We start from the raw sequence: 113,258 nt of genomic DNA on the forward strand, positions 1-113,258 counted from the left end.
CGCTGCAGGCAGGCGATGTGCCCGATACCGAAGCCGACGTGTCCGCGCTCGCGGCGGCGGTGGACTACACGCCGAAAGTGTCGGTCGAAGAAGGTGTTGCCAGCTTCGTGCGCTGGTATCGGGATTACTACAAGGTCGATTGAAGGTTGTCGCAGGCGCAGTGCGCGCTGCATCGATTGACGCACCGCGTCATTGCCGAAACCGTTCGGGGCGCGATTTGTCGCGGTGCGGGCCCGGTGCGTGGAACGCCCGGGTACAATCGCTCGTTGCGATTATTGGCCCACGTCGTGCGGGTGCAGCCAGCCCATCCAGATGCCGAGCGCGACCATGCCAATCAGCAGCAGGGACAGGCCGATACGCCGCGTCAGCGCCCACACCGTGCGCTTGTCGTTGTCCTTGTCGGTCATCATGAAATACAGCGCCTGGCCGAGGCTGAAGATCACCACCAGCAGCACGATCACGAGTGCGGTTTTATAGATGGTTTCCAAGTGATAGACCCGATCCAGGTTGATGTCCCGAGTATAGCGGCCGCTATGCGGTACTCCGCATGAGCGGCTTTCGCCGTCCGTCGTGGTGGGCATTGCTGTTGACGGTCGTCGGCGCGTTGCTGTTCATACGTCTTGGCGTGTGGCAGTTGCACCGCGCCGACTTCAAGGACGCGCTTCTGCGTCGGTATGCCGCATCGGCGACGGCACCCTTGCAGGACTTTCCCAAGGTCGCCGATACGCCGCCGGATGATGGCTTTCCGCGCGTGCATGTCAGCGGTCGTTACCTGACCGATCGCATCTACCTGCTGGACAACCCCAATCATGACGAGCGCGGCGGCGTGGAAGTTTTCGTGCCGCTCGCGCTGCACGATACGCAAAAGCTGCTGTTGGTGGATATGGGTTTTCTGCCCGGCAACGGTACCGGTCAGGAGCCACAGCTGCCGGCGTTGCCGAGCACCGAGGTGAGCCTGCAAGGTCTTTACGTGCCGATGCCGCCGATCGGTTTTCAGATGGGCGGCAACGCGCTGCAGCAGCAGTCGCGCTGGCCGAAGAAAAGCATTTTTCTGGACCCCGTCGACGTCTCGCACGATCTCCACCGCACGCTGTATCCGCGCATGCTGGCGCTCGATCCCGATCCGGCGTCGATCTACGTGCGCGTGCATACGCTGGATTTTTCATCGATGCCGCCGGCGCGCCATCGCGCGTATGCTTTCCAGTGGTTTACGTTCGCGCTGGCGGCGGTGGTGCTTCTGCTGGTGCTGCATCGCAAGCGCGGTCCGCGCCATCGCTGATATCGCCTGAGACATCAGATCCACTCATCAACATTTGCTGCGACTTCATGCCTACTCATACCCACGATCCTGCCGCTTTGCGCAAAAGCCGATTCTTTCTGGTGCTGATCGCGCTGGTGTTTGCTGCGCCTATTCTGGTCGCCGGCCTGCTGACATTCACCGGCTGGCAGCCGAGCGGCAAGGGCAACGGCCAGCCGATCATGCCGCAACGCAATTTTGTCGACGAGAAGCTGCGCGTGCAGCTGGCCAATGGGCAGACGTATGCATGGCGCGACAGCGAGCCGCGCATGACGCTGATCGCGCTGCCCGGGCCCGGCTGTGCGGTGCAATGCCTGGATGACCTCACGGCGATGGCCAAGGCCCGCATCATGCTCAGCCGCAACCAATCGCGCCTGCGCCTGCTTTATCTGGGCCAGCCGCCGGCGGGCGAAGGTCTGGCCGCGATTCGAAACTACTGGCAGCTCGGTACCGACGTCGACGGCAAGCTGGCGAATTATCGACCGACCACGCCGGACAGCGTCAGCGCGGTGCTGGTGGAGTCCAACGGCACCGCGCTGTCGCTGTATCCTGCCGGCTCCGATCCGGCCGGTCTAGCGCGCGATCTGCAGAAGGTGATCCACTGATGTTCTCCAACGCGATGTCTCCCCGCATCGTCAAGACGCTGCGCGCACTGACCCTGCTGGCGGCGCTGTTCGCGTTCGGGCTGGTGATGTTCGGTGCGTTTGTGCGCCTCTCCAACGCGGGGCTGTCATGCCCCGACTGGCCGACCTGCTACGGCAAGGCCACCTGGCCCACCCACGCGCACGATATTGCCGCGGCCAATCTGGCCTATCCGGATCGCCCGGTGGAAACCGACAAGGCCTGGCGCGAGCAGGTGCATCGGGTGTTGGCCGGTTCGCTGGGCGTGCTGGTGCTGTTGATCGCGCTGATCGCCAGCTGGCGCAAGGCGTCGGCTCGCTATGGCGTCATCTCGGCGGCGATCTTCGCGGCGGTCGGCGTGGTGCTCTATCAGCGCGGCGAATTCGCGCTGTCCTCGCTGCTGTCGGCGCTGGCGATCGCTCTGCCGATCATCGCGGCGCTGGCATTGAAGCGCAGCGGTGCGTGGAAGGTCAGCGTGCTGGCGCTGGCGATGATCATCTTCCAGGCCATGCTGGGCATGTGGACGGTGACCCTTCTGCTCAAACCCGTCGTGGTGATGGGCCATCTGCTGGGCGGCATCACCACGTTCGCGCTGCTGGCCTACGCGGCGCTGCGCTTTGCCGGCGTCGGTGCGTCGGACCATCGTCTGGCGGATCTGCGTCGGCTGGTGGTGCTCGGCATCGCGCTGCTGTTCTGCCAGATCGCGCTGGGTGGCTGGACCTCGGCCAACTACGCCGCGCTGGCCTGCGGCTATGGCACCGGCGCGTTTCCGCAATGCGGCGGTCAATGGATGCCGCCGACGGATTTCCACCAGGCATTCGTGCTGTGGCGCGGTATCGGCGTCAATTACGAAGGCGGCGTGCTCGACATGGCGGCGCGCAGCGCCATCCAGATGACGCACCGCTTCGGCGCGCTGGTGGTCTTCTGCTATCTGGCCTGGCTGTCGTTCAAGGCGGCGCGTCGGGGACTGCGCCTGTTTGCGATCGCCATCGCGCTGGCCCTGGTGTGCCAGGTTCTGCTGGGTATCAGCAACGTGGTGTACGGCCTGCCGCTACCGGTAGCGACGGCGCACAATGGCATGGCCGCGCTGCTGCTGTTTACCCTGCTGGCGACGCTGGCGCGCACGCAGATGCGCAAAGACGTATCACCCACGCTGCTATCGGAAACCCGCTGAGATGAGCCTCGTCCGCGAATATCTGCAGTTGACCAAGCCGCGCGTCGTCGCGCTGCTGGTGTTCTGCGCGGTGATCGGCATGTTCCTCGCAGTGCCCGGCATTCCGCCGTGGCCTGCGCTGGTATTCGGCACGATCGGTATCTGGATGGCCTCCGGTTCGGCGGCCGCGTTCAATCATCTGATCGACGAGCGTATCGACAAGCTGATGGCGCGCACCGCCCGCCGCCCGCTGGCCACCGGCAAGCTCACGCCGCGTCAGGTGCTGGTGTTTGCCATTGCGCTGGGCATCGCCTCGATGCTGGTGCTGGCGGTGCTGGTCAATCCGCTGACCGCGCTGCTGACCTTCGGCGGGCTGATCGGCTATGCGCTGGTATACACGGCCTATCTGAAGCGCGCCACGCCGCAGAACATCGTGATCGGCGGCCTGGCCGGTGCCATTCCGCCGGTGCTGGGCTGGACCGCCGTCACCGACTCGCTGCATCCGTTCGCGCTGCAGCTGTGCTTGATCATTTTCGTGTGGACGCCGCCGCATTTCTGGGCGCTGGCAATCTTTCGCCGCGCCGACTATGCCCGCGCGCAGGTGCCGATGCTGCCGGTCACGCATGGCGTGGCGTACACGCGTTGGCACGTTTTCTACTACACCGTGCTGCTGGTCATCGTCACCCTGCTGCCGACCATGACCGGCATGAGTGGACTGATCTATCTGGGCGGCGCGGCGGTGCTGGGCGCCGGCTTTCTGTATTACGCCGTGCGCCTGCTGCGTCCGCCGGACGAGTTTTTCGCGATGAAGGTGTTCAACTACTCGATCGTTTACCTGATGGCGCTGTTCGCCTTCCTGCTGGCCGACCACTGGCTGGGCGCGCCGTCGGTGCATCAGGGGCTGGCGTTTCGCTCGGTGGGGTGAGAATCGCTTTTGGCGTTTGCCCTGCACGCCATCGATGATGCTGGCTTCGTATCAACTTTCGCCACAAAACCCGGTTTTGTGCGTTGACTCTCGCGTGCTGCAGTCGCAAAATAACGGGGCTGAGCGGCGTGTCTTGCCCTCGGCTCCCAGTTCTGACAAATAAAGGCATATGGACGTTTACCCTAGTCGCAACGTCGACATCCGCGAGCATCGGGTGCCGGCAATGCATCACAAGCTGATTACCTGCGGCGACCGCCTGCGGTCGGCTGGCGTTTTCCTCGACTAGGGAAACCCGGCCCACCTCCTCCGGCGCTGCATGCGTCGTTATGAGGAGAAGGGCGATGACACTCTTTCGCACCCCCGGTTTCTTGCGCGCTTTGCGCTCCCTAGTGCTGTCCGTTCGCCGTGACCGCCCCCGCCTGGCGCGCGTGATCACCGTGCCCGCGCCGTTGAATCGCCCGGCCGCCGAGGCGGTCGTGATCCAGATGCCGCGCCCGGCCGATCTGTCGGCCGCCCGCGCCGCCGCGGCAGCCCGGGTTACGGTCGGCCGTCGTCCGCTGCAAACTCACCGCAACATTGCCCTGTTATCAAGGCAGGCGTGAAGCTGCGTGTGATCGGCAAGTCGTGGCCTCCGCCAATGGCGGAGACACGCTCGATGGATCCGTTGCGACCGCTCTGACGATCGCGACACAGCCTCGTGCCTCGCGCACGATCTGGCCACCTCCGTGCTGTATCCGGGCGTGCACCAGCCGTGGGCTTATCAATACTTTTCGGATAACGCCATGATCAAGCAAGTGATCCCTACCGCTGCGGGCAAGAGCGGCTCAGCCGCCGTGCGCATCGTGGTGGCACAGGAAGCCTACCGCGAGCGTGACGCGCTGCTGGCGTCGCTCGACACCAGCATGGCCGGTCTCGACGAAGAGCAGATCGCCGAGCGGCTCGACCGCGATGGCGTCAACGAGGTGTCGCACGAAAAGCCGCCGCACTGGACGGTGCAGCTGCTGCACGCGTTCAAGAACCCGTTCATCGTGGTGCTGCTGGTGCTGGCCTGCGTGCAGCTGGCGACCGACCATACCAACCTGACCGGCCCCACCATCATTTCGGTGATGGTGCTGATCAGCGTGCTGTTGAGCTTCACCCAGGAATACCGTTCGGCCAAATCCGCCGAGAAGCTCAAGGCGATGGTGCGCAACACTGCCACGGTGACACGCCGTTCCTCGGATGGCCACAGCGAGCGCATCGAGGTACCGGTCGCCGAGCTGGTGGCCGGCGATATCGTGCATCTGGCCGCCGGCGACATGGTGCCGGCGGATATCCGCCTGCTCAGCGCCAAGGATCTTTTCATCAGCCAGGCGATCCTCACCGGCGAATCGCTGCCGGTGGAAAAACTCGCTCCGCGTGCCGGCGCGCCGACGGCGGAAGAGCTGCAGGGGGCCATCGACAGCCCGCTCGACCTCAGCACCGTGTGCTTCATGGGCACCAACGCGGTCAGCGGTACGGCCACCGCCGTGATCGTCGCAACCGGTCCGCGCAGCTACCTCGGTTCGCTGGCGCACACGATGGTCGGTCAGCGCGTGCAGACCAGCTTCGACCGTGGCGTGAAGAGCGTCAGCTGGCTGCTGATCCGCTTCATGGCGGTGATGGTGCCGATCGTGTTTGCAATCAACTGGTGGGACAAGGGCAGCTTCCTGGAAGCGTTTCTGTTCGCCCTGTCGGTCGCGGTCGGCCTGACGCCCGAAATGCTGCCGCTGATCGTCACCGCCAATCTCGCCAAGGGCGCGATGGCGATGTCCAAGCGCAAGGTGGTGGTGAAGCGGCTCAACGCGATCCAGAATTTCGGCGCGATGGACGTGCTGTGCACCGACAAGACCGGCACGCTGACGCTGGACAAGATCGTGCTGGAGCGGCACCTGGACTTGAACGGCGAAGAGTCCGATGAGGCGCTGGAATACGGCTATCTCAACAGCCGCTTCCAGACCGGTCTGAAAAATCTGATGGACAAGGCGGTGCTGGAGCATCGCGACCTGGAGCCGACCGCCGAAACCTATCGCATCGTCGACGAGATCCCGTTCGACTTCCAGCGCCGGCGCATGTCGGTGGTGGTGGCCAAGGGCGATGATGAGGAGCTGCTGGTCTGCAAGGGCGCGGTCGAAGAGATGCTCTCGATCTGCGGCCATCTGAAATCGGGCGACGAGATTCTGCCGATGACCGACGCGCGACGCGCCGAGATCAAGGCGATGACGCACGAGCTCAACGAGGACGGCCTGCGCGTGCTGGTGGTGGCGATCAAGCGCTACCCGCCGACTACCGACCGCAGCTACAGCGTGGCCGACGAAACCGACATGATCGCGGTGGGCTGCCTGGCCTTCCTCGATCCACCGAAGGATACGGCCGGCACCGCGATCGCCGCGCTGCGTCATCACGGGGTCGACGTCAAGGTGATCACCGGCGACAACGAGGCGGTGACACGCAAAATCTGCCGCGAGGTCGGGCTGGACGTGGAGCACTCGGCGCAGGGCAAGCACATCGAGGCGCTGGAGGACGATGAACTGGACGCGCTGGTCAAGCGCACCACGGTGTTCGCCAAAATGTCGCCGCTGCAGAAGGCGCGCGTGGTGAAGTCGCTGCAGCGCATGGGCCACACGGTCGGCTTTCTCGGCGACGGCATCAACGACGCGCCGGCGCTGCGCGAGGCCGACGTCGGCATTTCGGTGGATACCGCCACCGACATCGCCAAGGAGTCGGCCGACATCATCCTGCTGGAAAAGAACCTGATGGTGCTGGAGGAGGGCGTGATCGAAGGGCGCGTGACCTTCGGCAACATCATCAAGTACATCAAGATGACCGCCAGCTCCAACTTCGGCAACATGTTCAGCGTGCTGATCGCCAGCGCGTTCCTGCCGTTCCTGCCGATGCTGCCGCTGCAGCTGCTGGTGCTCGATCTGCTGTATCACACCTCGCAGCTGTCGATTCCGTTCGACCGCATGGACGAGGAATACCTGCGCAAGCCGCGCAAGTGGGACGCCAGCGACATCGGCCGTTTCATGGTGTGGATCGGTCCGGTCAGCTCGATCTTCGACATCACTACGTTCCTGCTGCTGTGGCACGTGTTCGGTGCCAACTCGTCGGCGCATCAGACGTTCTTCCAGACCGGCTGGTTCGTCGAGAGCCTGCTCACGCAGACGATGATTGTGCACATGATCCGCACGCGCAAAATTCCGTTCTTGCAGAGTATTGCCGCGGCACCGGTGCTGGCGCTGACCGCGGCGGCGATGCTGGTCGGTATCGCGCTGCCGTTCACCGCGCTGGGTGCGAAGTTCAACATGGTGGCGATGCCGGCGGTGTTTTTCGGTTGGGTCGCGCTGACGGTATTCACGTATTGCGTGCTGACCCAGCTGGTCAAGCTCATCTACATCCGCCGCTACAGCCGCTGGCTGTAACAGCCGCAGCCGTATGCGCTGCGGTTGCGTGAAATGAAAACCAGGCGTGGTCGCATGCGCTGTATCGCAGCGACCGCGCGTTTATCCGCTCGCGTAGTTCACGCACGGAGACTTGTGCCATGAACGGAACCCTGATCCTGCTCGATATCGCAGGTTACGTCGCCCTGCTCCTGTGGGGTACCCATATGGTCACCAGCGGCGTACTGCGCGGTTACGGCAGTGCCTTGCGCCGCTGGCTGGGCCGCTACCTGAGTTACCGCCCGGCGGCGTTTTGTTTCGGTATGGGCGTCACCGCGCTGCTGCAAAGCAGTACCGCCACCGGCATGATGGCCATGTCCTTCGCGGCCAGTGGCTTCCTCGGACTGGCGCCGGGCCTTGCGGTGATGCTCGGTGCCAACGTCGGCAGCACGCTGGTAGTGCAGCTGCTTTCGTTCGATATCGCGCTGGTGGCGCCGGTGCTGGTGCTGATCGGCTTCGTGGTCCATCGCCGCAGCGACGACGCGCGTTACGAAAACATCGGCCGGGTGGCGATCGGGCTCGGTCTGATGCTGTTGTCTCTGCATCTTCTGGTGGTGTCGCTGGCCCCGGTGGAGAACGCCTCGGCGCTGCACGCCGTGCTGCAGGCGCTGGCCGACCAGCCGCTGCTGGCCGTGCTGGTGGCCGCCGTGCTCACCTGGGCATGTCATTCGAGTGTAGCGGTGGTACTGCTGATCGTTTCGCTGGCCACCACCCATGTCATCGATGCACAGGGAGCGCTGGCTCTGGTGCTGGGTGCGAACGTCGGCGGCACGCTGCCGGCGTTGTTCGATGCAAATGGCAATGTGGCCAAACGGCTGCCGCTGGGCAATACGCTGGTGCGGGTATTCGGCTGCCTGCTCTGTCTGCCGCTGCTGCATCCGCTGATGCTGTTGCTGGCACCGCTCGGCGATACGCCAGCCCGCCTGGCGGTGAATTTCCATACCGCTTTCAATCTGGTGCTGGCGCTGATCTTCATTGCGCCCGTGGAGAGCTTTTCGCGCTTGCTGATCCGACTGTTGCCGGAGCCACCGAAGCCGGCCGATGCCGGCGTGCCGCAGTATCTGGACGAGGGCGCGCTGGACAGCGCCAGCGTAGCGCTGGCCAACGCCGCGCGCGAGTCCATGCGGATGGCCGACATGGTCGAAAACATGCTCAAGGGATTGGTCGAGGTGTTCGGCAAGGACGACCGCCAGCGTGCGGCAGCGATCAGCCGCATGGACTCGACGCTGGATCGTCTGGGCGTGGCGATCCGCGAGTACCTTGCCGGTCTCGGCGGTGAGGCCTTGAATGAGGAGGATACCGAGCGCGCCCAGGAGATTCTGACCTTCGTCATCAATATCGAGCATATCGGTGATATCACTGCCAACAATTTGATGGAGTTTGCGGCGAAGAAGGCGCAGCGCGGCCAGGATTTTTCGGCGGACGACATCCAGGATCTGGCGATCATGCAAGCCCACGTCATGGAAAGCCTGCGACTGGGCATGGCGGTGTTTCTGCGCAGCGATCTGCGCGCGGCACAGCAGTTGTTCGCGCGTAAGGAAGTGCTGTGGCGGCTGGAGAACGATATTTCCGAGCGTCATATCCGCGCGTTGCGCGAGCGTCGCGACGAAGGCGGTGCGGGCGACGTCTATCTGCGGATATTGCGTGATCTGAAGCGCATCCACTCGCACCTGGCTGCGCTGGCTTACCCCGTACTCGAACATGCCGGCCTGCTTCAGGACCGGCTGATCCGTGACGTGGTGACAGCGCCAGCCCTGCCGTGACCGCCCATCGTACGAAGAAGGAGAACACCTGCCTTGGACCCTGATTCCCGAAGTCGATTAGTCAAAAAGCCAATCCACCAAGACCAAGAATTTGCCGTCGTTCTGACGTCGCCATCGCGCATGCTCCCCATGGGGTGATGCCTGGACGCGGCGGCCGTCGACGGTCTGACCGCGGCCCGGGATGCGCCCGCAGCTCGTTCGAGTTGCACGCTCTCCTTGCCGTTTCCGCGTCGCTTCGACTGCGTAGTCGTCGCCCGCATGAGCCCGCTGCATGAAGGGGAAGCCCGTGCGCTTTCAAACCATCAAAAATCCGCTTCGCCGCTTCGCCGCCATCGTGTTGATCGTTTGGCTGACGGCCTGTTCGCAATCGCCCAAGGAAGCACCGCCGGAGCCGGCGGTCATCGACGATCACGGCCTGCTGCGCATACCCGAGCATTCGCCATTGCGCTCGCGCCTGCAGGTGCAGACGGTCGAGTTGCGTGCGGTGCCGCACACGCTGACTGCGCCGGCGATGGTCGAGGCCGATCCCGCGCGCACGGCCAATATACTGCCGCCGCTGTCGGGCAAGATCGCCGCGCTGAAGGTCGGGCTGGGCGACACCGTGCATCGCGGCCAGCTGCTGGCCGCGATCGCGTCGGGCGACTTTGCGCAGGCGGTCAGCGATGCCGCCAAGGCGCGCGATGCGCTGGACCTGGCGAAGAAAAGCCTCGATCGCGCGCAGGCCGTGCAACAGGCCGGCGGCGCGGCAGTGAAGGATATGCAGGCCGCGCAGAGCGGCTATACCCAGGCGCTGGACGAGGACCGGCGCGCGCAAGCGAGGTTGGCCGCGGTCGGCGGAACCGGGGGTGGCGGCCAGCTTGCCGATGCGCACGGCATCCGCGTGCTTGCACCGATGGACGGCAGCATCACCGCGCTGTCGATTGCGCCGGGCACCTACGTCAACGATGTGACCGCGTCGATGATGACCATCGTCAACCTCGATTCGGTTTGGGTCACGGCGGATGTGGCCGAAGACGATCTGGCCCTGGTGAAACCGGGCGAGTCGGCCGACGTGTCGCTGTCCGCCTATCCGGGCAGCGTGCTGCATGGCCGCGTCGCGACCGTCGGCAGTGTGCTGCAGCCTGACACGCGCCGCGGCATGGTGCGCATCGTCATCGCCAATGCCGACGGCCGCCTGAAACCCAATATGTTCGCCACCGCGACGTTCGCCGCGGCGCAGCCGGCGCAGGTGTTCGTGCCGGAGTCCGCGCTGCTGATGAACAACGACAGCACCACCGTGCTGGTCGAAGTATCGCCGTGGACCTTCCAGCGCCGCACCGTACAGTTGGGCGATGACGAAGGCACCGGCACGCGCGTGCTGTCCGGCCTGCGCCAGGGCGATCGCGTGGTGGTGAAGGGCGGAGTGCTGCTCAATGATTAATCAGTCCTGGATCGACGCGATCCTGCGCTTTTGTTTTCACCGCCGCGTGCTGTTTCTGGTGGTGACGGTGCTGGTGGCGCTGTTCGGGTATTACTCGTGGACGCAGCTGGCGATCGAGGCCTATCCCGAACTCAGCGACGTCACCGCGCAGGTCACCACGCAGGTGCCGGGCCTGGCCGCGGAGGAGATCGAGCAGCAGGTCACCACGCCGCTGGAGCGCGGCCTGGCCAGCACGCCCGGGCTGGTCAATATTCGTTCCAGCAGCACTTTCGGCCTGTCGCTGATCACCATGACCTTCAAGGACGGCGCCGAGGATTACTGGGAGCGCCAGCGCATCACCGAGCGGCTGGCGCAGGTGACCTTGCCGCCGGGCATCACGCCCAGCCTCGATCCGGTCTCGGGACCGGCCGGCGAGATCTATCGCTATACGCTGGAGTCGGACACGAAGAACCTGATGCAGCTGTCCGAGCTGCAGAACTGGACCATCGTGCCGGCGCTGCAGCAGGTGCCGGGCGTGGCCAATGTCGACGTGTTCGGCGGCTTCACCAAGGAGTTTCAGCTGGAGCTCGATCCGGCGCAACTGCTGCGCTACAAGGTCAGCGTCAACCAGGTCAGCACGGCCATTTCCGCCAATACGTCCAATGCCGGCGGCGGTCGCATCACGCGCGGCGAGCAGTCGTACATCGTGCGCGGCATCGGCATGGTGCACACGCTCAAGGATCTGGGCGACATCGTGGTGACGCAGTCGAACGGCGTGCCGGTATTCGTGCGCGATCTTGGCAAGCTGCGGTATGGCCATCAGGTGCGCGAAGGCATTTTAGGCAAGGACAGCAACCCGGACACCATCGAGGGCATCGTCGATCTGCTGAAGTATGAAAACCCCTCGCGCGTGCTCGAAGGCATCCACGCCAAGGTCGCCGAGCTCAACCGGCGGCTGGCTGCGCAGGACGTGCGCATCGTGCCGTATATCGATCGCGACGACCTGGTCAAGGCGACCAAGGAAAAGGTGCTGCACACGGTGATGGAAGGCGTTGGCCTGGTCTGCATCGTGCTGATTCTCTTCCTCGGCAACGTACGCGCCGCGCTGGTGGCGGCGGTGGCGATTCCGATGTCGCTGGTCACCGTGTTCATCCTGATGCACTTCTTGAAGATGCCGGCGAATCTGTTTTCGCTGGGTGCGATCGATTTCGGCGTGATCGTCGACGGCACCATCGTGGTGACCGAAGCGATTCTGCGTCGGCGCGAGGAAAAGCCGGACGAAGCCTTGACCGAGGACGACGTGATGACGGTGACCTCGCACGTCGGCCGTTCGATCTTCTTCGCCACGCTGATCATCATCACCGCCTATGCGCCGCTGCTGGCGTTCGAACACGCCGAGGGCAAGCTGTTCGCGCCGATGGCCTTCACCGTCGGCTTTGCGCTGCTGGCGGCCTTGCTGTGCACGATCACGCTGACGCCGGGCCTGGCGTATATCGCGCTGCGCAAGCCGCGCAAGCTGTTCCACAACAAGCCGCTGGAGCGCCTGCAGCACGGCTACAGCCGCGTGCTCGACAAGCTGCTGAATCATCTGCCGGTGGTTTACGTCATCACTGGCGTGGCGCTGCTGGCGGTGGTGCTGCTCGGCGGTTCGCTGGGCCGCGAGTTTCTGCCGGATCTGGACGAAGGTTCGCTGTGGCTGCAGGTGCAGATGCCCAGCGGCCTGTCGCTGGACAAGGCCAGTGAGATGACCGGCGAGCTGCGTCGCGCGGTGCGCGAGTTTCCCGAAGTGTCCTACATCGTGACCCAGCTCGGTCGCAACGATACCGGCACCGATCCGTGGACGCCCTCGCACGTGGAAGCGGGTGTCGGTCTCACGCCGTACAGCAGCTGGGCCAACGGCGAAAGCAAGGCGCAGTTTCTGCGCAAGTTCAACGCGCGCATGCAGCAGCTGCCCGGCATGAGCATCGGCATCAGCCAGCCGATCGTCGACGGCGAGAACGACATGATCGGCGGCGCACACAGCCCGCTGGTCATGCGCATCTACGGCGATGACCTGGGCGAGATGCGGCGCATCGGCAACGCGATTGTCGACGTGCTCAAAGGCGTGCGCGGCACGGCCGACGCGTCGATCTTTCAGGAGCCGCCGATTCCGCAGCTGGCGATCGAAGCCGATCGCATGGCAGCGGCGCGCTACGGCATCAACGTGGCCGATATCAGCGGCGTGATTCAGACGGCCATCGGCGGTGCGCCGATCACCCAGGTCTACGTCGGCGATCGCACCTACAATGTGACCGCGCGGGTGCCGCAGGCGATTGCCAACAGCGTCGAAGCGATCGGCAACCTGCCGCTGTCGGCGGCGAACGGCGCGCAGATTCCGTTGAAGGAGGTCGCGCACATCAGCCTGAAAACCGGCGAAAGCACGATCTCGCACGAAAAGAACGAGCGTGAGCTGACCATTCGCGTGGACAACCGCGATCGCGCGCTGTCGGAGTACCTGGCCGACGCGCAGAAACAGATCGATCAGAAAGTGCATTTCGACAAGCAGACCTATCGCACCGAGTGGGCCGGCACCTTCGAAAATCAGCAGCGCGCGCAGGCGCGGCTGATCGTGGTGCTCGGTCTGGTGATGGCGATCATGGCGGTGCTTCTGTATGCCGAATTCGGCAAGCTGCGGCAATCGGTGCTGGTGCTGGCGGTAGTGCCGCTGGCCACATTGGGCGGGCTGATTTCGCTGCACCTGCGCGGCGAGACGCTGAACATCGCCACCGCGGTCGGCTTCATCGCGCTGTTCGGTGTGGCGGTGCAGAACGGCATCATCATGATCTCCAATATCAACCGCGTGCGCGCCGAAGGGCTGTCGATCGAGCAGGCCGTCGTGGCCGGCGCCACCGAGCGCTTCCGCCCGGTGCTGATGACTGCCACGGTGGCGAGCGTCGGCATGCTGCCGGCGGCGATGGCCACCGGTATCGGTACCGATGTGCAGCGCGGCCTGGCCTCCGTCGTTGTCGGCGGTCTGCCGATCGCCACCCTGCTGACGCTGTTTATCCTGCCCGCGTTTTACTTTGCGATCGAGTACGCCATCGAACGCCGCGTGGCGCGCAAGTCGCGCGTGGCCGAGGAGTCATGAGCATGCGTATTCCAACGACAACGTGGCGTGCGACGCCGTGCGCGCAAGGAGATCGGGCGATGACCGTTTTCAATCATCGACGGCTGCCGCGCGCCGCAGCGCGTTTAGCCGTCCTGCTGACGCCCCTGTTTGTAGCCGGCTGTATGGTGGGACCGGACTTCAAGCAGCCTCCCGCGCCGCCGGTGGATCGTTACGCCGCGTCCGCGTCCGCCACGACGGCGAACGCTGGTGGTGACGCTCAGCGTTTCGTTACCGATATGCAGCTGCCCGCGCAGTGGTGGATGCTGTTCCACTCGCCCGCGTTGAACCAACTGATTACGCAGGCGCTGGCGTCCAATCCCGGCATGCAGAGCGCACGCGCCGCACTGCGCCAGGCGCAGGAGAACGTGGCGGCGCAGAAGGGTTCGTATTACCCATCGGTCGATGCCGGCATCAACACCACGCGCCAGCGCAATCCGTCTACGTTATCGAGCCCGCTGGAATCCAATGCCAACTACTACACCCTGACCACCGCCCAGGTCAGCGTGTCGTACATGCCGGATATTTTCGGAGGCAACCGGCGCGCGGTGGAGTCCTTGCAGGCGCAGGCCGATGCGCAGCGCTTTCAGTTGGAAGCGACCTATCTCACGCTCACCTCTAACGTGGCGCTGGCCGCCATCCAGGAAGCCGGACTGCGCGCGCAGATCGCGGCCACGCACGACATTGTCGAGAGCCAGACAAAGGTGCTGGCGACGGTGCGACGCGAGTTCGCGCTGGGTCAGCTGGCCGAGTCCGATGTGGCCGCGCAAGTGGCGCTGCTGGCGCAGGCCCAGGCGACCCTGCCGCCGCTGGAAAAGCAGCTGGCGCAGCAGCGCGATGCACTGGCCGCGCTGCTCGGCCTCTATTCCAGTGATGATATAGCCGTCCATTTCGATCTGGCCGATCTGCAGCTGCCGCACGGTCTGCCGCTGTCGATTCCCTCGCAGCTGGTGAGGCAACGCCCGGACGTGCGTGCGGCGGAGGCGCAGTGGCATGCGGCCAATGCCCAGGTCGGCGTGGCCATTGCCAACCGCTTTCCTAAGCTGACTCTCAGTGCGGGCGCTGGCAGTTCGCCCACGCGCTTCAACGACCTGTTCAAGGACGCGACGAATTTCTGGAGCCTGGGCGCCGGCGTGGCCCAACCGATCTTCGAGGGCGGCAGCCTGCTGCACCAGGAGCGCGCGGCGAAGGCGGCGAACGAACAGGCCGAGGCGCAGTACCGTACTACGGTCGTGGCGGCCTTTCAGAACGTGGCCGATACGCTGTTCGCCATCCGCTCCGATGCCGACGTGTTGACTGCCGCGCAGACCTCGGCCAGCGCCGCGGCGAAAAGCCTGGCGATCGCACAGCGACAGCTGGCGCTGGGCGATATATCCGAGGTGGCCCTGCTCAATGCCCAGCAAACCGCACAACAGGCGCAGATCGCGGTTGCCAGCGCACAGGCCAGTCGCTATGCCGATACGGTAGCGCTGTTTCAGGCGCTGGGCGGCGGCTGGTGGAATCGTCAGGAACCGATCGGCCGGTAGTGCGACGAACGCGATCGCGGAGCATACGCGCCTTCTCGAAGATGGAGCAGATCAGGCCGACTTGCCGTCGGCCTGCGTGTTGCTGCGTCGCCGATGCCGCCACCACAGCACCAGCAGCAGGACGGCGATGATGCCGACCAGCGCCCACAGGCTGCTCTGTCCGCGGCCCATCCATTTCATCAGCCACTCGTGGTTGTCGGCACCGAAATAGCCCAGATACACCCAGAACGGCACGCTGATCAGCGCGGCCAGCCCATCGATCAGCAGAAAGCGCAAAAACGACACCCGGTGGCTGATGCCGGCGGTGATGTACATCGTGGTGCGCATGCCCGGCAGGAAACGGGCGACGAACAGCATGCGGTTGCCGTAGCGGACAAATTTTTCCTGCACCATCTGGTAACGCTTCGGGGTCAGGATGCGCGCCACGAAGCGCCACTTCAGAATGCTGGACCCGTAGCGGTAGCCGAGCAGGAAGATCGCCGAATCGCCCAGCAGCACGCCGAACATCGCCAGCGCAAACATGCCGTGCACGTTGACGTAGCCCAGCCCGGCGATCACGCCGCCGGCGACCAGGGTGACATCTTCCGGCAGGGGCAGGCCCGCGCCGCAGATCATCAGCGCGATAAAGACCGCAACGTAGCCGTTTTCGGCGAAAATCGTGATCAGTCGTTCAAGCAAATCCATGCGTGCCGGCACAGCGCCGGTAGTTGATGGCAAAGCGGCATCATCCCACACGTTGCGTGACCGTTGCCCGCGGGGTGACAGGATGCCCCACCACGCATCAGCCACCGCCGAGCATCCGTGCGCGGGCTTGATGTTTCCCCTTGCAGGCTCCAGACATAAACGATACACAACCTGACGGGAGCTTCTCATGGCAAAAATCGCCATCGTTTATTTCAGCGGCTACGGCCACACTGCCAAGCAGGCCGAAGCGGTGCAGAAGGGCGCGGCGGGCGTCGCCGGCGCCGAGGTGACGGTGTTTCGCATCGACGAGCAGGGCGATCTGCCGGAGGGCGCGCTGGAGACGCTAGGCGCGCAGGACGCGATCATTTACGGTAGCCCCACTTATATGGGCGGCCCGGCGTGGCAGTTCAAGAAATTCGCCGACGCCAGCTCCAAGCCCTGGTTCAGCAGCGCGTGGAAGGACAAGATCGCCGCCGGTTTCACCAACTCCGCCTCGGTCAACGGCGACAAGTTTTCCACCATCACCTATTTCTTCACGCTGTCGCAGCAGCACGGCCAGATATGGATCGGCACCGGCCTACTGCCCTCCAACAAAAAGGAAGATGGCCCGAGCAACGTGAACTGGACGGCCGGTTCGGCCGGTGCGCTGGCGATTTCCCCGTCGGACGCGTCACCGGACGAGGCGCCGCGATCGGGCGACCTGGAAACGGCGCGCCTGCTCGGCGAGCGTGTGGCGAAGTTTGCGGTGAAGCTGAAAGGCTGAGCGTGTTAGAGCGCGAGCTGCCGGCCACCGGCGGCGGCTCGCGTGGTGTTCGCAACGGTTAACTCAGGTCCGAGGTAAACGTCTCGCGGATCGGCAGCAGCGCTCGCAGCTCGTCCTTTTCGGCGTCGCTCAGCGCGCTGCGGCGGCTTTCAAGCTCGCGCTTGCGCGTCAGGCTGGCCTGGTGCTCTAGGCGAGCGATCGCATCGAGAAATTCGCGCGCCTGCCGGTCCGGCTCACCCACCGAAACGGCAGCCATCAGCTTCTGCAGTGCCGGATATTCCTCGCGCTCGGCGAAGTGCTCCACCAGCATGGCGGAGTTGATCCCCGGCCGCGAGCGGGCGATGTCGAGCAGCTCGGCCAGCAGGCCGATACCCGGTTTGTCCTGCGGCAGAAACCGGTAGGGTTTCTCTACCTGATCGGCGATGCCGGGCTGCGTCAGCAGCAGGGCGATGGCGCTGCGCACCAGCGAACGCTGCACTGCGATCGGGCGTTGCACCGCGCGATGGCTGGACGCTGCGGGTTGCACCAGCGCGCGCGCGCCGCTGCGCCGCTCCAGCTCCTGTGCCATCAGATCGCGAAACGCGCCGTCGGGCAGCTTGCCGATCAGCGGACGGGCGCGCTCGGCGAGCCGGGCACGCCCGTCCAGGCTGCCCAGCTCGACGTCGTGCGACAGCTCGTTGAAGAAATAATCCGACAGCGGCATCGCTTCCTTGATGCGCTTTTCGAAGCCTTCCTTGCCTTCCTTGCGTACCAGTGAATCCGGATCTTCGCCGTCTGGCAGAAACAGGAAGTACGCCTGGCGTCCGTCGCGCAGCCGCGGCAGCGCCGACTCCAGCGCTTTCCAGGCCGCGGCGCGGCCGGCGCGGTCGCCGTCGAAGCAGAACACCACGTCGGGCGCGGCGCGGAACAGCACTTCGGTATGTTCGGGCGTGGTCGCGGTGCCCAGCGTGGCCACCGCAATCGGCAGCCCGGCCTGATGCAGGGCGATCACGTCCATATAGCCTTCGACCACCACGATACGCGGCAGGTTGGCATTGGCCTGCTTCACCTGCCACATCGCAAACAGCTCGCGGCCCTTGTGGAACAGCGGCGTCTCGGGCGAGTTGAGGTATTTGGGTGAGGTGCTCTGTTGAGAAGTGCGGGCAGGGATGCCTGCTTCTTGATCTTCGCGCGCAGGAGGCGCGCTGAAAATAATTCTTCCGCCGAAGGCGATCACGCGCCCGCGCCGATCCAGGATCGGAAACATCAGCCGCTCGCGGAAACGATCGTATTTCCGCCCCTGCTCGCTGCTGGCGACCATGCCGGCCTCGTTGAGCAGCTGCAGGCGCCGTTCGCTATTGCCCAGCGACTTGATTACGCCGTCGTAGCCGGCCGGCGCCCAGCCGAGGCGAAAGCGCGCAATGGTTTCGGCGTCCAATCCGCGTTTCTTGCAATAGGCCTGCGCCTCCTTGCTCTTCGGCAGCTCGCTTTGGTACCAGCTGGCGGAGGCGTCGAGCAGGGCGTACAGATCCGTCTTGTCCTCGCGCGGCGCCGCATCGCGACCGCCTTCGCGCGGCACCGTCATGCCCAGGGTTTGCGCCAGTTCCTCGACCGCGTCGGGAAATTCCAGCCGCTCGTAGTCCATCAGAAACTTCAGCGCGCTGCCGTGCGCGCCGCAGCCGAAGCAGTGGAAAAACTGCTTGGCCGGGCTCACGTAAAACGACGGCGAGCGCTCGTTGTGGAAGGGGCAACAGGCAGTCCACTCGCGCCCGGCTTTTTTCAGCGGCACGCGCCGTTCGATCACGTCGACGATGTCGACGCGAGCAAGCAGTTCATCGATAAAACTATCGGGAATCAGGCCGCGCATCAGAGCGCCAGTTTAGCGGCTGGCTGGCGGGAAATTTATTCCGGCAGGAGTTCGCACGCCCGAAAAACGAACGGCGCCCGAAGGCGCCGTTCGGCATGCAGCGATTCGGCCGGTCAAAACAGGTGGACGATGCCTACCAGCCCCAGCACGATGACGATGAAGATGATGATGAAAATTGCGAACAATACCTTGGCGACAGTCGCCGCGGCGCCGGAGATGCCGCCGAAGCCCAGCCAGCCGGCGACGAGTGAGATGATGGCGAAAATAATGGCCCACTTCAGCATGGTGTACTCCCTACGATGGTGATGGCCGGAGTGGCCGGACGCGGGCATTCTTGGGGCAGCCACGTGAAGAGAATGCATGGTGCGGCTGGTCGGCCTTTAAAAAGGTCGCGTTCGCAGAATATTGCGCCGTTTTCGCCGCAACATCGGTGTCAGACGAGACAAACTCAGGCTAGCCGTGCCTTGATCTTGCCCGATACCACAGCCATGTCGGCCCGGCCAGCGGCTTTTTCCTTCACCGCGGCCACGACCTTGCCCATGTCGCGGGCGGAGCTGGCGCCGGTATCGGCAATGGCGGCCTCGACCAGAGCGTCGATTTCTGCATCGTTCAACTTGGTCGGCAGGTAGGTTTCGATCACCGCCATCTCGTCGCGCTCGATGATCGCCAGATCTTCGCGACCGGCCGCCTCGAACTGGCTGACCGAGTCGCGCCGCTGCTTGAGCATCTTTTCCAGCGCGGCCAGCACCTGGGCGTCGTCCAGCTCGATGCGTTCATCGACCTCGCGTTGCTTGATCGCCGCCAGCATCAGGCGAATCACGCCCAGACGATGTTTTTCGCCCGCGCGCATGGCGTTTTTCATATCTTCGGTAAGCTGCTGCTTGAGCGTCATGTGTGGAATCTCCGGTGGGTTGGGGAGAATGGACAGCGAAAAGTCGATTCTACGGAAACGACAAAGCCGGCGTTGTCCCTGGGGACAACACCGGCCTGATCGATCCGATGCGCTTGCGGTGGCTGCGACGGCTTCAGTAAGAGCTGGCGCCAACCGCGTTTCCTATGGGCCTGGCGCTGGGCGCCGGCGAATCTGCCGCTGAGGCAGATCGGGAAACTCAGTACAGGCGGGTCTTGCGAGAAACGTCGCGCGAGAGACGGCGCAGATGGCGCTTGACGGCGGCAGCGCGCTTGCGCTTGCGCTCCTGGGTCGGCTTCTCATAGAACTCGCGCTTGCGCGTTTCAGCGAGCACGCCGGCCTTTTCGCAGGTACGCTTGAAACGACGCAGTGCGATCTCGAACGGCTCGTTCTCGCGAACTTTTACGTTGGGCATGGAAACTCCGAGTGGTAATCTTCCCGCGGAAACGGGACTGTTGGATAGGGCGAGCCGCAAAGTATACCGCGCATATCGCTCAATTTTCAAAGCCCCCATAAAGCCTGATTTGCGCCAGCCCGATTTGACGGGCTTCGTCCGATGAAACCCGATATGAGCAAGCCTGATCCGATGGATCCTAATGTGATGAAACCCGTGCTCGGTATCGAGACGTCGTGCGACGAAACCGGCGTGGCCCTGTTGCGCTGGGAGCCCGCCACTCCAGGCCGCGGCCTGCTGGCGCACACGCTTTACAGCCAGATCAAGCTGCACGCCGAGTACGGCGGCGTAGTGCCGGAACTGGCCAGCCGCGACCATGTGCGTAAGCTCGTGCCACTGATTCGCCAGGCGCTGACCGACGCGGGTTTGACCGTGCAGGACCTGGGCGGCGTGGCTTATACCGCCGGCCCGGGTCTGGTCGGGGCGCTGCTGGTCGGTGCGTCGGCGGGCCGGGCACTGGCCTGGGCCCTTGGCGTGCCAGCGATCGGCGTGCATCACATGGAGGGCCATCTGCTGGCGCCGCTGCTGGAGGACGACCCGCCGGAGCCGCCGTTCGTAGCCCTGCTGGTGTCGGGCGGGCACTCGATGCTGGTCGAGGTCAAGGCCATCGGCCAGTACACGATTCTCGGCGACACGCTGGACGATGCTGCTGGCGAAGCCTTCGACAAGACCGCCAAGATGATGGGCCTGCCGTACCCCGGCGGCCCCATGCTGGCGAAGCTGGCCGAAAGCGGGCGTGCGGGCGCATTTCGCTTTTCCCGCCCGATGACCGATCGCCCCGGCCTCGACTTCAGCTTCTCCGGCCTGAAAACCCAGGTACTGCTGGCCTGGCAGCAGTCGGACAAGAGCGATCAGACGCGCGCCGATATCGCGCGAGCGTTCGAGGAGGCCATCGTCGACACGCTCATCATCAAGTGCCGGCGCGCGCTAGAGGCCAGCGGCGCGAAGCGGCTGGTGATCGCCGGCGGCGTCGGCGCCAATCGACGCTTGCGCAGCGAGCTGGCGGCGGCCGGCACGAAGGACGGCTTCAAGGTCTATTTTCCGCGACTGGATTTCTGCACCGACAACGGCGCGATGATCGCGCTGGCCGGTGCGATTCGGCTGACCAGCGGGCAGTACCAGGATGCTTCGGTACAGGTGTATCCGCGCTGGGATCTGCAGACTCTGCCGGCGGCTTGATCCGCTCCGATGTTTTCTGATGGGAGCACTTTCTTCCTCCTACGGAGGGCGAGCTGCGACAAAAAGCGACGAGCCATAGCCAGCTACGCTCGATGCAAGGATCGGGCACATCGATGCCTAGGCGCGAATGACCTGGCAGGAGAAGCATCCTCGCTCGGCGTTGTGCAGATGGATGTAATCGACCTGATCGTTGCCGAAGTAACTCTCGAGTCGTTTTGCCACGAGCATGCCCTCGCACACACTGGCAGCAACGATCATGTGTGCCTTGTCATACGCGCGCACCGACATGAGGCGGCCGGTGACGTAACTCGAAACTTCCCCTACCTCCAGCCTGCGCTGTTTCGCGGCACGGCGGACGAAGATGGGCCCTGACGCGCGGTACGGCGATGCGGCCGGTTGGTGAAGATAGGGGAGAAGCAACAGTTCTTCTCCGACTTTTGCGTCCTCGAGGCTGACACGGCAGGGGTAGCCCGGGCTCTCGGCTGCGATGCGACGCTCTGCATGATGTTCCTTCAACGCTTCGTCCGACAGCAGGAAGAGCGACTCAAACGGTTCGTGGTCAATACCGACAAGCTGGAACGACGGTGTCATGGGGAAGTCCTTGATGGAGTTCCGGCATTGTCAGGCAATGCTGAGTGGCGGTCTGGCCGTATTCGGACATGTCATTCGGATGGCATGTCGCGGTGCATCGGGCCACCGTTCGATGGCATTCGCCAGGAGTGTAGGGCAGAAGGTTTGCTGGCATCGATCGCCGCGATGATGCATGAGTGGCCCCACGCCGCGACAGCCGCTTCTACAAAAAGTCGACCGGACTCACCACTGCGTGCGTTCCGGCAGAAGTTCTTTGAGTTCGGCTTCCGTGAGATTGCGCCACTGGCCGATTTTCAAATGTGCGAGCTTGACGTTGTCGATACGCACGCGACGCAGCTGCGTCACGCGATAGTCGAACGCGGCGGCCATCAAACGGATTTGCCGGTTCAATCCCTGGGTGAGCACGATCGAGAAGCCGTACTTGGCGATGCGGCGGGTGCGGCAGGGTTTGGTCATCTGGCCGTGGATACGCACGCCCTTGGCCATGCCGCGCAGGAATTCGTCGGTGACGGCCTTGTCCACCGCGACCAGGTATTCCTTCTCGTGGTTGTTTTCGGCGCGCAGAATCTCGTTGACGATGTCGCCGTTGCTGGTCAGCAGGATCAGCCCTTCGGAGTCTTTGTCCAGCCGACCGACCGGAAAAATGCGCTGCGGATGATCGACGAAATTGACGATATTGCCGTCGACGCTCTGGTCGGTCGTGCAGGTAATGCCGACCGGTTTGTTCAGCGCAATATAGACGGCTTTCTTGGCGCCCGGCGTGGCCGCGAGAATGCGTGCCTTGACGATCTCGCCATCCACGCGCACCTCGTCGCCATCCAGCGCCTTGGCGCCGGTGCTCACGATTTCACCGTTGATGGTGACGCGCCCGGCAACCAATAAATCGTCCGCCTCGCGGCGCGAGCACAGGCCGGCTTCGCTGATGTATTTGTTGACGCGCATTATTGGAGCCAGAGATGAGGGGCGACGGGCGAGGGCGCGAAATGCGAGTTCTACGTTGATTGGTTATCGATGAAAGCTCAACTTCGCAACCCTCGCTACTCGCCTCTCGCCCCTGTTTTCACGACCGCAAACCGATGCCGCGTTGGAGCAACTGCAGCGCCACGATCGACAAGGCCACGACAAATGCCAGCATCACGACAAACGCGACCCAGATATTGACGTCGGTGATGCCCAGCACGCCGAAGCGGAACGCGTTGACCATGTATAGGATCGGGTTGATTCGTGAGATGGTTTGCCACGGCTCGCCGAGCATGTTGATCGAATAGAACACGCCGCCCAGATACGTGAGCGGAGTCAGCACGAAGGTGGGCACGAGGGCGATGTCGTCGAACTTCTTGGCGAACACCGCGTTGACGAAGCCGGCCAGGGAAAAAATCGTCGCGCCGAGCAGCACCGAGAGAAAGGTGATGATCGGATGTACGACATGCAGAGAGGTGAAAAACAGCGCGATCAGCAGCACCAGCACGCCGACCACCAGGCCGCGCGTCACTGCGCCGGCGACATAGCCGAGCAGGATCACCCAGTTCGGCATTGGCGAGACCAGCATTTCTTCCACCGATCGGCTGAACTTGGCGCCGAAGAACGAACTGGAGATGTTGCCGTAGCTATTGGTGATGATGCTCATCATGACCAGGCCGGGCACGATGTACTGGATGTAGCTGAAGCCGCCTTCGATGGTGCCGATGCGCCCGCCGATGAGTTTGCCGAACACTACGAAATACAGCGTCATGGTGATCGCCGGCGGAATCAGCGTCTGCGTCCAGATGCGCATGATGCGCACGATTTCGCGACGGACCAGCGTCTGCAGTGCGACGAGATTGGTTGAGGTGCTCATGCCGCTTTCTCCGAGCCATCATTGTCATGGCGACCGTTCTCGACCAGCCGCACGAACAGCTCCTCCAGCCGGTTGGTTTTGTTGCGCATCGAAACGACGGTAATGTGGTTTTCCGACAGGGCGGCGAACAGCGAATTGAGATCCTGCGCACGCGGCATGTCGGCCTCCAGCGTGTGGTCGTCGATGCGGCGCAAGGTGATGCCGGGCAGCGTCGGCAGGTCGCCAAGCGTGCCGCTGATATCGAATACGAAGGTTTCGACATCCAGCGTCGCCAGCAGGTTGCGCATGCTGGTGTTTTCGACGATGCGGCCGCCGTCGATGATCGCGATGTTGCGGCACAGCTGCTCGGCTTCCTCCAGATAATGCGTGGTGAGGATCACCGTGGTGCCGGCCGCATTGATGCCGCTGACGAATTGCCACATCGAGCGGCGGATCTCGATATCGACGCCGGCGGTCGGCTCGTCGAGGATCAGCAGCTTCGGCTCGTTCATCATGGCGCGGGCGATCATCAGGCGTCGCTTCATGCCGCCGGACAGCATGCGCGCCTGGTGCTGCGCCTTGTCCCACAGGCGCAGCTCTTTCAGATATTTTTCGGCGCGCTGGGCGGCGATCTTGCGCGGCACGCCGTAGAAACCGGCCTCGTTCACGCAGATGTCGAACAGTTTCTCGAACTGGTTGAAGTTGATTTCCTGCGGCACCAGGCCGATCAGCTTCATCGCCTCGTTGCGATGCTTATTGACCGAGATGCCGAACACCTTGGCGTCGCCGTCGGTGGAATTGACCAGGGACGAGAGAATGCCGATGAGCGTCGATTTGCCGGCCCCGTTGGGGCCGAGCAGGGCAAAAAAGTCGCCGGGTTGCACGGTGAGGTTGATGCCCTTGAGGGCTTCGACGCCGTTGCCATAGGTCTTGCGCAGGTTCTCGACGACGAGTGCGGGTGCTGATGTCATGGGGGATGCCGGGTGAGGGAAAGCCTGGAAAACCATGCGCTGGGCGCGCCCCGAACCCGCGGGTTCGAATGGCGGCAGCGCCAGCGTTTGGTCAGCGGCTCTTAGCCAACTATTATAGCGGGCTTGGCGCGGCCACCCGATCCTCCGGGTGCACGCACCGTTTCCTCAAGACCGTCAGGACTCCCATGGCCGATCATTTCCAGCTCCGTCTCGTCGATAGCCGCATGTTGGCGTCGTCGGTGCGCCACCTCGTTTTCGAGCGGGTTGACGGCCAGCCGCTGGCATTCCAGCCGGGGCAGTTCCTGCAAATCCACTTTCAGTACGACGACGGCACGGCGACCAAGCGCAGCTATTCGGTAGCCACCGTGGGCGATGGCAGCTCGCCCGTGCAGCGCATCGAGATTGCGGTGAGCTACGTCGAGGGCGGCGCGGCCACCAAGCTTCTGGGGGAGCTGGCGCACGGCGGCATCATCGATGCCAGCGGACCCTACGGGCGCTTCTGCCTGCACGAGGCCGATGTTCACCCGCGTTATCTGCTGCTGGCCACGGGCACCGGCGTCACGCCGTACCGCGCGATGCTGCCGCAAATTGCCGCACTGCTGGAAAAGGGCGATCGCGAAGTCGTGCTGCTGTACGGTGCGCGCTCCGAAGAAGAGCTGCTTTACGGCGACGAGTTCGAAGCTTTCTCGCAGCAGCATCCGGGCTTCGTCTTTCACGGCTGCCTGAGCCGCCAGCCGCGCGCCACTCCGCTCCCGACCGATCGCAGCGGCCACGTGCAGACCGTGCTGGCCGAATTGGCACCCAGCGCCGAGCGTGACATCGCCTACCTCTGCGGCAATCCCAACATGGTCGATGCTGCCTTTATCGTATTGAAGGACTTCGGTCTTCCCGTGCCGCAGATCCGCCGCGAAAAGTACATTTCTTCGCGCTGAGGTCAATCTCTAACAGCCTGTTCATGCCACCGCCGACCGATATGGGCGTGCGCTTGCATAAGCAATGGCAACCAGTTCGTATCGCACGCCGCTGTGCTGGATCACGTGCCCCTCACGCTGCCATCGCGCGAGCCATACGAAAGATTGATTTTATCAGTTATTTCACGACGTTATCACGTTAAAACCGTGACCTGGCCGCCAGTATCGTCGAGGTCGAAAGAAGATTCTAACCCTGGCAGGGCAGACCGCCCTGAGCTGTCCTCACAGGGGGAATCTCGATATGACTTCAGTTTTCTCCAAGTTGGCGGTGGGCTTGGTTATGTGCTCCATCTCGCTTTGTTCTACGGTTAGTGCGGAAGAGTCGAAGATCGTTTTTTCAGGGAGCATTGTTGCTCCCACTTGCCCAGTTGCGCTGACGGAAACGACGGCTTCGGCAGCATCGGCCTCGACCTCGCTTGGGCAGCGTTTCGATTGCGATGCCGGAAGCGCACACGCATCGACAGCGTCCAGGTTTTATGCCAGTACGACCGTTCAAATTTCAGCGTCAGAAGCAGATCGAGTGCTCCGGTACTTTGACGAATATGTAAGGAACGGCTCGCCTAACGCCAAAGATCCTGTCGTCGTCACTCAAACCTATGAGTAGTTGAGTGGGTGCGTGAAAAAGCCTCCGCTTCCGTGATTCTCGAGGGAAGCGGAGCAAAACGGCACCCGCGCCACTCTATTTCTCCGCAGGGCTTTCTCAAACGCCGCGCGCCACAGCATATGCGATAGCCGACATAAGGCTGTTTCCGTGAGAACGGCGCATTCCTCTCCTTTCTTTGTGAATGCAGATAGGGGAAACGAATCGAGCGATTCCGAATGACGCTTCGGACGGATTATGTGACTCGGCTCACATTTCGCTCATCGGGGTAGAGAGATGGCATCAAGACATTCGTCGTGCTGCCGATGCGCTTCATGCAACCCGCCGTTTCGCGGGGGCTTGAGGACATTCCCATGCATCTTGCACGACGCGTTGTTTCGGCTTTCAGCCTATGTGCCATGGTTGCCTGCGCCCTGATCGCAGAGCCTGCCGCTGCCGACGGCGGCACCATCAGCTTCGTCGGTGCCATTGTCGCTCCAACCTGCAGTATCGCTGCCTGGTCGAGTTCTTTAACGGCAACGGTCAGTGAAGCTTTAGTGAATCAGCCGGTACGCCGAGCATGCAGCGAAACCAGCCACCCGGCCGCCAATACGGCACGCGTCTACGCCGTGAGCGTCGAGCGCTTGTCGAGTTCAGAGTCTGATCGCGTGCTCGCTTATTTCGACAGCTATGTCAAAGCCGGTCGCCCCGACGCTGACGATCCGGTTCTGGTTACGCAGACTTACGAGTGAACACGAAAGCCGGAGGTCGACGTGTAAGCAGGCCGGCCGCTTCCGGGCGCGCGCACCTACTTGATCGGGGGCTCGGCCCGCCAGTCCGCTATCAATTGCAGAAATAAACCGTCGAACCGTCTGTTCGGCAGACCTTGGCGCTCGTGGCGCCTGCGCTCTGGATGGCACCGTTGGCTTGGTGGCCCGCAGCGGCGGTGGAATCGGTCGTTAGCGGCGCCCGCGTGATCGGCTGCGATGTATTGCCAATAGAAGGCGCTGCGTTTGGCGAGCCTGTCGCCGTATTCGCGGTTACGCCGGTTCGGCTGGTCGCATGGGCCGTTCTTGGATGCGCCACGGATTGCGCCATACCAGGGCTGGCTGATGTCGCGAAAAGGCCCAGTGCTAGAACATAGTGAATCATTCGATTTTTCATAGAGGTGTGTCCGGTCACTGATACGACAGGGTGAAAGTGGCGGAGGCGTTGATGCTGCCCGCCGTGACGGTACCGCTGCGGTAGTACTGAGCGTAATAGGGAATACTCAATGCACCGGTCGGCGTGCTGCCGACAACGGTCGTGGCGCCAAACACGACCGGATTGTAATTCTGGTCCAGCAATCGCAAGCCCACCCCGGCGGAGCTGCCGGATGTTTTGGTAAGCACGCCGGTGATGTTCGATGCGGTGCCGGCATAGTCCAGCTCGATGTCGAGCGTGGCACCGCTGGAGCAGGTCAGGGCGATGGCGAACGGCGTCGTTCCAGCGGTAGCTCCGACGCTCGCCATGGCCCCGACGCTTACGGTGGGCAGCGTGACATTGATCGGCGTCGTGTTGACCGAACAAGCCGGATCGATAATGGTTATCGAGGTGGTCAGATTGAACGCTTCGATCTTCAATCCGTTCGCATACAACCAGTACGCCAGCGTGCCCGCCGGTATGACGCTGCCGCTGACAATCGGTCCGGTCTTGATCAGGGTCAGAGAGGACGCGACCGAGTTGGTATACGAGCCATTGGCAATCGTGCAGCACGGATAAGGCAGCAAAAGGTTGGTCGAGGTGCTATGTCCAATGCTGTAGCCGATGCCGGCAACGCCTGTCGGATAAATCGTTGCCGTTGTTCCTGGTTGAGCGCCGACGTTGTTGCTGACGCCATAGATGGAGTTGTTGCTGCAAGTCATGGAGTTGGGATTGGCGGGCGCCACCGAGCCCGATTGATAGAGCACGGTGCCCACGGCGGCGCCGTAAGATACGGTTATCGTGGAGCTTGGCGGCGTGAAGTTGACCGCAGCGGGCGCCGAGCCGGCCGTGATGGTGCAGTTGGCTTTCGCCCCGCCGGGTACAAGCGCAAGTATGCCAAGCGCCAATAACAAAGCGCTCCCGCGCAGCCATCCCGTGCCGAAAAAGTCTGCAACCCGGTCAAAAAAGCGTTTCATGATCGCCCTGGATATGTCGGTCGTCGCGCTTGAGTCGTGCGAAAGCAAGACGCATGCGCGAGTCATTGGCTGCCACCGGCCATCGCGACAGGAGTGTTGGAGAGGCAGGTGGCTTGAATTTCTTCATAGCGCTGGACATGTTTGCTTGTTGTGGCAGGCAGCCGGTAGTGGAATGAACACGATAGTTTGTTGCCGTCGTCGTCCTGCCAGCGTGCGCTGAGCAATCCGCTCTGGTCCACGCCGCGCAGCAGGACCTGGCCGGCCTGGCCGACGACCCCGAGCGACTGGTTCTGTGCGTTGAATATCTCCGCACCGAACGGCAGTGCCTGGCCGTCGGGCAAGCGGGCGCGCACGATGATGGTGCGCCCGCTCTCCGTGCGGAATTTCAGCATCACCACCGCACCGGCATGCGGCGCCACCTGGGCGCTGGTGGCATCCAGCTGTACGTCCAGCGGCAGCCCTTTGGGGTCGATGCCGATAGTGTTGAGATTGTACGGGGTGAGATAAGGCACCAGCGCGTATCCGGCGCTGTCGATACGCACGCCGGAGGCATTGGTCAGCCGTGCACCGTTCGCGTCGGGTGCGAACACCACCGCCACCGTATCGCCGGTCGGCTGACCGAACGTGATGCCGCCGGGATGGGCGACCACGGCACCGGTGACGCTCAGCGACGTCTGCGAATAGCCGCTGCCGCTGCCGTAGCTGCCGTTGAAAATCGCATACGGGCTTCGATATCCGCCGTTGACGCTGCCGGAGTTGCCGGTTTCGCCGCTGCCATGCGTAGCGGTCGCGCCATAGGTGACCTGGTTGTCGGCACCGAGCGAGCCGCTGACCATCGCCTGATCTTGCGAACCGGTCTGGTCGTGACTGGCGTTGAACGACAGCGTGGGCGCATGCGCAGCGTCGCCCAGCGGCACGCTGAAACTCACCAGATACTGGTTGTCGTTGCGGCCAAGCTGATCGCGCGAACGGGTTGCCGAAAGGCTATAGCTCACGCGGTGGAACGTATTGTTGTAGCCGGCCTGGAATTGCGTATTCGTGCCCGGGCTATTCCAGTAATTGGTGGTGGAGGCATTGGCGTAGAACGAACCGCCGTGTGCGCCGAGCTGTTGACTCACGCTGATCGAAAAGGTGCCCCGTTGGCGCTGCAAGCCCGTGCTGCTGAGCAGCGAATTGCCCAGCGCATCGGTGCCAAACAGCGACGCCTGCTGAGCCGGGGTCAGCACGCCGTCGTCGGTTGTCGGAAGCGCTGTCGGAGCCACGTAGTCGAACGGATCGATACCGCGTCGCGCGTCGTCTCGCGTCAGCGCAGCGTCGGTCAGATTCAGATAACCGCTGGTCGAATATCGGTACGCGGCTACCGATAACGAAGTGTTGTTATCGGTAAAGATCTTGCTATAGCTCAGTCGGACACTCTGGCCGGCCTGGGTCGCATAACCGGGAACGTCGGTGCGTGCATGGCTCAGATCGAGCGCCACTGCGCCATAGCGGGTGTTGATCGCGCTGCCGATCAGCACCGAGGCGTAGCCTTGCGAGCCGACGAGGCCGGCATAGCCGGTCAGAAGATTGGTAAACCCGTGCTGGAGCGCTGCCTGCGCCACCGCCGGCTGGTGCTCGATGAATTGATCGCGCAGCTGCCCGATCGCGATATCGAAACGGGTGATGCCGGGACGCAGCAGCTGCACGACCGACGCATACGGGACGGAAAAGCTGCGCGCCCGTCCGTCCGCTTCGGTCACCGTTACATCGAGGCTGCCGCCGTAGCCGGTGGGATACAGGTCGCTGATGGCAAACGGGCCCGGCGCCACCGTCGTCTGGTAGATCAGCACGCCGTTCTGGCGCACGGTCACCTTGGCATTGGTGTCGGCTACGCCGCGTACCACCGGCGCGTAGCCGCGCAGGGAGTCCGGCAGCATGCGATCGTCGGAAGCAATCTGCACGCCGCGCAGGCCGAAGCTGTCGAACACCTGGCCATCGGTATACGAATCGCCCAAGGTGAGCTGCGCGCGCCATGCGGGCAGATCGCGCTGCACATAGGTATCGATGTTCTGCCACTGCCGACGTGCCGGCGCGCTGCCGCTGGCGGATTGCCAGTTGAGCGTCGAATCCTGGCGGAAGTGCCACGGGCCATAATTGAAGCCGGCATTGAGGCCGAGGTAGGCCGAGGTCTGATCCTGTCCCTCGTTGGTGGTGAGATAGCTGTTGAAACTGTAGTTCAACAGCCCGGCCGGCACGCCGGCATCCCAGTTTTCCGGGCTGACGTAGCCGCGTGGGGTCTGTCCGAGGTAGGTCTGCGGAACGCTCACGTCGATGCGCAGTTCGGCCATGTCGAACGTGACGGTGGCATCGGGTATCAGGCTAGCGATATCGACGCATGCGGCGGGATCCTCCAGCTTGGCGACAAGGTCGGCGGAGAGTTTCGGCGGATGCAGGCCGAGCTGATCGAGCAGATGGCGATCGACGCACGCGCTGGCGCTGTCCTGCCCGGCGACGGTCGCGAAACGTACGTTGCTTCGTCCGGACAGTACGGTGTTGAGATAGACGTCCGCGTTGTAGCGGCCCGGCAGCACGGGATTGCCGTGTTCGAAGCGGGACAGGTCGGTCGTGTTTTTGCTCGATCCGGACAGCAGGTTGCGGTCGAAACTGGCGTCGTTGCTGTTCGCGTCGGCCGCGGCATCGGGCGGGGCGCTGGCAACACCGTCGACCGGCATCGCCGCTGCCGGCAACACCCGCCCGGCCAACGCCATCGCGATCGAGGCACGCAGCAGGATATGGCGGCACGCACCGTACCTGCGCCAACGAAGCGCCGAAGGCGGAGCCGGTCGACCCTTCATGGGGCGATCGTGCCGCTGAACGTCGTTGCCGCGCCGTAGTCGTTGACGACAACATAGTTAACCGGCGTACCGGCGGCTGGGGCCTGGCTCAGGCCCTTGATGGTCAGTCGCAGCACACCGAGCGGATCGATCATCCCGGTTTCGCTTGCATACGATTTGCCGCCCACGTTGACCGACAGGTCGGTAATGGTGATGTGGTAAGGAGTCGGGTTGCGCACGTCGAGCACGTAGCCCTGCGCCTGCGGAGCGACCTTCCAGATCAATTGGGCCGGCACTTTTAGCGGGTCGCCTGGCAGGTGATCCGGGCGATAGAAAAGCTTGAGCCGCGAATGGATCGCCAGCTGCAGGGTGTTCTTGTCCTGCGTTTCCATCGAACTGGGTTTCGGTGGAATTTCCAGAACGTTGAGCCAGAACAACGATTCGCGATCCGTCGGTAGGGGCGCCGGCGTGGCGATGATGCGCAGGCTCTGGTCTTTGTGCGCCTCGATGCGAAACAGCGGCGGCGTTATCAGGAAGGGCGCGTCGACTTTTTCTGGCGTGGACTTCGGATCACCGCGATCCACCCATGCCTCGATCAGCGCAGGTCGTGCGCTGTCGTTGCTCAGGCGCAACGTTACCTCGCCGTCTTTCGCGGGAAAAATGACGCGAGTACCGCCGATAATCACGCTGGCCTGCGCGACGTTCGCGCAGAAAAGAAGTGCGAATGCGTACGACAGTACGCCGCAACCCATGCTTTTCATCGAAAGGTTTCCGCAAGAGGTTTGGTGCAAAGCAAACCCAGGCTTTACGGCGAAGCAGCTTCGCCGTAAAGCCTGTCATGCATGCTTACTGATAAACCATGGTGAACTGAACGCTGCTGTTGGCGGCGCCGGCCGTCACGGCCGCAGACGTGGCGTAGTACTGCACGTAGTAGTTCAGCGTGCCGGCACCGGACGTCAGGGTGATCTGGTTGGAATTCTGTGCGCCATACGCATTGGCGACATTGATCACGCTATTGGTAGCGTCGTTGTTGAGCAGCTGCAGTTCGACGCCGCTGGCGCCGCCGCTGGCGATCTTCAGATTGCCGTCGGTGCTGGTGGTCAGGCCCGGCTCGAAATACGTGGTGGCCTTGGTCTGACCGGTACATGCGCTCAGCGCGATGCTGAACGGCGTGCGGCCGGCGACGGCACCGACGGATGCCAGCGACGTGTTGGCTACGGTCGGCAGGGTGACAGCGAGGGTAGCGGGAGCTGCGCCGCCGTTGATTTTGCAGGTGGACGCCGTGACAGCGCCGGTGAAGTTGATCGTGCCGTCGACGGCCAGAGCCGCTGCCGGGGCCAGAGCGGCCATGCTGAAAAAGCCGGTGGTCAGGGCGTAGAAGAGAGTCTTGTTCATGGTGCTTCCTTCAAATTGTTGTCGTGATTGGTTGATCGCAACGCGCGTCGATACCCAGGGAGATGTATTCGGACAAGCAAGACCATGCAATGACGTATCGAACGGTCTGAGTTTCATTTTGCAAAATGGGCGCCACTTGGTGCTGGAGCACTAATGGCTATAGATAAATATTTGAAAGATATGGAATTTAAATTTTTCATGCCCGCCTGAGAGGCAAAACCCCTACACATTCCCTGACAAATTATGGCACCGATAATGTGAACTACGTCACTTTTTCTTCACGCTGGTCTCATGTTTTATTTAACGCTCGTGCCCGCCAGTTCTTGCGTACTGCGCGTCGCTGACGACGGCGGTCGGCTTATTCGCACGAGAGTCCGACGCCTTCGCGCGAGCCGGCTTCACGGCAGTCTGGATATCGATAAATCGCGCCGGCCATGGCCGCGCGTTCATGCGGTCGGCGGGTGCGGTCGGGTTGCGGGCAACGGCAAGCTCGGGGACGACCGAAACGGATCAATAGGTCACGCTGACCGTGATCGTGTCGCTGTAGGTGCCGGGGGTAGGCGTCGTCTGCGGCGCCACGCGGCCGTATACGGTGTTGGTTTGCACGGCGCCGTTTCCGGTGCCGGTGACAGTGTCGGTATTGACTGTGTTGCCCCAGCGTATGGTGCGGGCGCTGTCCTGATACAGCTCGTAGATGACCAGGTCGCCGCTGCTGCCGGCCATTTGCCGGGTAGTGCCGCTGGCGTGCTGGCCGTTGTCCAGTCCGATCTGGAACGCGGTGCTGTTGGTGCACTGGGTTTGCACGGTCGTCGTCGCGTCCACGTTGCTCGTCAGCAGGCCGGCCGTCGACCCGAAATTGAGGTTGTTGGTTGCCGTGATAGTGCAGCTCTTGGTGACGACGGCGTTGGCAGTGAAGCTGAAGGCGCTGGCGTTGCCGGTGCCGCAGGTGGCCGGCGTCGTCGTGTAGTTGGAAGCGACAGTGATTTCGGCATCGGTGCCGGCAAACGTGCTGATATAGGTGCCGGCGGTCAGGCCGATTTGCGCGTTGGGCACGCTGGCATACACGGTTGCCGTGCCGCTGGCGGTGCCGGGCAGCAGCACGGTAATGCCGAGAGGTACGACGATCGATGTTTGATACGGCACATTGTTGACGGCCGAAAAAAGCGAGCCCCAGATCTGCGTGCGAGCACTGTCCTGGTACATCTGAAACTGCAGGTTTTGCCCGGTGCCGGCCGACATCAGCCGATTGGTTCCCAGAACGCCGCCGGTGCCGTTACCGATATTGATGCACAGCGTCGCGTTGGCAGCCAGCAGCAACGAGGGGTTTTTGCAGGTCCAGCCGATCGATGCCGAGGTGGTGGCGCCGTTAACCAGACCGTCGACAGGGCCGAAGTTGATCGTCGGCGCGCTGGTCACGCTGCAGGTGACCGAGGCGGCCTGGGCATGTACGGTGCGCGGCGCTATCAGCGCGCTGCCGATCAGCGCGATCAGCAATACGATCGCGGCAATCAGCCGCGGCTTCATCATCGGAAGGTCTCCGCCAAGCAGCGCAGCGGGCCGATGTGCGGAATCGTCTTGCCCACTTTGCGATAGTCGAAGGCCACATGGCATTCGCCATCCGGGGTAAGCACGTCGAGCACGGTGTGCTTCTGCAGGGTTTCCAGGTAAGCCTGGCCATCGAAGCCGACCAGCGCCGGATCGCCGCTGCGCTGACCGTGTACGCGCACCTGACTGCCGAGCGCAAGCGGCTTGCCGTTCGTGTCGACCAGGGTGAGCACGCCGGCCTGCACCGGCGTGATACCGAACTTGACCAATATGCCTGCGCGATCGGTCGGCGTGGCGATCGTTCTGACCCGATCGATCCGCACGTCTTGCGGAAGCTGCATCGGGTCGATCGACACCTCGTTGTTCTGATACGAATTCAGTGGCTCGACCAGCAGCATGCCGTGGCTGTCGGTGGTGCCGATCGGGTTGTTCTGGAGTTTTACCGGCACGCCGGCTATGCCGTCGGTGGAAACGACGGCGAAGGCATCGTCTATGCGCCGCGAAGCGAACACGTCGCCACCCATCAAGACCAGTGAACCTGTAGCACCGGCATAGCCATAGTTCTGGCCGGCGATCGAACTGACGCCGGCATCGAGCATGCCGTAACGGCCCAGATAATCCACTTCGCCCTGGCCGCCATTCTGGCGCAGGTCGGCACGCCAACCCCAGCCGCCGGCGCTGGGCGCCGATTTGCCGGCGTCAAGGCTCAGGCCCGTGCTGCTGCCGTCGCGCTGCAGACCGGTGCTTACCGTGGTGGTGTCGTCCAGCACGACGTTGAAGCCGGCGAACAGGCTGCGATCGGTTGCATTGTCGAGGTTCTGGTTGGCGCTCAGGCTAAGCGACATCGCATGCCCGATCGACTTGAACCAATACACGGTGGCGTAGCGCGAGGGGTCCTGTTTGGGATAGCGCAAATCCAGGTAGCTCACGCCAAACTCGCCCAGGTGCCGGGTGCTGTAGCCGACCACCGCCTGCGTGCTCACGCTCGGCGGCGGGGCGCCATACAGCGAGGCGACATCGAGGTAGTCGCCGCGAGTGCGCGTTTCATCCACGCTGAAATTGAAGCGATTGTTGCGCCAGCTGTAGCCCGCGCTGTACTGCGAGCCGCTCTGGCCCTGGTGCTCGCTCTGCGCCAGCGAGCCGGAGAGAACGCCGCCGCTGTCGCCCAGCAGCCATACGCCGCCGGCGCCGGCTTCGGTCAGGCCGGCCGTGGCCTCGCCGTGCAGTTCGGCGGTGAAATGATCGCTGACGCCATAGCGCCAGTTGCCGCTGGCGGCCGGGTCGCGACCGTAGTCGAACGACGCCAGTCCGTAGTTTTCGCGCACGTAGCCGATGTCGGTCGACCACTGCGACAGCCCTTGTTGCAGCAGCTGATGCGTGTCGTACAGCGAAAAGTTGAGCGTGGTCGCTCGCCCCAGCGCATCGGTCAGCACGATTTGCGCATTGCCCGCGCCGCTGATGTTGGGAATGGTGTTGAGCTGGAACGGTCCGGTGGGCACCTTGCCGCTGTACTGGCGCAGCCCGTTGACGTAGAGATCGACCTGCGACGGTAGCGTGGCCGAGCCGATAAATGCCGGCAGCGGCGCGGTGATCAGATACGGCTGCAGCGCGAAGTCCGTGCCCAGCTGGATGCCGCCGATGCGGGTCGAGCGCGTCCAGGTTTGCGCGCCGGTGAGGGTGTCGCCGAAACGCAGCGTCAGCAGGCTGTCGGGGAACGAGGTGCTGAACGAGGTATCCAGTCGCACCGTCTTGTCGGTTGAACTGCTGCTGCCTTCGCCACGCGTGGCCTGAGACAGGCTGGTACTGCTGAACACCCCGGCCGGTCCAAACACGCGCAGCTCGGTGAACGCACTCAGGCTGCCGGTGCCGTGCTCGCCCTGGGTGCCGTAGACCTCGTAGTTGAGCAGCGCGCCGGGCGATGCGCTGGGCTTTTTTGCCGAGGCGGTCGGCGTATTCAGCACCGTGGTCGACAGCCGCAGCAGGCGCAGCGGCACGTTGATCTTTACCGTCTGCCCGCTGGCATCGTAGGCGACCATGCTGCCGGGCAGGCTGCTCAGTCGCAGCGGGTCGGACATCCCCGGCGGCAGCGCAAACCCGAGCTGACGCAAGGTGGCCTGGCTTGCCCACAGCTGTCCGTCGCGAAGGCTGAAGTGAGCCAACCCGCTGGATGCGCCGTTGAGTATCACGTCCAGATACAGGTCGTTTCCCGCCTGGCCGTTCGGGTTGCCGCCATCGGCAATCAGTGCGGGGCTGGTGGCGGGCGCTGCGCTATCTGCCGTGTTCGATGCGTGCGCGGCCGGTGCCAGCAATCCCTGCATACATAGCAGCTCAGCGAGGACGATCGGCCAGCGACAGCTTTTGCGTAGCTTTCTCGCCATTGATCGATGCCTCCAGCGTGCCACCGGACGCGAACACGGCCACGGGCGGTTTCAAGACCCAGCGCATGGTGGCGCCGGGAAGCACGTAACCGAGCAGGCCCGGCGTGATTTCGCTGCGCTGGCCGGCGCTGTTGATGAAACTCAAGCTGGCCAGCTGCGCATGGCTGCCGCCGGTGTTGCCAACCTCCAGGACTGCATGGTCGCCGTCACGCTGCAGGGCCCAGTGCAGCGCCGGCGGTGCCGCAGTCGAACCGGCCGGCTCCACGAATACCGGCACGCTGTAATGGAGGACGAACTGCAGGCCTTTTTTGCCGTGCATGTCGACCGGCAGTTCGTCGATAGCCACACGAAAGGCGTCCTCGACGGCGCCGGGGCCATTGGGCGGGGCACCGAGGCGTATAACCCGTACCAGCTGCGGCTCGCCGACCGCCAGTTGCAGCATCGGTGGACTGATCACCAGCCCCTGCGATGCGGTCAGCTGATCGCCGCTGGCATCCTGCGACCAGTGATAAACCCGCACCTGGGCGTGGATCACGCTGTCCCCCGTATTGCTCAGCCAGAGTCCGTCGGCATTTTGCGCCGGCTGCAGACTCAGCGTGACGGGCGCCACCTGCAGACCGCTGGCCGTGGCACCGCTGCTGGCCGCGGCCAGCGCAAGCAGCGCACATCGCCAGTGCAAAGCGCGCGGCATGGCCGATCAATAATTGACGTTGACGGTGACGGTATCGGCGTAGCTGTCCGGGGTGAAGTTGGCACTGGCGGCGGTCGCGTAGACGGTCAGCGATTGCGCCAGGCCCGTGCCGGTGCCTGCCACGCCGTTGCCTACCGCCGTAGACGTCGCGGTATTGCCCCAAATCGTGCCGCCAGCGCCGGCGGTCGAGGTCAGCTGGTAGGGCACTTTGTCGGTGTTGGTCGCTGGCGCGGTGGTAGACACCATGGTGCCGGCGCCGGCCGTGTTGGCATTCGATGGCGCCAGGCCCACGTAATACGGCGTGGTCTTGGAGCAGTTGACGCTGATGGTGTTGCTGCCGGTGGTGTTTACCGCGGTAGCTGCGACCGAGCCCAGGTTGATATTGGATGCCGAGCCCGCGGTGACCGTGCAGGCCTTGGTGATAGTGATCAGTACCTGAAAGGTGGCCGTGGCGGGATTGGCGGCATGCACAGAGGCCATGACACTTGCCAAGACGGTGAACGCGATACCGCGCAAAGTATTCTTCATGAACATGGGATTCCCCCGGTAGCCAAACGATTTGAATGAACGCCTCGAACCAGATACAGGAGGCAATCCCTGTGCCAGCAGTCTTGGTCAACCCTCCCGAAAGGAATGCACAAAAAATGACAAAGGCAGACTGCACGCGGCTTCGGTTCACATCATTTCAATGGACCTCGAAATCCGTGAGTTGGAAAGCGTGTGCTGCATCACATTCCGCTGCTTGAAGGCGGACCGCCAGATGGGGCATTCCCGCTCGAATATCACCGCCTCGGTGACTCCAGGCGTCGCTCTGTGCCGGCAAACGGACAAATGCAACATCGCCCATGGCGGCAAAGGATTGATGTCAAGCAAGCTTGACATATCGGGTCGGCTCGCGCACTCTTTGTGTCAAGTACGCTTGACATGACATTTTCCGCCAACGCTGGGAAAGCGTCTGCCAGCGAGCTATCACTCCAGTGAGCAAATCGAAGACTTGCTGGGATTCTCCGAGGATGCCGCCATGCCCCGCTTGAAAGAAAAGCGCTACCAGCAGCGTGTGCTGCTCGCGATGACGGTCTACGTCGCCTTGATGGTGCTGGTCTGGCCGCTGGTGCGCACGGCGAGCAGCGTGCCGCTGCGCTGGGTGCTGGCGCTCGCACCGCTGCCGCCGATGCTTTACGTGATCGCTTTGATGGCGCGGCGCATTCGCGACAGCGACGAGCTGGAGCAGCGCACGCATCTGATCGGCCTGGGCGTGGCGACCGGCGTGGTTGCCACGTTGAGCCTGGTCGGCGGGTTTCTGGCCTCGGCCCAGGTGCTGGCCCTGGATGGCAGCATCCTGATCTGGGTCTTTCCGGTCATGATGATCTGCTACGGCTTCACCCGCTGGGTGGTGGCGCAACGCTATGGCGACGATCTGGCTTGCGACGCGGATGAATCCATCGCGCTGCACTGGCGGGTGACGGCGTTCGCGGCGATGTTCGGTTTTGTGGCGCTGTTTGCCTATCTCAAGCGCGATGCGTTTCACGCTGGAATGGTGGTCGGGATGGCCGCCGCCCTTATCGTCGTCGCGCTCGCCCGGGCTGTCATCCATTGGCGAAAGCGCCGCGCCCGGCACCGCGATGGCCACGCGTGACGCATGAATAATTCGCTACGCGAACTGCGCGGCGAGCAGGGCTGGTCGCAGGCCGATCTGGCCGAACGGCTTGACGTGTCGCGGCAGACGATCAATGCCATCGAAACCGGCAAGTACGATCCCAGCCTGCCGCTGGCGTTCAAGATCGCCAAACTGTTCGACCGTTCGATTGAATCCATTTTTGTTCCGGGTGAGGGGTAGGCGGCATGGCACTGAAAGGACGGTCGCTTTTTCGTATCGGAGTCGTTGTCGTGGTGGCTGGCGTGCTCGCCTGGAATCACTTCCATGCAAAGGACGATTCGCTCGCCAACGAGCCGGTGCCGGCGACATCGCCAAAGAAAGACGAAGCGCCGGCGAAACCGCGCACTTGGCAGCTCGGTTCGGTCACGCTCACCGCATGCGAGCTCGGGCAGCCCAATAGCGGGCTCAGCACCGCGGCATGGTGCGCCGATTTTCCCGTGCCGGAAAATCGCGACGATCCGCACAGCCGGATCATCAAGCTGAAACTGGCGGTGCTGCGCACCAGCGCGCAGGTGCCCAGCCGCGACATGCTGGTGTTTCTCGCTGGCGGTCCGGGGCAGGCGGCAACCGCCGAAGCCGGCACGGTGGCCTCGGTGCTGCAGCCGCTGCGTGCGCATCGCGATGTGCTGCTGATCGATCAGCGCGGCACCGGCGGCTCCAACGCGCTCACCTGCAAGGACTCCGATGAGATCACCGCCAAGGACGACGAAGACAGCGACGACGTCGGCAAAATTCGCAGCGCCGCTGCGGCCTGCCTCAAGCAGATCAGTCCGCGCGCCGACCCGCGCTACTACACCACCACGGTAGCGGCGCAAGATCTGGAGGATGTGCGCAAGGCGCTGGGCTCGCCGGCGTTCGATCTGATCGGCGTGTCCTACGGCACGCGCATGGCGCAGCAGTACCTGATGCATTACCCGGATGCGGTGCGCAGCGTGGTGCTGGACAGCAGCGTGCCCAATACGCTGGCGCTCGGCGAAAGCTTTGCGCAGACGCTGGACGAAGCGTTGAAGCTGCAGTTTGCGCGTTGCACTGCCGAACCGGCCTGCAAGCAACGCTTCGGCGATCCGGACCAGACGCTGTATCAGCTGCGCGATGCGCTGCGCGCCAACCCGCATCCGGTGAGCTTTCGCGATCCGGAAACGTATCGGGCGGTCAAGCGCGTGTTGAACGAAAGCTCGCTGGCCAGCGTGGTGCGCATGTTCGCCTATACGCCACCGACAGCCGCGCTGCTGCCGATGTCGATCGACGCGGCCGCGCATGGCGACGTCGGCCCGCTGTTGGGGCAGGCCAAAATTCTTTCCGGCGATCTGTCGGAGCTGATGGGCAGCGGCATGCAGTACTCGGTCATCTGCAGCGAGGATGCCGACCTGCTGACGCCACGCCCGCAGGACGAGCAAACCATCCTCGGCACCAAGATGGTCGATTCGCTGAAGGCGGTCTGCTCGGTCTGGCCCAAGGGCACGCGACCGGCGAATTTCCACCAGCCGCTGAAGACCGACAAACCCGTGCTGCTGCTGGCCGGCCAGTACGATCCGGTCACGCCACCGCGCTATGCCGAAGAAATCGCCAAGGGTCTGCCCAACGCGCGCGTGCTGGTGCTGAAGGGACAGGCGCACAGCGTCATGGCGGCCGGCTGTGCGCCCAAGCTGATCAAGCAATTCGTCGAGAAGCTCGACCCCAGGTCGCTCGACGCGAGCTGTCTGGACCTGCTGCAGCCCACCCCGATATTCATCGATTTCAACGGTTCAACACCTTGAGGAGCCGCGCCATGAGAGAACACTATGTGCTGGTGAACGCCACGCTGTGGGCCGCAGCGATACTTGCTGCCGCTGTGCTCCAGGCGCCGCATTTCCTCTGCGTGATTCTGCTACCGCTGCTGGCTGTGCTGTCGCAGCGCACGGTCGGACCGCGTGCCTGCCGTAATCGGAGCAAACTCTCGTGATCGAAGTCAGGGATCTGCATAAAGCCTTCGGCGTCGTGAAAGCCGTCGATGGCGTCAGCTTTATGGCGCGCGACGGCGAAATCACCGGCCTGCTCGGGCCCAACGGCGCCGGCAAGACCACGACGCTGCGCATGCTCTATACGCTGATGACGCCGGATCGCGGCCAGGTGCTGGTCGATGGCATCGATGCCGGCGTCGACGCGCTGGCCGTGCGCCGGCAGCTCGGCGTGTTGCCGGACGCGCGCGGGCTCTACAAGCGACTCACCGCGCGCGAGAACATCGATTATTTCGGACGGCTGCACGGCCTGCCGGAAGATATTCTGAAAGCGCGCCGCGAGGCACTGATCCAGTCGCTCGAGATGGGCGATATCGGCGATCGCCGCACGGAAGGCTTTTCGCAGGGCCAACGCGTAAAAACCGCGATCGCCCGAGCGTTGGTGCACGATCCGCGCAACGTGATACTCGACGAACCGACCAACGGTCTGGACGTGATGGCCACGCGCGCGCTGCGCCAGTTTATGCAGCGTCTGAGAGAGGAGGGACGCTGCGTGCTGTTCTCCAGCCACATCATGCAGGAGGTCGCCGCGCTGTGCGACCGCATCGTGGTGATCGCGCACGGCCGCGTGGTGGCCGACGAATCGCCCGATGCGTTGCGCGAGCAGACCGGTGAAGCGAATCTGGAAGATGCCTTCGTCAAGATCATCGGCAGCGAAGAAGGTTTGGCCGCATGAATACGCCACCAAAAATTGCCGTTCGCCGCAGCCGCGCTTTTCTCACCGTCTTTCTTAAAGAGGTTAGAGAAAATTTGCGCGATCGGCGCACCATGATCAGCGCGTTTCTCACCGGTCCACTGCTGGGGCCGATCCTGTTCGTGATGCTGCTCAACGTCTCGCTCGGACGCGAGCTGGACAAGGCAGATAGGCCTTTGCCGGTGCCGGTGATCGGCGCGCAATACGCGCCCAATCTCATCGCTGCGCTTAAGGCGGGCGGCGTGGTGCCGGACGCCGCGCCGGCCGATCCGGAAAAAGCCGTGCGCAAGCAGGACGCCGACGTCGTGCTGCGCATTGCGCCGAACTACGGCAAGGCCTGGCGCGAAGGCCAGCCTGTGCAGGTCGAGATGATTTTCGATTCGTCGCAGCGCGATGCCAACACTTCGGTAGAGCGTGTCAGCCAGCTGGTGGAAAGTTATGCGCGCCAGCAGGGTGCGATGCGGCTGGTCGCGCGCGGGCTTTCCCCCAGCACGGCGTGGCCGCTGGTGGTCGCCAGGCGCGATCAGGCCACGCCGCAGTCGCGGGCGGTGCTGATGTTCGCGATGCTGCCGTACTTTTTCATCATCACGATTTTCATGGGCGGCATGTACCTGGCGATCGACCTCACTGCCGGTGAGCGCGAACGGCAGTCGCTGGAGCCGCTGTTCGCCAACCCGGTGGCACGTTGGAAAATCTTCCTGGGCAAGCTGGCGGCGATCTGCGTGTTTTCGACCGCCAGCCTGCTGATCACGCTGGTGGCGTTTGCGGTGGTGGGTCAATTCATACCGGCGGAAAAGATCGGCATGGAGCTGGATCTCGGCGTGCACTTCGCAGCCTATGTACTGCTGCTGATGCTGCCGATCCTGCTGCTGCTGGCCGCGCTGCAGTCGCTGGTGGCGGCGTTCGCCAAGAGCTATCGCGAGGCACAGACCTACCTGTCACTGCTGATGCTGGTTCCCGCGATCCCGAGCCTGGTGCTGGCCATTTTGCCGATCAAGGCCGAGCCGTGGATGTATGCCGTGCCGTTGCTCGGTCAGAACCTGGGCATCATGCAGCTGCTGCGCGGCGACGGCATGGAGCCGATGCAGGTCGTGTCATGTCTCGCAGGAAGCCTGCTGGCGGCGCTGCTTGCCGTGCTGGTGACCATGCAGCTGTATCGATCGGAGCGTCTGGCGATTTCCACTTGAGGCGCGCAGTAGGCGCGACGCCTATCAATCAACCCGGCGGCTGCGCCAGCTCTTTCGCGCTGAGGTAGCCGTCGTGGTTGCGGTCGAGCCGGTGAAACTGCCTGCGCAGATTGTCCTGGAACTCGCGCAGCGAAATGGGTCTGCCGTGCCCGCCCGGCAGCTCGCTGGACTCCAGAATGCCGTCGCCGTTCGCGTCCATGCGCAGAAAACTGCGGCTCATGTACTCGACGTATTCGGCTTCGCTGATCTTGCCGTCACCGTTGGCATCCATCAGCCGCAGGTAGTCGCGCGGCGTCTGCGGATAGTCTTGCGCCGCGGTTATCGCGCTCGCCGAAAGCAGCGTTGCGAAAAAGAACTGCGCCAGCCGCGATGAGAATGGACGTCCAGACATCGCGGCGGCGGACACTCAGCGCACGCCGCGGTCGATGCCGATAAACTGCAAAAATTCCATGCGCGTGCGCGCGTCCTCGCGGAACGAGCCCAGCATCTGGCTGGTGATCATCGAGACGCCGCGCTTGTGCACGCCGCGCGTGCTCATGCACTCGTGGCTGGCGTCGATGACAACCGCCACACCGGCCGGGTGCAGATTTTCCTGGATGCAGTTGGCGATTTCCGCGGTGAGCTTTTCCTGCACCTGGAAGCGCCGCGCAAACCCGTCGACCACGCGCGCCAGCTTGCTTATGCCGACCACGCGATTGGTCGGCAGATAGCCCACGTGCGCACGGCCGATGATCGGCGCCATGTGATGCTCGCAGTGGCTTTCAAACTCGATATCGCGCAGCACGACCATCTCGTCGTAACCGGCCACTTCCTTGAAGGTGCGGCTCAGATATTCGCCCGGGTCGGAGGTATAGCCGGAAAACCAGTCGCCATAGGCCTTGACCACGCGCTTGGGTGTGTCAAGCAGGCCTTCGCGGGTCGGGTCTTCACCGGCCCAGCGCAGCAGCGTACGCACAGCGTCTTCCGCCTGTTCGCGGGTCACCGGCGCGGATTTGTCGTTATCGCTCATGCGCGATTCCTTTTAATGGGTCACAAAGCGGCCGCTGAGTGTAGCGGGGTGGCGTCACTTTTAGCCTGCCGCGTTGTGCGACCACCCGTCGCAGCCAGCTTTGCCGCTAAGAAACGCCTGCTCGTCGCACCATGTTTACAAACCGTAGCGCTTAATGTCGCAGTCCTTCCATTCGAGTCGTTGGATGATTCCGCAGCAAGCCATGCGGCGCGTACAGGCGCTGCTAGATCGTGGCGGTCGACAGCTACTTGGTATTGTCGGCCTGCCTGGAGCAGGCAAGTCGACCTTAGCGCAGGCGCTGGTCGATGCGCTGGGTGATCAAGCTGCGCTGGCACCGATGGATGGTTTCCACCTCGCCAATGCTGAGCTCGCCCGACTGGGCCGCGCAGCTCGCAAGGGCGCGCCCGACACCTTCGACGCAGCCGGCTACGCGGCGTTGCTGCGGCGGTTAAAGCTAGCGGTGCCCGATGAAATCGTCTACGCGCCCGCGTTTCATCGCGAGATCGAGGAGCCCATCGCCGGTGAGATCGCGCTGCCACCGAACGTGCCGCTAATTGTTACCGAAGGCAACTACCTGTTACTCGATGAGGGCGCATGGAGCCATGCGCGGGCATTCCTCGACGAGGTCTGGTTTGTCGACGTGGATCCCGCGCAGCGCCATCGCCAGCTGCTGGAGCGGCACATGCGCTATGGCCGCAGCCGTGAGGACGCGCTGGCGTGGATCGAACATACCGACGAGCCCAATGCCGTTCGCATCGCGGCCACGGCGTCGCGCGCGGATTTCCATGTCTCACTGCCGCCGTCGAAGGCTTCGGGTGAGTAAGCGATGACACGGCGGCTGACCAAGGCGCTGCCGCCGAAGTTCAGGCTCCAATTTTCCACCGTAGACGCATCGTCTGCGCAGCTGCATTCTGTTCGGGAGTATGTCGATGAATACGCGCCACGATGGCCTGGCGAAGCCGCAAACCAAAAACATGATGGGTCTGGTGATTGGTATCGCCGTGATCGCCGCCCTTGGCGGTCTGCTGTTCGGTTACGACACCGGCATTATCGGCGTCGCGCTGTTGGGCCTCGGGCGGCAGTTTTCGATGGACGACACGACCAAGCAGCTGGTGACCGGCGCGATCATCTTCGGCGCGCTGTTCGGCTGTCTGGGTACCGGTCCGCTTTCCGATCGGCTGGGTCGTCGGCGTATGGTCATCGGCGTGGGCGTGCTGTTCGCCATCGGCTCGATCTGCTCGGCGCTGTCGCCGAGCATCGGGTTTCTGATCGCGTCGCGTTTTCTGCTTGGCCTCAGCGCCGGCAGCTCGACCCAGATCATTCCGGTGTACATCGCCGAAGTCTCGCCGCCGGCGCATCGCGGCAAGATGGTCGTGCTGTTTCAATTCATGGTGGTGTTCGGCATCACCGTGGCCTACGCCACCGGCTTTGCCCTGGGCGATCACTGGCGCTGGATGTTCGGCCTTGGCGTGGTGCCGGCGCTGATCCTGCTCGGTGGCATGTTCTTTTTGCCGGAAAGCCCGCGCTGGCTGCTGGTCAAAAAGCGCGACCAGGAGGCGCTGACCACGCTGGAGCGCGTGCGCGGCAATCACGACGAAGCGGTGGCCGAGGTAGCCGAAATTCGCACGGTGGTGCTCGACGAACCCGAAGGGCGCTGGCGCGATCTGGCCAAGCCGTGGATTCGTCCGGCGGTGATTGTCGGCGCCAGCATCTCGATGTTCTCGCAGATCACCGGCAACAACGCGCTGATCTACTACGCGCCGACGATCCTTACCAAGGCCGGCTTCTCGGATAAGGCGGCGGTGCTGGCGACGGGTTTCAGCACCTTGCTGGTGGTGATCATGACGGTGATCGGCAGCGTGCTGGTCGACCGCATCGGTCGGCGCACCTATCTGCTGTGGATGATTCCCGGTTCGATCGTGGCCCTGGTCGTGCTGGGCTATCTGTTCGAAGGCCAGGGGCCGACTACCGATACCAGCCGATTGCTGGTGGTGCTTTGCCTGGGCGCGTATCTGATGCTCAACTGCGGCGGCTTCGGCGTGTGCATCTGGCTGATCAATTCGGAAGTCTATCCGCTGTTCGTTCGCGGCAAGGGCGCGGCGCTTGGCGCTTTCAGCCACTGGTCGTTCGACCTGATCGTGACGCTCACCACGTTGAGCCTGGTCACCTGGCTCGGCGCCACGCACACCTTCTGGCTGTACGCGGCGATCTCGGTTTTTTCGCTGGTGTTCATTTATTACCTGGTGCCGGAGACGATGGGCAAGAGCCTGGAAAAAATCGAGCACGAGCTGCGCGATCGCCAGTTCTATCCGTATCAGAAGAAGGCGGCCAAGGCGGTTTGACCGGCCATCGCGCGCAGGCGTCAGTGGATGGGCTCGTTGAAGCCCAGTCGCGACGCCAGCCGGTCCACCAGCCAGGTGACGAGGAGCGCGGCCATTGCGCCGATCATCACCTCGCCCAGGCGCAGCAGCGCAATCTGCCAGAACGGACCGGTGTGCGGTACCAGCATGATGATGGTGGTCGTCACGCTGCTGATCCGGCCGGCGGCGCCGAGGTTGATCAGCCAGCACAGCAGGGTGCCGAACATCACGGCGATCAAATAGAAGAGGTAGTGGTCATCGCCCAGGGCGGCGGCGGTCAGTCCGAGCAGGCCGCCGAAGATGGCGCCGATAAACTGATCGCGCGAGGAATTTTTCACCTCCGCAAAACTGTTCTGCGTGACCGAAATCGCGGTGATCGCCGCCCAGAAACCCTGATCCAGCCCCACCGCGCGCGCCGCGAAATACCCCAGCGTGGCGCCAGCGCCAACGCGCACGGCCTGCATCAGGCCAACGATCAGCCGCTCGCGTGGCGGCAGCGTCTTGCGCAGCCGATCCAGCTCCGTTGCCAGCAGGCCGAGTCGGCGATGATGCCGGTGTATCGAACTGCGCGAATCGCTCACATTTCTTGATCCGCTTCCGTATCGAGATCGTCGGCCACATCGAGCGACGGCGTGCCGAATACCTTGTTCGGATCCTCGATGGCGATGGATTCGACGCCGCGCAACTTGCGCTCGATCGTCTTGGTCTTTTTTCCCGCGTCGCTGATGCTCTTGCTGACGGTATTGAGCTGACGCTCGGCTTTTTCCAGCACCAGACCGAACTTGCCGAACTCGTTTTTCACCACGCCCAGCAGCTTCCATACCTCGCTGCTGCGCTTGGCGATGGCCAGCGTGCGAAAGCCCATCTGCAGGCTGTTGAGCAGGGCGCTGAGCGTGGTGGGGCCGGCCACCATGACGCGATGGTCGCGCTGCAGGCTTTCGAACAAGCCCGGGCGGCGCAGCACTTCGGCATACAGGCCTTCAGTGGGCAGAAACAGCACGGCGAAATCGGTGGTGTGCGGCGCCGCCACGTACTTCGACTTGATGCGTTTGGCCTCATCGCGCACGCGCACTTCCAGCGCGCGTCCGGCCAAAGCCGCGGCCTCGACGTCGGCCGCATCCTGCGCGTCGAGCAGGCGCTGGTAGTCCTCGACCGGAAACTTGGAATCGATCGGCAGGTAGACGTTCTCGCCGTCTTCCTGTCCGGGCATGCGGATGGCGTATTCCACCCGCTCGCTGCTGCCCGGTACCGTAGCGACATTGGTGGCGTACTGTTCGTTGGTCAGCAAATCTTCGAGCAGGCCGCCGAGCTGCACTTCGCCGAGAATGCCGCGACGCTTCACGTTGCCCAACACGCGCTTGAGATCGCCCACGCCGACGGCGAGGGACTGCATTTCGCCCAGGCCGCGCTGCACCGCTTCCAATCGTTCGGAGACCAGTTTGAACGACTGGCCCAGCCGCGTTTCCAGCGTGCTCTGCAGCTTTTCATCGACGGTGGCGCGCATCTGTTCGAGCTTGGCGGCGTTGTCCTGCTGCATCGCGCCGAGCTTGGTTTCCAGCGTGGTGCGCACTTCGGTCATGCGTTTTTCGATGTCGGCGGTCAGTGCGACGAGCCGCTGCTGCTGCTGGTCGCCCAGGCGGTTGAGCGTGAGCGTCGATTCCTCGCGGCTGCGGCGGGCGTCTTCCGTCAGCCGTTGCGCCAGCGACTGCAGGCCGGCGTCGGTGCGTTCGGTGAGTTGGGTCAGGCGCAGGGCGAAGCCGTCGATCCGTTCGGCCTGCTGCTGCGACATCCCGCCGAGCTGTTCGCCAACGTGGCTTCGGAATCGATCGAAACCCTGCTGCAGCTCGTCGCGCCCGGCGCGCTGCTCTTCGCGCAGCGTGCGCTGCAGGCGTTCGCCGTCGTCCTTGAGCGCATCCAGGCGTATATGCAGGCCGGCGTCCTCACGACCGCGGCGCAGTGCGAGAACCTGCAGCACGAGCACGATCAGCACGGCGACGAGGAGAACGATCAGCAGTATTTCAACAGCAGGCATGGCGCATTCCGAAGAAGTCTGAGCGCCAGTTTACGCGCTGGCGACTCATCCGCTGCGACGGCCGCCGGCTTTCAGTCGACGGCGCAGATAGCGCAGGGTCAGCGTTTCGAGCTGACGCGCGTGCTGGCCGGCCGTGGGCGGGATGACGTGCTGCAGGCTGCCGTCCTGCCAGCCCTCGATGATCAGCGGATGGATGTAGGAGGCGCGACACACCGCCGGCGTATTGCCCAGCGTGGCGGCAACCTCCTTGATCGCTGCGGCCAGCGCCGAACGCATCGCGCGATCGCCGCCTTTTTCCGGCAGCGGCGTGCGCGCCAGCACGCCGGCCGCCTGCACCGTGCCGCCCCAGGTGCGGAAATCCTTGGCGGTGAATTCGCCGCCGGTCGTGTGACGCAGATAGTCGTTGACCATCTCCGAATCCACCGGCTGGCGTTTGCCCTGTTCGTCCAGATACTGGAACAGGCGCTGCCCCGGCAGCTGTTGCAAGGTATGGATGATTTTTGCCAGCCGCTTGTCGTCCAGTTCGAGTTCGCGCTGCTGGCCGCTCTTGCCGCGAAAATCAAAGCGCAGCCGGCCGCGATGCAGCTGCACATGGCGCGAGCGCAGCGTGGTCAGGCCGAAACTTTTGTTGTCGCGCGCATAGCGATCGTTGCCGATGCGGATCAGCGTTTCGTCGAGCAGCCGCACGATCAGCGCCAGCACTTTTTCCTCGGGCAGGCCGTGCTGTGCGAGGTCGCTGCGCACGCGTCGGCGCAGCTTCGGCAGCACGTCGCCGAAGGCGAGCACGCGGTCGAACTTGCCGTGGTCGCGCATCTCGCGCCATCGCTCGTGATAGCGGTACTGCTTGCGCGCGCGGGCGTCGCGGCCGGTGGCCTGCAGGTGGCCGTTGGGGTTGGTGCAGATCCAGACATCGACGTAGGCGGGCGGGATGGCCAGCGCGCGAATGCGCGTCAGCACCTCTTCGTCGGTAATGCGCAAACCCTTAGCATCGAGATAACCAAAGCCCTTGCCGCGACGCTTGCGCACGATGCCGGGCTGGTCGTCGCTGACGTAGCGCAGGCCGGCGGCGCGCACTGCGCTGCGCAGAAGGGGGTCGACTTCAAGGGGAACTTTGGGGATGGATGAAGGCTGGCTCATGCCGGCAGTGTCGACATGCGTGGTCAAGCTGGCGTGCACGGGCTATCGACAGCGCAGGCCCCGGCCGATTATCGTCGAGCCAGGAGCGGCGCCGACACCAGCGGTCGGCAACGCTCCGACGTCGCTCGGACGGTTCCGGGCGCTTACGTACAACGAGGCTGTCATGACCGAGCAGGTTGCTCCATCCGTTTCTGTGTCATCCCTTTCCACGGCGCGCCCTGAATCGAGGCGGTTCGAGCGCATCGAACGTCTTCCCCCTTACGTATTCAACATCACCGCCGAGCTGAAGATGGCGGCACGTCGCCGTGGCGAAGACATCGTCGATCTCAGCATGGGCAATCCCGATGGCGCTACGCCGCCGCATATCGTGGAAAAGCTGTGCACGGTGGCGCAGCGGCCGGATACGCACGGCTACTCGACCTCCAAGGGCATACCGCGCCTGCGCCGCGCGATTGCGCGCTGGTACGGCGAGCGCTACGACGTGGAAATCGACCCGGACAGCGAGGCCATCGTCACCATCGGCTCGAAGGAGGGCCTGGCGCATCTGATGCTGGCCACGCTGGACCGCGGCGATACGGTGCTGGTGCCCAATCCCAGTTATCCGATTCACATCTATGGCGCGGTGATTGCCGGCGCGCAGATCCGCTCGATCCCGATGGCGCCGGGCATCGATTTTTTCGCCGAACTCGAACGCGGCATTCGCGAGAGCATCCCCAAGCCGAAGATGATGATTCTCGGCTTTCCGTCGAATCCGACCGCGCAGTGCGTGGAGCTGGATTTCTTCGAACGCGTGGTCGCACTGGCCAAGCAGTACGACGTGCTGGTGGTGCACGATCTGGCCTACGCCGATATCGTCTACGATGGCTGGAAGGCGCCGTCGATCATGCAGGTGCCGGGCGCGAAAGACATCGCGGTGGAATTTTTCACCCTGTCCAAGAGCTACAACATGGCCGGCTGGCGGATCGGCTTCATGGTCGGCAATGCCGAGCTGGTCAACGCGCTGGCGCGGATCAAGAGCTATCACGACTACGGCACGTTTACGCCCCTGCAGGTCGCCGCCATTGCCGCGCTGGAGGGCGACCAGCAGTGCGTGCGCGACATCGCCGCCAACTATCAGCAGCGTCGCGACGTGCTGGTCAAGGGCCTGCATGAGATCGGCTGGATGGTCGAGGTGCCGAAGGCGTCGATGTACGTCTGGGCAAAAATACCCGCGTCGTACGACGGCATGGATTCGCTGTCGTTTGCCAAGAAGCTGCTGGCCGAGGCCAAGGTATCGGTGTCACCGGGCATCGGTTTCGGCGACTACGGCGACGACTACGTGCGCTTCGCCCTGATCGAAAACCAGGACCGCATCCGGCAAGCGCTGCGCGGCATCAAGGCGATGTTTCGGGCCGACGGTTTGTTGCCCGCGGCCGTGCCGAAAGCGAAGGTTTCGCCGCCGCTTTGAAAGCAGCCGCCAGCGAGGCGCGTCTACTTAAAGATGCGTCTCGCTGCCGATCGGATCGTTTGGTCGCGCCGCCTGACGCCGAATGCCGAACCACACGACGACGGCTGCCATGGCGAGCAGTGCGCTGGACAGCCAGGCGGCCCGATGCATGCCGGGCACGATGCGGCCATCACCGCCGGTGACCAGCGCGCCGAACGCCGCCACGCCGATGGCGCCGCCGGCCTGCCGCGCGGCGTTGAGCACGGCCGAGGCGGTGCCGGAAAACGTTTTTTCGACGCTGGCCAGGATCGCCGTGGTCATCGCGGGCACGCCCAGCCCCATGCCGCTGGGGATCAAAAGGAACGGGGCCAGCATCGCCAGGTAGCTGCTGTGTGCATCGAGCCGCGTCAGCAGCGCAAAGCCGGACGCGCCGATCATCGCGCCCAGCAGCATCGGCAGACGGCTGCCGTAGTGGCCGGCCATCCAGCCGCTGATCAGGTTGGCGACGGCGAACGTGGCGGTCAGCGGCAGAAAGGCCAGCCCCGCCTGCGTGGCGGTGTAGCGACACACATGCTGCAGATACAGGCTGATGATGAAGATCAGCCCGTAGTAGGTCAGGTTCACCGAGATGCCGAACATTACCGCCGGGCTGAAGTTGGGCAGGCGGAAAAAACGCAGCGGCAGCATCGGCTGGGCCACGCGCGACTCCACCCGCACGAACAGCAGCGCGCTGACCACGGCCAGCGCCAAGCTGGTCAGCACCAGCGGATGCGTGACGCCGAGCGGTCCGATTTCGATCACCGCCGCGGTAAGGCAGGTGAGCGCGGTGATCGCCAGCAGCTGGCCGCGCAGGTCCAGATGCTGCTGCGGCTTGCGCGGCGTTTCGGCGACGCGCAGGGTGATTGCCATACCGAGCGCGCACAGCGGCAGGTTGACGAAAAAGATGCTGCGCCAGCCCAGCCACCCCAGCAGCAGGCCGCCGACGATCGGACCAGCGGCGATCGATATGCCGGCCGCGGCCGTCCAGAAGCCGATCGCCTTGGCGCGCAGTTTGGCATCGTGCGCGCAGGCGTGATTGATCAGCGCAAGCGACGGCGGTACCAGCAGCGCAGCGCCAATGCCCTGCACCGCGCGCGCGGCGATCAGCTCGGCCGCGGTCTGTGCCGCGCCACACGCGGCCGAGGCCAGCGCGAAACCGGCCAGGCCGATCAGATAGGCGCGCCTAGCGCCCAGCCGGTCGCCCATGACGCCGGCCGACAGCAGCAGCACCGCAAAGACCAGGCTGTACGCATCCACCACCCACTGCAGTCCCGGCACGCTGGCGGTCAGCTCAACACTCAGCCGCGGCAGCGCCACGTTGACGATGGTGACGTCCAGCTGCACTACGGCAAAGCCGAAGCTCGCCGCGACGATGGTCCAGGCGATCGACGTCGGCCTGTCGGTGGCGAGGGTGTTCACAGTGCCGTTTCCAAAAAAGTTCGTGTCGCTGCGCCGTGTTTGCGTCAAGCCGTTGTGCGCGTGCTCAAAGGACCTTGCAGAACACCGCCTTGAGATAACGGCCTTCCGGTACGTCGGTACGGAACGGATGATCGGCGCCGGCGCCGCGCACGTCCAGAATCTGGATTTCGCGGCCCGCGTTCAGTGCCACCCGGCGCAGCATCTCCAGAAAATCCGCTTCGCTGACCAGACCGGTGCACGAGCAGGTCAGCAGAATACCGCCGGGCGCGATCGCATCGAGCGCCATGCGGTTCATCGCGAAGTATTTTTTCAGCGCCTCGAACACCTTGCTGCGGTCGCGCGTGAGTTTGGCCGGATCGAGAATCACCGCGTCGAACTGCTCGCCGCGTGCCACCGCCGCGCGCACCCAGTCGAAGATATCGGCCTGCTCGAAATTCACCGTCACGTTGTTGGCCGCGGCGTTGGCGCGGGCGATCTCCAGAATGCCGGCATCCAGATCGACGCCGGTCGCGGTCAGCGCCCCGGCCGCCATCGCATGCACGGCGAAGCCGCCAGCGTTGCAGCACAGATCGAGCACGCGCTTGCCGCGCGCCAGCTCGGCAAAGCGGCGGCGGTTGTCGCGCTGATCGGCGAAGAAGCCGGTCTTGTGGCCGCAGCCCGGCGCCGCGTGAAAGCGCAGCTCGTGCTCGTGCACCTGCACGGCCTCGGGTACGTCGCCGCTGCGGCAGTCGAACGACTCCTGCTTCTGCACGTGCGATTCGGCAAACCAGTAAAGCCGCGCGCCGGGGAAGTGCGTCAGCAAGGCCGCGTGGATCGCCTCGCGGAAGCGCCACATGCCGGCGGCGAAATATTCGATCACCAGGATATCGGCATAGCGGTCGACGATCAGCCCCGACAGGCCGTCCCCTTCGCTGTGCACCACGCGCCAGGCGTCGCTGACGTGGTCGATCTGTAGCAGCTCGCGGCGCAGCTGGACGGCACTGTCGATGCGTTTGGCGATCCACTGCGCATCGATCGCCTCGGCCTCGTCGTTGCTCAGCAATCGCAGCGCGATGCGCGCGTGACCGTTCCAGAAGCCGCGGCCGACGAAGCGGCCCTTGGCGTCGTGCACCTCGACCACGGTGCCCGGCGGCAGCCGCGCCTCGGGCTTGTACAGCTGGGCCGACCACACCCAGGGATGACCGGGATTGCGGTCGGACTTCAGGCGGATCACGGGGAGCGTGGCGGCCGCAGCAGCGGTGGGGGAGGGCGTGGATTCGGCAGGCGAGGGCGTATTCATGCACGCATGATAGCGTGCGGCGTCCCAATCACCGGTTTGGACAGCGTTCGACGCCGCTTAGGGATCGCTGTTATCGAGCGTTGGCTTGGTGCGGCCATGCGGCAGCGGCTGATCGTCCGGGCTCATGTTGACGAAGACGATCTCGTCGATGGTGAGGATACTTTTATGCGTGACCATGTTGCGCACTTCGCAGCGCAATGTGATCGAGGTGCGGCCGAAGCGGGTGGCGTTGATGCCCAGCTCGATCACGTCGCCCTGGCGCGCCGAGCTCACGAAATTGATTTCCGACATGTACTTGGTCACCACGCGGCTGTTGCCGAGCTGGCCGATCACGTACACCGCGGCCTCTTCGTCGATCCAGCGCAGCAGGCTGCCGCCGAACAGCGTGCCGTTGGGATTGAGGTCTTCGGGCTTCACCCACTTGCGGGTGCGGAAATTCATCGGCAACAGGTCCATCGCGTATCCAGCCAGGTCATCGGTTGACCTCAGCTTAGCGATTTGCCGCGCACGCGTCGCCGCGCTCCGTTTGCCGCATTCAATCGGCCTGAAGCACGGCCAGCTCGTTGCCGTTGGGATCGGTGAAATGAAAACGGCGCCCGCCGGGAAAGCCGAACGTGGGTTTGACGATGGTGCCGCCGGCGGCCGTCACCGCCACCAGCGCGGCCTCCAGATCGTCCACCGCGATCACCGGCAGCGGCGCGCGCGGCGCCTCCGTCATATCGCCCTGCAGGCCCACATCGACGTCGCCGGTCATGGTGCAGGCGTAGCTCGGTCCGAAATCGGTCAGTGCCCACCCGAACGCGTTCGAGTAGAACTGTTTGGCGGCGTCGATATCGGCGGCGGGCAATTCGATAAAGCTCGGACGGGCCATGGCTGTTTGCCTTGTGTGAAAGGTTCAGCGGAATCGTAGCGCCAACCACGACAGCAGGGCGAGCAAATTGATACCGATGCGCGAGGTGCCGGGGCCGCTGGTGGCCAGCACGAAACCCTGTGTGCCGAAATGCGAATCCAGCAATAAATGCGGCGGCAAGTGCAGGGTCGAAAACACGTTGACGAACGCGCCGCTGGACAGCGCATAGCTGAAGGCCGAGGTCGCGATCAGCGGCACCTGCAGCAGCTGTGCCCAGCGCGAAAAGGCGATGCCGCGTTCGCTGTTGTCCAGCAGCAGCACGCCGGCGATCAGTACGAATGCGAAGACCGCCAGATCGATCAGCGCGAAAATGCTTTCATGGGTCGAGCCCAGCGGCAGCAGTCGGTGCAGCGCAGCCACCACGCCATAGAAGCCGCCGGCGATTTCCAGGATGCCGATCAGGCGAAAAAGAATCAGGCGCATGCGTCACTCCGAGATAAAAAACACCTCATTGTAAGTGCTGGTGACACCCGTCTCTCGACTTTGCTGCGCGACGCTTGGGAACAGATCGACGTTATTGGATGGCGATGCTGGCCGGGCGACCGTCATTCGTGCAAAAAAGCATCACGCCAGTTCATCGGCCAGCTCATGCAGGTCGGCAATATGTTGCTCCCACCAACGCGATTCGACCGCGAACGGAAACGCCGCGGGGAACGCCGGGTCGTGCCAGCGCGTGGCGATCCATGCGGCGTAATGCATCTGCCGCATCGCGCGCAGTACGGGCACCAGCATCAGCTCGTCGTCGCTGAAATCGCGAAATTGGCGATAGCCTTCGAGCATGGCTTCCATGTGGCGCGCATCGCTGGCCAGCATCCACAGGTCCTGCACGGCCGGACCCATGCGCGCGTCGTCGAGATCGACGAAGTGTGGGCCGTCGTCCGTCCACAGCACGTTGCCCGGGTGGCAGTCGCCGTGCAGGCGCAGTTGGCGCACCGGGCCGATCGCCGATTGCCGCTGTTCGATCGTGCCATCGAGCCGCTCGGCGGCTGCACGGTAGTGATCATGCAGTGACGCCGGCAGCAGCGACGAACCGAGTACCGCCTGCATCGACGGCCGCACCATCGTCGCGCGATCGAGCGTGCCGCGATGCGCAAACGGCTGGCGCGCACCGACAACGTGCATCCGCGCGATCAGTCGACCCAGCCACTGCAGTTGATCGGCTGATTCCAGCGTCGGCGCCCGGCCGCCGCGCCGCGGCGTGAGCGCGTAACGAAACCCTGCGTGCTCCAGCAGGCTGCGATCGCTGAAACTCAGGGGGGCGACCACCGGCAGCTCGGCCGCCGCCAGTTCGAGAGTGAACGCATGTTCCTCGGCGATGGCGGCATTCGTCCAGCGGCCGGGCCGGTAGAATTTGGCGATGACCGGTGAACTGTCCTCGATACCGACCTGCCAGACGCGGTTCTCGTAACTGTTCAGCGCCAACAGGCGGCCGTCGGTCCACAGCCCGCAGGCGCCGACGGCATCGAGCACACAGTCCGGCGTGAGCGTGGCGTAGGGCGCGTCGTGGTTCAAAGCGTGCTCACGATAGGCCGGCTCACTTCGACGCCGCGCCGATCACGCGGGCGGGCACCACGGCCATGGTCAGTCGCGACACGCAGACCAGCGAGCCTTCCTCGTTTTCGATGCGGATCTCCCACACCTGAGTGGTGCGGCCAAGGTGGAAGGGTCGGGCGGTACCGGTGACGATACCGCTGCGCACGCCGCGGATGTGGTTGGCGTTGATGTCGAGGCCCACGGTGAGCTCTTTTTCCGGATCGAGCGTGAGCATCGCCGCGCTGCTGCCCAGCGTTTCGGCCAGCAGCACCGAGGCGCCTCCGTGCAGCAGGCCGAACGGCTGGTGTGTGCGTCGGTCGACCGGCATCGTGCCCTGCAGCCAGTCGTCGCCGACGGCGGTGAAGCGGATGCCGAGTACCTCCATGGCGGTGTTGACGTTCCACGCGTTGATGCGCTCGAGGTCGGTGCTCTGTTTCCAGATCGGAGTGGTAGATGTCGTCATTGTTGATTCCTGCCAGTCGAACCGCCATTGTTGTCCGCTGTCACCGCCGCGACAATGCATCGGGAAAACTCGGGTGTTCACTGCCAACATCAAATCCTCCGGTCGCCAGTTCGCCATCGCGGCCGATGAAACTGTGCTTGAGGCCGCCCAGCGCGCCGGTATTGCCCTGCCGTATTCCTGCCGCTCGGGCGTCTGCGGCAGCTGCAAGGCGACGTTGCTGCAGGGCGAATGCGAATACACGCACAACCCACCGATCGCACTGAGCGCCAGCGACAAGGCTCATCACGCCGTGCTGCTATGCCAAGCCACCGCAACCAGCGACCTGCTGCTGGACGTGCGCGAAGTGACCTCGGTCGAAGCGATCGCCCGACGCCAGCTTGACATGGTCGTGGCGGAAAAGTGGCAACTGGCCAGCGACGCGGTCGGCCTGCACCTGCTGCCGGCGCCTGGCGAGACCAAGCTCAACTGGGTGCCCGGCCAGTATCTGGACGTGATCCTGGAGAACGGCAAGCATCGGCCGTTCTCCATCGCCAACGGCCCGCAGGCCGACGGCATGATCGAGCTGCACGTGCGTCAGGCCATCGGTGGCGGTTTCACCTCGTGGGTCTATGAAAGTCTCAAGGTCGGCGACGTGCTGCGCATCGAAGGTCCGCAGGGCACCTTTGTGCCGCGCGAGGATTCCGAGCGGCCGATGATCTTCATGGCGGGAGGCACCGGCTTTGCGCCGATCAAGGCCATCGTCGAGCACTTCATTGCGCTGGGCACACGGCGGCCGATGCACGTCTATTGGGGTGCGCGCAGCGCGGCGGATATCTACATGCCCGCTCTGGCGGAGCGCTGGACCGAGGCGGCGCCGAACCTGCATTTTCACGCGGTGGTGTCCGACCCCGAACAGGCCGGCGGCATGCGCAGCGGCCTGGTGCACGAAGTGGTGCTGCTTGATCACCCGCAGCTGTCCGGCTACGACGTCTACATGAGCGGACCGCCACCCATGATCGAGGCCGGACACCAGCTGTTTCTGCAGGCCGGCCTGCCCGAGGATCGCCTGTACTACGACTCGTTCGAGTACGCGCCCGACGTGCTGGCGCAGATACTCAACGGCCGCGCCGGGATTCACCATCTTTAGTGCCGGCTTGCCCGCCGCACGCGTTGCAACGGGTTTGACCGCAGACGTTCCGGAACGCGCCGTTTATTTTTTGCCCTTGGCCAGCGGCAGCTGCGCCTGCTGCCAGGCGAGCACGCCGCCGCCCAGTGTATAGACCTGGGTGAAGCCGGCCTTGACCAGCTGCTGCGAGGCCTTGATCGAGTTGCCGCGGCCGTCCTTGTCCATCACCACTACCGGCAGCTCGCGTGCCTTGGCCAGATCCTTGTTGGCCGGATCGAACTGGCTCATCAGCACGTGCTTGGCGCCGGGCACGTGCATTTTCTCGAAGTCGACCACAGCCGACAGATCGACCAGCAGCGGGCTCTCGCGGTTGATCAGCAGGGTCAGGCCGGCAGGCGTAAGCACCTTGGTCTTGCTGAAGAGTTCGGTGATCTGCATGACGATCAGCGCCAGCAGCAGGATCGCGAACAGCGCCGAAAGCGCCGCATGGTTGCCGATAAATTCGGGCAGCTTGTGCAGAAAATCGTTCATCGTGGTTCCACTGCCGCGTGAAGTGCGGCTGTTCGGGTAAACCGGCGATTATACGGGCAGTGCGGGTCAGGCAGGGCGGCGCTGCCAGGCGGCGAACCTGTGGCGGTCACTGCTGCTGCGTGATGTCCGGCAGCCCGCTGGTCAGCCACCAGTGCTTGGTGGTTTCGTCGTAGCGCCAGGTCTGCCGGTCGATGATGCTGCGCTCGGACTGTGTGCTGACGTTGATCAGGTTGATATGCACGATCTGCCGCACCTGGTTTTCACCGTCGGGCACCGGGCCATTGCCGGCGTCGTATCCGCTGACCTGCACCAGCTTGTAGCGCGCCAGGTCGAGCGCAGTGGGCATTTTGTCGGCGCGCGTCTTCGGGTCGAGGAAAATGGTGGCGCTCTGAAAATCGCCCCAGCGTACCGTGCTGGCATAGGCTGTCAGCGTGGTGTTAAGCGTTTCCGTACGGCTCTGCGTGGCGCAACCGGCGACCAAAAGCAAAGCGGCAAGGGCAAGAATGCTCAGTACGCGGCGCATGGCGGGTAGCCTCAGTCGGTATGACAGCGATTTGGCGAAGGGGTGGCTGTTGACTGATCTATTCTGCCTCAAGCCGCTGCCGGCGTCCGGTGTCGTTAAGACGCCTGTGCGCTGCGCCGTTTGGCGACGAAGCGGGCGCATAGCGTCGCCGCCGGCTTACCGTGTTCGCCGGGCACCGAGCAAACCACCTCGATGCGCGCCTTCCCACGCGTATCCAGCGTGCGAAAAAACGTCGCCCAGTCCGCCTGCGCCGAGAGCTTGGCTTCGCTGCGGAAATCGCGCAGCACCGGCGTCAGGTAATGCACGCTGGACTCGCCGACGAACAGGTCGCAGTCCTCGCCGTGCCGGCGCAGGGCCAACTCCACCAGCGCCCAGCCATTGAGCGTCATCACGCTGACCAGGCTACCGCCGAAGGCGCTGCCCTTGTCGTTGACGTTGGGCGCGAGCGGCGCGAGCAGATCCAGGCGGTCTTCATCGCAGTCGCCCAAGCGAATATCCATTGCCCGCGCCATGGGAATTTCATCACGCATGAACTGCACCAGCTGCTTAGCTTGGCGGGCGAGGTTGTGCGTTGGGAGATCGATGGTGCTCACGTGAGGCTCTGTCCGTACGGGTGAATACCCGATTGTAGGTAGGTCGTTACACTTACGGCCAATGGCGAGAAGTGGATGCGAGGCGAAGATGCAGCGGCAAACTCCCCCGGATCTGGGCGGCCGCACGGTGGTCATCACACGCCCCGCCGGTACGGCTGCTTCGATGGCGCGCAGGGTGCGTGCCCGCGGCGGCGTGCCGATGCTGCTGCCGGGCCTGTCGCTGCGCGGTGTGTCCGATCAGGCTGTAGCCCGTGCAGCGTTGCAGCATGCCCTTGCCGACGATCTGCTGATTTTCACCAGCCCTGCGGCGGTAGCGTTCGCTGCCGCGCTGTCGCCGCTGCTTTCGTCCGCGACCGTGCTGGCCGTGGGGCAAGGTACCGCAGGCGCGCTGCAAAGGCACGGCATGCATGTCGCATGGGTACCTGCAAGGCAGGATAGCGAAGGCCTGCTCGATCATCCGGCCCTGCGCGAGCCGGCCGGCAAACGGGTTGCGCTGATCGGTGCGCCCGGTGGCCGCGGCTTGCTGGGCGAGCAGCTGGCGACGCGCGGCGCGCAGCTGCGCGAGCTGCACGTGTATCGGCGCGTGGCGCCGCGGCTCGATCGTCGCCACGTCGATGCGCTGCTGCAGCTACCGACCTCGGCGTTGATTCTGTTGTCGAGTGCCGAGGCGCTGAGTCATCTCTGCCGGCTGCTGCCGCCGCTGCCGCTGGCCCGGCTGTTGGCGACCACGGCGGTGGTCAGCAGCGAACGGTTGGCCGCGGCAGCCAGCGCTGCCGGTTTCGGTCGCGTCATGCGTGCCGAGTCGGCGCTCTCGGCCGATCTGCTCGATGCCGCCGCGCGCGTCGGCTGATTCTCGCGCCAGCGCTTCATGGCGCCCTTCACAAGGCCTCGCTACGACCCTGAACGCACGGGCTGGTAGCATGGCTTGTAGATCCACGCAGACAACCCGAGTGAGAACGCCGTGCCCGAGAACATCCGCCCCGATCCAGCCCCAGTCGACCCGATGCCGGCAAAACCGATGCGCCCCGTGCCAGCGAAACATGAGCCGGGTTCGCGCGGCGGTGGCACGCTGGCGCTGGCCGTACTGCTGGCGCTGATCGCCATCGGTGGCACCGGATACGTGGGCTGGCGGCAGTGGCAGCAGGCGCAGGTGAGTACGGTCGATAGCCGCAATCTGGCCACGCTGCAGCAGCGCGTGGCCGCGCTGGAAACCACGCTCAGCGGCGTGAGCGGCGAGCGCACCAGCCTCAATCAACGCCTCAGCGATGCCGATCAGGTCAACCGTTCGCTGCGCGAAGAGCTGCTCGGTCAGGCCGAGCGCACGCGCAATCTCGAAGACGCCGTGGCCAAGCTCGCGCAAAAGAGCCTGTCCGGCCAGGACGCCACCCTGCTGGACGAAACCGAATCGCTGCTGCGCATGGCCGGCGAGCGCTACACGCTGTTCCACGACGCGCAGGGTGCGGTCGCGGCCTACACCCTGGCCGATCAGACTCTGGCCGGCGTCAACGACGCCACGTTTGCCGGCCTGCGTCAAAGCATCACCGTCGAGCGCGATGCGCTGGTCAAGAGCCAGCCCGCCAGCCAGGCCAGCGCGCTTCAGCAGCTGACCGAACTGCGCGGCGACCTCGCCACGCTGCCGCTGAAGACGCTGGACAACCCGACCAGCAACGATCAATCGCAAACCGTCTGGCAGCGAATCAAGCAGGCGCTGGCCAGCGTGATCAGCGTGCAGCGCTCCAACGGCGCGCCGCTGGCCGTCGCCGATGCGCGCTTCGCCCGCGAGTTGGCCTCGCTCGATCTGGCGCAGGCACAAACCGCGCTGCTCGCCTACGATGCCAACGCCTACGCCGCCGCGCTGCAGCGCGTGGACGTGGCGCTGTCGAGCCAGTTCGACGACAGCAATCCCGACGTGCAGCAGGCGCGCGTCACCCTGAAACAGCTCGGTGCGGCGCTGCCGCCCAGCGCGCCCGTGCATCTGGGCGCGGCGCTGACCGAGCTGCGCAATCTGCGCACCGTGCATGCGCTGAAACCCGACGCGACTGGCACTGCGCCGGCAACGTCGAGCAGCAGTGCGGCTCCTGCCAACGGAGCCAAGCCATGAAGCTGTGGCGCTGGATATTGCTGTTGCTGGTGATCGCCGCGCTGGTCGCGTTCGGCTGGCACTGGGCGGCCGACGATCCCGGCTACGTCTACGTGCAGTGGCACGGCTGGTATGCCGAGCGCACGGTCGTCACGGCGGCGCTTACGCTGATCCTGTTCTGGGCCGTGCTGAGTGCGCTGTGGTGGTTGATCCGCTGGCCGTTCGGCGCGTTTTCCCGGCGGCATCGGCGGGTGAGCCGTCAGCGCATGAACGATGGTTTGATCGCGCTGGCCGAGGGCCGGCACGGCGACGCCGAGCGCGATCTGAATCGTGCCTCGCGTCTGGACAGCTTGCGCGGCGCCGCCCTGCTGGGTTCGGCCGAGGCCTCCTCGCGTCGGGGCGAATACGCGCGTGCGTTCGAATCGCTCGATCAGGCCGCCCAGTCCGCACCCAAGGGCGCCCGCGTGCTGCGCGCCCGCGCGCTACGCCGCGACGGCAAGTTTGCCGAAGCGGTGGCCTTGCTGGCACCGGAGTCCGACAGCGGCAGCCTCACTCCCGCGGGCTGGCGCGAACTCGCGCTGGCCGCGCTGGCCAGCGGCGACCTTCGCCGCGCGCGCCAGGCGCTGGAGCCGCTGCAGAAAAGCGGCGCCTTCGGCACGCGCGCCTACAACGCCCTGGAATCGAAAATACTCGTCGCCACGCTCGGCGCGTCGCCCGACGGCGCCGCGCTCAACACGCTGTGGTCGCAGCTGCCCAAGGCGCAACGTCGCGTGCCCGCCATCATCGACGCCTATGCACGCCGCGCCGCAGGCTTCGGCCTGATCCTGCCGGCGATGGACGAAGTGGAATCTGCGCTGCGCCGCGAGTGGTCGCCGCTGCTGATCGAAACCTACGGCACGCTCGGCAACCACGACATCGACGCCCGCCTGCGCCGCGCCGAAGGCTGGCTCAACGAACATCCCAACGACGCCAGCCTGCTGCTCACCCTGGGCCGCATGTGCCTGCGCCTCAAGCTATGGAGCAAGGCACAAACCTATCTGCAGCGCGTGCTCGCCCTCGCGCCCAGCGCATCGGTCTGGGAAGCGCTGGGCGATCTGCATGCCGGCCAGGGCAACGACGCGCTGGCCAGCCGCTGCTACCGCAACGCGCTGGCCTTCGCTCGCGGCGAGGCCATCGATCCCTTGCCGCTGAATTCCAACGGCAGCGTCGACACGCGTCCGATCACGATTGAAGAGCGCAGCGAGCTTGGGGTGCCGCGGTTGCGGGAATAAATGCGAGTCGAGACGGTATGGTTCGAATCGCAAAGCATCTGCTTTCGCGCCGATATCAGGTAGCCGTCTCGATCTCAGTGACAATGCTAGGTCATGCCAGTCCAATCATATGGCCGAAGTGTCTGCGGGAGCCGAGCAAGTCCCAATGGCAGTGCCCTGACGCTGGCACGTTTTCACAAGATCCAGGACACGCTTCACCTTGGGTTTCAGGCTCGGTCCATACAGCACCGTCTTGAAGCCGCCAGGGTAACCCTGCACGCTCCGCGTTTAACTTGCGAATGGTACTGGGGAAGTGGATGAGACGGCGGACTTTTGATCTGCTGGCGGTTGCCGGCATCTTTGCGGCTTATTCGATGACTATCCGGCTGGCCTTGCATCTCGACCTGCGTGGAAGCCTGCTGGGCGGAGCGGCTAATACGGTGCCTGTAGTAATTTTCGGAGCGATAGCGCGCCGCATTATTCTGCGGAAACTTTTCGGGAAGCCCGGCGCGATCCAGCTGGCCGCCCATGTTCTGCTATGCGCCGCATTCGTTTCCCTGTCGTATGGGTTGCTGATCGTTCTTCTGGGCCTGTTCGACGGCGAGGGTCCGACTGGATTTCTGGTGCGACCCTTCTCGATCAGTGGAACCGCTTGGCAGTCGCTTGAGAATGTCACTACCTATGCATTGATAGCGACCTTGTCCTATTTGCAGGGCCAACACGGGGTGCCCGCCACGCCGTACGTCGACGCGATGGTGATCGGGGGAGCAATTAAGGGCACACGGTCATTGCCCGAGGCGGATGATCCCAAAGTGATGATGGGCGCAGATCAAGCTGATGCCATTGTGATTGCTCCGTTAACGGTCGTTTCAGGGGACGATGCCGAAGCAAGAGCCGATACGGCATTGTCACGTTACTTTGTCCGAATCGGCGATGAGCTTAGGCCGCTCGATATAGACAACGTCGTGAGCATCGGTGGCGCGGACGACTACGCCGAAGTGAGAACACTGTCCACCAAGCACCTTGTTCGCGTGACGCTTGCTGAATTTGCCAAGTCACTCGATCCGGCGAAGTACGTTCGCGTTCATCGTTCCTGGATCGTGAACGTTCATCGCGTCGTTCGAGCAGAACCCGCCGGCGGAGGACGCCTGCTCTTGCATATGGAAACTGGCCAAACGATTTCGACCAGCCGGGCAGGCGCGAAGTTGCTGCGCGACCGCGTTATTTGACCGTTCGCCGCGCACGAGTGTTCGTTCGCCGATTTCTTCGCCGCATCCTTTCATTTCCCGGGATTATTCCGCGATCTGAGCCTGGCTTGATGTGCACGGTTCTTTTGAGTGGGTTGGGGTGAAAGGATCTTATGAACGTTCTCGCTTCGTCGGCCTTATTGATCATGGGCCTGTTGACTGCGGTCGCCGCAGGCGCACAGAGTGTCTCGGTCGAACAATCTCAAATTCCGAACGTCGCGGCGGAGTTGATCTCGACCTTTGCGGCGGCACGGAGCCCGGCCGACCTGACAAAACGTTTCCGACTTCAGCTTGCTGCCGGACGTTTCATTGATGCGGAGTCGACACTGGATCGCCTTCAGGCCGCTTATCGTTCGAACGAGCCGAGGCTTGTTCCTGCTGTCACGCCGTGGCGGATCTATACCCGATCCAAAGCTTATGAAGCGGCTGGGTTGGGGCGATCCGAGGCGCTGTCTCGCGCGTTTTCAGAGCTGTATGGAGCGCTTCCCGATAGCCAGGCGGCCGACATCCTGCCCTGGTACGGCGAGGGCCTCGATAGGCTCCGCTCGGAGGAGTCAAAGCAGAAAAAAGCTTGCCAGGGAATGGCGCTGGAGCAGTGCCCATCGGCGGCGGACTTCGTAGCGGCCCATGAGGCGCTGATGGCATGGACGTACCTCATGCCAGCGTCGGTGCCGTTGCTCGAAGCGGACGGCAGGCATCGCTATCTGATCGATGACCAAGTTTTGATCCCGACGCCCGATGGCGCAAAAATCGCCGCCATTGTCGTGCGCCCCCGCGTTACGGGTACGACGAAACTAACCGCGCTGTTGAATTTCACGATTTACGCCCGGGACAATTGGAGCATGAGTGACGCGATAATGATGGCTGCCCATGGCTATGCGGGGGTGGTCGCCTATACGCGAGGCAAAGGTCGAAGTCCTCAACCAGTGACCCCTTACGTGCATGACGGTGACGACGCGGCAACTGTGATCGAGTGGCTCGCGCATCGGAACTGGAGCGATGGCCGCGTTGGCATGTTCAGCGGTAGCTACAACGGATTCACTCAATGGTCCGCTGCGAAACATCATCCTCCAGCACTGAAGGCGATCGCTACCAACGCCACCAACGCCCCTGGCATCGACACGCCGATGCAAGGCAATGTGTTTCAGAGCTTTATCTATCCTTGGCCGTTCTACACGACTGATATCAAGACTTTGGATGACAACACCTACGATGACCGGGCTCGCTGGGATACGCTGGAAAAGAAATGGTACGTGAGCGGCAGGCCTTATCGCGATCTCGACAAGATCGACGGCAAGCCCAATCCCATCTTCGATACCTGGTTGCAACACCCGGCCTACGATGCCTATTGGCAACGCCTGATACCCTACGGTCGCGAGTTCGCCAGTATCGATATTCCGGTATTCGTAGAGACGGGTTATTACGACGGCGGCATGGTTGGTGCGCTCTATTACTTTCAGGAGCACCTCAAGTACCGGCCTGCCGCCGACGATCGAATGATCATCGGCCCTTATCACCACATTGCCATGCAGACCGGCGTGCTCGCCAAGGTCGATGGCTATGTGGTCGACAAGGCATCGTTGATTGACCTTCAGGATTTACGCCTTGAGTGGTTTGACCACGTTTTCCGTGGCTTTCCGCTGCCGACGCTCCTGAGCGACCGAGTCAACTTCGAAGTGATGGGTGCCAATACGTGGCGCCATACGTCGACTCTCGCGGACATGGCCGCCAGCCGTGTACGCCTCTATCTCACGGGAAACCGAGAAGCTGACCGGCTGTTGTTTGGGCACGCCCCGGCTAGCCAGGCAATACCTGAACTTGCTGTTGACTTCACTAATCGCAGCGATGTGGATTTTCAACCTCCCACGAGCGCGCCCGACACCCGTAACGCACTGGTGTTCGAAACAAAGCCGTTTAAGAAGTCGTTGGAGATCGACGGTCTGTTTAAAGGACGATTCGAAATCATTGCCAACAAGCGCGACTTTGATCTGTCAGTCAATTTTTATGAGTTGAAATCGGACGGTCGCTATCTCGACTTGGCCTCTTACCTCGGCCGTGTGAGCTTCATGCAAGATCGGACTCGGCGACAATTGCTCGTGCCTGGTCAAGCACACACTCTCAATTTTCAGAGCCAGACTTTGACAGCCCGCATGTTGGCGCCAGGAAGCCGGATCGTAGCCGTAGTCGGCGTCCCCAAAGTCCCTCATATCCAGATCAATTACGGCACAGGTCGTGACGTGGGCACGGAGTCAATGGCGGACGCGGGGACGCCACTACGTATTCACTGGCTCGTTGATAGTTACCTTGAACTTGGTATCCGAGGGACCATCGAGTTTGCGCAGGACCGTTGACTGCCCGACTTGAGCGATAAGCGAGACTGCATGTTTCAGTCTGAGCAAGTAAGCCTACGTGTGCGGGCAGTACAAATGCATGTCTTCGCTAGAATGATCATCGTCGCCAGCCAGGGAAAAGCCAATCGAAGGTGCCTGTGTAACCCCGTGTGGCGAATGGCGCTGCATTAAATATAGAGAGGAGTCAACCGACAACCTCAAGCTATAGCGGCGTCAGATTCGCATACGACGCCACCAGCCACTTGCTGCCGGCGCCTTCGAAATTCACCTGCAGTCGCGCGTGGCCGCCGCTGCCTTCGGCGCTGATCACCACGCCTTCGCCGAAGCTGGGGTGGCTGACGCGCTGGCCGAGTTTCACCGGCAGTTCCTCCTGCAACGACGCGGACGGCTGATTGAAGCGGCCGGCGTAGATGGGGCGGGTGACCTGCACGCGCGGACGCACTTCGTCGACCAGCTCGGCGGGTATTTCGCCGAGGAAGCGGGACGGGCGCGCCAGCATTTCGGTGCCGTGCATGCGGCGCGATTCGGCATGCGTGACGAACAGCTTTTCGCGCGCGCGGGTGATGCCGACGTAGGCGAGCCGGCGCTCTTCTTCGAGTCGACCTTCGTCGTCGACAGAACGCTGGCTGGGGAACAGGCCTTCTTCCATGCCGACCAGAAACACGATGGGAAACTCCAGGCCCTTGGCCGAGTGCAGCGTCATCAGCTGTACGCAGTCGTCCCACTTTTCGCCCTGGTTTTCGCCGGACTCCAGCGTGGCATGTGAAAGGAAGGCGGAGAGTTCGCTGAGCCCCGCGTCGATATCTTCCTGCGTGGGCTCGAAGCGGCTGGCGACGTTGACCAGCTCGTCGAGGTTTTCCACGCGCGCCTCGCCGTTGCCGCGGCTGTCCTTTTCGTAGTGGTCGCGCAGGCCCGTGTGGGTGATGGCGTGGTCGATCTGTTCGGCAAGCGTAAACGCAGCATCGCTATCGAGGCCCGCAAACGCTTTGGCCATCGCATCGATCATGGCCAGAAACGCCTTCACCGCATTCTTGGCGCGGCCGGCGAGTTCGCTGGCGCCGGCCAGTTCGGTCAGCGCGGTTTCCCACATCGAGGTGTTGTCGGTGCGGGCGCGCTTGCGCAGGGCGTCGAGCGTGCGATCGCCGATGCCGCGCGGTGGCGTGTTGACCGCGCGTTCGAACGCCGCGTCGTCGTGCCGGTTGGCGGTAAGGCGCAGATAGGCCAGCGCGTCCTTGACCTCGGCGCGCTCGAAGAAGCGCTGGCCGCCGTAGACGCGGTAGGGAATGTCGCGCTGGATCAGCTGCTCTTCGAAGTTGCGCGACTGCGCGTTGGAGCGATAGAGAATCGCGCAGTCTTTCGCGCTGCCGTGCTCCGCGACGTATTCGCGGATGCGCTCGATCACGAAGCGCGCCTCGTCCTGCTCGTTGTACGCGGCGTAAAGAGCGATGCGTTCCCCGTCGTCGCCTGCGGTCCACAGCTGTTTGCCCAGGCGTCCGCCGTTGCGCGCGATGACGCTGTTGGCGGCCTTGAGGATGTTGGAGGTGGAACGGTAGTTCTGCTCCAGCTTGATCGTGCGGGCGCCGGGAAAATCCTTCAGAAACTGCTGCACGTTTTCGACTTTCGCGCCGCGCCAGCCGTAGATCGCTTGGTCGTCGTCGCCCACGACAAACACCTGGCCAGTGGCTCCTGCGAGTACACGAATCCACGCGTATTGCAGCGTGTTGGTGTCCTGGAATTCGTCGATCAGCAGGTAGCGCCAGCGCTGCTGGTAGTGCTCCAGCACGGCGGGATTTTTCAACCACAGCTCGTGCGCGCGCAGCAGCAGTTCGGCGAAGTCGACCAGCCCGGCGCGGCGGCAGGCGTCTTCATAGGCCTGATAGATCTGCACGAAGGTGCGCGTGACCGGATGGTTGCCGTGTTCGATGCTCTCCGGGCGCTTGCCTTCGTCCTTCCAGTTGTTGATCTGCCAGCTGGCCTGACGCGGCGGAAAGCGCGCGTCGTCCAGGCCGAGGCCGGCGACCACGCGTTTGACCAGGCGCAGCTGATCGTCCGAATCGAGGATCTGAAAGGTTTCGGTGAGCCCCGCTTCGCGCCAGTGCCGACGCAGCAGGCGATGGGCGATGCCGTGGAAGGTGCCCACGGTCAGCCCCTGCGTGCTGCCGGGAATCAAGGCATCCAGCCGCGCACGCATCTCGCCGGCGGCCTTGTTGGTGAACGTGACGGCGAGGATCGCCCATGGCGGCACGCGTTCGACCTGGGTCAGCCAGCCGATGCGGTGGGTGAGCACGCGGGTCTTGCCGGAGCCGGCGCCGGCCAGCACCAGATAGTGGCCGGGTGGGGCGCAGACGGCTTCGCGCTGCGCGTCGTTGAGCGAGTCGATCAGGTAGGAGACATCCATCGATGCCATTGTAGCGGGCGGCGTCTCTCTGGGCTGGCGTGCGGCATGAAAGCCTGCACAAAAGAAAACCGCCGCGGAGGCGGCGGTTTAGGGGAAGGGCGCTGCAGCTTCAGCGCTTTTTGCTGACGAACCCACCGACCACCAGCAGGCCACCGACCACGATGCCGGCGATACCCGCCCATTCGGGCACAGTCTTGGTGTGCGTGGCTTCGATTTTGGCCGGCCCAAGCTGCGCCACGGTATCGGTCTGCTTGTAGCTGCCGTTGCCCATGGTGACGTAGATGCCGGCAACCAGCAGAAGGATACCGACGATGATCAGACCTGCGCGCATGAAACTCTCCCATGTGATTGAGCGGCGAGTATGCCCGATGCCCTTGTGCAGAAAGGGTCCACGGCATTCGCACGAATCGCGGGCAAAAAAAGGCCCCGAAGGCTAGGGGGAACCTTCGGGGCCGGCCGCCACGGTACCCAGGGGAGAGGCTCGTGGCGGGTGGCGGCCCAGGGAGGTAGGCGCGCCGGGGATGCCGTTGCGTGCATCCGATAGATTGGAACGCGCCCTGCGGGGAAAGTTGCAAAAGACCGCTGAAAAAATTCATTGCCGGTTCATCTGCAAAAATAGGCGCCAAAGCTATTGTTCTGTATGGGTTTTTAGTGCCGCCTGCAAAAATGGCGGCCGCCTCTGTTCTCAGTGCGCCTGATCCCAGTTGTCGCCCACGCCCACATCGACCAGCAGCGGCACGGCCAGTGCCGCGGCGCCCGACATCCGCTCGATCACCGCCGCGCGCACCTCGTCCACCGCATCGGCGCGTACCTCGAACACGAGTTCATCGTGCACCTGCATCAGCATGTGGGCGTCGTCGCGGCCTTTCAGCCAACCCGACACCGCGATCATGGCGCGCTTGATGATGTCGGCGGCGCTGCCCTGCATCGGCGCGTTCACTGCAGCGCGCTCGGCGCCCTGGCGCAGGCCCTGATTGCGCGAGGTGAGGTTATCCAGATACAGCCGGCGGCCGTAGATGGTTTCGACGTAGCCATCGCGATGCGCCTGCTCGCGCGTGGCGTCCATATAGGCGCGCACCCCGGGGTAGCGCGAAAAATAGCGCGCCATGTAATCGCTGGCTTCGCCGCGATCGACTGCAAGCTGCTTGGCTAGGCCGAAGGCGCTCATGCCGTACATCAGGCCGAAGTTGATCGCCTTCGCTGCGCGACGCTGGTTGGTCGTAACCTCTTCCGCGGGTACGCCAAAGACTTCCGCGGCGGTGGCACGATGCACGTCGCCGCCGTCGTGGAACGCGCGCAGCAGGCCCTCGTCGCTGGAGAGGTGCGCCATGATGCGCAGTTCGATCTGCGAATAGTCCGCCGCCATCACCATCCAGCCCGGCGGCGCGATAAAGGCCTGGCGGATGCGTCGCCCCTCTTCGGTGCGCACCGGAATGTTCTGCAGATTCGGCTCGGACGACGAGATGCGCCCGGTGGCGACCGATCCCTGGTGGTAGCTGGTATGCACGCGACCGGTGCGCGGGTTGACGATGCCGGACAGCTTGTCGGTGTAGGTGGAGCGCAGCTTGGCCAGGCCGCGGTAGTCGAGCAGCAGGCGCGGCAGTTCGTGCGTGTCGGCGATCGCCTCCAGCGCTTCTTCATTCGTCGACGGCTGGCCGGTCGGCGTTTTCATTTTTGCCTGCAGGCCGAGTTCGTCGAACAGCACGGCCTGCAGCTGCTTGGGCGAATCGAGGTTGAACTCATGGCCGGCGAGCTTGTACGACTGCTGCTGCAGCTCGTGCATGCGCTTGCCCAGCTGCTGGCTCTGCGTTCGCAGTACGTCGCCGTCGATCAGCACGCCGCGGCGCTCCATCTCGGCCAGCACCGGCACCAGCGGGATTTCGATGTCCTGATACACCGCGTGCAGCTTCGGCACGCTTTCGAGCTTCGGCCACAGCGCGTGGTGCAGGCGCAAGGTGATATCGGCATCTTCGGCCGCGTAGCGACAGGCGGTATCGAGATCGACCTGCGAAAACGAAATCTGCTTCGCGCCCTTGCCGGCAACCTGTTCGTACTTGATGGTGTCGACGCCGAGATATTTCTTCGCCAGCGAGTCCATGTCGTGGCGCGTCGCCGTGGCGTTCCACACATAGGACTCGAGCATCGAATCGTGCTTCAGCCCCTGCACCGCGATGCCGTAATGGCTGAGCACGTTGATGTCGTACTTAGCGTGCTGGCCGAGTTTGGGTCTGTCGGCATCTTCGAAGATGGGCTTCAGTGCGGCCAGCACGGTATCGCGCGGCAGCTGGGCCGGTGCGCCGGGGTAATCGTGGCCTAGCGGGATATAGCATGCAGTGCCGACTTCCACCGCCAGGCTGACGCCGACGATTTCGGCGCGCATCGCGTCGATACTGGTGGTTTCGGTATCGAAGGCGATCAGTTCGGCGCCGCGCAGTTTTTCCAGCCACGCGTCTAAGCGGTCGGGCGTGGTGACAAGCTCGTAGGTGCCGGGAGCCGATAGCGATGCATCAATGGCGTCTGTCGTGGCAATCGCCGCGCTTGCAGCAGTTTCCGAAAAGCTGGCTGTTCCCCGTTCCCCACCGGGTCCCCTCGGGGGAGTCCCCGTTCCCCGCTCTTCCAGCGCATCCAAATCCTTCAGCGCCGCCTTGAAACCATAGCGCGTATACAGCTCGCGCAGCTGTGCGGTGTCGGCCTCGCGCTGCGCCAGATCGGTCGGGCCAACGTCCAGCGGCACATCCAGCTTGATCGTCACCAGCTCGCGCGACAGCGGCAGCTGCGGCAGCGCGGCGCGCAGGCTCTCGCCTATCTTGCCGCCGATCTTGTCGGCGTTGACGATCACGCCGTCCAGCGTGTGGTATTCGGCAAGCCACTTCGCCGCGGTTTTCGGACCGCACTTCGGCACGCCCGGCACGTTGTCGACGGTGTCGCCGGTCAGCGCCAGAAAATCGATGATCTGCTCCGGCCGCACGCCGAATTTTTCCTTCACGCCGTCGATATCGGTGACGGTGTTGCTCATCGTGTTGACCAGGGTGACGTGGGAGCTGACCAGCTGCGCGAGATCCTTGTCACCGGTGGAAATCAGCACCTCGATGCCCAGCGCCTGTGCCTGCGTCGCCAGCGTTCCGATCACATCGTCCGCTTCCACACCCGGCTCGCGCAGAATCGGAAATCCGAGCGCACCCACGATCGCCAGCATCGGCGCGATCTGCGCGCGCAAGTCATCCGGCATCGGCGGGCGATGGGCCTTGTACTGGTCGTAGAGTTCGTCGCGGAAGGTGGGTCCGGCGGCATCGCTGACGAAAGCCAGATAGTCCGGCTTTGCCTTCAGCGTGGCGCGCAGCATGTTGACCACGCCGAACAGCGCGCCGGTTGGCTCGCCTTGGTCGTTGGTCAGCGGCGGCAGCGCATGGAACGCGCGGTAGAGGTAGGACGAACCGTCGATGAGAATGAGTTTGGCCATGCCCCATTCTCGCATGCGGGCATCGCGGCGCTTCACAGTCGATCGGCAAAGGCGCTGCTATTCTCTGACACCCGACCTGAGGTTGCCCCCATGAAATCAGCCGCCGTGCTAGCTGCCGCAAGTTTTTTCTTTGTCTCAGGTCTCGCTGCCAGCAGCGTTTACGCGCAGTCTTCCGCGCCGGCGACCAACGCGCCGCCGCCGCCCGGTATGAACGATCCCGGCGTCAAGCAGCTTCCGCCGCCGCCCAAGGTGCCCGACGCCACGGTGCAGAAATCGGCCGGTGGCCAGAATCTTCCCGCCATGCAGGACACTGGCGCGGCTGGCGACGGCAAGCATATGACCCTTCCCGACGTCAGCACGCATCAGGAAGGCGACAACCAGGTCGAGGAGTACCGCCGCAGCGGCATGCTGTACATGGTGGTGGTGACGCCGAAGAACGGCATTCCGCAGAGTTACACCGTCGACCCGGACGGAACGCGGCACATGCAGCCCGGCCAGGCGCCGGTGCATCCGGCGATGTACAAGGTGCTGGAGTGGGGCAAGAGCAAACCGGCCGAGGCGAGCTCGTCGTCCGACGGCGGCTGATGCGATTCGTTCAAGCCGCAATGACGTTGCGCTGAACTTTGAGGCGCCGCTCAGCGGGCGTCGTCGAGTTCGGGATAATGGCGAAAGATGCCGTTCTCGTTGAACGCGAGGCGCCGCGGCGATGCCAGATAGGCCGCGATGCGCGGCCGCTCCGACACCCGTTCGTTGAGGGCTCTGAGCTTGGGGAGCTTGCGCTGCATTTTTTTCATCGCGCGCGGAAAGGCGTAGTCGAGCCCGCTCATGATCTGGAACAACGAGAGATCGACATACGAATGCGCGGTCAGCGCGTGTCGCCCGTTGCCACGTTCCAGCACGTTCTCGAAGTAGCCGAGAAACTTCGGCAGGCGGTTCTGTCGGAAATCCTCGGCGCGGGGCTTGGCTTCATCGCGTTGATCGTCGTAGTAGAGGCTGCTGGCGATCGGATGGTGCGTGTCGTGCACTTCGGTCACCAGATCGGCGATGGTCAGCTGCAGCTGACTCGCATGGTGCTGGGCGCTGGCTGAGGCGGGTACCAGCTTCAACTTAGGACCCAGATGCGAAAGGATGTTCGCCACCTGCGCGATGACCGCGCGGCCATCCTTCAGAAACGGCGGCGCAAAGGGCAGGGCGCCGGACTGCTTTCCCTGCAGAAACGGCATGATCGCCTCATCGCCCTTTTCGCGCGCCACGTCGACGTAGTCGGCGCCCGCGTCTTCCAGCGCCAGCCGCACGAATTCGCCGCGTCCCTGGATGCCGGTCCAGTAATAAAGCTGATAGCGCATGACGATCTCCGTTGAACAGGGTCGAAGCTAGGCGAGAACGGCTCAACGGTGCGTGAGGACTGTCACGCCGACTTGGCATCCTTCAGCGAAGCGCGAGGCGCCTGCGGCAGTTGAGCGGCCATCGCGCGAATCTGCGCCCACACCAGTTCGGCCACGGGCGACAGCGAGCGGTGGCGACGACGAATCAGCGTGATGGCGCGACTGGCGGTCGGCGTCAGCGGCCGCGTCACCAGCTGGTCGGATGCGGGTAGCGACAGCCGCGGGGTGACGCTGACGCCAAGCCCGGATTCGACCATGCGAAACGCCGTATGCGTGTGCCCGGTCTGCTGCACCACGTTGGCCTGCGCGCCGTGGGCTGCCAGCTGCTGGTCGATCAGTCGCCGGCTGCCGGACGTATGATCGAGCAGCACCAGGGCTTCGCCGCGCAGCTTTTTCCACGGCACGGCGGTAAGCCTGGCCAGCGGATGCGTGCGATGGCAGACCAGCACGAAGGGATCGCGCAGGATGGTTTCGCAGTCGAAGGTCTCCTTTTCGCCGGGCTCGATGGCGAGGCCGAAATCCACCTCGCCGCCGCGCACGCTGTCCAGCACCATCACTTGTGCCTGATCGTGCAACTGCACGGTGAGCTCGGGATACGCCTGCGCGCAGGCGGCAATGCATTGCGGCATCAAACCGGCCGACAGCGTCGGCACGGCGGCGACGCGCACCTTGCCGTGGCGACGCTCGCTTTCGGAGTGGACATGAGCCAGCACGCCCTCCAGTTCTTCCAGCACCCGCTCCAGCGCCACCTGCAGGTAGCGGCCCGCTTCGGTCGGCACCACTTCGCGTGTGTTGCGATCGAACAGCCGCACGTCCAGCTCGTTTTCCAGATCGGTGATCTGCCGGCTGATCGCAGGCTGGGTCAGGTGCAGGCTCTCGGCCGCGCGCCGGAAGTGCCGCAGCTTGGCGACGGCAAGAAAGGCGCGCAGCTGGCGCAGGCTGATATTCATGCGTAAAGAGTATCAAAAGATCAAATAATACGATTTGATTTATCAATGGCGGCGCGCTGCAATAGCGGCCTGAACTTCTCAGGTCACCCGTGCCATGGCAATCACCCGTTTTCTTCCCGACCGTTTTACCTGCGCGCTGGTGCTCACGGTGCTGATCGCGAGCCTGCTGCCGTGCCAGGGCGAAACCGCCAGCGTCTTCAACCTGCTGACCGACGCGGCGATTGCCCTGCTGTTCTTTCTGCACGGCGCCAAGCTTTCGCGCGAGGCGGTGGTGGCAGGGATGACGCACTGGCGGCTGCACCTGATCGTGCTGGGCAGCACCTTCGTGATGTTTCCGCTGCTCGGGCTGCTGTTGAAGCCGCTGTTGTCGTGGCTGGTGACACCTGACCTCTATCTGGGCGTGTTGTTTCTCTGCACCCTGCCGTCGACGGTGCAGTCGTCGATCGCGTTCACCTCGATCGCGCGCGGCAATATTCCTGCGGCGATCTGCGCCGCATCGGCGTCCAGCCTGTTGGGTATTTTCATCACGCCCTTGCTGGTCGGACTGATGATGGAGTCGCACGGGCAGGGCGGCATGTCGTGGGATGCGATCGGCAAGATCGTGCTGCAGCTGCTGGTGCCCTTCGTCGCCGGCCAGATCGCACAGCGCTGGATCGGTCGGTGGGTCGAGCGCCACCGCGGTCTGCTCAGCTACGTGGACCAGGGTTCGATCCTGCTGGTGGTATACACGGCTTTCAGTGCCGCGGTTTTACAAGGGCTTTGGAAGCAGATGCCGCTGTCTGTGCTGGGTGGCCTGCTGGTGGTGAACGCGGTTCTGCTGGCGTTGGCGCTGACGGTGACGCGCTACGGTTCCCGCGCGCTGGGCTTTGGCACCGGGGACGAGATCACCATCGTGTTCTGCGGCTCGAAGAAGAGCCTGGCCAGCGGCGTGCCGATGGCCAAGGTGCTGTTCGCCGGGCATCCGCTCGGTGCGATCGTGCTGCCGATCATGCTGTTTCATCAGATCCAGCTGATGACGTGCGCCGTGCTGGCGCGCAAATATGCGCAGCGCAAAGCCGGCTCGGCGGCTTCATCGGATGCCGTGCCGAAGGGTGCCGCCGTCGATTGAGTTTGCGCCGGCGCGATGGTCGCCAGCGATGCTCAGTGGCGGAAGTGCCGCATCCCGGTGAACACCATCGCCATGTCGTGCTCGTCGGCAGCGACGATCACCTCGCTGTCGCGCATCGAACCGCCAGGCTGGATCACCGCGCGGATGCCCGCTTCGGCCGCCGCGTCGATACCGTCGCGGAACGGGAAGAACGCGTCGGAGGCCATCACCGAACCGCGCACTTCGAGCTTCTCGTCGGCCGCCTTGATGCCGGCAATGCGCGCGCTGTAGATACGGCTCATCTGACCGGCGCCGATGCCGATGGTCTGACGATCGCGCGCGTAAACGATGGCGTTGCTCTTGACGAACTTGGCCACCTTCCACGCGAAGATCAGGTCGTGAATCTCTGCCTCGGTCGGCGCGCGGCGGGTGACGATTTTCAGATCGTCCGCGTCGATCATGCCCAGATCGGCGGTCTGTATCAGCAGGCCCGAGCCGACGCGCTTGGAATGGTTGCCCGGATGCGCATCGGCCAACGCGCTGCCCTCGGGCAGCGGAATCACCAGCACGCGCACGTTGGCCTTTTTGCCGAACACTTTCAGCGCGTCTTTCGCATAGCCCGGTGCCAGCACCACCTCGACAAACTGGCGATCGACGATGGCGCGCGCGGTGTCGGCATCCACCTCGCGATTGAACGCGATGATGCCGCCGAAGGCCGAGGTCGGATCGGTCTGGTAAGCGAGATCGTACGCGCGGCCGATGCCATCCAGACTCACCGCGACGCCGCACGGATTGGCGTGCTTGACGATGACGCAGGCCGGTTTGGTAAAGCTGCGCACGCATTCCCATGCCGCGTCGGCGTCGGCGATATTGTTGAACGACAGCTCCTTGCCCTGCACCTGCTGGAAGGTGGCGAGCGTGCCCGGCGCCGGATACAGATCGCGGTAGAACGCCGCCTGCTGGTGCGGGTTTTCGCCGTAGCGCAGATCCATCAACTTCACGAAGCGGCTGTTGATCTGACCCGGGAAAGCGTCGTGTCCCGCGATCGACTGCTGCGCGTCGTCGAGCTGCAGCGCCGACAGATAGTCGCTGATCGCGCCGTCGTAGTTGGCGACGTTGTTGAACGCGGCCACCGCCAGCTTGAATCGCGTCGCGCGCGCGAGGCCGCCGTGCGCTTCGATTTCGGCCAGCACCTCGGCGTACTGATCGGGCGAGGTGAGAACGCCGACGTCGTTCCAGTTTTTCGCCGCGGAGCGCAGCATCGCCGGGCCGCCGATGTCGATGTTTTCGATCGCCTGCTCGAGCGTGCAGTCAGGCTTTGCCACCGTGCTCTCGAACGGATACAGGTTCAGCACCAGCAGATCGATCGGCGCGATGCCCAGTTCGGCCATCACCGCGTCATCGGTGCCGCGGCGACCGAGCAAGCCGCCGTGGACCTTCGGATGCAGGGTCTTGACGCGACCGTCCATGATTTCCGGGAAGCCGGTCACGTCGCTCACGTCGCTCACCGCGACACCGGCGTCGCGCAGCGCTTTGGCGCTGCCGCCGGTGGAAAGCAGCTCAACGCCGGCGGCGACGAGCCGCTGGCCCAGCTCGATCAGGCCGGTCTTGTCCGACACGCTGAGCAGGGCGCGGCGAACGGGAGTGAGAGCTGGAGCTGACATGGCGATTCCCGAGATATGCAGCCGCTTATTATAGGCGAGGGGGGAACGGGGAATGGGGAACGGTTAGAAGCGGGAATTTTTGTGCTGGCTGTGCGAGTTCGTCACTTGTAAAGAACTCAAACGCCGCCCTCAAAACGAAAAAGTCCTATTCAAGCGCAACGCAGACTTGTGTCGTGCGACGCTCTGTCCGTTCCCCGTTTCTTACAGCAACCCGTGTGCGGCCAGCTTCTTGCGCAACGTGGCACGATTGATGCCTAGCGCGCTGGCCGCGCGGCTCTGGTTGCCGTCGTGGAAGGCCAGCACTTCGCGCAGCAGGGGCGTTTCGACTTCGCGCAGGACCATGGCGTGCAGACCTTCGGCGCATTCGGTGTCGCCGATATCGGCCAGATAGCGGCGCACGGTACGGGTCACGCATTCGCTCAGCGCGCTGACGTTATGCGCGTGGCTGTTGCCCTGATGCACGGCGCCGTGCTCGCTATCGCTCTGCGAACCGTTACCCAGTGACGAGGTCTGTTTCGCGGCCTCGATGGCAGGCAGTCTGACGGCATTCACGGATGGAGTCCCTCACGGTACAACGGCTGCATTGGCCGCTGCATTGATTATTGGTTGGTGTCGTTCGCGGCGTGTGTCGAGCATGCTGCTCTTTTGCGCGAGGGACCGAGTCTACCCGTGCCGGCGGAGAAAATTAAGTGCTATTCGAAACCAAATTCGAAAGCGACCGCCTTGTCGCCCGGATCTTCCACCTCGAGCAGCAGCGCGGCACTGGCTCCGGGCGCCAGGCCATGCCGGAGTATCGTGGTGTCGTCCAGATATTCACGCGGCTGCAGTCGGCGCATCGCAATGCGCTGGCCTTGCGCGTCCGACAGTGTGACGGTGAGTACGGGAAAGGGCTGCGCAAAAATCGCATCGTTACGGACGCTGGCGCTGATCATCAGTGCGCCCGATACGCTCGGATGCGCCTGCACGTTGCTGGCCAGCAGACGCAGCTGTTGCGGCGCGGCGACCAGTGGAAGTTCGCAGCCGAGCTGGCTGCACGCTTCGCGCAACCAGCCGCCCACGACAGGATCACGAATCAGCAATTCGCGCTTGGCCCATGCCAGCTGTGCGCCGAGACCCAGCAACAGCAGCAGGCCGGCGACAACCCAAGGCCAGTGTCGCTCGCCTCTAGCGCGCTGCTTGTTTGCGCGACGTTGCGAGCGCCGGGATTCCTTGCCGACTTTCTGGCGAACGAAGCGGGGCGCGAACACCAGCTGGGAAAAGTCTTCCTCCGAAGTCGCCGGTTCGAGCGCAGCATCCTGGTCCGTCACCACGGCATCGATGACCGCGGGCGGCAACGGCTGCGGGCGATAAACCACCAGGTCGATGCGCGGCGGCTGATAGGCCTGGTCGTTGATCGGCAGTTCGCGAAACGGTTCGGGCGGCAGCTGTTCGGTGAGTGTGGCAATGCTGTCGAAGCTGGTGTCGCAATGTCCGCACACCACGTGCCCGTGCGCCTGCGCCAGCGTGTGCGCATCGAGCGAAAACACGGACAGGCATTCAGGGCATTGGGTATACATGCAGGCCGCTTTGAACTCAGTAGCGCGAGTTTAGCAGGCCGGTCCGTGGCAGCCTGTTAGCGTCGTCCATCAAGGCTGCGAAGTGCTGCATTGGAAGCGAATGGAACGCTGCGGTGCGATCGTTCCCCGCACTGCATTCAAGCGCGTCGACGGCCGCTGATGCGCACCCAGTCCTCGCGCGTGTCGAACGTGAGCTCGTCGAACCATTCGGCGTAGCGCTCCAACAACTCGTCCTGCTGGCCGGCGAGGATGCCGGAAATGGCGAACGGCGCGCCCGGTTTCGCGAGCGCAGCAAAGGTCGGCGCCAGCGCGGCCAGCGGGCCAGCGAGAATATTTGCGATGAACACATCGGCCGGCGATGCACATGGATGTGCGAGTGCCGCGGGCGCAGGATGCGCAGGAGCGGCGGCGGCGACAGCGTCTTCCGGAAGGAACACGTCGAGATGATCGGCCACGCCGTTGCGCTGTGCGTTGTCGGCCGAGGCGATAAGCGCCTGCGGATCGTTGTCGATACCTACCGCGCTGGCCGCGCCGAGCTTCAGCGCGGCGATGGCGAGAATGCCCGAACCGCAGCCGTAGTCGATCACGCTCTTGCCAGCGAGCGAGAGACTATCGAGCCATTCGAGACACAGCGCAGTGGTCGGATGCGTGCCGCTGCCGAAGGCGAGACCGGGATCGAGCCGCACGACGACAATATCGTTATCTGCCGGCGGTTCGATATTCCACGGATAAATCCACAGCCGCCGGCCGAAGACCATCGGCTTGAACTGATCCATCCAGGCGCGCTCCCAGTCCTGGTCGGCGACGTCGCGAAACAGGACTTGCGCCGGCTCCAGCCACGACAGCAGCTCGCCCAGCGTTTCGATCAGTCCACGACGATCGGTGCCCGCATCGAACAACGCGTTGAGCGTGATCATCGGCCACAGCGGCAGCTCGCCTACACCGGGTTCGAAGATCGCCTGCTCGTCCGGCGTTTCCGCATCCGCGTCCTGCAGCGTGATCGACAACGCGCCGAGTTCATCCAGCGCTTCTTCCGCGCTGGGCTGTTGTTCGGTGCGTACGACGAGGGAGAGTTCTAGCCAGGGCATGCGGTGTCCGTGGAGGTTGGCGATGGAGTGCGACTGTCGCTTCTTGGGAGGCGACAGTCGCGTGCTGGCAGATCAGTGCTCGGCCGGCTGCTGACCCTTCTGCTCGGCCATGCGCTTTTCCAGGTAATGAATGTTCTGGCCGCCGTGCTGAAAGCCCGCGTCGGCCATGATGCGCTGCTGCAGCGGGATATTGCACTTGACGCCTTCGATCACGGTTTCGGCCAGCGCCAGGCGCATGCGCGCGATCGCGGTTTCGCGGTCGGGGCCGTGCACGATCAGCTTGCCGATCATCGAATCGTAGTTCGGCGGAATCCGGTAGCCGTCGTATAGATGCGTGTCGACGCGCACGCCGGGGCCGCCGGGTGCCTCGAAGCGCTTCACCGTGCCGGGCGACGGCATGAAGGTGTCCGGATCTTCGGCGTTGATGCGGCACTCGATCGCGTGGCCGTGGATCACCACGTCTTCCTGCTTGATCGAGAGCTTTTCACCGCCGGCAATCAGCAGCTGCTCGCGCACTAGATCGATGCCGGTGATCAGCTCGGTCACCGGATGCTCGACCTGGATGCGGGTGTTCATTTCGATGAAGTAGAAGTTGCCGTTCTCGAACAGAAACTCGAACGTGCCGGCGCCGCGATAGCCGATGCGCAGGCAGGCGTCGACGCAGACCTTGCCGATCGCCGCGCGCTGCTCCGGCGTGATGCCCGGCGCGGGCGCTTCCTCGACCACTTTCTGGTGGCGGCGCTGCATCGAGCAGTCACGCTCGCCCAGATGGATCGCGTTGCCCTGGCCGTCGGCCATGACCTGCACCTCGACATGGCGCGGGTTTTCCAGAAATTTTTCCATGTAGACCTGTTCGTTGCCGAACGCGGCCTTGGCTTCGGCCTTGGTCATGGTCACTGCGTTACCCAGGTGCGCCTCGGTGCGGACCACTCGCATGCCGCGACCGCCGCCGCCGCCGGAAGCCTTGATGATGACCGGGTAGCCGATTTCTTTGGCGATGCGCAGGTTCTCATCCACGTCGTCGCCCAGCGGGCCGCCGGAGCCGGGCACGCAGGGCACGCCGGCGGCTTTCATCGCGCGAATCGCTTCGACCTTGTCGCCCATCAGCCGAATCACGCCGGCCGGCGGGCCGATGAAGACGAAGCCGGATTGCTCGACCTGTTCGGCAAAATCCGCGCGCTCGGATAGAAAGCCGTAGCCGGGGTGGATCGCGCCGGCGTCGGTGATCTCGGCCGCCGCGATGATGCGTGGAATATTGAGATAACTGTCGACGGAGGGGCCGGGGCCGATGCAGACCGATTCGTCGGCGAGGCCGACGTGCTTCAGGTTGCGGTCGACGGTGGAGTGCACGGCCACGGTCTTGATGCCGAGGCTGTGGCACGCGCGCAGGATGCGCAGCGCGATTTCTCCGCGGTTGGCGATGACGACTTTTTCAAGCTTGGGCATGGTTTGAAGCCTGTGCGGTAACTTCCGAGCGGCGCGCATCAAGCGCGCGGCTGCCAGGTGGCGGTGCTTGGCGCGGCGCCCACTAGGGCGCCCGTCGCTCAGGCGATCACGAACATCGGTTCGTCGAATTCCACCGGCTGACCGTTTTCGATCAGGATGGCCTTGACGGTGCCGGCCACGTCGGCCTCGATCTGGTTGAACATCTTCATCGCCTCGATGATGCCCAGCGTCTCGCCGGCAGCTACCTGCTGGCCGACCTTGACGAAGGCCGGGGTGCCCGGCGTGGCGGAGGCGTAGAACGTGCCGACCATCGGCGCCTTGACCACGTGCCCGGCCGGCAGCGCATCCACTGCCGGCGTTTCAACGGCGGCCGCTGCCGGTGCGGCGACGGGCGCGGCGGCAACCGGCACAGCGGCAACGGGTGCGGCAGGTGCCGGAGCGGGCGCGGTGTTTTTCGGCACGCGCGATAGACGAACGACTTCTTCGCCTTCTTTGATTTCAAGCTCGGCGAGATTGGACTCTTCGAGCAGATCGATCAGCTTTTTGATTTTGCGCAAATCCATCGGATCAGCCTTTTGTCGGTCGCGCCATCAGAATGGGCGCGTGGGATGGGAAAACTGGCTTAGGGCCTGGGGTCGTACGGTCAATTGAATAGTCGAGGCGTTACTTCGGCGTGTCGGGCGCGCTGGCGGCTGACGCGTGCAACCGGTGGATCGCCGCTTCCAGCGCGAGCCGGTAGCTGTCGCCGCCGAAGCCGCAGATCACGCCCACCGCAATGTCCGACAGGTACGACTGATGCCGAAACGACTCGCGCGCGTGAACGTTGGACAGATGCACTTCGATAAACGGTATCGCCACTGCCATCAGCGCGTCGCGCAGGGCGATGCTGGTGTGGGTGAAGGCGGCGGGATTGAACAGGATCAGCGCCGTACGATCGTCGCGACCCTGCTGGATGCGGCCGATCAGCTCGTGCTCGGCGTTGGACTGAAACCAGGCCAGTTCATGGCCCGCTTCCTGCGCCCGTTCGGCCAGCTGCTGATTGATATCGGCCAGCGTCTGACGGCCGTAGATCTCCGGCTCGCGCGCGCCCAGCAAGTTGAGGTTGGGTCCGTGCAGGACAAGGATCTTCGCCACGTTGCGCCCAGGGTCGCGCCCGGATATCCGGAGTCTGCGCAGTCTGCCCGCAGACGGGTCTATTGTCCAGTTCGCTGACGATCGGCGATGTTTGGCGGAGAAGCGAAAGTTTCCCGTGCGCCGGCGTATGCCGGTCGGGGTTTCAGGGCTGGCCGTCCGATTTCAGCCAGGCGGCCATCTCGGCGTCGGACAGCGCGCCGGTATGTGTGGCCAACACGCGGCCATCCGGTCCCAACAGCACGCTATAGGGCAGCACGGCGGTGGTATCGCCAAATTGCCGCGTGGTGCTCGGCTCGTTGAGGTCGCCGAGCAGGATCGGATAGTGCGGCGGATGCGCGGCAAGAAACGCGCGCGCCATGGCTGGGTCGTCCATCGCAATGCCGATCACGATGGCGCCTGGAACGGCGGGTGTGCTGCCGCTGAACTTGGCATGCGCGCGATCGAGCGCGGGCATTTCGTCCAGACACGGGCCGCACCAGCTGGCCCAGAAATTCAGCAGCAAGCGGTGACCGCGGTAGTCGCTCAGCGTGTGGGTCTTGCCGTTGAGATCCGGCAGGCTGTCGACCGGCGCGGGCTGGCCGATGATCGACGCCTCCGGCTGGCGCTGGCGATGCTCGATGTAGCCGCCGAAACCCGCAGCCAGCACGGCCATGCCGAGGATGAACCAGTTCGTTCGCGTCATTTTTTACTGCGCCGCCGCGGTCAGCGCCTGCTCGACCATCGAGGGCGTGAGCACGGTCGACAGCTGGTTGCCCGGTCCGCCGTGTTTCGGGAACACCACATACAGCGGCACGCCGGGCGAGTGGTACTGCTGCAGAAAAGCGCTGATGGTCGGGTTGACGTCGGTCCAGTCGCCTTTCATATAAACCGCACCGGTGCGCTTGAGCAGCGCGCGAAACGCGTCGCTATCCAGCACGGTGTGCTCGTTGGCCTTGCAGGTGACGCACCAGTCGGCGGTCATGTCGACGAATACCGGCGTATCGGAGGCGCGCAGCGAAGCGAGTTTTTCCGGCGTGTAGGCGACCACGCCTTCCTGCGTCGTCGCCGCGGTTGCCGGCGGCACCACATGCGCCAGCAGATACAGCGGCACCAGCGCGGCAATGGCGAGCAGGGCGACAAAGACCTTGCTCAGCGCGCGTCCGTGGCGGCTGCGCTCGAACCACCACAGTGCCATCGCCAGCAGCACCATCGCCACCAGCACCAGGCCGACGGCGTCGGCACCGCGCTGGTGCGCAAGCACCCAGACCAGCCACACGGCGGTGAGGTACATCGGGAAGGCCAGCACTTCTTTCAGCGTTTCCATCCAGCGGCCGGGTCGCGGCAGCAGGCGAGCCAGCGCCGGCACGAAGCCGATCAGCAGAAACGGTAGCGCCAGGCCGATACCCAGCATCAGGAACACCAGCAGTGCGGACAGCATCGGCGCGGCGAACGCATAGGCCAGCGCGCTGCCCATGAACGGCGCGGTGCACGGGCTGGCCACCACCACGGCGAGCACGCCGGTGAAGAAGTCGCCCGCCGGCCCCGAACGCGAGGCCAGCGATGCGCCGGTATTGCCCAGCGAGGCGCCGAACTGCACCACGCCCGACATCGACAGGCCAACGGCCAGCATCACGCAGGCCAGCACACCGACCAGCAGCGGCTGCTGCAGCTGCGAGCCCCAGCCCAGCGCGTGACCGGCCGAACGCAGGGCGAGAATGCTCAGGCCCAGCGCAGCAAAACTGCACAGCACGCCGGCGCTGTAATACAACGCATGGCGACGCGCGCTGGTTGCGCTCTCGCCGCTTTCGAGAATGCTCACTGCCTTGATGGACAGCACGGGCAGCACGCAAGGCATCAGGTTCAACACCAGCCCGCCGCCCAGCGCCAGCAACAGCGCGCTCAGCAGGCTGGCCTGCACGGCCGTGCCAGCGATGCCGGCAGGCGGCATTTCCGGCGCTACCGCTGCAGCGCTTGGCGAAGCGTCGGCGCTGGCCAGATCGATCGTCAGCGTGCGGTGCATCACCGGATAGCACAGGCCGCCGTCCTGGCAGCCCTGAAAGCTGGCGTCCAGCGTAAGCGACTGTCGCCCGGCGAGGTCGCCGTCGACAGCCACGGGCAACTCGAGCTGATCGAAATACACGGTGACGCTGCCGTACTTTGCATCCTGGTGCATCACGCCGGCGGGCCACGTCGGCTTCAGGGTCAAGCCCGGCGCATCGTGCGGCTGCAGCGTGGTCTGGTCCTTATAAAGGTAGTAGCCCTTGGGCATGGTCCAGCGCAGCAGCAGATGGCCCGGCGAACTGGCCAGCGCCTCCAGCCGGAACGCCTGCTCCGGCGGCAGAGGTCCGTTGCCGGTCGCGGATGATTTGCCGCCCAAGGCGTGCAGGGCATCGCCGAGTGAGCTGTTGCTTGAGGTCGCTGCTGAGTCGATGGACTTGCCCGCCCCAGCCGGCAGCGGCAGGTCGAGCTGTTCGGTATGCGGCGGGTAGCAGATCTTCGGATCGACCTCGTGGCAGCCCTGGTACTGCACGCTCAGCGCCAGCCGCGTGGTGCCCGCGGCCAAGGTGTACGGCACGGTGGCGTCGATGCTGTGGTGATAGATCTCGACGTCGCCCAAGTATTCGTCGTGATGCTTTTCGCCGTCGGGGAACTGCGGTTCACCCAGCGTGACGCCTGGGCCGGCCTTGAACTTCATGCGGCCACGGTAGAGGTAATAGTCCTGGGCCAGCGTCCAGTGCAGCTTCAGCACGCCCGGCGTGGACGCGTCGCTGCTGAGCTTGTAGGCCTCGGTGACCGGCAGCAGGTCGGCCGTGCTTTGCGAAAACACCGGCGCGGCAGCGATGAGCAGGCCCAGACAGAGCAGCGTGTTTATCAGCGCACGAACAGACGTTCGGCCGGCAAGCAACGGTCTCATGACAACTCCAGCAATCGGGGCCTGTGGGGACAGGCGACTCAGCATTATGGCGTATTAGGCACGCATGAAAGGCTGGGGTTTCCCATCCGCCGGACTTGCGCTCCGGGTGCTATGCCGACCTACGACCATGTGCAGCTCTTAGCTAGTAGCACCTTCGGGTGAAATCAGGCATTTCGCCAGCGCTTGGCTCGGTTTGGCGGGGGTGGGGCGGAGACTCGCGTTCAGATTCTTAATGTGATCGTTCGATGACGGCACCTTGAAAGTGGCGTCAAGGCGCCCAATCTGCTGTCCAGTCACCGGTTCAAGACGCTTGCACAGGATTTCTGCATCATTAAAATTAGCACTCATCGGTATCGAGTGCTAACAAGTCGCCGATCCGGGTCTTTGAAACCTCGTTCCATTTCACTAGCCAAGTTGGAGTCCACCCATGAGCACACTGCGTCCGTTGCATGATCGCGTCATCGTCAAGCGTCTCGAAGAAGAGCGCGTCTCGGCCGGCGGCATCGTCATCCCCGACAGCGCCACCGAAAAGCCGACCCGCGGCAAGGTCACCGCTGCCGGCACCGGCCTGATCCAGAAAGACGGCAGCGTGCGCCCGATGTCGGTAAAGGTGGGCGACACCGTCCTGTTCGGCAAGTACGCCGGTCAGGAAATCAAGATCGACGGCGAAGATCTGGTCTTCCTGAAGGAAGATGACATCGTGGCTGTGATTGAAGGTTGATTGATGGGGGCCTTTTGACGGGAGAGCGCGAAATCAAAACCCGCGCACCCCAGTCGCCTTTGGCCCCTTTCTGTTGGGCTTTTGCAAGCGACAAACCTTTCCTAATTTAATTTTTTGAGGCAAAAAAATCATGGCAGCTAAAGAAGTACGTTTCGGCGAAGACGCCCGCGCCCGCATGCTCAAGGGCGTCAATACCCTGGCCAACGCGGTCAAGGTCACCCTCGGTCCCAAGGGCCGCAATGTCGTGCTCGAAAAGAGCTTCGGCGCCCCCACGATCACCAAGGACGGCGTGTCTGTCGCCAAAGAGATCGAGTTGGCTGACAAGTACGAGAACCTCGGCGCGCAGATCGTCAAGGAAGCCGCTTCCAAGACGTCCGACGTCGCCGGTGACGGCACCACCACCGCGACCGTGCTGGCACAGGCGTTCATCCAGGAAGGCCTGAAGGCGGTTGCCGCCGGCATCAACCCGATGGACCTGAAGCGCGGCATCGACAAGGCCGTCATCGCTGCGGTCGGCGAGCTCAAGAAGCTGTCCAACCCGACCGCCGACGACAAGGCGATCGCCCAGGTCGGCACCATCTCGGCCAACTCCGACACCAACATCGGCGACATCATCGCCACTGCGATGAAGAAAGTCGGCAAGGAAGGCGTGATCACGGTGGAAGAAGGTTCGGGTCTGGAGAACGAGCTCGACGTCGTCGAAGGCATGCAGTTCGACCGCGGCTACCTGTCGCCGTACTTCATCAACAACCAGGCGTCGCAGCAGGTTGAGCTGGACGACCCGTACATCCTGATTCACGACAAGAAAGTGTCGAACGTGCGCGAGCTGCTGCCCGTGCTGGAAGCCGTCGCTAAGGCCGGCAAGCCGCTGCTGATCGTGGCCGAAGAAGTCGAAGGCGAGGCCCTGGCCACGCTGGTCGTCAACACCATTCGCGGCATCGTCAAGGTCGCCGCCGTCAAGGCGCCGGGCTTCGGCGATCGTCGCAAGGCGATCCTGGAAGACATCGCGGTGCTGACCAACGGTCAGGTCGTGTCCGAGGAAGTGGGCCTGTCGCTGGAAAAGACCACGATCGGCGATCTGGGTCGCGCCAAGCGTATCGTCATTACCAAGGAAAACACCACCATCATCGACGGTGCCGGCGAAGCGGACAAGATCCAGTCGCGCATCAGCCAGATCAAGGCGCAGATCGAAGAGACCTCGTCCGACTATGACCGCGAGAAGCTGCAGGAGCGCGTGGCCAAGCTGGCCGGCGGTGTTGCCGTGATCAAGGTCGGTGCCGGCACCGAGATCGAAATGAAAGAGAAGAAGGCCCGCGTGGAAGACGCCCTGCACGCCACGCGCGCAGCGGTCGAAGAAGGCGTGGTTCCGGGCGGCGGCGTCGCTTTGATCCGCGCACTGAAGGCCGTCGAAGGCCTGAAGGGCGACAACACCGATCAGGACCTGGGCATTGCGATCACCCGCCGCGCGCTGGAAGCGCCGCTGCGTGCGATCGTGTCGAACGCCGGCGAAGAGCCGTCCGTGATTCTCAACAAGGTCAAGGAAGGCACCGGCAACTTTGGCTACAACGCCGCCACCGGCGAGTTCGGCGACATGGTCGAAATGGGCATCCTGGATCCGACCAAGGTCACCCGCTCGGCTCTGCAGCATGCGGCATCGGTCGCCGGTCTGGCGATCACCACCGAGGCTATCGTTGCCGAAGTACCGAAGAAAGACGACGGCCACAGCCACGGCGGCGGCGCGCCGGGTGGCATGGGCGGCATGGGCGGTATGGACTTCTAAGTCCTGTGCTCTTGCCATCGGAGACGATGGCAAGAGCACACCCCAAGCGGCCGTTTATGGCCGCACTGCTCAGCAAAACATCTGCAACAAAAAACCCCGCTTCGGCGGGGTTTTTTGTTAGTGCCGCATGGGCGGCAGCAGGATCTTGGCTGGCTAGTAGATAAGCGGAAATGTCGGTCGAGAAACCTTTTTGTGAAGCTAGAAGCTAATAGAACAAAGCGGCGGGTGCCGACGGTGGCGACGGTCCGGCAGCATCGTCGCGCACGATGCCGCTGGCCTGCGGCGTATCGATTTTCGGGAGCAGGTTGTCGAGCTTGCCGCTCATGCGCAGCTGGTCGACGCTGGACATCGCCTGATCGATGCGCTGTTCGTCGCCGGCTTCGGACGGCGGTGGCGCGCCGGGTGCCTTGGTCAGCGACGCCAGCTGTGGACCAACCAGAGTGGTCAAAGCGAAGTACGGATCGTTATGGATACCGGCCTGCTCCAGCAGCTTGCCCGGTAACAGCCAGGCGGCAGTGTCGGTGCGGGTCGGTTGGCCATGAAGATTGTGTGGATCGACCATCAGCCATGTACCTGCCTGGCTCAGCATGTCTTGGCCGTCGACAAAGCCGGTGGTGCGATAGCTGTCGGTCAAACCGGGCAGATGATCGCCGTAGAACAGTACCAGGCTCGGGCGATTGCGTTTGGCCAGCCACGCGACCAGCCGGCCCAGCTCGGCGTCGGCGTGGCGCATGTGATAAATGTAATTCTGCAGCTCGCGCTTGTCGATATCGGCCAGGCCGTTCGGTACGGGAATAGCGTCGCGTTCATCGGCGTGAGCGGGCTCCACGTCGTAAGGGCCGTGTGCCTCGATGCTGATGGCAAAAATGAACTGCGGCGGCCCGCTGTCCTTCATCTGCGTCATGATCTCGTCGGTCATCGCGCTGTCGGCCATGTACTTGCCGTCGTTCGCCGCGTTGGCGGGAAACGAGGACTGCGACACGAACCGATTGAAACCCAGCGCCTTGAACGCGGTGCTGCGGTTCCAGAAGGTCGGATCGTTGCCGTGCAGCGCGATCGTGTCGTAACCGTGGCTGTTGAGCGTGCGCACCAGGCTGGGCACCGACTTCTTGCTCATCTGCAGATACGGGAACTGCAGATTGTCGAAGTAGCGCAGCGAGAGGCCGGTCAGCACTTCGAACTCGGTGCGGATGGTGCCACCACCGAACGTCGGCACATGCAGCGGGCCGCTCATGCCGTGCTCGGCCAGCCGCTTCAGGTTCGGCGTGAAGTGGCTGTTCTCGTAGCCGCGCATGATGGTCGGGTCGAAAAACGATTCGCTCTGGATCACCACGATGTCGGGCATGTCGTGCCCGGCTGCCGGCGCCTGCATGTACTGCTTCATCGCTGCCGCCGACTGATCGATCAGCTGACTTGCCGCGACGTGATCGGGCTTCTGTTTGTTGTGGCCGTTCTGCAGTTGAAACATGACCAGTGAGCTGATCATTCCCGAGTGGCCGCTTGTGGACGCGGCCGACCAGGGTTCCATCCAGAGCACGTGGCCGTTATAGATTCGGCCCCATGTCGACGTGCCTATAAGCAGGCTGACCAGCAAAGCCGTCAGCACGCCGCCGGCCAGCAGCCGTTTGCCACCGGTGCGACGGGCGAACAGCGGCGGCTCGAAGCGCCAGATCGCCACCGCTAGCGCGATGGCAACCAGCACGCCCAGATACGGCCATGGGCTGTGCGGCAAATAGCCGAACAGCAGGTGCGCGCCACCGCGGCGCAGCTGACCGACCATGCGGAAGTCGTCGGGCAGGAGCGGCGTGCCGAGGTTGGCCACCTTCAGCGTATTCACGGCGTAGAAGACGCCCTGCACCAGAAAGGCCAGCCCGAACGCCAGCAAAAGCCGGCGGGTCAGCACCAGTAACACGCCAGCCAGCAGCAGCCCGGCCAGAGCGTTGGCCAGGGCAAAGCGCGGTTGCTGCAGCCATTGCGATGGCGCCACTCCCGGTCCACCGTCCAGCAGGCTGGTCAAAAGGACAAAGAGGAGAGCTGCAAAAAGCACGCAGGCGGCGCGCGTTGCAAGCGATCGAGCGGGGCGGACTGGCTGGGAGGCATTCAACGGCATGACAGTCCTGCGCTTGCTGACATGGTTTAGACACGGAAATGTAATCGAGCGCAGATGAACCCAGTGTGGGTGGCGACGTGCCGATGCTGAACGGCATTTGAGCGTGAGCGTGCCTCCTGCGGGGCCGGTTTACCGATAACCGGCATGCCTGGCCCGGTCGTTGACCCGTCGACCCTGTCGCGTGCGGCACAATGCCGGGATGTCAGCTCAAGAATCTCCCGCGCTGCGCGCATTGATCGACGATCGTTACGGCGATCTGCTTGCCCGTTGCCGCAGTGCCGGCCTCCACGTTCAGCATGACGACGAGGACACCGCGCGTATCCGCCATACCCTTCTGGCCAGCGACTTCGCCTTCGACGTGTGGTCGCGCCAGCCGGAACTGCTGTCGCCGTCCGGGCTGGCGCGCTTGTATGACACAAGCGCGGCGAATGCCCGCGTCGACGATTTGAAGCTGCCGGATGACGAGGCAGGCAGTCTCAAAGTGCTGCGCCGCTTTCGTCACGCCGAGGCGCTGCGCCTGGTGTTTCGCGATGTCAATCAGCTCGATGCATTGCCCGAGACGCTGTCGGCGACCAGCGTGCTCTACGAAGTTCTGCTCGGCGTGGCGCTGGCCTGGTCCGAACGGGCGCTAGCCGCGCGCTACGGGCAAGCCCGCGATCATGACGGCGAGCGGCAGCGCATGGTCGTGGTCGGCTTCGGCAAGCTCGGCGGCAGCGAGCTGAATTTTTCCTCCGACATCGATCTGGTGCTGGCCTATCCGCAGGGCGGCCAGAGCGATGGCTCGCGGCCGCTCGACAACAGCGAATACTTCGTGCGGCTCGGGCGCCAGCTGGTGCGCCTGTTGAATGAGCCGACGATGGATGGCATCTGTGCGCGGGTCGATCTGCGTCTGCGCCCGTTCGGCAACGCCGGCCGGCTGGCGCTGTCGTTCGGCGCGATGGAGCAGTACTACCAGAGCGAAGGCCGCGACTGGGAACGCTATGCCTGGATCAAGGCCCGCCCGGTCGCCGGCGATCGCGCGGCCGGCGAACAGCTGGAGGAGCTGCTGCGGCCATTCGTTTATCGCAAATACCTCGACTACACCGCGTTCGCGGGCCTGCGTGAGATGAAGGCGTTAATCGATGCCGAGGTCGTGCGCAAGGATCTGGCCGACAACCTCAAGCTCGGCCCGGGCGGTATCCGCGAGATCGAATTCATTGTGCAGTTAACCCAGCTCATTCGCGGCGGTCGCGAACCCAGCCTGCGCGTGCGCGGCCTGCTTCCTGCGCTGGCCGAGTGCGAAGCGCGCGGGCATATTCATGCGGTGCGGGCGAGCCTGCTGCGCGATGCCTACGTGCTGCTGCGCCGCGTGGAGAATCGCGTGCAGATGCTGCGCGATGCGCAGACGCACGACATTCCCGAAGACGACCTGAGCCGCGAACGCATCGCCCTGAGCCTGGGCTATGCCGACTGGCATGCGCTCGACGCGGCGCTGGCCGAGCATCGCGCCAACACCAGCGAGGAGTTCGCCGCCGTACTGATGCCACAAGGTGGCCGCGCGGCCACGGTGCCGGTGCAGGACATGCTGCTGTGGCAAAAGGCCTGCGACGAATCCCTCGATGCGGCCGCGCTGGAGGCTTCCGGTTTCAGCGGCGGCGTCGAGCTGGCCGATGCGCTGTTGAAACTGCCGCAGGCTGCCGCCGTGCGCGCGATGTCGGTGCGCTCGCGCGAACAGCTCGATCATCTGATGCCGCAGCTGCTCGACGCGGCGCGACTCAGTGCGGCACCGGTACCGTGTCTGTTGCGCCTGTGCCGGCTGATGCAGGCGGTGGCGCGGCGCTCTTCGTATCTGGCGCTGCTGGAAGAGCAGCCCGGCGCGCGCAAGCGCCTGGTGCAGCTGTTCGCCGACAGCGCATTTCTGGCCGAGCGCGTCATCGCGCAGCCGCTGCTGCTGGATGACGTGCTCGATCCGCGCATCGATCAACTGCCGTTCAAGCGCGCCGACATCGTCGCCGAAATCACCCGCGTGCTGGCCACGCTGGACGAGCGCGAGGCCGAGGCCGAGCTCGAGCGGATCAACGAATTCAAGGCCTCGACCGCCTTCCGGCTCGGGCTGGCCTTCAATGACGGTCGCGTCGATGCGGTGGCCACCGCGCGACGGCTGGCCACGTTGGCCGAGTCGGTCGTGATCGCGGTGACCGCACTGTCCGAGCGCGAGCTGATCGTCAAGCACGGTCGGTTGCCGGGCGTGGGCTCGGGCTTTGCCGTGCTTGGCTACGGCAGCATGGGCGGCAAGGAGCTGGGCTTCGCGTCGGATCTCGATCTCGTCTTTGTTTACGACAGCCGTCGTGCGAGCGCGTTGAGCGACGGCGATCGGCCACTCGAAGGCGTGCGCTGGTATCAGCGCCTCGCGCAGCGCGTGCTGAACTGGCTTACTGTGCTGACCCGCGCCGGTCGACTCTACGAAGTCGATGCGCGTCTGCGGCCGGATGGTTCCAAGGGTCTGCTGGTGAGCAGTCTGGACACGTTTGTCGCGTATCAAAAAAGCCGCGCCTGGACCTGGGAGCATCAGGCGCTGCTGCGGGCGCGGCCGGTGGCCGGCGATGCGGCGCTCAACGACGATCTGGCGCAGGTGCGTCGCGACATTCTGTCCGTGCCACGCGATCACGCGACGGTGTTTGCCGAAGTCAGCAGCATGCGTCGGCGTTGGCGCACCGAGCGCGATCGCTCCGATGCGCGCCAGCTCGATTTGAAGCAGGGGCACGGCGCCTTGCTCGATATCGAATTCCTGCTGCAGGGGCTCGTGCTGGCGAACGCATCGCACCACCCAGAGCTGCTGGAAGTCACGGCCAACGCGGCGATGATCGAAGCTTGCCGAAGGGCACGGCTGATCGACGCCAACCAGGCGGCGATACTGACCGTCGCGCATGCCGATCTGCTGCAGCGCTCGCTCACCTGCACGATGGATCTGCGCTCGCGCCTTGCACCGCGCGATGCGGAGCTCAAGCAGGTCTGTGCCGGCGTATGGGACGTCGCCGAGGGGCTGGGTTTTCAGTTCGGCTGAAACGCGTTGGGTGTAGTCAGTCGCTCCGGTCTAGAAACTTGGCGCGCGAGGTCAGGACAGCGCCTGCCGTGCCCGTATGCGGCGACACAGTTCGTCGGCCAGGGCCTCGGTTTCCCGCAGTGGCGGTGCCGAGCTGGCGGCGTCGGAATCGATATCGAGCAGCAGGCCGGCGTCGCGCAGGGCGGCATGAAACCGTTCGATTTTTGCCGGCAGTGGCGCCATGGCAAACGTATGCACCGGGCAGCCTACCGCGCAGGCCTCGCTGAGCATGTTCACCGAGTCGGGCGTCACTACCAGGCGATCGGCCCAGCCGAGCACGCCAGGGTAGGGATTGGGGCCATCGTCGTGCCCGGCCCAGATCAGGCCCGGCACGTCTCGAAACGCCTGGCGGAAGACGTCGATCAGCGCGGTGGGCGTGCGACGTGAGGCCAGCACCAGCAAGCTGCCGCGTTCGCGCCGATGCCGATCGAGCAGGTGGCCGGCCAGACGTTGCGCGTAATCGGCGTCGAACATCATGCCCTGGCGCGGACCGCCGAGCAGGACGCCGACGCGCGGCTGCGGCAGGTCGGCCAGTGCGGGACAGGATTCGCGCCCGTCCGCCAGCCAGCCGTCGTCGACGGTGTTGAGCGAGCCCATCGGCGTCAGCACGTTGGCACCATGCAGCTCGTCGTGCAGCGGCGCGATCACCGTGTCCCAGTGCGCCGGATCGATTCGCGGATCGAGAATCTGCACCGTGTAGCAACGACCGGAAGAAAGCCGACGCAGTTGCCGCGTAAAAAGCGCGGCGGCTCGGCCACAGCCGATCGCCACGTCCGGCCACGGCGGCGCAAACAGACGCTGCTGATCCGCACTCAGTGCCAGAGCGCCGCCGATGGAAAGGCGCGGTGCCAGCCACGACCACGGCGGGCGCGGTTCGAGTATCAGATGGCGCACCGGCAGGCCCAGCCGTTCGGCCACAGCCCATGCCTGGCGCTGGTTGCCGGCGGCATTGTCGGTAATGGCCCAGCACTCACCGCGCAGTTTCAGCATGGTCGGCGGCGCGGCATTGTTTCCCCTGCGAGCACAGTACGTTCCTCAAGCCCATGATCTGTTGGTAACGCCACACCTATACACTGAACGCCTACCGCGCCGTGACGGTGCACTGTGACGATAGAGGATACCGATGAGCCAGACACTTTCCGAGGCCGCCCTCGACCAGCTCTTTCGCGAGGCCCGCACGTTCAATGCGTGGCAGCTCAAAGAGGTCAGCGACGAGCAGCTGCACCAGCTGTATGACCTGACCAAGTTTGCGCCGACCAGCGCCAACGCGTCGCCGATGCGCGTGGTATTCGTGAAGTCGAAAGAGGCCAAGGCCAAGCTGGCACCGTTTCTGTCCGAAGCCAATCGCGCCAAGACGGCGGAAGCCCCGGTCACCGCGATCATCGGCAGCGACCAGGCCTTTTACGAAAAGCTGCCGAAGCTTTTCCCGCATGCCGATGCCCGCAGCTGGTTTGTCGGCAATCAGGCGATGATCGAGGCTACCGCGTTCCGCAATTCCAGCCTGCAGGGTGCGTATCTGTTGCTGGCAGCACGTTCGCTGGGCCTGGATTGTGGGCCGATGTCCGGCTACGACCAGGCGGGCGTCGACGCGGCCTTTTTTGCCGGCACGTCGATCAAGTCCAACTTCTTGATCAACATCGGTTACGGCGACGCCAGCCGCAATATGTTCCCGCGCAGCCCACGGCTCACGTTCGACGAGGCCTGCACGATCGCCTGATGGCGCAGTGCCACTACACCGTTCTGAAATCGTCCTTTCAAGCTCTCACCTTTCCCAGGAGATACCTCATGCGCACTCTTCGTTTTCTCGCCATCGCCGGTTTGCTCGGCGCCGCCGTCTCTTCGGTCCAGGCCGCGCCGGTCACCTACCAGCTCGACCCGGGCCATACGATGGTGCTGTTCACCTGGAATCATTTCGGCTTTTCCAACCCTACCGCCAACCTGCCGCTGGGCAGCGGCACCCTGGTGTACGACGAGAAGCAGCCGTCCAAATCCAGCGTGGAAGTGACGCTGCCGCTGGCCAATCTGGATACCCATGTCAGCGCGCTTGATGAGCATCTGAAAAAGCCGGATTTCTTCGACGCCGCCAAATATCCGGACGTGACCTTCAAGAGCACCAAGGTGCAGCCGCTCGGTGGCGACAAGTTCAAGGTGACCGGCGACTTGACCGTGCACGGTGTGACCAAGTCGGTCGTGCTGGACGCCAAGCTCAACAAGGTCGGCGAGCATCCGATGAAGAAGGTGCAGGCGATCGGCTTCGACGCCACCGGTACGCTGAAGCGCTCGGATTTCGGCGTGGCGGCTTATGTGCCCAACGTCAGCGACGAGATCAAGATCCACATCACTACCGAAGGCGCGGTCGCCAAGGCCGACGCGGCCAAGTAAGCCACGCGGTAACGCCAACACGATTGACCCCAGCCCGCGCCGGCAACGGCGCGGGTTTTCCATATCTGGCTATGGCCTATCCGACGTGAGCGCTCAGCCTGCTACCATTCTCCTCTTGTCAGATCGTCCGGAGTTCCTCATGTCGCGCCCCGTTTCTGCCGTGTCGCTGGTGCCGGCCAATGCCGAAAATCGTTACGAAGTGACGCGCGCCGACCTACCGCTGTCCTGCCCGATGCCCGGCATGGAGGTGTGGAATTCGCATCCGAAGGTCTATCTGCCCATCGAGGGCGACGGCGGCGAGTCCGTTTGTGCCTATTGCGGTGCCAAATACGTGCTGCGCGACTGATCGCAGGCGTTACTTCACTGCAGTCAGCGGCACTGTTTTTGCTTTACCCATCGGATGAAAGTCATTAGCCCAGAGCTCGCGCCTAGCGCCATGGCGCCAGCCAGACGGCTTACCGTCGTCCAGCTCATCCCGCGTCTGCATGCCGGCGGTGCGGAGCGTTCGACGCTGGAGATTTCCCGTGCACTGGTGCTGGCGGGCCATCGCTCGGTGGTGATCTCTGCGGGCGGCCGGATGGTCGAGCAGCTGCAGGCCGAGGGCGGCGAACACATCACGCTGGACCTGGCGCGCAAGTCGCTGCGGACGCTGGGACGGCTTGGCCAGCTTCGTCGTCTGCTGCAGCAGATACGACCCGACATCGTGCATGCGCGCTCGCGGCTGCCGGCGTGGCTGGGCTGGTGGGCCATCAAGGGGCTAACCCCGCGGCCACATTTCGTCACCACCGTGCACGGGCTCAATTCGCCCGGTCGCTACAGTGCGATTCTGCTGCGCGGCGAAAAAGTGATTGCGGTGTCGCAGACCCTGCGGGACTACGTGCTGAGCCACTACCGTTGGCTCGAGTCGAGCCGCGTGCGGGTGATTCCGCGCGGCATCGATGCCGCTGCGTTCCCCTACGGCCACCGCCCGGACGACGGGTGGACGAAGGCGTTTTTCACCGAGTACCCGGCGCTGGCTGGTGCGCCGCTGCTGACGCTTCCGGCCCGCGGCACCCGCCTCAAGGGACACCACGATGCGATCGAACTGCTGGCCGATCTCAAGCGTCGCGGTGTCGAAGCGCGCCTGCTGCTGCTGGGCGTCGTGGAGCCGGGTCGTGAGGAGTATCTGGCCGAGCTGCAGGAGCTGATCCGTGTGCGCGGCGTCACCTCGCAAGTAGTGCTGACGCCGTCGCGCAGCGACGTGCGCGATATCTATGCGATATCCACGCTGGTGCTGCAGTTGTCCAACAAGCCTGAATCGTTTGGGCGCACCGTGATCGAGGCGCTGTCGCTGTGTCGGCCGGTGCTCGGTTACGCCCACGGTGGCGTCGGCGAGCTGTTGGCCGAACTGTATCCTGCCGGTCGCGTGCCGCCGGGCGATCGCGAAAAGCTGGTGGATCGTGCGGCCGAACTGCTGCGCGTTGCCCCGCCGATCGCTCCGCTGCAAAGTTATCGACTGGTCGACATGCAGCAGGCCACGCTGGCGTTGTATGCGGAGGTCGCCGGCAGCTGAGTTCGGTCTCCCGAACACCCGCTCGCCTACAATGCGCCATTGTCTTCATCACGGCGGGTTGCATGATTCCCATTCGCTCCACGCTCAAGGCCGCGCTGCGCTCGCCGCTGCTGCCGTTCTGGCTGGTGGTGGCGCTGTTGCCGGTGGGGCGCAGTTCTGAGCTGGGTACGGTACTTTGCCTGCTTGGGGTGATCATGCTCTTTGCCAGGTATCCGCATGCGCTGCGGGAAAATACCGGCGCGCGTCTGCTGCTGTGGCTGCTGGCAGCGTATATCGGCGCGGCGCTGATATCCGCCTTCGGCTCCGTGGTTCCCGGCAAGAGCTGGGGCACGGTGGCGGCAATCCTGCGATACGTTCCTCTGGGCTTGTACGCCTGCTTCGCGATTCGTCGCACCGAAAAGCTGCAGATGCTGTTCGACGGCGTGGCGCTGGTGGTCGCGTTCTGGGCCGCCGATGCCTGGATTCAGGCATTCACCGGTTGGAGTCTGGGCGGCCATGCCGAGGCCGAACGTCTATCCGGCATTTTTGGCGCCGCCAATCTCAAGCTGGGGCCGACGTTGGCCGTGTTGTCGCCTTTCGCGCTCTGGGCCGCGTCCCGACGATGGGGTTTGCCTGGGCTGCTGCTGTCTTTCGGTTTTTTGCTCGGGCCCGTGCTGCTGGCCGGATCGCGCGCGGCGTGGATTTGCTATGCCCTGGTCGCGGTGGCTTTCGTCTGGCGTGAGGCTAGAACGCCGACCCGATTTATCGGGTTCTGCGCGGTCGTTGCCGGCGCGCTTGTGCTGGCAGGAGGTGTCGCGTGGAAAACCTCCGAGCGTTTCCACAGCCGCATGGACCGCACCTTGATTGCGCTGCGTGGAGACCCCCAATCGGTGGATACGGCGCTGAGCGGACGGCTGGATATCTGGCATGCCAGCGCCGAGATGATCGCGGCGCATCCCATCAACGGCGTCGGCGTGCGCGGTTTTCGTTATGCCTATCCGCACTTCGCGCCGGCGACGGACCATTTTGTGATGGACGAGTCGTGCGGCGAAGGCGAAGGCGCCTGTCATCCGCACCAGCTGGTGTTGGAGATACTTTGTGAAACCGGGGCGGTGGGGTTGCTGCTGTGGCTTGCGGGCGCCTGCCTGGCATTTTGCGCCTGGCGAAATGTGGGTCCAGCGGCGCGCGCGCGGGCTTTTCCTGCGACAGTGGCGATCGGCGTGATGCTGTTTCCTCTAAACACACATTTGGCCTTCTATTCGGCGTGGTGGGGCTTGCTGTTTGGCTGGCTGCTTGGACTATGGTGCGCATCGATATCTGTTGAAGTAGCCTCTGATGGAAGCGATGCGGACGGGGCGGTCGGCCATGTCGCGTGAACCGCTGTCGGTGGTCGTGATCACTTTCAACAACGCCGATACGTTGGACGAGTGCCTTCGCCAAGTCGACTGGGCCGACGAAATCGTGGTGCTCGACTCCGGCTCCACCGATGCCACGGCACGCATTGCCGAAGCGCATGGCGCACGCATGGCCGTACATCCCTTCGACGATTACGGCCCGCAGAAGCAGCGCGCTTACGACATGGCCAGTCACGACTGGATACTCAACCTGGATGCCGATGAAATCCTCTCGCCTGGAACCCGAGAGATCATTGAAGAGGCTTTAGTTGCTCCTCGTCATGCGGGCTTTCGCCTGCCGCGCCGTGAGCGCATGTTCTGGACTGTGCAGCACCGCTTGAGCTGGCGCAACGGACACCTGCGGCTTTTCGATCGACGCCGCGGCGGCATGAACGATGTCGAGGTCCATTCTGCCGTCGAGGTACGCGGACCGGTAAAGACCCTGCATCGCGCCGACTTCGTCAACAACGGCGACAGCGACATTGCCACCCGAATAGAAAAGATCAACCGTTACACCACCGGCATGGTCGCGTACAAGCTGCGCAAGCGTCAGCGTTTCACGGGGCTGCGCATGGTGTTCTATCCGCCGGTCTTTTTTCTGCGCCAGTACATCGGCAAGCGTTATTTTCTGAATGGCTGGGCGGGGTTTATCGCCAGCGTTACCGGCGCCTTCTATGCGTTCTTGAAGTACGCCAAGCTGCACGAGGCTAAGCGGCGTGGAAATATCCGGCCCTAGACGTACCGCACCGGACTCGCCGTTTCTACGATGCGATCGAAATGTCTCCCGTTGCGCCAGCGGTCGCCGCTGATTCGGCTGTGCACGGGAGTCAGGTTAAGGGTTAAGGGCCGGGATCGGCTCATAGTGAAGCCGTCTGCCCCGCAGAGGCGTCCACGGCTGCAATCCGGCGACTTGTCAGCGTTTTTTCAAACGCTGCAGCGATGACTGACGTGCTGAAGTTTGTGGCAACAAAGGCTTGCGCGGCTTGGCCCATCGTCTCGCGCCGATGGGCGTTGCTCAGCGTGAGGATCGCGTCACGCCAAGCGGGGACGTTTCCCGGTTCAAGGAGCAGCCCCGTCGCGTTTGCCTGTAGGGTTTCCGGTACACCGCCAACGTTGCTTCCCAGTACGGGTATGCCGCAAGCCTGCGCTTCGACTGCCACTCGGCCAAAGGTTTCCGGCCGCTTGGAGGGAAAGGCCAGCATCGAGATGGCGTTGTAGAAGGGGTGTACGTCTTCCATCCAACCGGTGAAATGGTGCCGGTGCGCCGTTTCAGGATGTGCCGCGACGCGCTCGCGCAGGACCGCGGCATCGGGACCGTCGCCGACCCAGAGGCAGTGCAGCCGCGGTTCGTCGCGCATCGCCGCGCCGGCGGCTTCGAGCAGGGTGAAGATGCCTTTGCCGTCGCTCATGCGGCCGAAATAGCCCACGACGATGGCGTCTTCGGGTATGCCGAGCTGGCGACGAATGCGTCGGCGCTGTTCGGCGTCGGGCCGGTAGATACCCAGATTGACCGGGTTGTACAGAATCTGCACCAGCTCGGCGGGAACGCCGCTATCGAGGTACGCCTGCCGGGCATAGTGGGACACGGCGAAAAAGCGGTCGGCCAGCCGCGGCAGGAAATAACCGGAAAGGCGACTCATCGCGGGCGTACGGTGACGGAACAGTGCCACCTTCGCGCCGAGCAGTCGACCGCAAAGAACGAGAGGCCAGTATTCCTTGCCGAAATTGCCGACCAGCCAGTCGGGCTTTTGTTCTTTCGCTGCGGCAAAGACCGCGCGATAGCCGCGTACATCGAAGATATTGCGAAACCGCGCATGGTGCAGGCGTACGTTCGATCCGGCCAAGCCGTGCGAAATCAGGCCGTCCGGATAGACCACCGCGCTGACGTCGTGCCCCGCTTCCGCCATGGCCTGCGCCAGCGCCACGAAATGGGTCGCGGCGCCGGTGTGTTCAGGGTTGGTGCCGACAAATAGAAACTTCATCGACGCCGATCCTCGTAGCCGGAAAAGACTTTCATGGCGAACTGCGGCAGCAGATGGTGGCGCGCGATCTGCATGCGCGGCAGGCGCCACAAGTCGTCGCCAGCGACAGCGCGGCCGCGGTGTGTAGTCGTGGCCGTGCGGAAGCCGGCCTCGCGGGTGACCTCGACCACACGCTCGTTTTCATCGCCATACGGGTAGCAGAACTGGGTTACCTCGCTGCCGATGCGATCCTCCAGCTCTTCCTTGCAACCGCGAATTTCGCCGTGCAGCTGCGGCTCGGTGCATTGGGTGAGGCGGGGATGGGTGCGCGTATGCGCGCCGATTTCCATGCCGCCGTCGCGCCATGCGCGAAGCTGCTCGGTGGTCATCAGCTGTTTGCGAATACCCAGGCGCTGGTCGTCCCAGCTGTTGTAGCGACCGATCTGTCCGCTGACGACATAGCAGGTCGCGCTGAACCCCCATTTTTGCAGCACCGGCATGGCGGACTGCAGGTTGTCGGCGTAGCCATCATCCAAGGTGATGACCGCGACCCGCCCGCTTTTCTCGCCGCGCAGATAGGGCTCGGCCGCCGTGACGGACAGCCCGATATAGCCAAGCCGGTGCAGCAGCCACATCTGGCGGCCGAATGCGCCGGGGCTCACGTACAGGCTGCGGTAGACCGCAAGGTCGCGCGGCGCCGGCGCGATGTTGTGATACATCAGGATCGGAATCGCCGCTAGATGGGTGTTGGCGGGTGAAGTCATGGACGCAAAGTCTTCCTTGAGCTGCCCGGAATGCGCCGCCGGTCTGGCAGCGCAGCTAATTCAGGCGATGCGCGATTCTCGGGCGGGTTCCTGTCGCGAATCTGTCGCGCCTCAGTACAGCGTTGGCTGCCCTTCAGGTCGACTTTTGAAGCGCTTGTGCACCCACAGATATTGTTCGGGCGACTCGCGCACCATCTGCTCGATGCAGCCGTTCACCCTGGCCGTGTCGATCAGTGCGTCGGTACTGGGGAAGTTTTCCAGCGGCGCGCCCAGGCGAAGTGCGTAGCCTGTTCCATCGGGCAGGCGGCGATGGAAAAACGGAATCACCGCGGCGCCGGACAGCCGCGCCAGATGATGCGTCGCCGTGATGGTGGCGGCCGGCACGCCGAAAAACGGCACGAAGACACTGTCCTTGCTGCGCATGTCCTGATCGGGCGCGTACCAGAGCGTGCCGCCGCTGCGCAGATACTTCACCGTGCCGCGCAGGTCGTCCTTGTCGAACATGGTGGTGGCGTAATCCAGCCGGGCACGCAGTACGGCCCACTCGAACACGGCCGAGTCCATCTTGCGGTACATGCCGGAAATGCGAATGCGCTGCGAAACCAGCCGCGCGCAAAGTTCGAGATGCGAAAAGTGGCCGCCCACCAGCAGCACGCCCTGACCGCGGGCGCGCGCCTGCTCCAGATGCTCCAGACCCTCGATGACGATGGGGATGCTGGCGATCTTCTTTTCGCTGCCCATCCAGCCCAGCGCAAATTCCACCAGCATCAGGCCGATGTCGCGCAGATTGTCGTCGACCAGCCGTCGCCGAGCCGCGGCATCGAGCTCGGGAAAACACAGCGCGATATTGGTTTCGGCGATATGCCGGCGTGCCGACGGCACTCTCATGACCAATCCGCCGAGGCGACGGCCGAGCCAGAGCAACGCGGCGTACGGAAGTCGAGCGATCAGCCAGATCACGGCAACGCCAACCCACGCCGGCCAATGACGTGGTGCGAGCAGCGATCGGATAAAACGGGGGCGTGGCATGCCTGGCATCCGCACCATTGTAACGGGCGCTTTCGGCGGCGGCTCGCACAAATCGCTGTGGCTATACTTGAACGTTGATTTATCGGCTGATCGGCGGATTCTCTTGCTGCGTTTTCTGTACACCATTGCGATGTATCTGGTCACACCATTGCTGGTGTTGCGACTGCTGGCCCGCGGCGTGCGTTCGCGGCCCTATCACCGACGCTGGCCGGAGCGATTCGGCATTTTCGAAGCCCCCGGCTTCAACGGCAGCCTGTGGATTCATGCCGTTTCGGTCGGTGAGGTCAATGCGGCCGAGCCGCTGATCAAGGCGCTGCAACGCGATTATCCGAACGCGCCGCTGGTGATCACCACGGTAACGCCCACGGGCACGGCGCGGGTCCATCAGCTGTTCGGCGACAGCGTGTTCCACGTCTACCTGCCCTACGACCTGCCGTTCTCGGTGAACCGCTTCATGCAGCGCGTGCGGCCGCAACTCGCGCTCATCGTGGAAACCGAAATCTGGCCGAATCTCTATTTTGCCTGCCGCGATCGCGGCATTCCGCTGATGATCGTCAATGCGCGCCTGTCGGAGCGTTCGCTGCGCGGCTACAAACCGCTGCGCAGTCTGGTGCGATCCTCGCTGCGCTGTGTCCGGCAAATCGCCGCGCAGTCGCGCACCGACGCGGCGCGCTATCGATTGCTGGGTGCCGATCCCCGACAGCTCGTGGTCACCGGCAATATAAAGTTCGACATGCCGATCCCCTGCGGTGCCGTCACCGATGGCGCTGCGATGCGCGAGCACTGGGGCGCGCGGCGGCCGGTATGGATGGCGGCCAGCACGCACGAGGGCGAGGAACTGGCTGTGCTGCAGGCGCATCTTCAGGTGCTCAAGCGCTTGCCCGATGCGCTGCTGCTGCTGGCGCCACGTCATCCGGAACGATTCCGCATGGTCGAGCAATCCGTACGCAGCCTGGGTTTCACCACCGCCAGCTACAGCGTCGATGGTCTGCCGCTGCCGATGCATCAGGTCTTCGTGATCGATGCGATGGGTCGGCTGATGCCGTTTTTTGCCGCATCGGAAGTCGCTTTTGTCGGAGGCAGCCTGGTGCCGATCGGCGGACATAACGTGTTGGAACCGGCAGCGCTGTCGATACCGGTGCTGGTGGGACCGCACACGTTCAATTTCGAGGAAATCACCGTCAGTCTGATGCAGCAGGGCGGCGCCGAGCGCGTCGCCAATAGCGAGGCGCTGGGTCCAGACGTGCTGGCGCTGCTGCTGGACCCGGCCAGGCGCGAGCGTATGGGGCAGGCCGCGCAGACGGTTTTTGATCGCGAGCGTGGCGCCGTGCATCGCATCATGCGGATGATCGACAGCCTGCTGCAGGAATAGTCAGGCGTATAAAAAAACGGGCCTTATGGCCCGTTTTTACTTTCCATGCTCAAAGTTTTGAGTGCGGCCGACGCGTTTACTGCAGCAGCACGTTGGCTGCCTGGATATCCTTGTACTCGATCCGTCCGGTCGAGTAGCGCAGGTTGAGCTTGTCCAGCACCAGCTGGTGACGCGCCTGCGAGTACGTGTTCTGGGCCGACGTCAGGGTCTGGATCGCGTTGAGCACGTCGATGATGGTCTGCGTGCCGACATTGAACCCGGCGCGCGTGGCGTCGAGCGCCTTCTGTCCGGATTCCACCGCGGCCTTGCCCGATCGCACCTCCTCGATATCCGCCAGCACCGAACGGTAGTAGTTCAGCGTGGTGCGAACGACCAGACGGCGCTCGGACTCCAGCGAGTCCTTGGCCGCATCGCGCTGGTAGATCGACTGACGCACGCGCGACTGCGTTGCACCGCCGGAAAAGATCGGCACCGACAGCGTCACGCCGATCGTGTTGCCGAAGCGGCCGTTGCCGGTATATGCCGAAGCGCTGCCGTTTTGCAGCCACTCGGTGCTCTTCGCACGGCTGACGGTGGCACTGAGGGTAGGCAGGTGGCCGGCGCGTGCCGCGCTAATATCGTGTTCGTAAGCGGTGACGGTGTACTGCTGGGAAAGAATGCTGGGGTTGTACTTGATCGCATCCTGCACCCACGCGTTCGGATCGGCCGGCACGGGCGGATCGAGCGGCAGATCGTCGCGCAGCTTCTTCAGATCGCCGACCGGCTGCCCGGTGATCTGCGTCAGCGCTTCACGCGCGTCGTTGAGGGTGTTCTGCGCGGTAATGGTCTGGGCCTTGGCCGCCTCGTACGCCGCTTTCGCCTGGTACGCTCCGGTGATCGCGGCGGTGCCGGCCTTGAACTGCGCGTCGGCCTGGTCGTACTGCTTCTTGTAGGCGTCTTCGTTCGCCTTGGCGAAGGTCAGCGCATCCTCGTCGGTGAGAATGGTGAAATACGCCGTGGCAACGCGCACATACAAGTCCTGCTCGGCGGACTGGTAGGTCTGCTCGCTGGCATCGGCGGTGGCATGGGCGGCCCGCAGATCGGCAATCTTGCTGAAATCGAAGATCACCTGATCGATCTGGCCGGACAGGTTGCGCGTGCGCACGTGGCCGGTATCGGAGTTGCCGCCCGTCGTGCTGTTGGACAGCGGGCCGGTACAGGCGTACGTGCCGGTTCCGGCGGCGATGCCGTCGCACAGATAACTGTTGCTGCCGGTGCCCGTGAGGCTGCTGGAGGACGAGCTGCCGCCGCTGGTCTGGGTCAGTCCGTAACTGGCGGAAATCTGCGGCAGCAGCAGCGCACGTGCCTGCGGCACGCCTTCGCGCGTGGAAAGATTGGTCGCGTCGGCCTGCTGCAGCACGGGGTCGTTGGCGCGCGCCTGCCGGTAGGCATCGAGGAGGTCTTCGCTATGGCCGGGCAGCGAAATGGCGGCGAGAGCCAACGCCAGAGAGAGCAGCTTCAAACGCATGGGGTGCCTCGTGGGGGAATCGGTCGGGGGCGAACTTAAAAGACGAAACGCTTCAGCGGTTCGGCGTGAGTGAGATAGGGGAGATCGGTTTCAAAAAGCGTCTCTTCCCGATAGCGTCCGGCGCCTTCGTGGGTCAGCAAGGTGGCATGCTGCACGGGCGACTGGCCACGAACGACCAGCGCGCGCGCATCCGTCTTCAGCCAGCTCAGCCAGCGCGCCGGTATGCTCGACACCGCACCGGTAACCACCAGCGCATCGAATAATTCATCCGGCTGCCAGCCCTCGACGGCTTCGCCAGTGACGAGGGCGACGTTGTGGATGCCGGCCTTTTGCAGATTCTTGGTGGCGTCCATCGTGAAGTCGGCATGGATGTCCACGCTGGTGACGTGGGCCGAGAGGCTGGCCAGGCAGGCGGTAAGAAAGCCCGAGCCGGTGCCGATTTCAAGCACGCGATCGGTCGGCTTGAGATCCAGCGCCTGCAGCACGCGGCCCTCGACCACCGGCTTCATCATGACTTCGCCGTGACCAAGCGGCAGACAAAGGTCGGCAAAGGCGAGCTGACGGTGTGCAGCGGCGACGAAGTCTTCGCGACGAATTTTGCCGATGACGTCCAGTACTCGGCCATCGAGCACTTCCCAAGGGCGCACCTGGTTTTCCACCATGTTCGAGCGCGCTTGATCGAAGTTCATTGCCATTGTTTCGTGTCCCGTGTCGATCAAATAAGGTGGAAAAGAATAATTGCAGCAGCGGGAGCCCGACAACGTAGTGGACGAGGCACGATGACAGACTGCCGGTTGTCGTGCGGCCTTCGAAGTGCCGGAAGTCACCGCAACCGGCTGACTGCCGTCACCTGGCGATCCGCCGATGTCCGCGTGCGCCGCGTCTGAACGCTTTGAAACAAGTGTTTGGAAAATAATTGAACCGTTGCGTATAATAAAGCTCGAATCATCATTTGTGAAGGTGCGGGCATGAGTATCAGCGCGCAAATCAGACCTCAGGGGCCAGGCCGCCCGAAGGATATGGAAAAGCGTGCGGCGATTCTCGCGGCAGCCAAGGCATTGTTCGTGCGCAATGCATTCGCCGGAACCAGCATGGATGCGATCGCAGCCGACGCCGGTGTATCTAAACTCACCGTGTACAGCCATTTTGGTGACAAGGACAATCTTTTTCGTGAAGTCATTCGATCACGGGTGCAAGACTGGCTGCCGGAAGAAATCTACGCCTACGATCCGAAGGTCGATATCGGCGAGATCCTGAAAAGGATCTCCAACGCGCATATGCTGATCGACTGTCAGACCGACAGCATCGGTACGTTTCGCGCGATTCTCAGCGATTGCCGTCAAGGCAACCCCCGCTACGGCAAGCTGCTTTGGGAGGAAGGGCCCGCCCGAAACCATCGTTTGATGGAGCGGCTGTTTCAAGATGCGGTCGATGATGGCGTGCTGGATATTCCATGCGTCAAGACGGCGGCCATCCAGTTCATGTCGTTGATCAAGGGCGATCTGCTGCTCCGTCGCCTTTGCGCTTGCGACGAATGCCCGGATACGGCGGCGGCAGAAATCGAAACCATCGCAAAGGCCGGCGTGGCCACCTTCTTGCGTGCCTATCGGGTTCGCTGAATCTGCAAGAACTTGGCACGAGCGCCAGGAAATTCGACGTTATTGGAGCAGCACACGAACAAAGCGTCTATTTGCATGTTCGCTTATTGGCCGAGATGAGCGCCAATTACGTCGTGCGGCGTGCGCGGCGATGTATCCGCAGAAGTTCCAAGTTCCAGGGATTTTCGTGTCCCGCTAACGGCGATACTGCATCATGTGTCACGCAGCGGATGCCATATCTGGCCGAATGCCCTTGTCTGCTGTCGACGTTGGCGGAAGTCTAAGGTCGAAGGCGGCCAATGAAACTCAGCGGTCAGTCCGCAGCCGTACCGACTGCTGCTCGAGCAAACCCTTCGGATTTCTGCCGCGCTACGCCATCGCGCAGCCGCCCTTGCGGCAACGAGAATCGTTCAAGATGGTCTTCACTCGGCCTTACCAAGGACATTTCTAGGCTAGTGGCAATCTAAGGCGGTGCCGGTAAATCACGTTGCGCGGGCCGGCGCCTATTACCCATCTAAGGAGCAAGCCATGGCCAAGGCCAAGCCGTTCGTTACCGACATCGAAAACATCCGCAAGCGCGCGCGCCAAGATATCGAAAAGGGCGCCATGACGGCCGGATACAGCGCCGATCGCGCCACTGTTGTGAAGCTCTTGAACCACGCGCTGGCCACCGAAATCGTGTGCGTGCTTCGTTACAAATATCACTATTACATGGCGTCCGGCATCAATTCGCAGAGCGTAAAGTCCGAGTTTCTGGAGCATGCCAACGAAGAGCAGGGCCACGCGGACCTCATTGCCGAACGCATCACCCAGCTCGATGGCAAGCCCAACCTCTCGCCCGAAGGTCTGTTGACCCGTAGTCACGCCGATTACGTCGAAGGAACCGACTTGGTCGATATGATCAAGGAAAATCTGGTGGCCGAGCGCATCGCCATCGACAGCTACCGCGAGATCATCGACTACATCGGCACCGATGACCCGACCACACGCCGTATGCTGGAAGGCATTCTGGCGATGGAAGAGGAGCACGCCGAAGACATGAATACCCTGCTGGAACAGCTGGGCAAAAAAGGCGAACCGGCCAAGCCTGCGCCCGAAAAGAAGACTTCTAGCAAGCATCACTGATCGCCGCTGCGCTCACGCGCCCAGACGGCGGATGCAGCAACGAACGAGGGACCGCATGCGGTCCCTCGTTCGTTTCCAGGTTAGTGCCTGCCGCGGTTAGCTTACCAACCGGCAAGCACCAGCTTGCCGATCGTCTTGCCGGATTCCAGCCGTCGATGCGCCTCGCGCAGCGTGGCCGCCGAAATAGGAGAGAGCGTTTCGGTACGCGTGCCGTGCAGTTCGCCAGCGTCGATCAGCGCCGCCACGCGATCGAGAATTTTGCCCTGCTCGTTCTGGTCGGCCGTCTTGTAGCGCGAGCGGGTGAACATCAGCTCCCAGTGGATGCCGATGCACTTGGACTTATAGGGATCGCCGATATGCAGCGCGCCGCTGGGTTCCACGATCAGGCCGACATGGCCCTGCGGCGCAAGAATCTCGCCGATGATCTCCCAATAATGATCGGTGTCGGCGAAATTCAACGCCGCGTCCACGTCCGCAAAGCCCAGCGCCTGCAGTTGGGCGGGCAGCGGCTGACGATGATCGATCACATGATGTGCGCCCATGGATCGACACCAGTCGGATGTCTCCGGTCGTGACGCGGTCGCGATAACGACAAAGCCCGCACGCCTAGCCAGCTGGATCGCCAAGGACCCCACGCCGCCGGCCCCCGCGATGATCAGCAGCGATCTGCCCTTGCCGCCGTGCTCGCTGTCGAAAGGCATGCGCTGGAACAGCAGCTCCCAGGCGGTGAGCGAGGTCAGCGGCAGCGCCGCGGCATCCGCCGCCTCCATCGACCTTGGCGCATGTCCGACAATGCGCGCATCCACCAGCTGATACTGCGCATTGCTGCCGGGCCGGGTGATGTCGCCGGCGTAGTAGACGCGATCGCCGACGCTGAAGCCGCTGACCGATTCGCCCATGCTTTCGATCACGCCCGCGGCGTCGTAGCCCAGCACCTTGGGCTGAGTCTCGATCTGTGCTTTGGGCGAGCGCACCTTGGTGTCGACCGGGTTCACCGAAACGGCTTCCACGCGCACCAGCAGATCGTGGCCGCTGGCGGTCGGCTGAGGTAAGTCGACATCGACAAGCGATTCGGGATCGTCGATCGGCAGATAACGTGTAAGGGCGACGGCTTTCATGCGGGCTCCATGAGCGGAAGAGTCCGAAGCATAGCGACCGCAGGGTGAGCATGCGGTCAGATAAAGTGCAAAAAAAGCGGCGCTTCTTGCGAAGCGCCGGCCTGGCGATCAGCAAAGTCGCGCTGCTGCAGCGATCAGTGCTTTTCCTGCTGGTAGCGCTGAATGCCGGCCAGAATTTCGGCCTTGGCCTCGTCGGCGCTGACCCAGCCTTCCACCTTCACCCACTTGCCTTTTTCCAGATCCTTGTAGTGCTCGAAGAAGTGGCCGATGCGCTCCAGCCAATGCCCCGACACGCCGCTCATATCCTTGATATGGGCGTAGCCTGGAAAGACCTTGGCCGTGGGAATCACCACCAGCTTCTCATCGCTACCGGCCTCGTCGGTCATCTTCAGCATGCCGACCGGATGGCAGCGGATCACCGCGCCGGGGATCAGCGGCAGCGGCAGAATGACCAGGGCATCCAGCGGATCGCCGTCGCCGCCCAGCGTGCCCGGCACGTAGCCGTAGTTGCACGGATAGCGCATCGGGGTGGACAGAATGCGGTCGACGAAAATCGCGCCGCTTTCCTTCTCCACTTCGTACTTGACCGGCTCGGCATCCTTGGGGATTTCGATGATGACGTTGATGTCGTTCGGCACGTCGCGGCCGGCGGAGACGAGATGCAGTCCCATGAATTGTCCTTGATGTTTTGAAAAAGTCGACCACTGAGGATACGCGAAACGCTGCTGCAGCGCAGCGGCGCGGGTAACGGGTGGCGACGGTCAGCCTCGTTTATAGGGCCTTTCACGCAGCCATTTGGTGGCGATCCATTTTTCGCCCTTGGTCACCGGCAGGCCGGCATGCAGCGAACTTTGATCGCCGCTGTCGTAGGCAAAGTAGACCGCCGAGCCCCGCCGTGCCGTCACGGTCAGCCCGATTTCCGGAAACGCCGTGCCGCCACCGCCCTCGGGCGTGTTCAGGTACATCACGATGCTGGCGATGCGCTGCCCACCGACCGCCGTAATGGTGCTGAAGCCCGGCTGCTGCGGATCGAACCAGTCGAAGTGCGGCTCGTATTCCTGCCCCGGCAGGTAATGCAGAATCTGCAGGCCTTCACCGTGGCTGACCGGCATGTCCAGCAAGGTGGCCAGACGCTGCTCGATGGTGCTGACCAGCGGCAGTTCGTTGAGGGCGAAAAACATGCCCTCGCTGGTGCGCCGGTTGTCGACCTGGTTTTTGCCGTCGGTATCGACGGTCATGGCGCGCTTCAGGCGCGGCCGCGCCAGCTCGATCAGCTCGGCGCATTCGTCGTCCGAAAGAATGCCGTCGAGAACCCGCAGCGCCGGCTCGTTCACGCTCATCGAAATGTCGACGCGATGGCCGTCGACGGTGACGCTGGGCGCTTCGGGGTGGCGCGTTCGCTTGGCCTGCAGCGCGCTGGCGGCCGGCGTTACGGTGGTCGCGTTGAGCGCTGCCAGTGGAATCTTCAGAACGTCGGCCAGAATGCTGCGGCTCTGGCGCGGGTCGTAACCACTCTGCTTCATCAGCTGCAGTACGTCCGGCACGCTGTGGCCGGCGCGCGTGGTGGACAGAATCCATTCGCGCAGTTCGGGGCGGATCGACGGGCGTGAGTTCATGGCGGCGTGGCTGGGTCGATGACGTTGAGAGCTTACTTTAGCCGCGCCAGCAGGTGAAAGCTGTGAGGGCGGCCCGATGCTGAGGCCGTAAAGCAACGAGCCGGCAAGTGCCGGCTCGTTGAAGTTCCCATCGGGCCGAGTGCTTTATTTCAGCTGATCCCACAGGAAGTCGTACGCCAGCGCATGCATCAGCGCCGCCTGCTTGTTGTCCGCGCCCGCGCCGTGGCCACCTTCGAGATTCTCGTAGAACCAAACGTCGGAGTGACCCATGGCCTGCATCTTCGCCGCCATCTTGCGGGCCTGCACCGGGCCGACGCGGTCGTCGCTGGTGGTGGTGTAGAACAGTACCGGCGGGTAATGGCCGTCCTTCTTCACGTTCTGGTAGGGCGAAAAGGTCTGGATGAAGCTCCAGTCGGCGGTATCGGGGTTGCCGTATTCGGCCATCCATGACGCGCCGGCTGACAGGTGCGTGTAGCGCTTCATGTCGAGCAGCGGCACCTCGCAGGCGATCGCGCCGAACAGCTGCGGATAAATCGTCAGCATGTTGCCCATCAGCAGGCCGCCGTTGCTGCCGCCCTCGGCGCCCAGGTGCTTGGCCGAGGTGACGCCGCGTTTGACCAGATCCTCGGCGACCGCCGCAAAATCTTCGTACGCACGCGGGCGATTGGCCTTCAGCGCCGCCTGATGCCACCGCGGACCGTACTCGCCGCCGCCACGGATATTGGCCAGCACATACACGCCGCCGCGATCCAACCACGCGCGGCCGATGCTGCCGCTGTAGTGCGGCGACAGCGACACTTCGAAGCCGCCATAGCCGTACAGCAGGGTGCGGTTGGAGCCATCGAGCTTGATGCCCTTCGGGGCGATTTCGAAGTACGGCACGCGGGTGCCGTCTTTCGAGGTGACGAAATGCTGGGTCACTTCGAACTTCGACGCGTCGAAGAAGGCCGGATCCTGCTTGATCGTCTCGGCCGGCACGCTGCCCAGCACGCCGCGCTGCAGCGAGGACGGCGTGAGGAAGCCGGTGACGTCGAGCCAGTATTCGTCGCTGTTGTCGGGGTCGGTATCGGCCACGCTAATCGAGCTGAGCGCCGGTGCGTTTGGCACGGCCTCGCGTTTCCAGTCGGCCGTCGCGTTGGTGTGGTCCGGCGGCGTGAGCACTTCCAGGCGGCTCTTGACGTCATCGAGCACGTCGAGAATCAGGTGATGGCGGGTCCAGGCGTACGACTCCAGCGAGGTATGCGCATCGGGTTTGAACAGCACGGTGAATGCGGGCTTGCCGGCCATGAAGGCGTCGAAGTTGGCCGCCAGCAGCGCGCCGGAGGGATAGGTTTCGCCGCCCACGGTCCAGGCAGAACGCGTCTGCACCAGCAGCCATTCGCGATGGGCGTCGGCGCTGGCGTCGGTCGGTACGTCGACGCGGGTGAGCTTGTCGTTCTCGCGCAGGTACAGCTCGCTATGGAAAAAGTCCTTCGCGACCGAGACGAAATCGCGCTCGAAGCCGGGCGTGCGATCGTGTACCGCGCCGATCGCCAGATCGGTCGTCTTGCCTTCGTACACGGTCTTGGCCTCGGCGAGGGGCGTGCCGCGTTTCCATTCCTTGACGATGCGCGGATAGCTCGATGCGGTCATCGTGCCGGGGCCGAAATCGGTGCCGACATACAGGGTGTTCTCGTCGATCCAGCTGGCCTCGGTCTTGGCGACCGGCAAGACGAAACCGTCCTTGACGAAGGATTTGCTCGGAATGTCGAACTCGCGCACGGTCACCGCGTCGCCACCGTCGGGCGACAGCGACAGCAGGCAACGCGTGTACGCCGGTTTCAGGCACTGCGAGCCCTTGAACACCCAGCGTTTGTTCTCGTCCTTGTTCAATGCATCGATATCGAGCAGCACCTCCCACTGCGGCGCCGCCTTGCGGTATTCGGCCAGCGTGGTGCGGCGCCAGATGCCGCGCGGGTTGGCCTTGTCGCGCCAGAAGTTGTAGAGGTAGTCGCCCATGCGGCTGACCGCCGGAATGCGCGCGTCTGAATCGAGCACTTCGAGAATGCGGTCGCGGGTTTTGTCGAACTCGGCGTTGTCGATGAACTGCTTGGTGGTCTTGGCGTTCTCGGTCTTGACCCAGTCCATCGCGCGGGCGCCATGAATGTCTTCCAGCCACAGGAACGGATCGTCGGAGGCCTGAGCGCCGGTGGTTGCGCCAGCGGGGGTATTGCCATCAGCGTGAGTCGTATTCATGCCTACCAGTGTGACGCCGAGAGCCAGCATCAGCCAGACCGATTTCATCGTATGCGCCTCGTGTGCGAAGGGTGAGGGGAAACGGACTGCTGACGCAGGCCGCCAGCGTTCGAGCCTAACGGTAGCAAGCTGGCGTCGCCTGTGACTAAAGTCAGGGTGAGTCGTTGGATGCGCGCGCAGAAAAAATCCCGCCGAAGCGGGATTTCTTTACACGCGTTGATCGCCTTACAGCAGCGGAATCAGCAGCAGAGCCACGATATTGATGATCTTGATGAGCGGGTTCACTGCCGGACCGGCCGTGTCCTTGTACGGATCGCCCACGGTATCGCCAGTCACCGCGGCCTTGTGCGCCTCCGAGCCCTTGCCACCGAAGTGGCCGTCTTCGATGTATTTCTTGGCGTTGTCCCAGGCGCCGCCGCCGGTGGTCATCGAGATCGCCACGAACAGGCCGGTGACGATGGTGCCGATCAGCACGCCGCCAAGCGCCTTGGGCCCCAGCAGCAGGCCGACCACGATCGGCACCGCCACCGGCAGCAGCGACGGCACGATCATTTCGCGGATCGCCGACTTGGTCAGCATGTCGACCGCGCGCGAGTATTCCGGCTTGGCCGTGCCCAGCATGATGCCGGGGATATCGCGGAACTGTCGGCGTACCTCCTCGACCACCGCCCCGGCGGCGCGGCCCACCGCCTCCATCGCCATCGCGCCGAACAGGTAGGGGATCAGGCCGCCGATCAGCAGGCCGATGATCACCATATGGTCGGAAAGGTCGAAGGTCATCGGCACATAGGTCGTGCCGCTAAGCGCCGCCTTGGCCTGCGCGGCCACATCGAGGTTGTGCGTGTAGTCAGCAAACAGCACCAGCGCGGCCAGCGCCGCCGAGCCGATCGCGTAGCCCTTGGTGACCGCCTTGGTGGTGTTGCCCACCGCGTCGAGCGGATCGGTGACGCCGCGCACCTCCGGCGGCAGGTCGGCCATTTCGGCAATGCCGCCAGCGTTGTCGGTGATCGGACCGTA

At 63.7% G+C, this 113,258-nt stretch carries 103 protein-coding genes (2 of these 103 running past the window's edge); 44 read left to right on the forward strand and 59 right to left on the reverse strand.

The annotated features are described in order from the left end of the window. Positions 1–143, forward strand: partial view of an NAD-dependent epimerase gene (locus tag HDE78_RS14020; protein WP_179480543.1) — the end only. It extends 868 nt beyond the left edge of the window; only the last 143 of its 1,011 coding nucleotides appear in the window; the start codon falls outside the window, past its left edge; it ends in the stop codon at positions 141–143. 129 nt (positions 144–272) lie between these two features. Here the strand turns inward: HDE78_RS14020 and HDE78_RS14025 are convergent, their stop codons facing one another. Next, positions 273–488 (reverse strand): twin transmembrane helix small protein, encoded by a 216-nt coding sequence (locus HDE78_RS14025; protein ID WP_179480545.1) that lies wholly within the window; start codon positions 486–488, stop codon positions 273–275. 59 nt (positions 489–547) lie between these two features. Here HDE78_RS14025 and HDE78_RS14030 point away from each other — a divergent pair, with 59 nt between their 5' ends. The 10 genes from HDE78_RS14030 to HDE78_RS14075 all read left to right on the forward strand — a co-directional run bounded on the left by HDE78_RS14030 (position 548) and on the right by HDE78_RS14075 (position 15,287). After that, positions 548–1,279: an SURF1 family protein gene (locus HDE78_RS14030; protein WP_179480547.1), complete on the forward strand. Its 732-nt coding sequence runs from the start codon at positions 548–550 to the stop codon at positions 1,277–1,279. Positions 1,280–1,326: 47 nt separating this feature from the next. Further along, positions 1,327–1,902: a hypothetical protein gene (locus HDE78_RS14035; RefSeq protein WP_179480549.1), complete on the forward strand. Its 576-nt coding sequence runs from the start codon at positions 1,327–1,329 to the stop codon at positions 1,900–1,902. Positions 1,903–1,916: 14 nt separating this feature from the next. Continuing rightward, complete coding sequence (locus HDE78_RS14040) at positions 1,917–3,092, forward strand: COX15/CtaA family protein (RefSeq protein ID WP_179480755.1); 1,176 nt, start codon at positions 1,917–1,919, stop codon at positions 3,090–3,092. A 1-nt stretch (position 3,093) separates the two neighbouring features. Next, the gene (cyoE, locus tag HDE78_RS14045; protein ID WP_179480551.1) at positions 3,094–3,996 is read left to right on the forward strand and encodes a heme o synthase; all 903 of its coding nucleotides are present in this window, start codon (positions 3,094–3,096) and stop codon (positions 3,994–3,996) included. 341 nt (positions 3,997–4,337) lie between these two features. After that, positions 4,338–4,598, forward strand: coding sequence for a hypothetical protein (locus tag HDE78_RS14050; RefSeq protein WP_179480553.1), 261 nt, complete (start codon positions 4,338–4,340; stop codon positions 4,596–4,598). Positions 4,599–4,778: 180 nt separating this feature from the next. Beyond that, the gene (gene mgtA / locus HDE78_RS14055) at positions 4,779–7,436 is read left to right on the forward strand and encodes a magnesium-translocating P-type ATPase (protein WP_179480555.1); all 2,658 of its coding nucleotides are present in this window, start codon (positions 4,779–4,781) and stop codon (positions 7,434–7,436) included. A 119-nt stretch (positions 7,437–7,555) separates the two neighbouring features. Then, positions 7,556–9,217: a Na/Pi cotransporter family protein gene (locus tag HDE78_RS14060; RefSeq protein WP_179480557.1), complete on the forward strand. Its 1,662-nt coding sequence runs from the start codon at positions 7,556–7,558 to the stop codon at positions 9,215–9,217. 271 nt (positions 9,218–9,488) lie between these two features. After that, positions 9,489–10,637, forward strand: a complete 1,149-nt coding sequence (locus HDE78_RS14065) for an efflux RND transporter periplasmic adaptor subunit (protein WP_179480559.1) — start codon at positions 9,489–9,491, stop codon at positions 10,635–10,637. Next, positions 10,630–13,743, forward strand: a complete 3,114-nt coding sequence (locus HDE78_RS14070) for a CusA/CzcA family heavy metal efflux RND transporter (protein ID WP_179480561.1) — start codon at positions 10,630–10,632, stop codon at positions 13,741–13,743. The genes HDE78_RS14065 and HDE78_RS14070 overlap by 8 nt, the downstream gene beginning before the upstream one ends. Before the next feature lie 59 nt (positions 13,744–13,802). Beyond that, positions 13,803–15,287 (forward strand): efflux transporter outer membrane subunit, encoded by a 1,485-nt coding sequence (locus HDE78_RS14075; RefSeq protein WP_179480563.1) that lies wholly within the window; start codon positions 13,803–13,805, stop codon positions 15,285–15,287. 51 nt (positions 15,288–15,338) lie between these two features. Here the strand turns inward: HDE78_RS14075 and HDE78_RS14080 are convergent, their stop codons facing one another. Further along, complete coding sequence (locus tag HDE78_RS14080) at positions 15,339–16,160, reverse strand: DedA family protein (RefSeq protein WP_255457814.1); 822 nt, start codon at positions 16,158–16,160, stop codon at positions 15,339–15,341. Between HDE78_RS14080 and HDE78_RS14085 the strand changes: the two genes are divergently transcribed. Further along, complete coding sequence (locus tag HDE78_RS14085) at positions 16,159–16,734, forward strand: flavodoxin family protein (protein ID WP_179480565.1); 576 nt, start codon at positions 16,159–16,161, stop codon at positions 16,732–16,734. The genes HDE78_RS14080 and HDE78_RS14085 overlap by 2 nt on opposite strands. 58 nt (positions 16,735–16,792) lie before the next feature. On the opposite strand, the gene dnaG is transcribed toward HDE78_RS14085, so the two are convergent. The 4 genes from dnaG to rpsU all read right to left on the reverse strand — a co-directional run bounded on the left by dnaG (position 16,793) and on the right by rpsU (position 19,905). Beyond that, complete coding sequence (dnaG, locus tag HDE78_RS14090; RefSeq protein WP_179480566.1) at positions 16,793–18,580, reverse strand: DNA primase; 1,788 nt, start codon at positions 18,578–18,580, stop codon at positions 16,793–16,795. 113 nt (positions 18,581–18,693) lie between these two features. Further along, the gene (locus HDE78_RS14095; RefSeq protein WP_179480568.1) at positions 18,694–18,864 is read right to left on the reverse strand and encodes a DUF1328 domain-containing protein; all 171 of its coding nucleotides are present in this window, start codon (positions 18,862–18,864) and stop codon (positions 18,694–18,696) included. A gap of 164 nt (positions 18,865–19,028) precedes the next feature. Continuing rightward, the gene (locus HDE78_RS14100) at positions 19,029–19,472 is read right to left on the reverse strand and encodes a GatB/YqeY domain-containing protein (RefSeq protein ID WP_179480570.1); all 444 of its coding nucleotides are present in this window, start codon (positions 19,470–19,472) and stop codon (positions 19,029–19,031) included. Positions 19,473–19,689: 217 nt separating this feature from the next. Then, complete coding sequence (gene rpsU / locus HDE78_RS14105) at positions 19,690–19,905, reverse strand: 30S ribosomal protein S21 (RefSeq protein WP_077483322.1); 216 nt, start codon at positions 19,903–19,905, stop codon at positions 19,690–19,692. 153 nt (positions 19,906–20,058) lie between these two features. Between rpsU and tsaD the strand changes: the two genes are divergently transcribed. Beyond that, the gene (tsaD, locus tag HDE78_RS14110; protein WP_255457815.1) at positions 20,059–21,123 is read left to right on the forward strand and encodes a tRNA (adenosine(37)-N6)-threonylcarbamoyltransferase complex transferase subunit TsaD; all 1,065 of its coding nucleotides are present in this window, start codon (positions 20,059–20,061) and stop codon (positions 21,121–21,123) included. Between the two features lie 117 nt (positions 21,124–21,240). Here tsaD and HDE78_RS14115 read toward each other — a convergent pair whose 3' ends face one another. From HDE78_RS14115 to HDE78_RS14130, 4 genes are all read right to left on the reverse strand, one after another. Beyond that, complete coding sequence (locus HDE78_RS14115) at positions 21,241–21,714, reverse strand: DUF1203 domain-containing protein (protein WP_179480572.1); 474 nt, start codon at positions 21,712–21,714, stop codon at positions 21,241–21,243. A gap of 222 nt (positions 21,715–21,936) precedes the next feature. After that, positions 21,937–22,656 (reverse strand): pseudouridine synthase, encoded by a 720-nt coding sequence (locus HDE78_RS14120; RefSeq protein WP_179480574.1) that lies wholly within the window; start codon positions 22,654–22,656, stop codon positions 21,937–21,939. A gap of 118 nt (positions 22,657–22,774) precedes the next feature. Continuing rightward, on the reverse strand, positions 22,775–23,551 hold the full coding sequence (locus HDE78_RS14125; RefSeq protein WP_179480576.1) for an ABC transporter permease: 777 nt from the start codon (positions 23,549–23,551) through the stop codon (positions 22,775–22,777). Then, the gene (locus HDE78_RS14130) at positions 23,548–24,501 is read right to left on the reverse strand and encodes an ABC transporter ATP-binding protein (RefSeq protein WP_179480578.1); all 954 of its coding nucleotides are present in this window, start codon (positions 24,499–24,501) and stop codon (positions 23,548–23,550) included. Before HDE78_RS14130 ends, HDE78_RS14125 begins: the two co-directional genes overlap by 4 nt. Positions 24,502–24,686: 185 nt before the next feature. On the opposite strand from HDE78_RS14130, the gene HDE78_RS14135 reads away from it, so the two are divergent. Beyond that, on the forward strand, positions 24,687–25,433 hold the full coding sequence (locus tag HDE78_RS14135; protein WP_179480580.1) for an FAD-binding oxidoreductase: 747 nt from the start codon (positions 24,687–24,689) through the stop codon (positions 25,431–25,433). Between the two features lie 936 nt (positions 25,434–26,369). Then, positions 26,370–26,804, forward strand: coding sequence for a hypothetical protein (locus tag HDE78_RS14140; RefSeq protein WP_179480582.1), 435 nt, complete (start codon positions 26,370–26,372; stop codon positions 26,802–26,804). Between the two features lie 426 nt (positions 26,805–27,230). Here HDE78_RS14140 and HDE78_RS14145 read toward each other — a convergent pair whose 3' ends face one another. The 8 genes from HDE78_RS14145 to HDE78_RS14180 all read right to left on the reverse strand — a co-directional run bounded on the left by HDE78_RS14145 (position 27,231) and on the right by HDE78_RS14180 (position 37,513). After that, entirely contained in the window at positions 27,231–28,211 is a 981-nt protein-coding gene (locus HDE78_RS14145; RefSeq protein WP_179480584.1) for a fimbrial protein, read from the reverse strand. Positions 28,212–28,273: 62 nt separating this feature from the next. Then, complete coding sequence (locus HDE78_RS14150) at positions 28,274–31,045, reverse strand: fimbria/pilus outer membrane usher protein (protein WP_179480586.1); 2,772 nt, start codon at positions 31,043–31,045, stop codon at positions 28,274–28,276. After that, positions 31,042–31,785: a fimbria/pilus periplasmic chaperone gene (locus HDE78_RS14155; protein WP_179480588.1), complete on the reverse strand. Its 744-nt coding sequence runs from the start codon at positions 31,783–31,785 to the stop codon at positions 31,042–31,044. Before HDE78_RS14155 ends, HDE78_RS14150 begins: the two co-directional genes overlap by 4 nt. 85 nt (positions 31,786–31,870) lie before the next feature. Beyond that, on the reverse strand, positions 31,871–32,419 hold the full coding sequence (locus HDE78_RS14160; protein ID WP_255457817.1) for a fimbrial protein: 549 nt from the start codon (positions 32,417–32,419) through the stop codon (positions 31,871–31,873). A 510-nt stretch (positions 32,420–32,929) separates the two neighbouring features. Continuing rightward, the gene (locus tag HDE78_RS14165; protein WP_179480590.1) at positions 32,930–33,946 is read right to left on the reverse strand and encodes a spore coat protein U domain-containing protein; all 1,017 of its coding nucleotides are present in this window, start codon (positions 33,944–33,946) and stop codon (positions 32,930–32,932) included. Then, positions 33,943–36,282, reverse strand: coding sequence for a fimbria/pilus outer membrane usher protein (locus HDE78_RS14170; protein WP_255457818.1), 2,340 nt, complete (start codon positions 36,280–36,282; stop codon positions 33,943–33,945). Before HDE78_RS14170 ends, HDE78_RS14165 begins: the two co-directional genes overlap by 4 nt. Positions 36,283–36,292: 10 nt before the next feature. Then, complete coding sequence (locus HDE78_RS14175) at positions 36,293–37,033, reverse strand: fimbria/pilus periplasmic chaperone (RefSeq protein WP_179480594.1); 741 nt, start codon at positions 37,031–37,033, stop codon at positions 36,293–36,295. A gap of 6 nt (positions 37,034–37,039) precedes the next feature. After that, positions 37,040–37,513: a spore coat protein U domain-containing protein gene (locus HDE78_RS14180; protein ID WP_218862376.1), complete on the reverse strand. Its 474-nt coding sequence runs from the start codon at positions 37,511–37,513 to the stop codon at positions 37,040–37,042. 541 nt (positions 37,514–38,054) lie between these two features. Here HDE78_RS14180 and HDE78_RS14185 point away from each other — a divergent pair. Genes HDE78_RS14185 through HDE78_RS14210 form a run of 6 tightly spaced genes read left to right on the forward strand, consistent with a single transcriptional unit; the run spans position 38,055 to position 42,568 of the window. Then, positions 38,055–38,669 (forward strand): hypothetical protein, encoded by a 615-nt coding sequence (locus HDE78_RS14185; RefSeq protein ID WP_179480598.1) that lies wholly within the window; start codon positions 38,055–38,057, stop codon positions 38,667–38,669. A gap of 3 nt (positions 38,670–38,672) precedes the next feature. Next, complete coding sequence (locus HDE78_RS14190; protein ID WP_179480600.1) at positions 38,673–38,870, forward strand: helix-turn-helix transcriptional regulator; 198 nt, start codon at positions 38,673–38,675, stop codon at positions 38,868–38,870. A 5-nt stretch (positions 38,871–38,875) separates the two neighbouring features. Continuing rightward, on the forward strand, positions 38,876–40,447 hold the full coding sequence (locus tag HDE78_RS14195) for an alpha/beta hydrolase (RefSeq protein ID WP_179480602.1): 1,572 nt from the start codon (positions 38,876–38,878) through the stop codon (positions 40,445–40,447). Positions 40,448–40,458: 11 nt separating this feature from the next. Then, positions 40,459–40,632 (forward strand): hypothetical protein, encoded by a 174-nt coding sequence (locus HDE78_RS14200; protein ID WP_179480604.1) that lies wholly within the window; start codon positions 40,459–40,461, stop codon positions 40,630–40,632. Further along, the gene (locus tag HDE78_RS14205; RefSeq protein ID WP_179480605.1) at positions 40,629–41,363 is read left to right on the forward strand and encodes an ATP-binding cassette domain-containing protein; all 735 of its coding nucleotides are present in this window, start codon (positions 40,629–40,631) and stop codon (positions 41,361–41,363) included. The genes HDE78_RS14200 and HDE78_RS14205 overlap by 4 nt, the downstream gene beginning before the upstream one ends. Further along, positions 41,360–42,568 (forward strand): ABC transporter permease, encoded by a 1,209-nt coding sequence (locus tag HDE78_RS14210; RefSeq protein ID WP_179480607.1) that lies wholly within the window; start codon positions 41,360–41,362, stop codon positions 42,566–42,568. The genes HDE78_RS14205 and HDE78_RS14210 overlap by 4 nt, the downstream gene beginning before the upstream one ends. A gap of 28 nt (positions 42,569–42,596) precedes the next feature. Here HDE78_RS14210 and HDE78_RS14215 read toward each other — a convergent pair whose 3' ends face one another. Together HDE78_RS14215 and folE are read right to left on the reverse strand one after the other, a co-directional pair. After that, entirely contained in the window at positions 42,597–42,959 is a 363-nt protein-coding gene (locus tag HDE78_RS14215; protein WP_179480609.1) for an EF-hand domain-containing protein, read from the reverse strand. A 15-nt stretch (positions 42,960–42,974) separates the two neighbouring features. Next, positions 42,975–43,577, reverse strand: coding sequence for a GTP cyclohydrolase I FolE (folE, locus tag HDE78_RS14220; protein WP_179480611.1), 603 nt, complete (start codon positions 43,575–43,577; stop codon positions 42,975–42,977). Positions 43,578–43,761: 184 nt separating this feature from the next. On the opposite strand from folE, the gene HDE78_RS14225 reads away from it, so the two are divergent. After that, positions 43,762–44,400 carry a nucleoside/nucleotide kinase family protein gene (locus HDE78_RS14225; protein WP_179480613.1) on the forward strand — a complete coding sequence of 213 codons (639 nt, stop codon included), beginning with the start codon at positions 43,762–43,764 and terminating at the stop codon, positions 44,398–44,400. 106 nt (positions 44,401–44,506) lie between these two features. Further along, a complete protein-coding gene (locus HDE78_RS14230) occupies positions 44,507–45,919 on the forward strand; it encodes a sugar porter family MFS transporter (protein WP_179480615.1) in 1,413 nt (470 codons plus the stop codon). Between the two features lie 20 nt (positions 45,920–45,939). On the opposite strand, the gene HDE78_RS14235 is transcribed toward HDE78_RS14230, so the two are convergent. Genes HDE78_RS14235 through HDE78_RS14245 form a run of 3 tightly spaced genes read right to left on the reverse strand, consistent with a single transcriptional unit; the run spans position 45,940 to position 49,106 of the window. Next, positions 45,940–46,518, reverse strand: coding sequence for an FUSC family protein (locus tag HDE78_RS14235; RefSeq protein WP_179480617.1), 579 nt, complete (start codon positions 46,516–46,518; stop codon positions 45,940–45,942). Further along, a complete protein-coding gene (gene rmuC, locus HDE78_RS14240; RefSeq protein WP_179480619.1) occupies positions 46,515–47,969 on the reverse strand; it encodes a DNA recombination protein RmuC in 1,455 nt (484 codons plus the stop codon). Before rmuC ends, HDE78_RS14235 begins: the two co-directional genes overlap by 4 nt. Before the next feature lie 45 nt (positions 47,970–48,014). Next, complete coding sequence (locus tag HDE78_RS14245) at positions 48,015–49,106, reverse strand: DNA topoisomerase IB (protein WP_179480763.1); 1,092 nt, start codon at positions 49,104–49,106, stop codon at positions 48,015–48,017. 163 nt (positions 49,107–49,269) lie between these two features. On the opposite strand from HDE78_RS14245, the gene alaC reads away from it, so the two are divergent. Further along, positions 49,270–50,553, forward strand: coding sequence for an alanine transaminase (alaC, locus tag HDE78_RS14250; protein WP_179480621.1), 1,284 nt, complete (start codon positions 49,270–49,272; stop codon positions 50,551–50,553). 27 nt (positions 50,554–50,580) lie between these two features. Here alaC and HDE78_RS14255 read toward each other — a convergent pair whose 3' ends face one another. From HDE78_RS14255 to HDE78_RS14285, 7 genes are all read right to left on the reverse strand, one after another. Continuing rightward, positions 50,581–51,990: an MFS transporter gene (locus HDE78_RS14255; protein WP_218862378.1), complete on the reverse strand. Its 1,410-nt coding sequence runs from the start codon at positions 51,988–51,990 to the stop codon at positions 50,581–50,583. A 64-nt stretch (positions 51,991–52,054) separates the two neighbouring features. Beyond that, positions 52,055–53,269 carry a class I SAM-dependent rRNA methyltransferase gene (locus tag HDE78_RS14260; protein WP_179480623.1) on the reverse strand — a complete coding sequence of 405 codons (1,215 nt, stop codon included), beginning with the start codon at positions 53,267–53,269 and terminating at the stop codon, positions 52,055–52,057. 57 nt (positions 53,270–53,326) lie between these two features. Continuing rightward, positions 53,327–53,725, reverse strand: a complete 399-nt coding sequence (locus tag HDE78_RS14265) for a hotdog domain-containing protein (RefSeq protein ID WP_218862379.1) — start codon at positions 53,723–53,725, stop codon at positions 53,327–53,329. Between the two features lie 79 nt (positions 53,726–53,804). Then, a complete protein-coding gene (locus HDE78_RS14270) occupies positions 53,805–54,140 on the reverse strand; it encodes a VOC family protein (protein ID WP_179480625.1) in 336 nt (111 codons plus the stop codon). A 24-nt stretch (positions 54,141–54,164) separates the two neighbouring features. Next, on the reverse strand, positions 54,165–54,602 hold the full coding sequence (locus tag HDE78_RS14275; RefSeq protein ID WP_179480627.1) for a hypothetical protein: 438 nt from the start codon (positions 54,600–54,602) through the stop codon (positions 54,165–54,167). A 141-nt stretch (positions 54,603–54,743) separates the two neighbouring features. Then, complete coding sequence (locus HDE78_RS14280; protein ID WP_179480629.1) at positions 54,744–55,691, reverse strand: serine/threonine protein kinase; 948 nt, start codon at positions 55,689–55,691, stop codon at positions 54,744–54,746. Positions 55,692–55,713: 22 nt separating this feature from the next. Continuing rightward, entirely contained in the window at positions 55,714–56,175 is a 462-nt protein-coding gene (locus HDE78_RS14285; protein ID WP_179480631.1) for a hotdog fold thioesterase, read from the reverse strand. Between the two features lie 73 nt (positions 56,176–56,248). Here HDE78_RS14285 and HDE78_RS14290 point away from each other — a divergent pair, with 73 nt between their 5' ends. Next, positions 56,249–57,301 carry a 2Fe-2S iron-sulfur cluster-binding protein gene (locus HDE78_RS14290; RefSeq protein WP_345776068.1) on the forward strand — a complete coding sequence of 351 codons (1,053 nt, stop codon included), beginning with the start codon at positions 56,249–56,251 and terminating at the stop codon, positions 57,299–57,301. A 63-nt stretch (positions 57,302–57,364) separates the two neighbouring features. Here the strand turns inward: HDE78_RS14290 and HDE78_RS14295 are convergent, their stop codons facing one another. The 3 genes from HDE78_RS14295 to HDE78_RS14305 form a co-directional block, all read right to left on the reverse strand. Beyond that, positions 57,365–57,811 (reverse strand): rhodanese-like domain-containing protein, encoded by a 447-nt coding sequence (locus tag HDE78_RS14295; RefSeq protein WP_179480635.1) that lies wholly within the window; start codon positions 57,809–57,811, stop codon positions 57,365–57,367. A gap of 106 nt (positions 57,812–57,917) precedes the next feature. Then, positions 57,918–58,334, reverse strand: a complete 417-nt coding sequence (locus HDE78_RS14300) for a hypothetical protein (RefSeq protein ID WP_179480637.1) — start codon at positions 58,332–58,334, stop codon at positions 57,918–57,920. Between the two features lie 95 nt (positions 58,335–58,429). Continuing rightward, positions 58,430–58,927, reverse strand: a complete 498-nt coding sequence (locus HDE78_RS14305; protein ID WP_345776069.1) for a YiiD C-terminal domain-containing protein — start codon at positions 58,925–58,927, stop codon at positions 58,430–58,432. 88 nt (positions 58,928–59,015) lie between these two features. On the opposite strand from HDE78_RS14305, the gene HDE78_RS14310 reads away from it, so the two are divergent. The 5 genes from HDE78_RS14310 to HDE78_RS14330 all read left to right on the forward strand — a co-directional run bounded on the left by HDE78_RS14310 (position 59,016) and on the right by HDE78_RS14330 (position 65,855). Then, positions 59,016–59,777: a uroporphyrinogen-III synthase gene (locus HDE78_RS14310; protein WP_179480641.1), complete on the forward strand. Its 762-nt coding sequence runs from the start codon at positions 59,016–59,018 to the stop codon at positions 59,775–59,777. 168 nt (positions 59,778–59,945) lie between these two features. Next, positions 59,946–61,028 carry a uroporphyrinogen-III C-methyltransferase gene (locus HDE78_RS14315; protein ID WP_255457820.1) on the forward strand — a complete coding sequence of 361 codons (1,083 nt, stop codon included), beginning with the start codon at positions 59,946–59,948 and terminating at the stop codon, positions 61,026–61,028. Beyond that, a complete protein-coding gene (locus tag HDE78_RS14320; RefSeq protein ID WP_179480643.1) occupies positions 61,025–62,278 on the forward strand; it encodes a heme biosynthesis HemY N-terminal domain-containing protein in 1,254 nt (417 codons plus the stop codon). Before HDE78_RS14315 ends, HDE78_RS14320 begins: the two co-directional genes overlap by 4 nt. A 296-nt stretch (positions 62,279–62,574) precedes the next feature. Further along, positions 62,575–63,486 (forward strand): LytTR family DNA-binding domain-containing protein, encoded by a 912-nt coding sequence (locus HDE78_RS14325; RefSeq protein ID WP_255457821.1) that lies wholly within the window; start codon positions 62,575–62,577, stop codon positions 63,484–63,486. 131 nt (positions 63,487–63,617) lie between these two features. Further along, complete coding sequence (locus HDE78_RS14330) at positions 63,618–65,855, forward strand: CocE/NonD family hydrolase (protein WP_179480645.1); 2,238 nt, start codon at positions 63,618–63,620, stop codon at positions 65,853–65,855. A 202-nt stretch (positions 65,856–66,057) separates the two neighbouring features. Here HDE78_RS14330 and uvrD read toward each other — a convergent pair whose 3' ends face one another. From uvrD to polA, 3 genes are all read right to left on the reverse strand, one after another. Further along, positions 66,058–68,253 (reverse strand): DNA helicase II, encoded by a 2,196-nt coding sequence (gene uvrD, locus HDE78_RS14335; RefSeq protein WP_179480647.1) that lies wholly within the window; start codon positions 68,251–68,253, stop codon positions 66,058–66,060. A 109-nt stretch (positions 68,254–68,362) separates the two neighbouring features. Continuing rightward, positions 68,363–68,584: a hypothetical protein gene (locus HDE78_RS14340; protein ID WP_179480649.1), complete on the reverse strand. Its 222-nt coding sequence runs from the start codon at positions 68,582–68,584 to the stop codon at positions 68,363–68,365. Positions 68,585–68,938: 354 nt separating this feature from the next. Further along, positions 68,939–71,713 carry a DNA polymerase I gene (gene polA / locus HDE78_RS14345; RefSeq protein WP_179480651.1) on the reverse strand — a complete coding sequence of 925 codons (2,775 nt, stop codon included), beginning with the start codon at positions 71,711–71,713 and terminating at the stop codon, positions 68,939–68,941. Positions 71,714–71,803: 90 nt separating this feature from the next. Between polA and HDE78_RS14350 the strand changes: the two genes are divergently transcribed. Next, positions 71,804–72,298: a DUF2782 domain-containing protein gene (locus tag HDE78_RS14350; protein WP_179480653.1), complete on the forward strand. Its 495-nt coding sequence runs from the start codon at positions 71,804–71,806 to the stop codon at positions 72,296–72,298. A 50-nt stretch (positions 72,299–72,348) separates the two neighbouring features. Here HDE78_RS14350 and HDE78_RS14355 read toward each other — a convergent pair whose 3' ends face one another. After that, positions 72,349–73,059, reverse strand: coding sequence for a glutathione S-transferase (locus HDE78_RS14355; RefSeq protein ID WP_179480655.1), 711 nt, complete (start codon positions 73,057–73,059; stop codon positions 72,349–72,351). A gap of 62 nt (positions 73,060–73,121) precedes the next feature. Next, entirely contained in the window at positions 73,122–74,048 is a 927-nt protein-coding gene (locus HDE78_RS14360) for a LysR family transcriptional regulator (protein ID WP_179480657.1), read from the reverse strand. Positions 74,049–74,142: 94 nt separating this feature from the next. On the opposite strand from HDE78_RS14360, the gene HDE78_RS14365 reads away from it, so the two are divergent. After that, a complete protein-coding gene (locus HDE78_RS14365; protein ID WP_179480659.1) occupies positions 74,143–75,156 on the forward strand; it encodes a bile acid:sodium symporter family protein in 1,014 nt (337 codons plus the stop codon). 32 nt (positions 75,157–75,188) lie between these two features. On the opposite strand, the gene purH is transcribed toward HDE78_RS14365, so the two are convergent. The 9 genes from purH to HDE78_RS14410 form a co-directional block, all read right to left on the reverse strand. Then, complete coding sequence (gene purH / locus HDE78_RS14370) at positions 75,189–76,799, reverse strand: bifunctional phosphoribosylaminoimidazolecarboxamide formyltransferase/IMP cyclohydrolase (protein WP_179480661.1); 1,611 nt, start codon at positions 76,797–76,799, stop codon at positions 75,189–75,191. A 201-nt stretch (positions 76,800–77,000) separates the two neighbouring features. Further along, positions 77,001–77,351 carry a helix-turn-helix domain-containing protein gene (locus HDE78_RS14375; protein ID WP_179480663.1) on the reverse strand — a complete coding sequence of 117 codons (351 nt, stop codon included), beginning with the start codon at positions 77,349–77,351 and terminating at the stop codon, positions 77,001–77,003. A 140-nt stretch (positions 77,352–77,491) separates the two neighbouring features. Further along, on the reverse strand, positions 77,492–78,355 hold the full coding sequence (locus HDE78_RS14380; protein ID WP_179480664.1) for a zinc-ribbon and DUF3426 domain-containing protein: 864 nt from the start codon (positions 78,353–78,355) through the stop codon (positions 77,492–77,494). 137 nt (positions 78,356–78,492) lie between these two features. Further along, positions 78,493–79,443 (reverse strand): 50S ribosomal protein L11 methyltransferase, encoded by a 951-nt coding sequence (gene prmA, locus HDE78_RS14385; protein WP_179480666.1) that lies wholly within the window; start codon positions 79,441–79,443, stop codon positions 78,493–78,495. Positions 79,444–79,515: 72 nt separating this feature from the next. Then, complete coding sequence (accC, locus tag HDE78_RS14390; protein ID WP_179480668.1) at positions 79,516–80,889, reverse strand: acetyl-CoA carboxylase biotin carboxylase subunit; 1,374 nt, start codon at positions 80,887–80,889, stop codon at positions 79,516–79,518. A gap of 98 nt (positions 80,890–80,987) precedes the next feature. After that, positions 80,988–81,452 (reverse strand): acetyl-CoA carboxylase biotin carboxyl carrier protein, encoded by a 465-nt coding sequence (gene accB / locus HDE78_RS14395; protein WP_179480670.1) that lies wholly within the window; start codon positions 81,450–81,452, stop codon positions 80,988–80,990. Between the two features lie 100 nt (positions 81,453–81,552). Beyond that, positions 81,553–82,023, reverse strand: coding sequence for a type II 3-dehydroquinate dehydratase (gene aroQ / locus HDE78_RS14400; RefSeq protein WP_179480672.1), 471 nt, complete (start codon positions 82,021–82,023; stop codon positions 81,553–81,555). A 142-nt stretch (positions 82,024–82,165) separates the two neighbouring features. After that, positions 82,166–82,705 (reverse strand): TlpA disulfide reductase family protein, encoded by a 540-nt coding sequence (locus HDE78_RS14405; protein WP_179480674.1) that lies wholly within the window; start codon positions 82,703–82,705, stop codon positions 82,166–82,168. Between the two features lie 3 nt (positions 82,706–82,708). Beyond that, the gene (locus HDE78_RS14410; RefSeq protein WP_179480676.1) at positions 82,709–84,916 is read right to left on the reverse strand and encodes a protein-disulfide reductase DsbD; all 2,208 of its coding nucleotides are present in this window, start codon (positions 84,914–84,916) and stop codon (positions 82,709–82,711) included. A gap of 427 nt (positions 84,917–85,343) precedes the next feature. Between HDE78_RS14410 and HDE78_RS14415 the strand changes: the two genes are divergently transcribed. Beyond that, on the forward strand, positions 85,344–85,637 hold the full coding sequence (locus HDE78_RS14415) for a co-chaperone GroES (RefSeq protein WP_179480678.1): 294 nt from the start codon (positions 85,344–85,346) through the stop codon (positions 85,635–85,637). A 130-nt stretch (positions 85,638–85,767) separates the two neighbouring features. Then, positions 85,768–87,417: a chaperonin GroEL gene (groL, locus tag HDE78_RS14420; protein ID WP_179480680.1), complete on the forward strand. Its 1,650-nt coding sequence runs from the start codon at positions 85,768–85,770 to the stop codon at positions 87,415–87,417. A gap of 205 nt (positions 87,418–87,622) precedes the next feature. On the opposite strand, the gene HDE78_RS14425 is transcribed toward groL, so the two are convergent. Next, positions 87,623–89,404: an LTA synthase family protein gene (locus HDE78_RS14425; RefSeq protein WP_345776070.1), complete on the reverse strand. Its 1,782-nt coding sequence runs from the start codon at positions 89,402–89,404 to the stop codon at positions 87,623–87,625. Between the two features lie 322 nt (positions 89,405–89,726). On the opposite strand from HDE78_RS14425, the gene glnE reads away from it, so the two are divergent. Beyond that, entirely contained in the window at positions 89,727–92,570 is a 2,844-nt protein-coding gene (gene glnE, locus HDE78_RS14430; protein WP_179480684.1) for a bifunctional [glutamate--ammonia ligase]-adenylyl-L-tyrosine phosphorylase/[glutamate--ammonia-ligase] adenylyltransferase, read from the forward strand. Positions 92,571–92,621: 51 nt separating this feature from the next. On the opposite strand, the gene HDE78_RS14435 is transcribed toward glnE, so the two are convergent. Further along, positions 92,622–93,599 (reverse strand): mitochondrial fission ELM1 family protein, encoded by a 978-nt coding sequence (locus HDE78_RS14435; RefSeq protein ID WP_179480686.1) that lies wholly within the window; start codon positions 93,597–93,599, stop codon positions 92,622–92,624. Positions 93,600–93,732: 133 nt separating this feature from the next. Here HDE78_RS14435 and HDE78_RS14440 point away from each other — a divergent pair, with 133 nt between their 5' ends. From HDE78_RS14440 to HDE78_RS14465, 6 genes are all read left to right on the forward strand, one after another. Continuing rightward, on the forward strand, positions 93,733–94,326 hold the full coding sequence (locus HDE78_RS14440) for a malonic semialdehyde reductase (protein ID WP_179480688.1): 594 nt from the start codon (positions 93,733–93,735) through the stop codon (positions 94,324–94,326). Between the two features lie 68 nt (positions 94,327–94,394). Further along, positions 94,395–94,991, forward strand: a complete 597-nt coding sequence (locus tag HDE78_RS14445) for a YceI family protein (RefSeq protein ID WP_179480690.1) — start codon at positions 94,395–94,397, stop codon at positions 94,989–94,991. Positions 94,992–95,130: 139 nt separating this feature from the next. Further along, the gene (locus tag HDE78_RS14450; RefSeq protein ID WP_179480692.1) at positions 95,131–95,337 is read left to right on the forward strand and encodes a zinc-finger domain-containing protein; all 207 of its coding nucleotides are present in this window, start codon (positions 95,131–95,133) and stop codon (positions 95,335–95,337) included. A gap of 90 nt (positions 95,338–95,427) precedes the next feature. Beyond that, entirely contained in the window at positions 95,428–96,543 is a 1,116-nt protein-coding gene (locus HDE78_RS14455) for a glycosyltransferase (protein ID WP_255457822.1), read from the forward strand. Between the two features lie 62 nt (positions 96,544–96,605). Next, positions 96,606–97,898 (forward strand): O-antigen ligase family protein, encoded by a 1,293-nt coding sequence (locus tag HDE78_RS14460; RefSeq protein WP_179480696.1) that lies wholly within the window; start codon positions 96,606–96,608, stop codon positions 97,896–97,898. Continuing rightward, entirely contained in the window at positions 97,888–98,652 is a 765-nt protein-coding gene (locus HDE78_RS14465) for a glycosyltransferase family 2 protein (RefSeq protein WP_179480698.1), read from the forward strand. The genes HDE78_RS14460 and HDE78_RS14465 overlap by 11 nt, the downstream gene beginning before the upstream one ends. Positions 98,653–98,773: 121 nt before the next feature. Here HDE78_RS14465 and HDE78_RS14470 read toward each other — a convergent pair whose 3' ends face one another. The 3 genes from HDE78_RS14470 to lpxL all read right to left on the reverse strand — a co-directional run bounded on the left by HDE78_RS14470 (position 98,774) and on the right by lpxL (position 101,670). Further along, positions 98,774–99,898, reverse strand: coding sequence for a glycosyltransferase family 4 protein (locus HDE78_RS14470; RefSeq protein WP_179480700.1), 1,125 nt, complete (start codon positions 99,896–99,898; stop codon positions 98,774–98,776). Further along, positions 99,895–100,641: a polysaccharide deacetylase family protein gene (locus HDE78_RS14475; protein ID WP_255457823.1), complete on the reverse strand. Its 747-nt coding sequence runs from the start codon at positions 100,639–100,641 to the stop codon at positions 99,895–99,897. The genes HDE78_RS14470 and HDE78_RS14475 overlap by 4 nt, the downstream gene beginning before the upstream one ends. Before the next feature lie 111 nt (positions 100,642–100,752). Beyond that, positions 100,753–101,670: an LpxL/LpxP family Kdo(2)-lipid IV(A) lauroyl/palmitoleoyl acyltransferase gene (lpxL, locus tag HDE78_RS14480; RefSeq protein WP_255457824.1), complete on the reverse strand. Its 918-nt coding sequence runs from the start codon at positions 101,668–101,670 to the stop codon at positions 100,753–100,755. 106 nt (positions 101,671–101,776) lie between these two features. Here lpxL and waaA point away from each other — a divergent pair, with 106 nt between their 5' ends. After that, a complete protein-coding gene (gene waaA, locus HDE78_RS14485) occupies positions 101,777–103,042 on the forward strand; it encodes a lipid IV(A) 3-deoxy-D-manno-octulosonic acid transferase (protein ID WP_255457833.1) in 1,266 nt (421 codons plus the stop codon). Positions 103,043–103,118: 76 nt separating this feature from the next. Here the strand turns inward: waaA and HDE78_RS14490 are convergent, their stop codons facing one another. Both HDE78_RS14490 and HDE78_RS14495 read right to left on the reverse strand, forming a co-directional pair. Then, complete coding sequence (locus HDE78_RS14490; RefSeq protein WP_179480706.1) at positions 103,119–104,549, reverse strand: TolC family outer membrane protein; 1,431 nt, start codon at positions 104,547–104,549, stop codon at positions 103,119–103,121. A 35-nt stretch (positions 104,550–104,584) separates the two neighbouring features. Next, positions 104,585–105,244 (reverse strand): protein-L-isoaspartate O-methyltransferase, encoded by a 660-nt coding sequence (locus HDE78_RS14495; protein ID WP_179480708.1) that lies wholly within the window; start codon positions 105,242–105,244, stop codon positions 104,585–104,587. Positions 105,245–105,517: 273 nt separating this feature from the next. Between HDE78_RS14495 and HDE78_RS14500 the strand changes: the two genes are divergently transcribed. Both HDE78_RS14500 and HDE78_RS14505 read left to right on the forward strand, forming a co-directional pair. After that, positions 105,518–106,168, forward strand: coding sequence for a TetR/AcrR family transcriptional regulator (locus HDE78_RS14500; RefSeq protein ID WP_255457825.1), 651 nt, complete (start codon positions 105,518–105,520; stop codon positions 106,166–106,168). A gap of 507 nt (positions 106,169–106,675) precedes the next feature. Then, the gene (locus tag HDE78_RS14505) at positions 106,676–107,272 is read left to right on the forward strand and encodes a DUF892 family protein (protein ID WP_179480710.1); all 597 of its coding nucleotides are present in this window, start codon (positions 106,676–106,678) and stop codon (positions 107,270–107,272) included. A gap of 101 nt (positions 107,273–107,373) precedes the next feature. Here HDE78_RS14505 and HDE78_RS14510 read toward each other — a convergent pair whose 3' ends face one another. The 5 genes from HDE78_RS14510 to HDE78_RS14530 all read right to left on the reverse strand — a co-directional run. Then, positions 107,374–108,390, reverse strand: a complete 1,017-nt coding sequence (locus HDE78_RS14510) for a zinc-binding alcohol dehydrogenase family protein (RefSeq protein ID WP_179480712.1) — start codon at positions 108,388–108,390, stop codon at positions 107,374–107,376. A 134-nt stretch (positions 108,391–108,524) separates the two neighbouring features. Then, positions 108,525–109,061, reverse strand: coding sequence for an inorganic diphosphatase (gene ppa / locus HDE78_RS14515; protein WP_179480714.1), 537 nt, complete (start codon positions 109,059–109,061; stop codon positions 108,525–108,527). Between the two features lie 90 nt (positions 109,062–109,151). Continuing rightward, positions 109,152–110,006 carry a 2OG-Fe(II) oxygenase gene (locus HDE78_RS14520; RefSeq protein ID WP_179480716.1) on the reverse strand — a complete coding sequence of 285 codons (855 nt, stop codon included), beginning with the start codon at positions 110,004–110,006 and terminating at the stop codon, positions 109,152–109,154. 144 nt (positions 110,007–110,150) lie between these two features. Beyond that, a complete protein-coding gene (locus tag HDE78_RS14525; RefSeq protein WP_255457834.1) occupies positions 110,151–112,241 on the reverse strand; it encodes a prolyl oligopeptidase family serine peptidase in 2,091 nt (696 codons plus the stop codon). A gap of 225 nt (positions 112,242–112,466) precedes the next feature. Next, positions 112,467–113,258, reverse strand: partial view of a sodium-translocating pyrophosphatase gene (locus tag HDE78_RS14530; RefSeq protein ID WP_179480720.1) — the end only. Its footprint extends 1,266 nt past the window's final position; the window shows 792 of its 2,058 coding nt (coding positions 1,267–2,058); its start codon lies off the right edge, out of view; it ends in the stop codon at positions 112,467–112,469.

This window comes from Rhodanobacter sp. K2T2 (genome assembly GCF_013408815.1).
GTDB lineage: Bacteria > Pseudomonadota > Gammaproteobacteria > Xanthomonadales > Rhodanobacteraceae > Rhodanobacter.

What these genes read in the sequence shown, in the direction of transcription:
- HDE78_RS14030 (WP_179480547.1), top strand. Translation starts at nt 548, where the DNA reads ATGAGCGGCTTTCGCCGTCCGTCGTGGTGGGCATTGCTGTTGACGGTC.
- HDE78_RS14035 (WP_179480549.1), top strand. Translation starts at nt 1,327, where the DNA reads ATGCCTACTCATACCCACGATCCTGCCGCTTTGCGCAAAAGCCGATTC.
- HDE78_RS14040 (WP_179480755.1), top strand. Translation starts at nt 1,917, where the DNA reads ATGTCTCCCCGCATCGTCAAGACGCTGCGCGCACTGACCCTGCTGGCG.
- cyoE (WP_179480551.1), top strand. Translation starts at nt 3,094, where the DNA reads ATGAGCCTCGTCCGCGAATATCTGCAGTTGACCAAGCCGCGCGTCGTC.
- HDE78_RS14050 (WP_179480553.1), top strand. Translation starts at nt 4,338, where the DNA reads ATGACACTCTTTCGCACCCCCGGTTTCTTGCGCGCTTTGCGCTCCCTA.
- mgtA (WP_179480555.1), top strand. Translation starts at nt 4,779, where the DNA reads ATGATCAAGCAAGTGATCCCTACCGCTGCGGGCAAGAGCGGCTCAGCC.
- HDE78_RS14060 (WP_179480557.1), top strand. Translation starts at nt 7,556, where the DNA reads ATGAACGGAACCCTGATCCTGCTCGATATCGCAGGTTACGTCGCCCTG.
- HDE78_RS14065 (WP_179480559.1), top strand. Translation starts at nt 9,489, where the DNA reads ATGAAGGGGAAGCCCGTGCGCTTTCAAACCATCAAAAATCCGCTTCGC.
- HDE78_RS14070 (WP_179480561.1), top strand. Translation starts at nt 10,630, where the DNA reads ATGATTAATCAGTCCTGGATCGACGCGATCCTGCGCTTTTGTTTTCAC.
- HDE78_RS14075 (WP_179480563.1), top strand. Translation starts at nt 13,803, where the DNA reads ATGACCGTTTTCAATCATCGACGGCTGCCGCGCGCCGCAGCGCGTTTA.
- HDE78_RS14085 (WP_179480565.1), top strand. Translation starts at nt 16,159, where the DNA reads ATGGCAAAAATCGCCATCGTTTATTTCAGCGGCTACGGCCACACTGCC.
- HDE78_RS14080 (WP_255457814.1), bottom strand. Translation starts at nt 16,160, where the DNA reads ATGAGAAGCTCCCGTCAGGTTGTGTATCGTTTATGTCTGGAGCCTGCA.
- dnaG (WP_179480566.1), bottom strand. Translation starts at nt 18,580, where the DNA reads ATGCGCGGCCTGATTCCCGATAGTTTTATCGATGAACTGCTTGCTCGC.
- HDE78_RS14095 (WP_179480568.1), bottom strand. Translation starts at nt 18,864, where the DNA reads ATGCTGAAGTGGGCCATTATTTTCGCCATCATCTCACTCGTCGCCGGC.
- HDE78_RS14100 (WP_179480570.1), bottom strand. Translation starts at nt 19,472, where the DNA reads ATGACGCTCAAGCAGCAGCTTACCGAAGATATGAAAAACGCCATGCGC.
- rpsU (WP_077483322.1), bottom strand. Translation starts at nt 19,905, where the DNA reads ATGCCCAACGTAAAAGTTCGCGAGAACGAGCCGTTCGAGATCGCACTG.
- tsaD (WP_255457815.1), top strand. Translation starts at nt 20,059, where the DNA reads ATGAGCAAGCCTGATCCGATGGATCCTAATGTGATGAAACCCGTGCTC.
- HDE78_RS14115 (WP_179480572.1), bottom strand. Translation starts at nt 21,714, where the DNA reads ATGACACCGTCGTTCCAGCTTGTCGGTATTGACCACGAACCGTTTGAG.
- HDE78_RS14120 (WP_179480574.1), bottom strand. Translation starts at nt 22,656, where the DNA reads ATGCGCGTCAACAAATACATCAGCGAAGCCGGCCTGTGCTCGCGCCGC.
- HDE78_RS14125 (WP_179480576.1), bottom strand. Translation starts at nt 23,551, where the DNA reads ATGAGCACCTCAACCAATCTCGTCGCACTGCAGACGCTGGTCCGTCGC.
- HDE78_RS14130 (WP_179480578.1), bottom strand. Translation starts at nt 24,501, where the DNA reads ATGACATCAGCACCCGCACTCGTCGTCGAGAACCTGCGCAAGACCTAT.
- HDE78_RS14135 (WP_179480580.1), top strand. Translation starts at nt 24,687, where the DNA reads ATGGCCGATCATTTCCAGCTCCGTCTCGTCGATAGCCGCATGTTGGCG.
- HDE78_RS14145 (WP_179480584.1), bottom strand. Translation starts at nt 28,211, where the DNA reads ATGAAACGCTTTTTTGACCGGGTTGCAGACTTTTTCGGCACGGGATGG.
- HDE78_RS14150 (WP_179480586.1), bottom strand. Translation starts at nt 31,045, where the DNA reads ATGAAGGGTCGACCGGCTCCGCCTTCGGCGCTTCGTTGGCGCAGGTAC.
- HDE78_RS14155 (WP_179480588.1), bottom strand. Translation starts at nt 31,785, where the DNA reads ATGAAAAGCATGGGTTGCGGCGTACTGTCGTACGCATTCGCACTTCTT.
- HDE78_RS14160 (WP_255457817.1), bottom strand. Translation starts at nt 32,419, where the DNA reads ATGAACAAGACTCTCTTCTACGCCCTGACCACCGGCTTTTTCAGCATG.
- HDE78_RS14165 (WP_179480590.1), bottom strand. Translation starts at nt 33,946, where the DNA reads ATGATGAAGCCGCGGCTGATTGCCGCGATCGTATTGCTGATCGCGCTG.
- HDE78_RS14170 (WP_255457818.1), bottom strand. Translation starts at nt 36,282, where the DNA reads ATGCAGGGATTGCTGGCACCGGCCGCGCACGCATCGAACACGGCAGAT.
- HDE78_RS14175 (WP_179480594.1), bottom strand. Translation starts at nt 37,033, where the DNA reads ATGCCGCGCGCTTTGCACTGGCGATGTGCGCTGCTTGCGCTGGCCGCG.
- HDE78_RS14180 (WP_218862376.1), bottom strand. Translation starts at nt 37,513, where the DNA reads ATGGCCTCTGTGCATGCCGCCAATCCCGCCACGGCCACCTTTCAGGTA.
- HDE78_RS14185 (WP_179480598.1), top strand. Translation starts at nt 38,055, where the DNA reads ATGCCCCGCTTGAAAGAAAAGCGCTACCAGCAGCGTGTGCTGCTCGCG.
- HDE78_RS14190 (WP_179480600.1), top strand. Translation starts at nt 38,673, where the DNA reads ATGAATAATTCGCTACGCGAACTGCGCGGCGAGCAGGGCTGGTCGCAG.
- HDE78_RS14195 (WP_179480602.1), top strand. Translation starts at nt 38,876, where the DNA reads ATGGCACTGAAAGGACGGTCGCTTTTTCGTATCGGAGTCGTTGTCGTG.
- HDE78_RS14200 (WP_179480604.1), top strand. Translation starts at nt 40,459, where the DNA reads ATGAGAGAACACTATGTGCTGGTGAACGCCACGCTGTGGGCCGCAGCG.
- HDE78_RS14210 (WP_179480607.1), top strand. Translation starts at nt 41,360, where the DNA reads ATGAATACGCCACCAAAAATTGCCGTTCGCCGCAGCCGCGCTTTTCTC.
- HDE78_RS14215 (WP_179480609.1), bottom strand. Translation starts at nt 42,959, where the DNA reads ATGTCTGGACGTCCATTCTCATCGCGGCTGGCGCAGTTCTTTTTCGCA.
- folE (WP_179480611.1), bottom strand. Translation starts at nt 43,577, where the DNA reads ATGAGCGATAACGACAAATCCGCGCCGGTGACCCGCGAACAGGCGGAA.
- HDE78_RS14225 (WP_179480613.1), top strand. Translation starts at nt 43,762, where the DNA reads ATGATTCCGCAGCAAGCCATGCGGCGCGTACAGGCGCTGCTAGATCGT.
- HDE78_RS14230 (WP_179480615.1), top strand. Translation starts at nt 44,507, where the DNA reads ATGAATACGCGCCACGATGGCCTGGCGAAGCCGCAAACCAAAAACATG.
- rmuC (WP_179480619.1), bottom strand. Translation starts at nt 47,969, where the DNA reads ATGCCTGCTGTTGAAATACTGCTGATCGTTCTCCTCGTCGCCGTGCTG.
- HDE78_RS14245 (WP_179480763.1), bottom strand. Translation starts at nt 49,106, where the DNA reads ATGAGCCAGCCTTCATCCATCCCCAAAGTTCCCCTTGAAGTCGACCCC.
- alaC (WP_179480621.1), top strand. Translation starts at nt 49,270, where the DNA reads ATGACCGAGCAGGTTGCTCCATCCGTTTCTGTGTCATCCCTTTCCACG.
- HDE78_RS14260 (WP_179480623.1), bottom strand. Translation starts at nt 53,269, where the DNA reads ATGAATACGCCCTCGCCTGCCGAATCCACGCCCTCCCCCACCGCTGCT.
- HDE78_RS14265 (WP_218862379.1), bottom strand. Translation starts at nt 53,725, where the DNA reads ATGGACCTGTTGCCGATGAATTTCCGCACCCGCAAGTGGGTGAAGCCC.
- HDE78_RS14270 (WP_179480625.1), bottom strand. Translation starts at nt 54,140, where the DNA reads ATGGCCCGTCCGAGCTTTATCGAATTGCCCGCCGCCGATATCGACGCC.
- HDE78_RS14275 (WP_179480627.1), bottom strand. Translation starts at nt 54,602, where the DNA reads ATGCGCCTGATTCTTTTTCGCCTGATCGGCATCCTGGAAATCGCCGGC.
- HDE78_RS14285 (WP_179480631.1), bottom strand. Translation starts at nt 56,175, where the DNA reads ATGACGACATCTACCACTCCGATCTGGAAACAGAGCACCGACCTCGAG.
- HDE78_RS14295 (WP_179480635.1), bottom strand. Translation starts at nt 57,811, where the DNA reads ATGAACGATTTTCTGCACAAGCTGCCCGAATTTATCGGCAACCATGCG.
- HDE78_RS14300 (WP_179480637.1), bottom strand. Translation starts at nt 58,334, where the DNA reads ATGCGCCGCGTACTGAGCATTCTTGCCCTTGCCGCTTTGCTTTTGGTC.
- HDE78_RS14310 (WP_179480641.1), top strand. Translation starts at nt 59,016, where the DNA reads ATGCAGCGGCAAACTCCCCCGGATCTGGGCGGCCGCACGGTGGTCATC.
- HDE78_RS14315 (WP_255457820.1), top strand. Translation starts at nt 59,946, where the DNA reads ATGCGCCCCGTGCCAGCGAAACATGAGCCGGGTTCGCGCGGCGGTGGC.
- HDE78_RS14320 (WP_179480643.1), top strand. Translation starts at nt 61,025, where the DNA reads ATGAAGCTGTGGCGCTGGATATTGCTGTTGCTGGTGATCGCCGCGCTG.
- HDE78_RS14325 (WP_255457821.1), top strand. Translation starts at nt 62,575, where the DNA reads ATGAGACGGCGGACTTTTGATCTGCTGGCGGTTGCCGGCATCTTTGCG.
- HDE78_RS14330 (WP_179480645.1), top strand. Translation starts at nt 63,618, where the DNA reads ATGAACGTTCTCGCTTCGTCGGCCTTATTGATCATGGGCCTGTTGACT.
- uvrD (WP_179480647.1), bottom strand. Translation starts at nt 68,253, where the DNA reads ATGGATGTCTCCTACCTGATCGACTCGCTCAACGACGCGCAGCGCGAA.
- HDE78_RS14340 (WP_179480649.1), bottom strand. Translation starts at nt 68,584, where the DNA reads ATGCGCGCAGGTCTGATCATCGTCGGTATCCTTCTGCTGGTTGCCGGC.
- polA (WP_179480651.1), bottom strand. Translation starts at nt 71,713, where the DNA reads ATGGCCAAACTCATTCTCATCGACGGTTCGTCCTACCTCTACCGCGCG.
- HDE78_RS14350 (WP_179480653.1), top strand. Translation starts at nt 71,804, where the DNA reads ATGAAATCAGCCGCCGTGCTAGCTGCCGCAAGTTTTTTCTTTGTCTCA.
- HDE78_RS14355 (WP_179480655.1), bottom strand. Translation starts at nt 73,059, where the DNA reads ATGCGCTATCAGCTTTATTACTGGACCGGCATCCAGGGACGCGGCGAA.
- HDE78_RS14360 (WP_179480657.1), bottom strand. Translation starts at nt 74,048, where the DNA reads ATGAATATCAGCCTGCGCCAGCTGCGCGCCTTTCTTGCCGTCGCCAAG.
- HDE78_RS14365 (WP_179480659.1), top strand. Translation starts at nt 74,143, where the DNA reads ATGGCAATCACCCGTTTTCTTCCCGACCGTTTTACCTGCGCGCTGGTG.
- purH (WP_179480661.1), bottom strand. Translation starts at nt 76,799, where the DNA reads ATGTCAGCTCCAGCTCTCACTCCCGTTCGCCGCGCCCTGCTCAGCGTG.
- HDE78_RS14380 (WP_179480664.1), bottom strand. Translation starts at nt 78,355, where the DNA reads ATGTATACCCAATGCCCTGAATGCCTGTCCGTGTTTTCGCTCGATGCG.
- prmA (WP_179480666.1), bottom strand. Translation starts at nt 79,443, where the DNA reads ATGCCCTGGCTAGAACTCTCCCTCGTCGTACGCACCGAACAACAGCCC.
- accC (WP_179480668.1), bottom strand. Translation starts at nt 80,889, where the DNA reads ATGCCCAAGCTTGAAAAAGTCGTCATCGCCAACCGCGGAGAAATCGCG.
- accB (WP_179480670.1), bottom strand. Translation starts at nt 81,452, where the DNA reads ATGGATTTGCGCAAAATCAAAAAGCTGATCGATCTGCTCGAAGAGTCC.
- HDE78_RS14405 (WP_179480674.1), bottom strand. Translation starts at nt 82,705, where the DNA reads ATGACGCGAACGAACTGGTTCATCCTCGGCATGGCCGTGCTGGCTGCG.
- HDE78_RS14410 (WP_179480676.1), bottom strand. Translation starts at nt 84,916, where the DNA reads ATGAGACCGTTGCTTGCCGGCCGAACGTCTGTTCGTGCGCTGATAAAC.
- HDE78_RS14415 (WP_179480678.1), top strand. Translation starts at nt 85,344, where the DNA reads ATGAGCACACTGCGTCCGTTGCATGATCGCGTCATCGTCAAGCGTCTC.
- groL (WP_179480680.1), top strand. Translation starts at nt 85,768, where the DNA reads ATGGCAGCTAAAGAAGTACGTTTCGGCGAAGACGCCCGCGCCCGCATG.
- glnE (WP_179480684.1), top strand. Translation starts at nt 89,727, where the DNA reads ATGTCAGCTCAAGAATCTCCCGCGCTGCGCGCATTGATCGACGATCGT.
- HDE78_RS14435 (WP_179480686.1), bottom strand. Translation starts at nt 93,599, where the DNA reads ATGCTGAAACTGCGCGGTGAGTGCTGGGCCATTACCGACAATGCCGCC.
- HDE78_RS14440 (WP_179480688.1), top strand. Translation starts at nt 93,733, where the DNA reads ATGAGCCAGACACTTTCCGAGGCCGCCCTCGACCAGCTCTTTCGCGAG.
- HDE78_RS14445 (WP_179480690.1), top strand. Translation starts at nt 94,395, where the DNA reads ATGCGCACTCTTCGTTTTCTCGCCATCGCCGGTTTGCTCGGCGCCGCC.
- HDE78_RS14450 (WP_179480692.1), top strand. Translation starts at nt 95,131, where the DNA reads ATGTCGCGCCCCGTTTCTGCCGTGTCGCTGGTGCCGGCCAATGCCGAA.
- HDE78_RS14455 (WP_255457822.1), top strand. Translation starts at nt 95,428, where the DNA reads ATGGCGCCAGCCAGACGGCTTACCGTCGTCCAGCTCATCCCGCGTCTG.
- HDE78_RS14460 (WP_179480696.1), top strand. Translation starts at nt 96,606, where the DNA reads ATGATTCCCATTCGCTCCACGCTCAAGGCCGCGCTGCGCTCGCCGCTG.
- HDE78_RS14465 (WP_179480698.1), top strand. Translation starts at nt 97,888, where the DNA reads ATGTCGCGTGAACCGCTGTCGGTGGTCGTGATCACTTTCAACAACGCC.
- HDE78_RS14470 (WP_179480700.1), bottom strand. Translation starts at nt 99,898, where the DNA reads ATGAAGTTTCTATTTGTCGGCACCAACCCTGAACACACCGGCGCCGCG.
- HDE78_RS14475 (WP_255457823.1), bottom strand. Translation starts at nt 100,641, where the DNA reads ATGACTTCACCCGCCAACACCCATCTAGCGGCGATTCCGATCCTGATG.
- lpxL (WP_255457824.1), bottom strand. Translation starts at nt 101,670, where the DNA reads ATGCCACGCCCCCGTTTTATCCGATCGCTGCTCGCACCACGTCATTGG.
- HDE78_RS14490 (WP_179480706.1), bottom strand. Translation starts at nt 104,549, where the DNA reads ATGCGTTTGAAGCTGCTCTCTCTGGCGTTGGCTCTCGCCGCCATTTCG.
- HDE78_RS14495 (WP_179480708.1), bottom strand. Translation starts at nt 105,244, where the DNA reads ATGGCAATGAACTTCGATCAAGCGCGCTCGAACATGGTGGAAAACCAG.
- HDE78_RS14500 (WP_255457825.1), top strand. Translation starts at nt 105,518, where the DNA reads ATGAGTATCAGCGCGCAAATCAGACCTCAGGGGCCAGGCCGCCCGAAG.
- HDE78_RS14505 (WP_179480710.1), top strand. Translation starts at nt 106,676, where the DNA reads ATGGCCAAGGCCAAGCCGTTCGTTACCGACATCGAAAACATCCGCAAG.
- HDE78_RS14510 (WP_179480712.1), bottom strand. Translation starts at nt 108,390, where the DNA reads ATGAAAGCCGTCGCCCTTACACGTTATCTGCCGATCGACGATCCCGAA.
- ppa (WP_179480714.1), bottom strand. Translation starts at nt 109,061, where the DNA reads ATGGGACTGCATCTCGTCTCCGCCGGCCGCGACGTGCCGAACGACATC.
- HDE78_RS14520 (WP_179480716.1), bottom strand. Translation starts at nt 110,006, where the DNA reads ATGAACTCACGCCCGTCGATCCGCCCCGAACTGCGCGAATGGATTCTG.
- HDE78_RS14525 (WP_255457834.1), bottom strand. Translation starts at nt 112,241, where the DNA reads ATGAATACGACTCACGCTGATGGCAATACCCCCGCTGGCGCAACCACC.